This window comes from Flammeovirga sp. OC4 (assembly GCF_000812565.1).
Taxonomy (GTDB): Bacteria; Bacteroidota; Bacteroidia; order Cytophagales; family Flammeovirgaceae; genus Flammeovirga.
Window position 1 is genome coordinate 57,672 of sequence record NZ_JTAM01000001.1, and the last position, 115,343, is coordinate 173,014.

Annotated in this window: 119 protein-coding genes and 1 tRNA gene (2 of these 120 cut by a window edge); 45 read left to right on the forward strand and 75 right to left on the reverse strand. The window is 34.3% G+C overall.

Annotated features, from left to right (window positions below; all coding sequences use genetic code 11):
• A protein-coding gene (locus PL77_RS00220; RefSeq protein WP_156152193.1) for a hypothetical protein crosses the window boundary here: on the forward strand, positions 1–303 show its final stretch. 573 nt of this gene lie to the left of the window's left edge; only the last 303 of its 876 coding nucleotides appear in the window; its start codon lies off the left edge, out of view; its stop codon occupies positions 301–303.
• 243 nt (positions 304–546) lie between these two features.
• Here PL77_RS00220 and PL77_RS00225 read toward each other — a convergent pair whose 3' ends face one another.
• On the reverse strand, positions 547–1,563 hold the full coding sequence (locus PL77_RS00225; protein ID WP_044200517.1) for a pirin family protein: 1,017 nt from the start codon (positions 1,561–1,563) through the stop codon (positions 547–549).
• A gap of 166 nt (positions 1,564–1,729) precedes the next feature.
• Positions 1,730–3,067, reverse strand: a complete 1,338-nt coding sequence (locus tag PL77_RS00230; RefSeq protein ID WP_253273949.1) for a TrkH family potassium uptake protein — start codon at positions 3,065–3,067, stop codon at positions 1,730–1,732.
• On the opposite strand from PL77_RS00230, the gene PL77_RS31985 reads away from it, so the two are divergent.
• Positions 3,030–3,209, forward strand: coding sequence for a hypothetical protein (locus PL77_RS31985; protein ID WP_052444050.1), 180 nt, complete (start codon positions 3,030–3,032; stop codon positions 3,207–3,209). The two genes, PL77_RS00230 and PL77_RS31985, sit on opposite strands and share 38 nt — an antisense overlap.
• Positions 3,210–3,669: 460 nt before the next feature.
• On the opposite strand, the gene PL77_RS00235 is transcribed toward PL77_RS31985, so the two are convergent.
• The 5 genes from PL77_RS00235 to PL77_RS00255 form a co-directional block, all read right to left on the reverse strand.
• Entirely contained in the window at positions 3,670–4,314 is a 645-nt protein-coding gene (locus PL77_RS00235) for a 7-carboxy-7-deazaguanine synthase QueE (RefSeq protein WP_044200521.1), read from the reverse strand.
• A 107-nt stretch (positions 4,315–4,421) separates the two neighbouring features.
• The gene (gene folD / locus PL77_RS00240) at positions 4,422–5,312 is read right to left on the reverse strand and encodes a bifunctional methylenetetrahydrofolate dehydrogenase/methenyltetrahydrofolate cyclohydrolase FolD (RefSeq protein ID WP_044200523.1); all 891 of its coding nucleotides are present in this window, start codon (positions 5,310–5,312) and stop codon (positions 4,422–4,424) included.
• Positions 5,313–5,438: 126 nt separating this feature from the next.
• On the reverse strand, positions 5,439–5,744 hold the full coding sequence (locus PL77_RS00245) for a hypothetical protein (protein ID WP_044200525.1): 306 nt from the start codon (positions 5,742–5,744) through the stop codon (positions 5,439–5,441).
• A gap of 345 nt (positions 5,745–6,089) precedes the next feature.
• The gene (locus tag PL77_RS00250; protein ID WP_044200527.1) at positions 6,090–6,689 is read right to left on the reverse strand and encodes a YdeI family protein; all 600 of its coding nucleotides are present in this window, start codon (positions 6,687–6,689) and stop codon (positions 6,090–6,092) included.
• Positions 6,690–6,798: 109 nt separating this feature from the next.
• Positions 6,799–7,932 carry a serpin family protein gene (locus tag PL77_RS00255; protein ID WP_044200528.1) on the reverse strand — a complete coding sequence of 378 codons (1,134 nt, stop codon included), beginning with the start codon at positions 7,930–7,932 and terminating at the stop codon, positions 6,799–6,801.
• A 115-nt stretch (positions 7,933–8,047) separates the two neighbouring features.
• Between PL77_RS00255 and PL77_RS00260 the strand changes: the two genes are divergently transcribed.
• Together PL77_RS00260 and lysA are read left to right on the forward strand one after the other, a co-directional pair.
• On the forward strand, positions 8,048–8,902 hold the full coding sequence (locus PL77_RS00260) for an Rpn family recombination-promoting nuclease/putative transposase (protein WP_044200531.1): 855 nt from the start codon (positions 8,048–8,050) through the stop codon (positions 8,900–8,902).
• Between the two features lie 291 nt (positions 8,903–9,193).
• Positions 9,194–10,459 (forward strand): diaminopimelate decarboxylase, encoded by a 1,266-nt coding sequence (gene lysA, locus PL77_RS00265; RefSeq protein WP_044200533.1) that lies wholly within the window; start codon positions 9,194–9,196, stop codon positions 10,457–10,459.
• A gap of 67 nt (positions 10,460–10,526) precedes the next feature.
• Here lysA and PL77_RS00270 read toward each other — a convergent pair whose 3' ends face one another.
• Positions 10,527–11,120 carry a hypothetical protein gene (locus PL77_RS00270; RefSeq protein ID WP_044200535.1) on the reverse strand — a complete coding sequence of 198 codons (594 nt, stop codon included), beginning with the start codon at positions 11,118–11,120 and terminating at the stop codon, positions 10,527–10,529.
• 210 nt (positions 11,121–11,330) lie between these two features.
• Here PL77_RS00270 and PL77_RS00275 point away from each other — a divergent pair, with 210 nt between their 5' ends.
• The 3 genes from PL77_RS00275 (at position 11,331) to PL77_RS00285 (ending at position 15,237) form a co-directional block, all read left to right on the forward strand.
• Complete coding sequence (locus tag PL77_RS00275) at positions 11,331–11,660, forward strand: CidA/LrgA family protein (protein ID WP_052444051.1); 330 nt, start codon at positions 11,331–11,333, stop codon at positions 11,658–11,660.
• Positions 11,660–12,358, forward strand: a complete 699-nt coding sequence (locus tag PL77_RS00280) for an LrgB family protein (RefSeq protein WP_216595865.1) — start codon at positions 11,660–11,662, stop codon at positions 12,356–12,358. Before PL77_RS00275 ends, PL77_RS00280 begins: the two co-directional genes overlap by 1 nt.
• Before the next feature lie 227 nt (positions 12,359–12,585).
• A complete protein-coding gene (locus tag PL77_RS00285; protein WP_044200538.1) occupies positions 12,586–15,237 on the forward strand; it encodes a carboxypeptidase-like regulatory domain-containing protein in 2,652 nt (883 codons plus the stop codon).
• Between the two features lie 52 nt (positions 15,238–15,289).
• Here PL77_RS00285 and PL77_RS00290 read toward each other — a convergent pair whose 3' ends face one another.
• The 5 genes from PL77_RS00290 to PL77_RS00310 all read right to left on the reverse strand — a co-directional run bounded on the left by PL77_RS00290 (position 15,290) and on the right by PL77_RS00310 (position 21,101).
• Positions 15,290–15,871: a CPBP family intramembrane glutamic endopeptidase gene (locus PL77_RS00290; protein ID WP_082026331.1), complete on the reverse strand. Its 582-nt coding sequence runs from the start codon at positions 15,869–15,871 to the stop codon at positions 15,290–15,292.
• A 76-nt stretch (positions 15,872–15,947) separates the two neighbouring features.
• Entirely contained in the window at positions 15,948–17,354 is a 1,407-nt protein-coding gene (locus PL77_RS00295) for a hypothetical protein (protein WP_156152194.1), read from the reverse strand.
• Positions 17,355–17,497: 143 nt separating this feature from the next.
• A complete protein-coding gene (locus PL77_RS00300; protein WP_052444052.1) occupies positions 17,498–18,658 on the reverse strand; it encodes an ABC transporter permease in 1,161 nt (386 codons plus the stop codon).
• 6 nt (positions 18,659–18,664) lie between these two features.
• Positions 18,665–19,621: an HlyD family secretion protein gene (locus tag PL77_RS00305; RefSeq protein ID WP_044200543.1), complete on the reverse strand. Its 957-nt coding sequence runs from the start codon at positions 19,619–19,621 to the stop codon at positions 18,665–18,667.
• 4 nt (positions 19,622–19,625) lie between these two features.
• Positions 19,626–21,101, reverse strand: coding sequence for a TolC family protein (locus PL77_RS00310; RefSeq protein WP_044200545.1), 1,476 nt, complete (start codon positions 21,099–21,101; stop codon positions 19,626–19,628).
• Between the two features lie 345 nt (positions 21,102–21,446).
• Here PL77_RS00310 and PL77_RS00315 point away from each other — a divergent pair, with 345 nt between their 5' ends.
• Positions 21,447–22,643 carry a DUF819 domain-containing protein gene (locus PL77_RS00315; RefSeq protein WP_044200547.1) on the forward strand — a complete coding sequence of 399 codons (1,197 nt, stop codon included), beginning with the start codon at positions 21,447–21,449 and terminating at the stop codon, positions 22,641–22,643.
• Between the two features lie 50 nt (positions 22,644–22,693).
• Here PL77_RS00315 and PL77_RS00320 read toward each other — a convergent pair whose 3' ends face one another.
• Positions 22,694–23,752 carry an AI-2E family transporter gene (locus PL77_RS00320; RefSeq protein WP_082026332.1) on the reverse strand — a complete coding sequence of 353 codons (1,059 nt, stop codon included), beginning with the start codon at positions 23,750–23,752 and terminating at the stop codon, positions 22,694–22,696.
• Positions 23,753–23,949: 197 nt separating this feature from the next.
• On the opposite strand from PL77_RS00320, the gene PL77_RS00325 reads away from it, so the two are divergent.
• Entirely contained in the window at positions 23,950–24,159 is a 210-nt protein-coding gene (locus PL77_RS00325) for a hypothetical protein (RefSeq protein ID WP_044200551.1), read from the forward strand.
• Between the two features lie 247 nt (positions 24,160–24,406).
• On the opposite strand, the gene PL77_RS00330 is transcribed toward PL77_RS00325, so the two are convergent.
• Positions 24,407–25,267 (reverse strand): hypothetical protein, encoded by an 861-nt coding sequence (locus PL77_RS00330; RefSeq protein ID WP_044200553.1) that lies wholly within the window; start codon positions 25,265–25,267, stop codon positions 24,407–24,409.
• A 131-nt stretch (positions 25,268–25,398) separates the two neighbouring features.
• Here PL77_RS00330 and PL77_RS00335 point away from each other — a divergent pair, with 131 nt between their 5' ends.
• Entirely contained in the window at positions 25,399–26,376 is a 978-nt protein-coding gene (locus PL77_RS00335) for a DUF418 domain-containing protein (protein WP_052444053.1), read from the forward strand.
• Positions 26,280–26,663, forward strand: a complete 384-nt coding sequence (locus PL77_RS31430) for a DUF418 domain-containing protein (protein ID WP_082026333.1) — start codon at positions 26,280–26,282, stop codon at positions 26,661–26,663. The genes PL77_RS00335 and PL77_RS31430 overlap by 97 nt, the downstream gene beginning before the upstream one ends.
• Positions 26,664–26,753: 90 nt before the next feature.
• Here the strand turns inward: PL77_RS31430 and PL77_RS00340 are convergent, their stop codons facing one another.
• The 6 genes from PL77_RS00340 to PL77_RS00365 all read right to left on the reverse strand — a co-directional run bounded on the left by PL77_RS00340 (position 26,754) and on the right by PL77_RS00365 (position 31,024).
• A complete protein-coding gene (locus tag PL77_RS00340; RefSeq protein ID WP_063768986.1) occupies positions 26,754–27,611 on the reverse strand; it encodes a DUF4437 domain-containing protein in 858 nt (285 codons plus the stop codon).
• Positions 27,612–27,679: 68 nt separating this feature from the next.
• Positions 27,680–28,444 (reverse strand): type I methionyl aminopeptidase, encoded by a 765-nt coding sequence (gene map, locus PL77_RS00345; protein ID WP_044200555.1) that lies wholly within the window; start codon positions 28,442–28,444, stop codon positions 27,680–27,682.
• Between the two features lie 399 nt (positions 28,445–28,843).
• Entirely contained in the window at positions 28,844–29,287 is a 444-nt protein-coding gene (gene rplI, locus PL77_RS00350) for a 50S ribosomal protein L9 (RefSeq protein WP_044200556.1), read from the reverse strand.
• 31 nt (positions 29,288–29,318) lie between these two features.
• Positions 29,319–29,573, reverse strand: coding sequence for a 30S ribosomal protein S18 (rpsR, locus tag PL77_RS00355; RefSeq protein WP_044200558.1), 255 nt, complete (start codon positions 29,571–29,573; stop codon positions 29,319–29,321).
• Complete coding sequence (rpsF, locus tag PL77_RS00360) at positions 29,573–29,941, reverse strand: 30S ribosomal protein S6 (protein WP_044200560.1); 369 nt, start codon at positions 29,939–29,941, stop codon at positions 29,573–29,575. The genes rpsR and rpsF overlap by 1 nt, the downstream gene beginning before the upstream one ends.
• A 135-nt stretch (positions 29,942–30,076) precedes the next feature.
• Positions 30,077–31,024: a GTP-binding protein gene (locus tag PL77_RS00365; RefSeq protein WP_044200562.1), complete on the reverse strand. Its 948-nt coding sequence runs from the start codon at positions 31,022–31,024 to the stop codon at positions 30,077–30,079.
• Between the two features lie 194 nt (positions 31,025–31,218).
• On the opposite strand from PL77_RS00365, the gene PL77_RS00370 reads away from it, so the two are divergent.
• Entirely contained in the window at positions 31,219–32,253 is a 1,035-nt protein-coding gene (locus tag PL77_RS00370; protein WP_044200563.1) for a guanosine monophosphate reductase, read from the forward strand.
• An 81-nt stretch (positions 32,254–32,334) separates the two neighbouring features.
• On the opposite strand, the gene PL77_RS00375 is transcribed toward PL77_RS00370, so the two are convergent.
• From PL77_RS00375 to PL77_RS00385, 3 genes are all read right to left on the reverse strand, one after another.
• Positions 32,335–33,528, reverse strand: coding sequence for a thioredoxin family protein (locus PL77_RS00375; protein ID WP_044200566.1), 1,194 nt, complete (start codon positions 33,526–33,528; stop codon positions 32,335–32,337).
• Positions 33,529–33,886: 358 nt separating this feature from the next.
• Positions 33,887–35,089: a thioredoxin family protein gene (locus PL77_RS00380; RefSeq protein WP_044200567.1), complete on the reverse strand. Its 1,203-nt coding sequence runs from the start codon at positions 35,087–35,089 to the stop codon at positions 33,887–33,889.
• A gap of 134 nt (positions 35,090–35,223) precedes the next feature.
• A complete protein-coding gene (locus PL77_RS00385) occupies positions 35,224–37,563 on the reverse strand; it encodes a TonB-dependent receptor domain-containing protein (protein WP_044200569.1) in 2,340 nt (779 codons plus the stop codon).
• A gap of 250 nt (positions 37,564–37,813) precedes the next feature.
• Here PL77_RS00385 and PL77_RS00390 point away from each other — a divergent pair, with 250 nt between their 5' ends.
• The 3 genes from PL77_RS00390 (at position 37,814) to gcvT (ending at position 39,883) form a co-directional block, all read left to right on the forward strand.
• On the forward strand, positions 37,814–38,251 hold the full coding sequence (locus tag PL77_RS00390; protein WP_044200572.1) for a DoxX family protein: 438 nt from the start codon (positions 37,814–37,816) through the stop codon (positions 38,249–38,251).
• A 218-nt stretch (positions 38,252–38,469) separates the two neighbouring features.
• A tRNA-Met gene (locus PL77_RS00395) sits at positions 38,470–38,543 on the forward strand.
• 239 nt (positions 38,544–38,782) lie between these two features.
• A complete protein-coding gene (gene gcvT, locus PL77_RS00400) occupies positions 38,783–39,883 on the forward strand; it encodes a glycine cleavage system aminomethyltransferase GcvT (RefSeq protein WP_044200574.1) in 1,101 nt (366 codons plus the stop codon).
• 88 nt (positions 39,884–39,971) lie between these two features.
• Here gcvT and PL77_RS00405 read toward each other — a convergent pair whose 3' ends face one another.
• The 3 genes from PL77_RS00405 to PL77_RS00415 form a co-directional block, all read right to left on the reverse strand.
• On the reverse strand, positions 39,972–40,217 hold the full coding sequence (locus PL77_RS00405; protein ID WP_044200576.1) for a hypothetical protein: 246 nt from the start codon (positions 40,215–40,217) through the stop codon (positions 39,972–39,974).
• Positions 40,218–40,361: 144 nt separating this feature from the next.
• The gene (locus PL77_RS00410; protein WP_044200983.1) at positions 40,362–40,763 is read right to left on the reverse strand and encodes a YkvA family protein; all 402 of its coding nucleotides are present in this window, start codon (positions 40,761–40,763) and stop codon (positions 40,362–40,364) included.
• A gap of 71 nt (positions 40,764–40,834) precedes the next feature.
• Positions 40,835–41,371 carry a hypothetical protein gene (locus PL77_RS00415; RefSeq protein WP_044200577.1) on the reverse strand — a complete coding sequence of 179 codons (537 nt, stop codon included), beginning with the start codon at positions 41,369–41,371 and terminating at the stop codon, positions 40,835–40,837.
• Positions 41,372–41,591: 220 nt separating this feature from the next.
• Here PL77_RS00415 and PL77_RS00420 point away from each other — a divergent pair, with 220 nt between their 5' ends.
• The 5 genes from PL77_RS00420 to PL77_RS32260 all read left to right on the forward strand — a co-directional run bounded on the left by PL77_RS00420 (position 41,592) and on the right by PL77_RS32260 (position 46,278).
• Positions 41,592–42,236: a DUF4136 domain-containing protein gene (locus PL77_RS00420; RefSeq protein ID WP_082026335.1), complete on the forward strand. Its 645-nt coding sequence runs from the start codon at positions 41,592–41,594 to the stop codon at positions 42,234–42,236.
• An 18-nt stretch (positions 42,237–42,254) separates the two neighbouring features.
• The gene (locus tag PL77_RS00425; protein ID WP_044200580.1) at positions 42,255–42,848 is read left to right on the forward strand and encodes an OmpW family outer membrane protein; all 594 of its coding nucleotides are present in this window, start codon (positions 42,255–42,257) and stop codon (positions 42,846–42,848) included.
• Positions 42,849–43,132: 284 nt separating this feature from the next.
• Positions 43,133–44,086 (forward strand): metal-dependent transcriptional regulator, encoded by a 954-nt coding sequence (locus PL77_RS00430; RefSeq protein WP_052444056.1) that lies wholly within the window; start codon positions 43,133–43,135, stop codon positions 44,084–44,086.
• Positions 44,073–44,849, forward strand: coding sequence for a FeoB small GTPase domain-containing protein (locus PL77_RS32255; RefSeq protein ID WP_216595866.1), 777 nt, complete (start codon positions 44,073–44,075; stop codon positions 44,847–44,849). Before PL77_RS00430 ends, PL77_RS32255 begins: the two co-directional genes overlap by 14 nt.
• Positions 44,850–44,856: 7 nt before the next feature.
• The gene (locus PL77_RS32260; protein WP_044200583.1) at positions 44,857–46,278 is read left to right on the forward strand and encodes a nucleoside recognition domain-containing protein; all 1,422 of its coding nucleotides are present in this window, start codon (positions 44,857–44,859) and stop codon (positions 46,276–46,278) included.
• A gap of 474 nt (positions 46,279–46,752) precedes the next feature.
• Here the strand turns inward: PL77_RS32260 and floA are convergent, their stop codons facing one another.
• Entirely contained in the window at positions 46,753–47,766 is a 1,014-nt protein-coding gene (floA, locus tag PL77_RS00445; RefSeq protein WP_044200585.1) for a flotillin-like protein FloA, read from the reverse strand.
• A gap of 238 nt (positions 47,767–48,004) precedes the next feature.
• On the opposite strand from floA, the gene PL77_RS00450 reads away from it, so the two are divergent.
• On the forward strand, positions 48,005–49,600 hold the full coding sequence (locus tag PL77_RS00450; protein ID WP_044200587.1) for a peptide MFS transporter: 1,596 nt from the start codon (positions 48,005–48,007) through the stop codon (positions 49,598–49,600).
• Positions 49,601–49,683: 83 nt separating this feature from the next.
• On the opposite strand, the gene PL77_RS00455 is transcribed toward PL77_RS00450, so the two are convergent.
• From PL77_RS00455 to PL77_RS32365, 5 genes are all read right to left on the reverse strand, one after another.
• Positions 49,684–50,430 carry a hypothetical protein gene (locus PL77_RS00455; protein ID WP_044200589.1) on the reverse strand — a complete coding sequence of 249 codons (747 nt, stop codon included), beginning with the start codon at positions 50,428–50,430 and terminating at the stop codon, positions 49,684–49,686.
• Positions 50,431–50,660: 230 nt separating this feature from the next.
• The gene (locus tag PL77_RS00460; RefSeq protein ID WP_044200591.1) at positions 50,661–51,410 is read right to left on the reverse strand and encodes a hypothetical protein; all 750 of its coding nucleotides are present in this window, start codon (positions 51,408–51,410) and stop codon (positions 50,661–50,663) included.
• 180 nt (positions 51,411–51,590) lie between these two features.
• Positions 51,591–52,643, reverse strand: coding sequence for an o-succinylbenzoate synthase (locus PL77_RS00465; RefSeq protein ID WP_044200593.1), 1,053 nt, complete (start codon positions 52,641–52,643; stop codon positions 51,591–51,593).
• A 2-nt stretch (positions 52,644–52,645) separates the two neighbouring features.
• The gene (locus PL77_RS00470) at positions 52,646–54,061 is read right to left on the reverse strand and encodes an SPOR domain-containing protein (RefSeq protein WP_044200595.1); all 1,416 of its coding nucleotides are present in this window, start codon (positions 54,059–54,061) and stop codon (positions 52,646–52,648) included.
• A 62-nt stretch (positions 54,062–54,123) separates the two neighbouring features.
• Positions 54,124–56,115, reverse strand: a complete 1,992-nt coding sequence (locus PL77_RS32365) for a peptidylprolyl isomerase (RefSeq protein WP_253273946.1) — start codon at positions 56,113–56,115, stop codon at positions 54,124–54,126.
• Between the two features lie 66 nt (positions 56,116–56,181).
• Here PL77_RS32365 and PL77_RS00480 point away from each other — a divergent pair, with 66 nt between their 5' ends.
• The 4 genes from PL77_RS00480 to deoD all read left to right on the forward strand — a co-directional run bounded on the left by PL77_RS00480 (position 56,182) and on the right by deoD (position 60,258).
• The gene (locus PL77_RS00480; RefSeq protein WP_044200597.1) at positions 56,182–57,486 is read left to right on the forward strand and encodes a thymidine phosphorylase; all 1,305 of its coding nucleotides are present in this window, start codon (positions 56,182–56,184) and stop codon (positions 57,484–57,486) included.
• A 213-nt stretch (positions 57,487–57,699) separates the two neighbouring features.
• Positions 57,700–58,365 carry a deoxyribose-phosphate aldolase gene (gene deoC / locus PL77_RS00485; protein ID WP_044200599.1) on the forward strand — a complete coding sequence of 222 codons (666 nt, stop codon included), beginning with the start codon at positions 57,700–57,702 and terminating at the stop codon, positions 58,363–58,365.
• Positions 58,366–58,383: 18 nt separating this feature from the next.
• Entirely contained in the window at positions 58,384–59,529 is a 1,146-nt protein-coding gene (locus tag PL77_RS00490) for a phosphopentomutase (protein ID WP_044200601.1), read from the forward strand.
• An 18-nt stretch (positions 59,530–59,547) separates the two neighbouring features.
• Positions 59,548–60,258, forward strand: a complete 711-nt coding sequence (gene deoD / locus PL77_RS00495; protein ID WP_044200603.1) for a purine-nucleoside phosphorylase — start codon at positions 59,548–59,550, stop codon at positions 60,256–60,258.
• A gap of 80 nt (positions 60,259–60,338) precedes the next feature.
• Here the strand turns inward: deoD and PL77_RS00500 are convergent, their stop codons facing one another.
• Both PL77_RS00500 and PL77_RS00505 read right to left on the reverse strand, forming a co-directional pair.
• Positions 60,339–62,381 (reverse strand): hypothetical protein, encoded by a 2,043-nt coding sequence (locus PL77_RS00500; protein ID WP_044200604.1) that lies wholly within the window; start codon positions 62,379–62,381, stop codon positions 60,339–60,341.
• A gap of 127 nt (positions 62,382–62,508) precedes the next feature.
• Positions 62,509–64,155, reverse strand: coding sequence for a GMC oxidoreductase (locus PL77_RS00505; RefSeq protein WP_052444057.1), 1,647 nt, complete (start codon positions 64,153–64,155; stop codon positions 62,509–62,511).
• Positions 64,156–64,391: 236 nt separating this feature from the next.
• On the opposite strand from PL77_RS00505, the gene PL77_RS00510 reads away from it, so the two are divergent.
• The gene (locus PL77_RS00510; RefSeq protein ID WP_044200606.1) at positions 64,392–65,612 is read left to right on the forward strand and encodes a DUF445 domain-containing protein; all 1,221 of its coding nucleotides are present in this window, start codon (positions 64,392–64,394) and stop codon (positions 65,610–65,612) included.
• Positions 65,613–65,705: 93 nt separating this feature from the next.
• A complete protein-coding gene (locus PL77_RS00515) occupies positions 65,706–66,404 on the forward strand; it encodes an MORN repeat-containing protein (protein ID WP_052444058.1) in 699 nt (232 codons plus the stop codon).
• An 85-nt stretch (positions 66,405–66,489) separates the two neighbouring features.
• On the opposite strand, the gene PL77_RS00520 is transcribed toward PL77_RS00515, so the two are convergent.
• From PL77_RS00520 to PL77_RS00530, 3 genes are all read right to left on the reverse strand, one after another.
• Positions 66,490–67,563 (reverse strand): glycosyl hydrolase 53 family protein, encoded by a 1,074-nt coding sequence (locus tag PL77_RS00520; RefSeq protein ID WP_044200608.1) that lies wholly within the window; start codon positions 67,561–67,563, stop codon positions 66,490–66,492.
• A gap of 89 nt (positions 67,564–67,652) precedes the next feature.
• Positions 67,653–68,501: a bifunctional methionine sulfoxide reductase B/A protein gene (locus PL77_RS00525; protein ID WP_044200610.1), complete on the reverse strand. Its 849-nt coding sequence runs from the start codon at positions 68,499–68,501 to the stop codon at positions 67,653–67,655.
• 54 nt (positions 68,502–68,555) lie between these two features.
• The gene (locus PL77_RS00530) at positions 68,556–69,218 is read right to left on the reverse strand and encodes a hypothetical protein (RefSeq protein WP_044200612.1); all 663 of its coding nucleotides are present in this window, start codon (positions 69,216–69,218) and stop codon (positions 68,556–68,558) included.
• Between the two features lie 155 nt (positions 69,219–69,373).
• Between PL77_RS00530 and dapA the strand changes: the two genes are divergently transcribed.
• A complete protein-coding gene (dapA, locus tag PL77_RS00535; protein WP_044200614.1) occupies positions 69,374–70,297 on the forward strand; it encodes a 4-hydroxy-tetrahydrodipicolinate synthase in 924 nt (307 codons plus the stop codon).
• A 156-nt stretch (positions 70,298–70,453) separates the two neighbouring features.
• Here dapA and PL77_RS00540 read toward each other — a convergent pair whose 3' ends face one another.
• The 4 genes from PL77_RS00540 to PL77_RS00555 all read right to left on the reverse strand — a co-directional run bounded on the left by PL77_RS00540 (position 70,454) and on the right by PL77_RS00555 (position 73,653).
• Positions 70,454–70,873 carry a hypothetical protein gene (locus tag PL77_RS00540; RefSeq protein ID WP_044200616.1) on the reverse strand — a complete coding sequence of 140 codons (420 nt, stop codon included), beginning with the start codon at positions 70,871–70,873 and terminating at the stop codon, positions 70,454–70,456.
• A 190-nt stretch (positions 70,874–71,063) separates the two neighbouring features.
• A complete protein-coding gene (locus PL77_RS00545) occupies positions 71,064–72,338 on the reverse strand; it encodes an aspartate kinase (protein WP_044200618.1) in 1,275 nt (424 codons plus the stop codon).
• A 76-nt stretch (positions 72,339–72,414) separates the two neighbouring features.
• Positions 72,415–73,062, reverse strand: coding sequence for a ribulose-phosphate 3-epimerase (rpe, locus tag PL77_RS00550; RefSeq protein WP_044200620.1), 648 nt, complete (start codon positions 73,060–73,062; stop codon positions 72,415–72,417).
• A gap of 99 nt (positions 73,063–73,161) precedes the next feature.
• Positions 73,162–73,653, reverse strand: coding sequence for a hypothetical protein (locus PL77_RS00555; RefSeq protein WP_044200622.1), 492 nt, complete (start codon positions 73,651–73,653; stop codon positions 73,162–73,164).
• 199 nt (positions 73,654–73,852) lie between these two features.
• Between PL77_RS00555 and PL77_RS00560 the strand changes: the two genes are divergently transcribed.
• The 11 genes from PL77_RS00560 (at position 73,853) to PL77_RS00605 (ending at position 78,503) form a co-directional block, all read left to right on the forward strand.
• The gene (locus tag PL77_RS00560; protein ID WP_156152195.1) at positions 73,853–74,197 is read left to right on the forward strand and encodes a LysM peptidoglycan-binding domain-containing protein; all 345 of its coding nucleotides are present in this window, start codon (positions 73,853–73,855) and stop codon (positions 74,195–74,197) included.
• A gap of 2 nt (positions 74,198–74,199) precedes the next feature.
• Positions 74,200–74,457: a hypothetical protein gene (locus tag PL77_RS00565; RefSeq protein WP_044200626.1), complete on the forward strand. Its 258-nt coding sequence runs from the start codon at positions 74,200–74,202 to the stop codon at positions 74,455–74,457.
• A gap of 4 nt (positions 74,458–74,461) precedes the next feature.
• Positions 74,462–74,629: a hypothetical protein gene (locus tag PL77_RS31675; RefSeq protein WP_156152196.1), complete on the forward strand. Its 168-nt coding sequence runs from the start codon at positions 74,462–74,464 to the stop codon at positions 74,627–74,629.
• A 2-nt stretch (positions 74,630–74,631) separates the two neighbouring features.
• Positions 74,632–75,021 (forward strand): hypothetical protein, encoded by a 390-nt coding sequence (locus PL77_RS00570; protein ID WP_044200628.1) that lies wholly within the window; start codon positions 74,632–74,634, stop codon positions 75,019–75,021.
• A 6-nt stretch (positions 75,022–75,027) separates the two neighbouring features.
• Complete coding sequence (locus tag PL77_RS00575) at positions 75,028–75,366, forward strand: hypothetical protein (protein WP_044200630.1); 339 nt, start codon at positions 75,028–75,030, stop codon at positions 75,364–75,366.
• A 4-nt stretch (positions 75,367–75,370) separates the two neighbouring features.
• Entirely contained in the window at positions 75,371–75,601 is a 231-nt protein-coding gene (locus PL77_RS00580) for a hypothetical protein (RefSeq protein WP_044200631.1), read from the forward strand.
• 66 nt (positions 75,602–75,667) lie between these two features.
• Positions 75,668–76,687, forward strand: coding sequence for a hypothetical protein (locus PL77_RS00585; RefSeq protein ID WP_044200633.1), 1,020 nt, complete (start codon positions 75,668–75,670; stop codon positions 76,685–76,687).
• A 21-nt stretch (positions 76,688–76,708) separates the two neighbouring features.
• The gene (locus tag PL77_RS00590) at positions 76,709–77,485 is read left to right on the forward strand and encodes a hypothetical protein (RefSeq protein ID WP_044200636.1); all 777 of its coding nucleotides are present in this window, start codon (positions 76,709–76,711) and stop codon (positions 77,483–77,485) included.
• 74 nt (positions 77,486–77,559) lie between these two features.
• Complete coding sequence (locus PL77_RS00595; protein ID WP_044200637.1) at positions 77,560–77,985, forward strand: hypothetical protein; 426 nt, start codon at positions 77,560–77,562, stop codon at positions 77,983–77,985.
• Entirely contained in the window at positions 77,978–78,163 is a 186-nt protein-coding gene (locus tag PL77_RS00600) for a hypothetical protein (protein ID WP_044200639.1), read from the forward strand. The genes PL77_RS00595 and PL77_RS00600 overlap by 8 nt, the downstream gene beginning before the upstream one ends.
• Positions 78,147–78,503, forward strand: coding sequence for a hypothetical protein (locus tag PL77_RS00605; protein WP_044200640.1), 357 nt, complete (start codon positions 78,147–78,149; stop codon positions 78,501–78,503). Before PL77_RS00600 ends, PL77_RS00605 begins: the two co-directional genes overlap by 17 nt.
• Before the next feature lie 107 nt (positions 78,504–78,610).
• On the opposite strand, the gene PL77_RS00610 is transcribed toward PL77_RS00605, so the two are convergent.
• The 27 genes from PL77_RS00610 to PL77_RS00740 form a co-directional block, all read right to left on the reverse strand.
• Complete coding sequence (locus PL77_RS00610; RefSeq protein ID WP_044200642.1) at positions 78,611–78,937, reverse strand: hypothetical protein; 327 nt, start codon at positions 78,935–78,937, stop codon at positions 78,611–78,613.
• Between the two features lie 8 nt (positions 78,938–78,945).
• Positions 78,946–81,438 (reverse strand): hypothetical protein, encoded by a 2,493-nt coding sequence (locus PL77_RS00615; protein WP_044200644.1) that lies wholly within the window; start codon positions 81,436–81,438, stop codon positions 78,946–78,948.
• A 1-nt stretch (position 81,439) separates the two neighbouring features.
• On the reverse strand, positions 81,440–81,826 hold the full coding sequence (locus PL77_RS00620) for a hypothetical protein (RefSeq protein WP_044200646.1): 387 nt from the start codon (positions 81,824–81,826) through the stop codon (positions 81,440–81,442).
• 2 nt (positions 81,827–81,828) lie between these two features.
• Positions 81,829–83,592: a hypothetical protein gene (locus PL77_RS00625; protein ID WP_044200649.1), complete on the reverse strand. Its 1,764-nt coding sequence runs from the start codon at positions 83,590–83,592 to the stop codon at positions 81,829–81,831.
• Positions 83,586–85,958 (reverse strand): phage tail tape measure protein, encoded by a 2,373-nt coding sequence (locus PL77_RS30055; protein WP_052444059.1) that lies wholly within the window; start codon positions 85,956–85,958, stop codon positions 83,586–83,588. The genes PL77_RS00625 and PL77_RS30055 overlap by 7 nt, the downstream gene beginning before the upstream one ends.
• Positions 85,945–86,319: a hypothetical protein gene (locus PL77_RS00635; protein WP_044200651.1), complete on the reverse strand. Its 375-nt coding sequence runs from the start codon at positions 86,317–86,319 to the stop codon at positions 85,945–85,947. The genes PL77_RS30055 and PL77_RS00635 overlap by 14 nt, the downstream gene beginning before the upstream one ends.
• A 23-nt stretch (positions 86,320–86,342) precedes the next feature.
• Positions 86,343–86,765 carry a hypothetical protein gene (locus tag PL77_RS00640; RefSeq protein ID WP_044200652.1) on the reverse strand — a complete coding sequence of 141 codons (423 nt, stop codon included), beginning with the start codon at positions 86,763–86,765 and terminating at the stop codon, positions 86,343–86,345.
• 13 nt (positions 86,766–86,778) lie between these two features.
• Complete coding sequence (locus PL77_RS00645) at positions 86,779–87,207, reverse strand: hypothetical protein (RefSeq protein ID WP_044200654.1); 429 nt, start codon at positions 87,205–87,207, stop codon at positions 86,779–86,781.
• Between the two features lies 1 nt (position 87,208).
• Positions 87,209–87,562 carry a DUF3168 domain-containing protein gene (locus tag PL77_RS00650; RefSeq protein ID WP_044200656.1) on the reverse strand — a complete coding sequence of 118 codons (354 nt, stop codon included), beginning with the start codon at positions 87,560–87,562 and terminating at the stop codon, positions 87,209–87,211.
• A complete protein-coding gene (locus tag PL77_RS00655; RefSeq protein ID WP_044200658.1) occupies positions 87,559–88,029 on the reverse strand; it encodes a hypothetical protein in 471 nt (156 codons plus the stop codon). The genes PL77_RS00650 and PL77_RS00655 overlap by 4 nt, the downstream gene beginning before the upstream one ends.
• Positions 88,019–88,357, reverse strand: coding sequence for a phage head closure protein (locus tag PL77_RS00660; RefSeq protein WP_044200659.1), 339 nt, complete (start codon positions 88,355–88,357; stop codon positions 88,019–88,021). Before PL77_RS00660 ends, PL77_RS00655 begins: the two co-directional genes overlap by 11 nt.
• The gene (locus PL77_RS00665; RefSeq protein WP_044200661.1) at positions 88,350–88,880 is read right to left on the reverse strand and encodes a hypothetical protein; all 531 of its coding nucleotides are present in this window, start codon (positions 88,878–88,880) and stop codon (positions 88,350–88,352) included. The genes PL77_RS00660 and PL77_RS00665 overlap by 8 nt, the downstream gene beginning before the upstream one ends.
• Positions 88,861–89,178 (reverse strand): hypothetical protein, encoded by a 318-nt coding sequence (locus PL77_RS00670; protein WP_044200663.1) that lies wholly within the window; start codon positions 89,176–89,178, stop codon positions 88,861–88,863. The genes PL77_RS00665 and PL77_RS00670 overlap by 20 nt, the downstream gene beginning before the upstream one ends.
• Positions 89,179–89,189: 11 nt before the next feature.
• Positions 89,190–91,031, reverse strand: a complete 1,842-nt coding sequence (locus PL77_RS30060; protein ID WP_052444060.1) for a phage major capsid protein — start codon at positions 91,029–91,031, stop codon at positions 89,190–89,192.
• Positions 91,012–92,265 carry a phage portal protein gene (locus PL77_RS00680; RefSeq protein ID WP_044200665.1) on the reverse strand — a complete coding sequence of 418 codons (1,254 nt, stop codon included), beginning with the start codon at positions 92,263–92,265 and terminating at the stop codon, positions 91,012–91,014. The genes PL77_RS30060 and PL77_RS00680 overlap by 20 nt, the downstream gene beginning before the upstream one ends.
• Positions 92,266–92,272: 7 nt before the next feature.
• Complete coding sequence (locus PL77_RS30065; protein ID WP_052444061.1) at positions 92,273–93,928, reverse strand: terminase large subunit; 1,656 nt, start codon at positions 93,926–93,928, stop codon at positions 92,273–92,275.
• A gap of 5 nt (positions 93,929–93,933) precedes the next feature.
• On the reverse strand, positions 93,934–94,350 hold the full coding sequence (locus PL77_RS00690) for a DUF5675 family protein (RefSeq protein ID WP_052444062.1): 417 nt from the start codon (positions 94,348–94,350) through the stop codon (positions 93,934–93,936).
• Positions 94,350–94,838, reverse strand: coding sequence for a hypothetical protein (locus PL77_RS00695; protein ID WP_044200667.1), 489 nt, complete (start codon positions 94,836–94,838; stop codon positions 94,350–94,352). The genes PL77_RS00690 and PL77_RS00695 overlap by 1 nt, the downstream gene beginning before the upstream one ends.
• Positions 94,839–94,976: 138 nt before the next feature.
• Complete coding sequence (locus PL77_RS00700) at positions 94,977–95,228, reverse strand: hypothetical protein (RefSeq protein ID WP_044200669.1); 252 nt, start codon at positions 95,226–95,228, stop codon at positions 94,977–94,979.
• Complete coding sequence (locus PL77_RS00705) at positions 95,228–95,536, reverse strand: HNH endonuclease (RefSeq protein ID WP_052444063.1); 309 nt, start codon at positions 95,534–95,536, stop codon at positions 95,228–95,230. Before PL77_RS00705 ends, PL77_RS00700 begins: the two co-directional genes overlap by 1 nt.
• A 2-nt stretch (positions 95,537–95,538) precedes the next feature.
• Positions 95,539–95,796, reverse strand: coding sequence for a hypothetical protein (locus PL77_RS00710; RefSeq protein ID WP_156152197.1), 258 nt, complete (start codon positions 95,794–95,796; stop codon positions 95,539–95,541).
• Entirely contained in the window at positions 95,747–96,172 is a 426-nt protein-coding gene (locus PL77_RS00715; protein WP_044200672.1) for a hypothetical protein, read from the reverse strand. The genes PL77_RS00710 and PL77_RS00715 overlap by 50 nt, the downstream gene beginning before the upstream one ends.
• On the reverse strand, positions 96,169–96,705 hold the full coding sequence (locus PL77_RS00720; RefSeq protein WP_044200674.1) for a hypothetical protein: 537 nt from the start codon (positions 96,703–96,705) through the stop codon (positions 96,169–96,171). Before PL77_RS00720 ends, PL77_RS00715 begins: the two co-directional genes overlap by 4 nt.
• A 236-nt stretch (positions 96,706–96,941) precedes the next feature.
• Entirely contained in the window at positions 96,942–97,157 is a 216-nt protein-coding gene (locus PL77_RS00725) for a hypothetical protein (protein ID WP_044200676.1), read from the reverse strand.
• Complete coding sequence (locus PL77_RS00730; protein ID WP_044200678.1) at positions 97,154–97,366, reverse strand: hypothetical protein; 213 nt, start codon at positions 97,364–97,366, stop codon at positions 97,154–97,156. Before PL77_RS00730 ends, PL77_RS00725 begins: the two co-directional genes overlap by 4 nt.
• A gap of 39 nt (positions 97,367–97,405) precedes the next feature.
• A complete protein-coding gene (locus PL77_RS00735; protein ID WP_044201003.1) occupies positions 97,406–97,849 on the reverse strand; it encodes a hypothetical protein in 444 nt (147 codons plus the stop codon).
• Positions 97,850–98,069: 220 nt separating this feature from the next.
• On the reverse strand, positions 98,070–99,242 hold the full coding sequence (locus PL77_RS00740; RefSeq protein WP_172665782.1) for a tyrosine-type recombinase/integrase: 1,173 nt from the start codon (positions 99,240–99,242) through the stop codon (positions 98,070–98,072).
• Between the two features lie 407 nt (positions 99,243–99,649).
• Between PL77_RS00740 and PL77_RS00745 the strand changes: the two genes are divergently transcribed.
• A complete protein-coding gene (locus tag PL77_RS00745; protein WP_044200682.1) occupies positions 99,650–101,677 on the forward strand; it encodes an alpha-amylase family glycosyl hydrolase in 2,028 nt (675 codons plus the stop codon).
• A 189-nt stretch (positions 101,678–101,866) separates the two neighbouring features.
• Here PL77_RS00745 and PL77_RS00750 read toward each other — a convergent pair whose 3' ends face one another.
• The 6 genes from PL77_RS00750 to PL77_RS00775 all read right to left on the reverse strand — a co-directional run bounded on the left by PL77_RS00750 (position 101,867) and on the right by PL77_RS00775 (position 108,696).
• A complete protein-coding gene (locus PL77_RS00750; protein WP_044200684.1) occupies positions 101,867–102,253 on the reverse strand; it encodes a hypothetical protein in 387 nt (128 codons plus the stop codon).
• Positions 102,254–102,881: 628 nt separating this feature from the next.
• The gene (gene eno, locus PL77_RS00755; RefSeq protein WP_044200686.1) at positions 102,882–104,180 is read right to left on the reverse strand and encodes a phosphopyruvate hydratase; all 1,299 of its coding nucleotides are present in this window, start codon (positions 104,178–104,180) and stop codon (positions 102,882–102,884) included.
• Positions 104,181–104,494: 314 nt separating this feature from the next.
• Entirely contained in the window at positions 104,495–105,097 is a 603-nt protein-coding gene (locus tag PL77_RS00760) for a hypothetical protein (protein WP_044200687.1), read from the reverse strand.
• Positions 105,098–105,375: 278 nt separating this feature from the next.
• Positions 105,376–105,963 (reverse strand): HAD family phosphatase, encoded by a 588-nt coding sequence (locus PL77_RS00765; RefSeq protein ID WP_044200689.1) that lies wholly within the window; start codon positions 105,961–105,963, stop codon positions 105,376–105,378.
• An 83-nt stretch (positions 105,964–106,046) separates the two neighbouring features.
• Complete coding sequence (locus PL77_RS30070; RefSeq protein ID WP_156152198.1) at positions 106,047–106,979, reverse strand: T9SS type A sorting domain-containing protein; 933 nt, start codon at positions 106,977–106,979, stop codon at positions 106,047–106,049.
• Positions 106,980–107,136: 157 nt separating this feature from the next.
• On the reverse strand, positions 107,137–108,696 hold the full coding sequence (locus tag PL77_RS00775; protein WP_371199115.1) for an FAD-dependent oxidoreductase: 1,560 nt from the start codon (positions 108,694–108,696) through the stop codon (positions 107,137–107,139).
• Positions 108,697–108,853: 157 nt separating this feature from the next.
• Here PL77_RS00775 and PL77_RS00780 point away from each other — a divergent pair, with 157 nt between their 5' ends.
• The 5 genes from PL77_RS00780 to PL77_RS00800 form a co-directional block, all read left to right on the forward strand.
• Positions 108,854–111,244, forward strand: coding sequence for a TonB-dependent receptor (locus tag PL77_RS00780; protein ID WP_044200691.1), 2,391 nt, complete (start codon positions 108,854–108,856; stop codon positions 111,242–111,244).
• Positions 111,245–111,247: 3 nt separating this feature from the next.
• Positions 111,248–112,237: a DUF4249 family protein gene (locus PL77_RS00785; RefSeq protein ID WP_044200692.1), complete on the forward strand. Its 990-nt coding sequence runs from the start codon at positions 111,248–111,250 to the stop codon at positions 112,235–112,237.
• Positions 112,238–112,275: 38 nt separating this feature from the next.
• Positions 112,276–114,162 carry a GAF domain-containing protein gene (locus tag PL77_RS00790; protein ID WP_044200694.1) on the forward strand — a complete coding sequence of 629 codons (1,887 nt, stop codon included), beginning with the start codon at positions 112,276–112,278 and terminating at the stop codon, positions 114,160–114,162.
• Positions 114,163–114,177: 15 nt separating this feature from the next.
• Positions 114,178–114,663, forward strand: coding sequence for a flavin reductase family protein (locus tag PL77_RS00795; RefSeq protein ID WP_044200696.1), 486 nt, complete (start codon positions 114,178–114,180; stop codon positions 114,661–114,663).
• Positions 114,664–115,090: 427 nt separating this feature from the next.
• Positions 115,091–115,343 carry the start of an AraC family transcriptional regulator gene (locus tag PL77_RS00800; RefSeq protein ID WP_044201009.1) on the forward strand. Its footprint extends 668 nt past the window's final position, so the window shows 253 of its 921 coding nt (coding positions 1–253); the start codon lies at positions 115,091–115,093; its stop codon lies beyond the right edge, outside the window.

Below are 115,343 nucleotides of genomic sequence, written 5' to 3' on the forward strand. Positions count from 1 at the left end.
CCTTATAAAGTAAAGGCAGATCAAGAGTATATTTTCTTTGATCCTAAAAAAGCCGAAAGTTTTGAAGGAATCAGTAGCAGACAAGTCGATGAGTTGGTGCTTTCTACTATGGGGCCTAAAAGAATCTTTAATCGTTTATATGTTATTTATTGTCCCACTGAATACGATAAACCTATATTGAAAACAGAGGAAGGTGGAATCAAAACAATCTCACCTGAAGGTTTTCAAGAATGGCTTTCTTTACAAAAAACAAATAAGAAAGGGTTTCAGGAAAAAGTAATTTATTTTTCAATCGAACAATAAATTAAACAGTTGTACAATTAAAATCGGAAGTTTTGAATTTTCTTTTTTAGCCTTCTCTACGTTAGAATATCATCACGTAGCTTCGGCTATGCTCTTCTATTCTGCCTTGATTAGACTGAAAAAATAATAATCCAACTTCTACCAATTTCAAATGTGCAACTGCTTATAGACAAGAAAAAACAGACAATCTTAATCAATTCGATTGTCTGTTTTTTTATAAGTACTAAGCCAAAAAGGTATTCTTTACTTCTCCTCTAATGCACCATCTGCATGCAAAGCAAAACGCCCTTTACTTTTATCATGAACCATCTCTTTTTTATCCCAAGGCCAACCTCCAAATTCAGTTCTTTGGTAATCCGCAAAAGCTTCTTGTAATTCTTCTTTTGTATTCATTACAAATGGACCGTGTTGTGCTACAGGTTCATTGATAGGTATTCCCTGTAATAGAAGAACATACGTATCCGTATCACCTGCCTTTACTGATATACTCTCTGTTGGATTAATATGAAAGAGACTATTTTTATCAACGGTTTTATCTTCCACTTCAATAGAATTACCTCTATAAAAATAAATAACTCTATTGACCTCGGCTGAATCTTTAGGAATATTCCAAACTGCATTAGGAGAAAGCTTTACTCTCCAAATCGCTACTTTATTTGATGCTTCTGAAGCCCAAGAGTCAGGCGTTGGAGACAATGGTTGTTGTTTTAAATAATCTCCAGCAATCACTTTAACGTTAATTTCATTTCCTTCTTCATCTTTTTCATTGACGATTGGAATGTCTTCATGCCAAAGCATTTTATAACTCGGTAACGCCATTTTATCCTTTTTAGGAAGGTTCAACCAAATTTGAAATAACTCTAATGGATTCTCCTCCTCAGTATTCAATAAAGGAAACATTTCAGAATGCTGTACACCTGCTCCTGCAGTCATCCATTGTACATCACCTTCTCCAAATCTACCTGCTGAACCTAATGAATCAGAATGATCTGCTAACCCTTCCTCCACTATCGTTACCGTTTCAAAACCTCTGTGTGGATGATATGGAAAACCCGGAATCTTTCTTCCATGATACATACTAAAACCATCTTTCCCTGAAAAATCAGATCCAATATTTCTTCCTTCTAATGGTACAGAAATACTCATGTCTTCATTTCCTTTGGGATATATTTCTTTATGGTGTGCGGTAAATAAAAATGGATCTAACGTTGGCCATTGATTACCTATTGATTGCACTGAATATATTTTTTGCTCTTTCATATTTTTATATATTGTTTATACATTATTTGTTCAAACAAATTAAGTGAAAATATAATTAAATACCAAATTGAAAAAGCGTAAAAAAAGAAAACCTCCTTGATACTTCTTTCAAAAGAGAAAGTACAAGGAGGCAAATTTATAATTTGATGATTTTGCAATTGATCCTTTACCCTACCATCACATGGGCTTCTGGATATTGGAACTTATTCGTTTGAACTGTTGAACTTAATGCTAAAGCCAGTGTCAGTGTTCCTACCCTTCCAATATACATGGATAAAATAATGATCACTTTTCCAATCGAAGAGAGTTCACCGGTAATTCCCATACTTAAGCCTGCCGTACCAAAAGCTGAAATTTGCTCAAAGACTAAAGGCAGAATATCTATATTAGGGTTATCGAGTTCTGTTATTGTCAAGACAAAAATAGCCACTAAATTATAAATGGCAGCGAACATAAAGATGGAATAAGACCTCTTTATATTATCATCACTGATCGTTCTTTTACGCACTACAATTCTTTCCTGACCTCTAATAATACCAATTGACGAAAGCAGTAATACATAAAAAGTACTACTCTTAATACCACCACCTGTTGAACCCGGTGCTGCACCAATAAACATTAAAAAGATCATCACTATAATCGTAGAAGGTTTCATACTTCCAAAATCCATGGAGTTAAATCCAGCTGTCCTTGTAGTTACAGATTGGAAAAAGGAAGCCACTAATGATTCGAATAATGTTCTATCTTCTCTTAATTCATCAATTTCCAAAAAGAAAACGGCCACCATACCAATTAGTATCAGGATTACGGTAGAGTATAAGGATATCGATGTACCAATAGAATATTTCTTCCAAGGATTTCTAAATCGATCAGCAATTTTCTTTGGTGAAAAAATCTCTTCAATTGTAGTAAAACCAAAACTTCCGAAGATGATAATAAAACCAATCACAATATGTAATCCATACATGTGCCTTAGGTCTATGACCATTCCTGAAGCATTAAATTCTGTCGTTTCATCGGAGACGATATAGGTATTTAAACTATCTGGGAACAAACTAAAACCTGCATTACAGAAGGCTGAAATAGAGTGAAAGATTGAATAGAATATTTTCTGAAAGAGGTTATTAAAGACAAGGTTACTATCCCATGAAAAGAATATAAAAATAGAACCTAACGCTTCAATCAATAAGGTCAAAAAGATAACTTTCCTCAAAAGGCCTGTTGCTGACGACAAATCCTCACTACTTAATACGTCTTGTATAATGGTTTTATGTTTTAAACTTACCCCTTTAGATAAGAATGTAGCAAAGAAAGTTGCAAAAGAAACGATACCAATACCTCCAAGCTGAGCGAGTAAAAGGATCACAATTTTCCCTTTGAATGTAAAAAACTGACCTGTATCAACTACTGCCAATCCTGTTACGCAAGAAGCACTTACGGAAGTAAAAAGTGCATCTAGAAATGACATGCTTTCATCAACTCCTACTGAACATGCAGGAAGCATTAAACCAAACGTTCCTAACAAAATCAATAATATAAAACTGAAAATGAAAGTAGTAGAAGGTTTAATCTTAAATTCTGATAATGCGGATGAGCTTTTTGTGATCTCAATACAAATCAGAATGAATAAACAGAAAAACAGGTAATTAACGTATTGTAAAAACGGATTTTCAATCCAGAAACTTTTTAGAAACTCTTCGACTAATCGTACACCAAAAAAATAGTGAAAAAGGCCATTGAAGGCGATATACAAAAGAAAAGTACCTTCTATGAAGGTTGACTTAAAAAACTTAAAACGATTGGTGGAAAAAATAATTCGTAGTAAGTAAGAAATACAGTATACAAAGACGATAACATCAAGAACAGATAGTAATACTCTTATGTCATCCTCCGATAGATAAAACCCATAATTGTAAATCAGTATAACTACAGCAACAAATGTATTAATAACAGAAGCTATTCGTTCATATTTAAAGACTGGTAGTTGATACTTAAGCAACCATTGATTTATGAAGTCATTTGTGTTTGAACCCATAGAAGATTAATAGTTATAAGGGTCAAATATAATAACATTCATTCAATGTTAAATTGAAAAACAAAAAATTTCTATGGAATATCGATATACTTGTGTGTTTGTAACGACAAATACCACTCTGGATTGCTCTTTACAAACTCTACTAACAAAGGTGTGATTTTCTCTCTTTTCGACCATTCAGGTTGAATATAAAGTTTACAATCGTCTGATAATTTTTCAGATAACTCAACAGCCCATTTTAAATCGGCTTTGTTATAAACGACTACTTTAAATTCACTGGCTTTTTGATAAACTTCTTCGACAGGTTGCTTAAATTTTTTAGGAGATAAAGTGATATAATCCAATTCTCCACTTAACGGGTGAGCTCCTGAAGTTTCAATATTGATATGGAAGCCTTCTTCTTTCAATTTCTCAGTCAGTGGACCAAGATCATGCATTAATGGTTCTCCTCCAGTGATGATGGCTAAACGTCCTGGGTATTTTTTTGCATTTTGAACAATTTCCTCTACTGCTAAAACGGGATGTTTGTCTTGTTCCCAAGATTCTTTAACATCACACCAAACACATCCAACATCACAACCTGCTAATCTGATAAAATAGGCTGCCTGCCCTGTATATGCTCCTTCTCCTTGAATCGTGTAAAATGCTTCCATAACGGGAAGCGAAAGGCCCAACTGCACGCGTTCCTTCGTAGTATATTCTAAATGCTTAACCATTAAAAATCCTTTTTATTTATGTGAGATTAAAAAGCCCTTCAAGGGGTGAGGGAACCCTTGAAGGACTCAGATCGCAAATTTCGTAAAAAAATGCGATTTATTATAACTTATATTGTTTCCTTAACAGATTTTCTTTTTACTGACTCTAAAGTATTCATCAGTAAAGAAACTACTGTCATTGGTCCAACTCCACCTGGAACTGGAGTAATCCAACTTGCTTTTTCGCTTACTTCATCAAATTTCACATCACCTTTCAATGAGAAACCTGATTTTTTTGAAGGGTCTTCAATTCTTGTAATACCAACATCGATTACAGTAGCTCCTTCTTTGACCATATCAGCAGTCACAAACTCTGCTCTTCCTAATGCTACGATCAAGATATCAGCCGATAGACACTCTTCTTTTAAGTTTTGTGTTCTACTATGTGTTAAAGTCACTGTACAGTTTCCTACTTTACTGTTACGAGACATTAGTAAACTCATTGGTGTACCTACAATATGAGAACGACCAACAATCACACATTTCTTTCCTGAAGTTTCAATGTTGTATCTATCTAACAGTTGAACGATACCGTAAGGTGTTGCGGGAAGGAATGTTGGTAAACCTAACATCATTTTGCCTAGGTTTGCCGGGTGAAAACCATCCACATCTTTTTTAGGATCAATTGCCTCTGTTACTTTAGTCTCATCGATGTGTTTTGGTAATGGAAGTTGAACAATAAATCCGTCAATATCATCATTATTGTTAAGGTCTTCGATGGCTTGAAGTAATTTCTCTTCTGTTATGTCGGCGTCGAATTTACATAATGTTGAATCAAATCCTACTTGCTCGCAAGATTTTACTTTATGATTCACATATGTTCTACTTGCACCGTCTTCACCAACTAAAATAGCGGCTAAATGTGGTTTCTTGCCTCCTGCGGCAGTCAGTTTTCTTACTTCCTCAGCAATTTCTTGCTTGATTGCATTTGAAGTCGCTTTTCCGTCAATTAGTTGCATGGAATATTTGTGGTTATCCTAAAAAATTTATCGAAGCACAAAAGTAATGACTTTCGTTTCTTTTTTCTAAAAAATGTATTTTTTTTTATTATGAACTTCATTTTTAGAATAACCACAGCGTTACACTCATGGAGAATTATTCACTCTATAGATTGACATATAGGTGTTTTCTTTTTCTCCTTTTTCCAACAATGTTGTTTTTACAGAATTGATATTTCTTTTCAACATTGGGTGAGGCACGTCTTTGTTTGTATTTTCATTGGTTTTCTTTTCTCCTTTGAAAAGGAAAAAGGGCATTAACACAAAAAATGTGGTACCTCCTAAGTATAAAGCTGTTTTAGCTAAGGCAACAAACATTGCTAGGTTTATTGCACATGTCGATCCGATCACGATCAAAGTGATCAATCCAAAAAATAGTGTGTTCTTTTTCATTGTTTTAATTTTTGATGTCTTTGTTTTTGAAATTTTTTCTTGATTAAAAATTGTGACCAATCCTTCCCGTAGGCAAGGAAATTTTGTTTTGGAATTGAAGTCATATCAACTCGTGGTTTAAAAAGTGAAACATAAAAAAAGGTCCTGATACCGAAGCATCAGGACCTATTTCATAAATATATAGATATTCCTACATCGCTTCATACAGCATCTCCCTCACTCTGCTTTCGCAAAGAGAAAATCCTTGAGGAGTGTCGATATGTAAGCTGATGTATTTCATATTTTTTTAAATTTTACGAGGCAAAAGTATTTAACATATTTTTAAGAATGAATATAAATAAGCGTTTATTTGTATTTATCATTGAGACCTACTCCATCTTTAATCATCGGAATTACTTTTTCAAGTCGCGAAATTTTGGTAGCCTCTCTTTTAGCAGATGCGATGTACTCTCCATATTCTCTTTTTTTCGAGAGAGAAAGACTTTTAAAGCCAGACTCTAAATTCTTATCTTTTGTAAAAGCATCTACCAATTCATTGGGTAATATCAATGGTTTTGGAGTACGGTCCGTTTCTACCACTTTCCCTGCCTTCTGATTCTCAATAGCTTCTTGAATATATATTTTCAGTAAATCAGTATGCTGTTTGAGTTCTTCATAAGAATTAAATCGCCACTGTCTTAATGCTTTTGTCTTGTTTTCTTGAGCATTGATGAGGTGTTGACCTTCATCTTGTAATAATGCACCTTGATGAAACCATAAGCCAACATAGTTTTTAAAAGCAGCAATACCTACTACATTTTTACCTTTAACCATATAAATAGGCGCCCCCCACTTCATTCCTTCTTCCAGCTCCGTTTCATTCAGTATTGATCTGAGGTAAATCAATTCTTCTTTCCATGTTTCTGAAGATACTATATAATCTTCAACAGTTGCATACCTTTTCATAGTTGTAATGGTTCGTTTATTCTAGCAAATAATAGATTATTCCTTCTCTAAATATGTCATTTAAAATAATGAAAAAATTGTGATTTACTAATTTTAGTTTCTTCCTCAATCAATTCAATATGGGGTTATTCATTTTACCAATAAACAATGGTTCTTTTGTCTCTTTGTGACGGATAATAAAGTAAAAAGGGCTATTAAAGATATATTCTTCATAATCTTCCATATCCAAGCTTCGAGATACTTTTGCTACAGAAGCAGCTATTGCTACTGTACCTATCTCATCCACTTTCAAATAAGACTTTTGAAACATTTTACTTACAAACAAATCGTTCTCTGATTGTTTGAAAAGCATTGAGAAATCTGCTCCGCTTTGAAAAGGGGAAGTCACATTCATGGATTGCATCAGAGTTATACAATCTAAAGAAGAACTTAACACAAACTTTGGAAACTCAAAGTGGATCTTCTTCTCTCTCAATCTCTTCTCAAGATTTGTAATCTTATCATATGAAAAGACGGGAGTTTGAATCAGTAACAATTCATGATCTCCTTGGTAAGGAAGCACTAAAGCCTTTACATTATTTGAAGAAAAGCATTTCACAGCTTCCGTTTTTGATAGAAAGTCGACCTCAACGGATTGATCACCTTCCAACTCAAAAGATCTTTTATAGGTCTTTTTCTCATCAAAAGGACTCTCCCATTCCGCTTTGAAATAAAGTGCATTCATCAGAATTAATTTATCCATTGGAGATACGGACTCTATCATATCCTTTATTTTAAAATCTGTATTTTGATAAAACCAATTATTAATCTCTGTCTTCACCCTCTCACCTTTTCTAGCAAAATCACTTGATTTTATTTCACCACTATAATCATCAGCTAAAATCTTTTTAAAAGCATTATTTAATGAATAACCTTTAGGATATCTAACTGCATTCTTCAAAATACAACTATTCCCTAGCCTTTTTTGTAAATCAATTATATAAGAATTTAATAGGACGATTTCATCCTTAGAATAACCCAAATGATGCATCAGTTCTTTTTTCGTCTCATGTTTGGCCATATTCGCCAACATACTATTGAGCACATAAAGACTGACTGGAGAGTAGAATACATTCTTCTGTTGCTCTTGGCTCAGCTTTTCCGCTTCCTTTAACCCAACTTCAACTAACTGGTATTCTTTCTGAGCATATAGATGAGGTTGCAAAAAAAAGGCAAAAGTAAATAGTAATATTAATCTGTACATAAAAAAGTGTTTTCCACATTAGAGCAAGATTGTTACCATTTCTTCATGAATTCATAAAAAAGTAAACCTTGGTATTTACTTTTTTATAAAGCATCTTTACAAAAAAGATTCGGGCATGGCACATTCTAAATATATCAATCCTTTTACTGATTTTGGTTTTAAAAAAATATTTGGCGAGGAAGCAAATAAAGATATTTTAATTGATTTCCTAAATGCTATTTTACCTAAAGAAGATCAGATTAAAACTTTAGAATACAAGCAACAAGAACAGCTTGCCAGGAGAGATATAGATAGAAAAGCCATCTATGATCTCTATTGTGAAAATGAAATGGGCGAAAAATTCATTGTTGAACTACAGAGAGCTAAACAGGAATTTTTTAAAGACAGAACGTTGTATTACGCTACTTTCCCTATTCAAGAACAAGCAGAAAAAGGGACAGATTGGAAATATGAGCTAAAAGGTGTTTATGTCATTGGACTAATGAATTTTACTTTTGATAACTCAGATGAATTTCATCATAACATCAAACTAAGAGATGAGAAAGGGAATACTTTCTATGATAAACTCTCTTTTGTATACCTTGAACTTCCAAAATTTTCCAAACCTCTCACTGTAGATAGTACAATCTTTGAAAAATGGATTTTCGCCATCAAAAACATGCCCAATCTAGATGAAATCCCTTCCCTTTTACAAGAAAGAACCTTTAAAAAATTATTCAAAATTTCTGAGTATTCTGCTATGAACGAAACCGACAAAGTGAATTATGAGGAATCCCTCAAAACTTTTAGAGATTATGTGAACACATTGGACCAAGCAAAAGAAGAAGGTATCGAAATAGGTGAAAAGAGAGGTGAAAAAAGAAAAGCTTTCGAAGCTGCCAAATCAATGCTTCTGGACGGGCTTAGTATAGATAAAGTAGTTCTTTATTCAGGTTTGACTATTGAAGAGGTGAAAAGTATAACATTGTAGTATTTCTAAAAGTTAACCTCAAATATTTACTTTTATAAAACCTATAAACCTAAACCAAGAATTTTATTTATAACATATTTCAGGTGAATGTAAGGGTAAATCTTCTCTTAATAGATTAAATAGATTAAGAAGTGTAGTCGCTTTAATTAAAATAATAATTATATAACACAAAGTTTTATCTGAAACACTTATTGTTATTTTTGTAAATAAAAGAGATTTGTATGGACTATCTTTTTTTTTAAATTACTTTTGTCTCATAGTAAAATTATCAATTATAATCTTCTTCCGAGAATGGAATTAAAAAATTCAGAATATCAGATCCAAGGTGTACCGGTAACGGATATTGCAAACGAGTTTCAAACCCCTTTATATGTATATGATGCGGATAAGATCATTAGTCAGATCTCAACATTAAGAAATGCATTTAATGGTGTAAACTTAAGAATAAAATATGCAATGAAATCTTTATCTAACTTGAGTATTTTGAAGTTAGTAAAAGAGCACGGTGTGGATTTGGATTGTGTTTCTATCCAAGAAGTACTATTAGGTATTCAAGCTGGATTTCCAAAAGAAAGAATATTATTCACTCCTAATTCGGTTTCTTTTGAAGAAATCCAAGAAGCTGTTGCTTTGGGTGTAGTAATCAATATTGATAATATTGCTATCCTTGAGCAATTTGGTGATCTTTACCAAGATACAGTGCCTTGTGCTATTAGAATCAATCCACATATCACTGCAGGTGGTAATGCAAAAATTCAAGTAGGACATATTGGGTCTAAATTTGGTATCTCTATCTTTCAAATGTCTCATGTAAAGAAAGTTGTAGAAAGCCATAACATTAATGTTGTAGGTCTGCACATGCACTCAGGTTCTGACATTTTAGATTCTGAAGTATTCTTGATGGCTGCCAACGTAATGTTTGATTGTGCAAAAGACTTCCCTAATCTGCAATTCATTGACTTAGGTTCTGGATTTAAAGTCGCTTACAAAGAGGAAGATATTGTAACTAATATTCCTGAATTGGGCAAAAAGATGTCTAAAGCATTCCAAGACTTCTGTGCTTCTTATGGAAGAGATTTAGAACTTTGGTTTGAGCCAGGAAAATATTTAGTTTCTGAATCCGGTCATTTATTGACAAAAGTAAATGTGTTAAAACATAGCCCTGCCGCAGTTTTTGTTGGTGTGGACTCTGGTTTAAACCACCTTATTCGTCCAATGATGTACGATGCATATCATCATATCAAAAACGTTTCTAATCCTGAAGGACCAAAACGTGTGTATGATGTAGTGGGGTACATTTGTGAAACAGATACATTTGGTTATGATAGAAAACTGAATGAAGTTCGAGTTGGTGATTTATTATCTATCGAAAATGCTGGTGCTTATTCTTATTCTATGAGTTCTAATTACAACTCAAGATTACGTCCAGCAGAAGTGTTGGTATTCAATGGAGTACCTCATTTAATTAGACAAAGAGAAACGTTAGAAGATCTTACAAGAGGGCAAGTGGATATATTCTCCTCTATCCCTGTAAAAGAAGAAGCTTCATTAGACTAAAATATAGACAACTCACATTGTTTAACGCCTTTCTTACAGTTTGTAGAAAGGCGTTTATTTTTTATTCTCAATGAATGGTATTATTTCTGATGGATCTGATGTAAGCATATCTACCATCATAGACCTTGGAGGAGGAAATATAGTAGTAGATGATAGCATCTAAAATTGCATTTTTTTGATTAGAGGTTAATACTAATTGATTGTCTAATTTAAAAAAGATCTCCTCTGATAATTTTCCTAACCAAAGGTTCTTTATGCTATGATGTTTCGTTACTCTTAATATATCTTCTAAATATGCTACCAAAACGTCTTCAACATTATTTTCTACTAAAGCGTGCATGGTCTCAATTAGGAAGTCAATGTCCTCCGACTCTTCAATACCTGATTTTAATTGAAGAATGGCTTGAAAAACTCTATCCTGCAAAACAGTCAGTCGTTCAAACTCCGTATCTAACTGAAGATCATTGATCTCTTCAATATAACAAAGCGACAAAATATACAATGCAGACTCAAAATCACCTTGATTTTCATAGCACTTTGACCATAACAAAAATTCATCTAAAGACAGATGCTCGAAAGTATCAATTCTTTGATTGAAAAAGCTGATAATTTCGTCGTATTTTTTGTCGTCAAATAGGTTTCCTAGGTCTTTTATTGACATAATTAAAGATCAAATATAATAATAGAATTAAAGTAACAATGTGCTCAAGTGGTACAATAAGCTTCTAGTACAATATACAAAATTTTGAAGTGTTATTTTGTCACTATTTAAATAAATCTTATCTCTTTCCTAAGGCTATTAATACTCATTCAATCATGTATTATCTTTATATCACAAACTACTATATAACCGAATATGATACGAGGATTTATGTTAATTCTAGCGATGCTGTCGTTAGGAACCTTTATTAATGAAATTATAGACTTGCCCATCCCTGGCAATGTAATCGGGATGATTATCTTATTCTTATGTCTTTATTTTAAAATTATTCCATACGAGTGGGTCAAAGATGCTGCTCAATCTTTAACAAGAAGAATGTCATTGTTCTTTATTCCTGCCGGTGTAGGTATGATGGAGTATTTAGACATGATTCAAAATAACTGGTTAATGATAGGTGTAACCATTGTAGGGTCAATGTTTGCCGTAATGTTATCTGCTGGTTTTGCAGGAGAATTTTTAGGTAAAAAAGAAGACAAGTAATGGAAGTAATTAATCATTTATTCGAAAGCGAAACGTTTGCATTAGCTGCAACTTTGGGTTTATTCTTAATTTTTGAAGCAATCTATCAAAAAGTTAAAACACCACTTCTTAATCCGGTCTTAATGACCATCATTACACTGATTGTTATTTTAAAATTATCGGATGTTCAATACGAAACTTATCAGGCCAATACACGAATGATTCACTTTATGCTTGGACCATCTGTTGTGGCTTTAGGTGTATTGTTATATGAACAATTAAAAACGATTGGTAAAAATGCTGTTGCCATTCTTTCCGCTACATTCTTAGGTAGTGTGATGGGCGTTTTATCTGTCATTTTAATTGGTAAGTTATTTGGCGGCGGTGAAGATCTTATCATCTCAATGGTACCAAAATCGGTCACTACTCCTATTGCTATGGCCGTCTCTGCACAAAACGGAGGTATTCCATCTATGACCGCTGTTTTTGTAATTATTGTTGGTGTGCTTGGTGCATCAATTGGACCATTGATTGTTCCTAGAGTCTTTAAAACTGCCATAGCAAAAGGTTTGGCTATGGGAAGTTGTGCTCATGGTATCGGTACTGCACAAGCTATTCAAATGGGAATGGTAGAAGGTGCTATCAGTGGTTTATCCATTGGTTTAATGGGTGTATTTACCACGTTGGTGACTCCAGGTATTCTTGCACTTTTCTATTAAATAGAAATACATAAACGATTGAAACCCCTTTGTAATACCCGTATTTTCAATGGGGTTTTCTTTTTCTGTTATCATTTCTATTGTATTACAATTTGAGCTATATTTAACCCGACTTTAAATATTCATTGGTAGTAATGAGGTTCTTTTTGATGATCAAACTAACTCTATTTTTAATCTATAAAAACCTATTACTACTCTGCTGGTCCATAAATAAAAACTATTAGAAAATGAAAAAACTGACTTTACTACTAGTACTACTCTTACTTAATGCTTCACTATTGTCTGCTCAAAACTTTATTAAGGGATATTTGAGAAATGCCGAGACACAAGAGGCTATCCCCTATGCAAACATAGTGGTCAAAGGAAAAACAATTGGGGGTACAACCAATTCAAATGGGTACTTTAATATTCCCATTAAGTCTTCATTCCATTCTGATACACTGCGTATCTCTTCTATTGGATTTACAAAACTTGAAGTTCCCATTCGAAAACTTTCTAAGTATCTGGAAAATGAATTGGTACTGCTTCCTGCAACTGAAGAACTTGATATGCTTACCATTAAAGCAAAAATGCCTACACTCAAAGAAATTGTAAAATACAGCAGTCAATCATTCAAAAAGGGTATCCGAAAGAAACAGTATTTAGGTGAGTTTTATTATGCGGAAGCGAAATATACCAATGATGATTTCCAAGGAGGTATGGAGTCAACGGGAGAAATCTATTTTGAAAATTACAATCAGATAAAAGTTGACGATGCACACAAATGGAGCTATCACATTTTGATGTTTGACCATATTAAAAGAAATAAAGAGTATAATTGGAACTATAACAATTGGGACCATCAAGAAAGTAAATCAGAAAACAGACTTAATAATAAATATGCTGAAGGTCACAATACCGCTGAAAGACACCTCCGCAATCTCAATTTTATGGGCAATCAAAACATCTTTCATTACCAGCAAACATTTATAAAAAATGGTCCTTTGGTCAATCCTTCCAATTATAAGTTTGTACTGGAAGAAATGCTTGTCAATGATGATCAACTCGTTTATGTTTTAAGTTTCTTAGATCAAAAGAAAAACGGTGGTAAAGGCTTACTTTATATTACTGAAGAATATGAGCTTTTAAAGGTTGTGTCTGAAGATTTAAGACCAATTCAAAAGTATGGAGACTTCACTTATGATAATGTACCAATTTTCAAAAACCGTCTTTCTTCTAAAGGTGAAATCACTTTTACGAAAGTTGGAGAAACACTTTATACGGATCATATTGATTTTGAAATGACGTATAAAGATACTATTGATGTGATCAAATATGTCGGGAAACTTAACATACCTAATTTCAGTACTATCGAATGCTATAATCTAAGAAACGCTACTATATTCAGGTTTTCCGACAAAGGGTTTTTACTTCAGGCTGAAAGTTTCCCTTATGTTGGATATAGCTGTTCATATTGGGGATATAATACAAACATTTCATCGGAGCTATCGAATATCATTGACTCCAAAAATATTCTGATGGATTCCACTCTATATCAAAGAGAACAGAAAATCAGGAAAAGTTTTACACTTTATGGTCACAACAAAAAAAGGCATCAACAATTAACGCCTGAGATGGAGAAACAGATTGAAGACCAAAAGTTATTTCATTACTATACTTCCAGAAATCTATTGCATAGAAGTGCTTATGATGATCTGATAATTACTGAAAACAAAGAGAATAAGAGTATTTTGAAAGATGAATTCAACAAAATGACCAAATTGTCTGAGTATGAACAAAGGAAGGTAACAAAAGAGGTTATGGATAGTTTAAGGTATTCTATTTCTTTTCATACTCAGCTCAATAGTATGTCTAAAGACTTTCATCATCAAAAAGAAGGGTTATCTCTCCAAGAGTTTCAAGAGTTAAGTACAAACTACATGAAACAATTTGTGGACACCTTAATGGTTTATAAGCCTCTCTTATCTGATCAATATGCTAAAACGATGAAAGGTAACATATTGGGTTTATGGCTTAATATAAATGCAATTTATGCGGAAGCCAACCCAGAAATTGTAAAAACACAAGCTCCTCACCTATTGTTAAACGCTTTGAATTATTTTGATTTAGATGACCCCGAAATGAATAAAAGTGACTTACACTATCTTATTGCAGAACATATAGATATTCATCTTACTTTTATTGAGAATGAAAACCGTTTGTTTGCTGATGAAGCCCCTTTTTATGAAAACAAAAATACAGTAGAACGTTTTCAAGACATCAATAATAAATACATCAAAAATAAAGCACTGAATGAAAAGGTTTTGAGTACTTACCTTAAGGAATATTATTTTTATAATGATACCGTTCAAAATGCTACATTCTCTAATGCTGTCACTTACTTTCAATCTCAATTCCCTCAATCCGAATATCAAGCGGACCTAGATCAACTTATTCCACAAAGAGGAGGTTTTAATCAAAATGAGAAAGTGAAGTCGATAAAAGGCCTTGATGTTCAATTTAATTCAACCCTTTTTGATTGTACTGAAGGGATACACGTGATAGACATTTGGGCTTCATGGTGTGGACCCTGTGTGATTTCGATTAGAGATCATTACCCTACTATGCTTCAAAAATATGAAAAAGAAGGCGTTAAATTTCATTTTGTATCAATTGACAAAGGCAATAACAAATGGTTGAAATCGGTAGAAAAATTTGCTGCAGATTACAAAAACCATCACATCAAAATAAATGACCAAGAGATCAATCATTTTAAAAAGAAGTTTGGTGTGAGAGGTATCCCACTTGTTCTGATCATCAAAGACGGTAAGCTCATCAAAAGAATGTCTGGCTTTAGAGAAGAAGTATTGATTAAAGAACTAGATTCCATCAAACAATAATAGATTGTTCCCACTTCAAAATGTAAAGTTGAGGTGGGAGTTTTTTATTTTATCACAATAAGAGAAGAAGATTATAAAAAGCATGAAAGAATATACAATAAGAAAGGTTTCTTTCCTTCTCATAAATTAATGCTGATATTAAACCCGTTACGAAAAAATGAATATCTCCTATGCTAGTAAAAGGTGTATGCACTAGCCCAAAGCAAATGGAAGTAAAAATCACTCTTGTAATCTTACTATGCCCTTTCTCCTTTAAGTATTCAATCCCTGCCCCTCTAAATATAATTTCTTCAAAAACAGGAGCTAAGAGCACTGCTCCAATTAAACGAGAAAATCTATTTTCAGAGTTGAAAATATTAATGTTACCGTGAGACAAATAATGAGATGATAACACATAAATAAGTGTTAGGAGTCCGTAGAAAAATAGTTTTTTCAAGTTGACATTCTCGATAAAAATATACTTTTGCCATTGGTTCTTAATAATAATGAGGATCGTTAAAATAGTAACTATCAATTGAGTAATGGTAAATGACAAATCGAAGTTTTTGAAAAGAGATAGGACTGGTAATAAAATTACTTGCTGACAAACAAGCAATAGCAAAATAGTTATAAAGTAAAATAGTAAGCTTTTCATGGTTTGTTATTTTTAGTTTATTTGATAAAAAATTAAGGGAATACTTTTTATTGTATTCCCTTAATATCATGTGTCTTTAGTTTTTGCATCTGACTACCGCACCACCTAACTCAGGGTAGGCATATGCTCCTACTTCTCTGTAATTGGGGTTGAGTAGGAAAACTCTATTTTCATATTTTCCGCCTTTTGAAGGGGCATTTTCTTCATCTAAAATCCACTGTCTTATAGCATCAATAGGCACTGAATAACTACTATTTTTAGGCGTACTGATCTCCGCGTTACCTTTTTGGCCAGTAGTACTTAATTCAAAACCTAACAAATCTTCAAAATCTCCATGAAGACTTAATGAGTCTTCCACTGTAAACGGTCCGCCTAACTTTGTAGCATAAACTTCATCTGAACTTAAAGCATTGACATGAGATAAATAGAAAATACTCCATTTATAGGCTCCAATGTTTAAAGAATCACTATTTGCCATAGGTTCTGGATTAATCGTAGAACCGGTAACATCTGTAATCTGTTGTTTCACCTTTTCATACTCTAATTCTGAAGCAGTAATTTGTGCTGCTTGAAGGCCTAGAGTGTTTAGTAAATAGTTACTCCATGAAACCTCTCCACCACTAAATGCGAACCTTGCACTATTTAGATTTTCGGTAAATGTAAGCCCCCATGCCGTTGACTCAACATCCAACTCCTTCAAGTTTGTCAAAATATGCAATTGCTGATTTGTCAAAAGTGGTGCACCTGAAGGTTGATCTTCATGTCTAAATCCAGCTACACCTGTACTTGAAATTGGGCCATTTTCAAAACCAGGAATTTCAAACGTAGTCACTAATGACAATTTGTATTCACCTGTAGCACTAGTAGCATCTTCCATAATGATCTGCACAAAACCATAATCTTTTGCAAAGCAGATTTCTTTGAAACCTGTGAGATCGTAGCCTCTCACTGTAGCATCGTCTGGAGTAAAAACATAGACGTTATTATAAACTATTTCATGAACTGTACCCTCGTTGACCGTTTTAGACTGTAAAGTCGTAAACTGAGAATAGTGTTTATTATAAAGTCCATTTAAATTAACATAAAAAGAGGCATCTCCTGATGTTGTGATTGAAAACTCAGCCTGCGGAATAATAGCATCACCCTGCATCTTTACTGTTGCTTCTTGAAGTGTAGATCTTCCTGATAGATCAATTAGTGAAGTTCCAGCTATATCGGTTTGGTTTTGGGGACGGTATCTATTATCTCCTTCCGCACTAGTTGAAGAATTGACCGTTAGTGTAATATCATTCGTACCGTTCTCTTTATAGATTAAATCGGTCGTGAAAGTCTCAGGGAAACTGTATTCATATGCAATATCAATACCCACCAAATGCCTTAATTGGTCTTTGGTCAATTGATTGGTTCCTTCGTTTTCTGAATCACATGAGGTTAAAAAAAAGAGGATAATAAATAGTAAGTGGTATGATAAACGGTATTTCATGAAGATCATATTTAAAAAATATATTGAAGACACAAACTTCGTTAGATATTTAGTTTAAACAAATCATTTATCTCAATTTTTAAAATAAAAAAACACCTTGATAAGAAGCTTACCAAAGTGTCCTACATCATAAAAGTATCATTCTAATTTTCTTCTACTCTTATTTTTTGGAAAATTAAAATTAAACTAGCCAAACATGTGATGAACGAAATGATGAACAAGGGCTGTAATTCTGTTGAAATAGCTCCTGGATTGGCCTCAAAATGTAATACTTTTCGTATTGCTTTTAAGAAATGGGTCAATGGAATACAACTTGCTATATTTTGAATCCATATGGGCATCGCTTCTAAAGGCCATGTAAAACCTGACAGTATGAAGCTTGGGGTTGAAACAACCATCAAAACTTCAGTAGCTTTTAGCTGAGAAGGTAAAAGCCAACTCACCATTATACCTAATCCTGTTAGAGCAAGAATAAATGCACACGTCAACAAGAAAACAGTCCCTTGGTGAATTGGAATGTCGATCTTGAAGAATGGAAGTAAGATAAACTGAATACCAGCCCATAATGCAACACCAATTACCCAATAAGGGATTGATTTTGAAAGGAAAATTATTAGAGGATTCTTGGTGATCGCTTTTATCTCATGGAAAGTGTTTCTCTCATGTTCAGCACTAAAAGTCAATGCCATCGCTAAAAGGTAAACCTGCTGCATTACTGCTCCTAAAATACCCGGTAACATAAACAACAGATAATTAGAAGTGGCATTGAAATATCTTGTATCATCAATCGCAAATGCCTCCCATTGCTCTTTAGCTACTTCGATGGGAATCCCTTTTTTCTGAAGGCCGATAATCTCAATACCTGCATTCAAAGTTCCCAAAACAGTACGAATACCAATATTAGCGTAATTACCAGTGATCATATTCGCTCCATTCACTTCCACTTGTATATGTGGGTGTCTTTTATAATTGATGTCTCCCTCAAAACCAGCAGGTATTCTAACGATCGCCTCGTAATCATAAATTTCCTGCTGAATATCTGCATCTTTTGAAGTTACTTTTTTCACTGACAGATAAAAGTTCTCATCCAATGCATCAATTATTTTATGGCTCAATGGTGTACCATCTTGATCAATAACAACAATGGACAAGTCTTTCACACTTGCTTGCTGATAGGTAAAACCTATAAGTACTCCAAAGAAAATAGGCGCTCCAAAGAAAACAGCAATCAAGACGTCATTGGAGAAAAAGAGCTTCAATTCCCTTTTTGATAATGCAATAAATGCTTTTATTCCTTCTTTCATGACTACCTATTTTTTGATCACTAGTGTTGTATTTGTCAACAAGCCTTCCGCCTTTGATGCGTTTAAAGGTTTCACTTTTAATACATAAAGTGATTGATCAATTTTATAATTAGGGTTCATGCTTTTTCTATTGGCATAAGATAATTCTTCTTTGATCGATAGAATCTTTCCTTCTAACTGAATACTTGCATCAAAAGGAGACGTCACTTGTACTTTTTGATTGACCTTGTAATTCAATACATCTTCTTCTGACAATACAAATCTGAAATAAGTAGAGTTGATCTCATAACCAGAGAAAATATTATAGCCAGGTAGTGCTAACTCACCTTCTTGCAAAGCAATAGATGTAATACTCATGTCCTTTGGAGCAATTAAAAATTGTTCTTTCATAGCAATTTCAACTTCCTTCATTGCTCCTCTAGCTCTTTCAAGTTGCCCAAGTGCCATTCTTTGTTTCTCATTTCTGACGCCTTTCTCTACCTCTCTTTTCTTTGCTTCAGTACCTTCATATTTCGCTTTTGCCATCTGATACTTAGTAAAAACCTCATCGTATTTCTGATCAGAGATTAGTTCTTCATCATGCATTGCCTTGATACGCTGATAGCTTTTTTCTGCAAAAGTATATTGCTCTTTCGCTGCATTAAAAGCGGCTACCACTTGATCCAATTGGTCAGAAGTAGCTCCATTAAAAGCCATTTCGTATTGAGCTTTCGCGGCTTTGATTGCACCTTGAGCTTGCATTTCTTTTGCGCCCAACTCCGGCATATCTATTGTAGCCAAAGTATCTCCCTTTTGTACTTTTTCTCCTTCTTCTACATAAAGTTGGTTAATTCTCCCAGGAATTTTCGAAGAAACATAAACCACTTCACGTTTGACTTTTCCTTTTAATAATTCAGTTTGTTGAGCTTCTTCACATGAAAATAGAAGAGCAACTAAGGCGATAAATATATATTGATTTTTCATGATTTTAATTTTGGATATGTTCGATTGTTAAGGCTCCCATCGCATCTAAAAAAGCAACCGCTTCATGTCTTTGAGAGGCAATTTTTTGGATATAGTCTAATTGAAGCATTTCATAATCTGAGATCTCCTTTAATAATTCAGGAATATCGGCGAGACCGTTTTTCACTTCTTCAGCTTTAATTCTTAAACCCTCTTTTGCATCTTCAACTTTTTCTTCAGCAACAGTGACTAATTGAGTAGAAACTTCCCATTCCATTTTTTTCTTTTCAAACTCTAAAGAAATGAGTTCTTCCGCATAAGCCCTTTTTTCTTTCATTGATTCAACTTGTAAAGCTGATTTTTGAACTTCCCTTTTACGTTGTAAGCCATCAAAAATTTCCCATTGTACTCCAACTCCAACAAAAGGAACAGGATCAACATTCGTCAAATTTGATCCACCTTGAATTACATGAGCAAAAGCTTTCGCTTTGGGTAAGGCTCCATATTGCTCTGCTTTATGCTTATATTCTAGTGCTTCTATGGAAGAACCTAATGCTTTTAACTCTGCTCTGTTTTGTAAATTGATTTCTTTGTCATCAACCATCCACAAGTCAAGGCTTGGGTTAATTTGTGCAAGTGTAGATTTCTCTATGCCTGTTAATTGATGTAGTTTTTGTATCACTAGCTGTTTGCTACTTTCTAGTTCAATTCTTTTTGCCTTAATGTCTTTTTCGGCGATTCTGATTTTATTCAAATCATATTCCGTTGCCAAACCAACTTCCTTCGCCTTTACGCCAAACTCTTTTTGTTTGTCCAATCTTTTCTGACTTTCTTCTAAAACCTTCAAAGATTGATTGACAACTGCAATCTTATCATAATAGTCCAACACCTCAATAATCAATTGATGTTCTTCCTTTTCTACCATAGCCATTTGAGCTTCAGCTTTTGACGCTGCTGCTTTTGCATAGGTAGGTGCTTGGAGACCTGAGAAAATGACCATTTCTACATAAGCATCATAAAACCAAAGGTTATTATCTTCTAATGTAATAGATGCGTTGTTAGGCACTTGATTGACCATTCCACTTACATTATTATAGACACCTTCAATCAATGGTGTACCAATTGCAATCATTTCAGGAGGCATACCTGAATTCATCAGGTTACTTAAACTCTGTTGCTTGCTTTGTTCTAACCCATGTAACAATGAGTTTTTCTCAGTAGAAATATCTCTGCTAATGGTCAAATCATTCAGCAAATGAGCATAACCAGCTTTTACCCCTACTTTAGGGATATAGGTGTATAAAGCTCTTTGGCGGTCCAATTGAGAAGCCGAAACTTCATTTCTCTTAATTTTCAAGCTATGCGAGTTTTCAATAGCCTGGTGAATAAGTTCTTTCCTAGTAATTTTCAATGCATCCTCTTGAGCATAACTCAATGAAGCACTTAAGCCAAAAATACTTATCAGTAAGTATTTCCAACTATTTATTGATGTGGTCAGCATTTCTTTTTTTACCCAGATTGGTATGAATTATTAGAATGATATTTACATGAATGAATCTTCATTCACTATTTATTTAACGCAAATGTAGAATCAATAGGTTTAAGTTCCAACTTCTAAATGATTAATAAATTCAAATACTATTTTTTGTTTCATTAAGATTAAGAATCAAAAAACCATACAAACCTTATGAAGTTTTAATAAACAGGTAAATCAATCTAAGATTTTTTGTAAAACCTTCATTTTTGATGATCTTGCAATTCATATTTTATTAACTATATAAACATAGATTTGGAATCACAAGTCACTCCCCTATTTACCAATGATGCTATAGTATTTGGATTACTAATGTCCTCATTGGCTTTTGTTTTTTACACTTCAAATCTGAAGAGTGGATTTTTTGTTAAGTTTTACAAGATATTCCCACCACTATTGATGTGTTATCTTATCCCTTCTCTACTTTCAACTTTCAATGTCATTTCTCCAGAACACTCTCAGTTGTATGGAATGGCGAAGAATTACCTTCTTCCAGCCAGTTTAATTTTGATGACCATTTCGGTAGATATGAAAGGGATTGTCAACTTAGGTTCGAAAAGTATCATAATGTTCCTTTCTGGTACAGTTGGAATTGTAATCGGTGGCCCAATTGCTATTTTAATTGTATCGGCGATTTCTCCTGAAACATTCAATGGTGTTGGCTTCCAAGAAGTCTGGAGGGGTTTAGCAACTTTAGCTGGTAGTTGGATTGGCGGTGGGGCTAATCAAGCTGCAATGTTGGAAATTTACCAATATGACCAATCTTTATACTCTGGAATGGTAGCAGTAGATATTATTGTTGCCAATGTTTGGATGGCTATTTTATTGATGGGTATCGGTAAAACGCAAGCCATTGATAAATGGCTAAAAGCAGATGTAACTGCCATTGAAGATTTAAAAGAAAAAGTTGCCGCTTTTCAAAACAGCGTGACTAAAAACCCTTCACTGACTGAATTAATGATTGTTCTTGGTGTTGCTTTTGGTATTGTAGGCTTCTCTCACTTTGCTGCTTCTACACTAAGTTCTACTATCTCTAACATGGTTGAAGATCCTTCTACAAGTGTTATGAGTAGTAAGTTTTTCTGGTTGGTATTAATTGCAACAACGGTCGGTGTAGTATTGAGCTTCACGAAGGCAAGAAAGCTAGAAGGATATGGAGCATCAAAATTCGGAAGTGTTTGTATTTATATTCTCGTAGCAACAATAGGCATGAAGATGGATGTGACCAAAACAATGGATAATCCCGGATTATTGGCTGTAGGTGGTGTGTGGATGTTTATTCATGTGGTGATCATGATTGTTACTGCTAAAATTATCCGAGCTCCTTTCTTCTTTTTAGCCGTTGGGAGTAAAGCCAATGTAGGTGGTGCTGCTTCAGCTCCAGTGATTGCATCAGCATTTCACCCTTCACTAGCTCCAGTGGGTGTTTTATTAGCTGTTCTTGGATATGCTTTAGGGACTTACGGTGCGATGTTTTGTGCTTATTTAATGCAAATTGCTTCTCAATAAGAATAAGTAAAAAAGTGTGATCATTTCGTACATGATCACACTTTTTTTGATTAACAATCTTTCTGCTTTGTTTCAACTATCCCATTCTCAGAAAGCAATATTGCAATCGCCTTAGTAGAATCAAACTCTGCGAATATAATAATCATCAGAACAGTAATAGGAACGCTAAGGATCATTCCCCAAACTCCCCATATTGATCCCCAAAACGACAAGGCTAGCAGTACGACCAAACCACTGATGTTTAAGGTATTCCCCATGATCTTTGGTTCGATGATATTTCCAACAATTACTTGTATTGTTCCTACAGCTACTAATACAATTAAACCTGCCGAAAAATCTCCAAATTGAATAATGGTAAAAAAGGCTGGAAAAAGCGTGGCAATCAATGAACCAATTGTAGGTATAAAATTGAGGTAAATGATAATTGACGCCCAGAAAAAGGGTGCCTCTACTCCCATAATCAGTAAAACTATATAGCTCAAACCTCCTGTTAAAAGGCTGACCATTGTTTTTAATGTAAGATAACTACTCACCGTCTTCCCTATTCTAGTAATCATTTTCATTGCATTATTGTATTCCTCCTTGTTCGGGTAGATCTGCTCAATCTTCTTTCCAAAGGCAGCCTCTTCAAACAGTATAAAAATCATATAAAGGACGATTGTGAAAGTATTTCCAAACAAACCTGTTATAGAAGAAAGAACATTTTTGAGAAGCGTGGTAAAATTAAAATCACCGATCATCTTATTAAAATGAGAAGTGATATCAATATTAAAGAAGTTATTGATTTGTTTTTCTATCATCATGAGGTTGTCATCATATTTCACCATAGACGATGAAAGGTTTTGCATACTCACACTTAGCACTTTTACTTCAAGGAAAATGAAAACAAAAATTGTGATCGATGCTAAGATATTTTGCAACCACATCGGGATTCTATGTTTCTTTGAATTAATCACTCTACCTATTACTGTCCTTACCTCCGCAACAATAAGCCATGCTATTACTGCTAGTACAAAAGGGACCAAGATACTTTTCAAGAAAATTAAAGAGGCAATAATAATCAGTATTAAAATTGCCACATAAGTGAGCTTGTCTAATCTCAACATCATTTTTATAGTTTTGAGTTTTCTCTAAAATACGAACAAAGATGAACAAAGCGTACGTCTTTGAACATTATTTACAAATGTTATTTTAGATGACATATACTTAAAACACTTAAAATCAATAGTTTAAGTTTTTTAGGCATAAATATAGAATTAAAGATAGTGTGTCAAATTAATTTACTATCATCCAAATAACTTAAACAATGAAAAAGCAATTTGTTACTCTCTTGGTTTCTCTAGCTACTCTATTTTCAACATTCGCTTATGCTGGCGTATTGAGCCCTGCAAATGAAAAGAACTCTAAATTAATTCGAATGGTGAATAATGCAGACAAAAATGATTGGCAAACACTCAATAGAGCAGCTCGTTTGTCTATCAACTGGAATGCAGATCTTGAACTTGCTAAGCAATGACTCAATGCATCAATAGAGATTAGCAATAATGCAGAAGCTTTTGAAATTTTAGGTGATTATTACCTAAGAAAAGGAGATGCACAAAAGGCTTTTGACCATTATTATAAAGCATTTGAAATGGGCTTATTTAAATTAGAAAAGGCTGATCTTGAACGAATACAACGTAAAGTACTTTGTTTCGGAAGATCATTACAATAAAATACTAGTTCAAATTAATTATCAATTTAACTATGACGTTAGAATTTTTCTAACGTCTTTTTTTTCTTCTTTTTTCCCCTGGACAGTTACACTCTTCTTTTTGTCTGATACTGTATTTGAAAGTCAATCCATAGGTTGGTGTAATTTTATTCAAATTGTGTTCAGGAACGCCCTCAGAAATGAGGTTACCATCACCATCAAAGCTAGGTCCAGATGCAATACGATAAACAAATACAGTATTTCTCATAGCAAAAAGTCCCAACCTTATCCTCTCAGAAGCTAGCCAATACAAATCAAATCTTAACCTTGTAAGATCTACCAGCCTATCATTCTCATTTTCATTGTCTTGATTGATAAATAGTTCATAAGAGAACTCTCCTCTAAATTTTGCCTTTGAGACATTAAAGTTTTTCCCCAACATTAACCACAAACCGAATCTGCCAATATCATCACGACTACCAGGTGTATCAACCGTTTTGTTGTAGGTGATGTATTCATAAGAAAGGCGTTTTTGAAATTCCAGCAAATTGTCACCAATGATACCATTATGCTGAAAGAAAGCTCTCCAATACCAAATGTTCCAGTTCTGTTCAAAAACCGAGCGAATTGAGGCTCCCACTATTAAATTAGGATCTTTGAATTTGTGAGCATATCCCACCATAAAGTGTGCTCTATTCATACTTAAATCCTCAATGATATAATCATTAAAAGAAGAAGACCTTGTATTTATTTCAAAAAATAGACTATCATTATTTGGTAATTCATAATCTATATTCCAAAAAGTCCAATAAGACGTATCTTCATATCTTTTTCTTGTTTCTTGTGCATTAACTAGATAGGATTGAGATAAAATGTAAAAAAATATTATACCTTTAAAAAATAAAATTGAAGGTTTCCAAATAGGTTTCATTAAGTTCAGAAAGATTTATTAACATCGAGTTATGTAACCAATAACGGCAACTTTGGGTAAACTAACAAAGAGTTCTTTAAAAAGAAATACAAAAACTCTGCTAAATTGATACATCATTAACTAAAGCATATATGAGTAATAGCACAACATCTACTATCGGACCTGCTACTGGAAAACAACGACTGGGTGTCATTGATGCCTTGAGGGGTTTTGCAATATTAGGTATCTTATTCGCAAACATATTGAGTTGGAGTTTATTTAAGTTTACTCCATTTACAACTCTTGAACAACTACCTTACTATGAATTAAATGACACTTTATATTCGCTTTTAAGTTTCTTTATAGATACTAAATTCTATAGTATCTTCTCAATTCTATTTGGAGTAGGTTTTTTCATCCAATACGATAGACAAAGAAATAATCAAGAAGCATTTCTAAAAGTATATAAAAGAAGGCTATCTTTCCTGATATTATTTGGTTTTATCCATATGATTATCTGGTCAGGTGATATTTTGATGCTCTATGGTATGATGGCATTTATCTTCATTGAGTTCAGAAACCTTCCACCAAAAAAGATCTTAAACTGGGCCGTAATTTTATTAGCGTTCCCATTAATTACAGATTTAATTGTTATGCTTGTGTCTCCAGGCTGGATGTCTCCTGAGGTTTCACTAGCAAAGAAAACATATATTGATCAAGATCCTGCATCTGTAGTTGCAGCGTTTGAAAGTGGTAACTTACTGGTTACTATCAAACAAAACTTACACAATGTAATGTGGAGATGGTTTGATTTCCTTCCTTCAGGAAGACCTTTTAAAGTATTGGGATTATTCCTTTTAGGTTTCTACTTACAATCTCAAAATTTCTTTACAGATAAAGGGAGATCATGGAAAGTATTTGGTGGTTTCTTTACAGTAGGTGCTTTGGCCCACTTTATTGGATACCAAATCGGAGGTTCGATGGCCTTGTTTGCCTCAACTCCAAGTGATTTAGCATATAAAGGGATCATGGCATGGTATTTGGTCAAATCTGTTTGGCATTATCGTATGCCTCACTACTGTCAATTATCTATTATACTAAATGGGGTGAGACGATCTTCTTCCCATTAACAGCTGTAGGTAAAATGTCATTCACCAATTACCTTTCACATACATTCTTTGGTATTGTGTTATTCTACGGAATAGGATTTGGATTAGGAGGTCAATTGAACCTTGCTCCAATCTTCATAATTGCCGTATTAATGTATGCATTCCAAGTGGCTTATAGCTACTTCTGGCTGAAGTACTTCAAATTCGGCCCACTAGAATGGGGTTGGAAATGTCTTACTTATAAGAAGAAATTCCCGCTAAGAAATAGCACTTATGAGAAATTAAAAGCAGCGAAAAAAGCAGCTTAATTATAAAATAAAAGCAGTCCATCTTCACCGATTGACTGCTTTTTTTATTTGCTCTTTTAATAAAAAATTTTCACCAAGATTTAATTGATCTTATTCAAAAGCATCAATCATCACTTTACTATTCGTATTGATATAAAGTACCACATCTTTATCCTTTTTATTTTCTAAGCGGTGAAAAGCATTGAATTTTGATGTAAAATAACTCCCAGCTACTAAGGTATTCATCATCTTACCAATATAGCATTCCAATTCTCCTTTGATAGTCACGGCATGAAATACCTCGCCAGTTGAAAGGAGTTTAATTTTTGATCTAGAAGGAATTTTCACGAATAGTCCCATTGCGTTGTCGTTTTTCTTTTCCCAAAGAAAGCTGATTTCTGCTTTGCTACTTTTAGAGATCCAATTAGTTTGCTCATGACCTAACCAAACAATATTTGAGTAGTCTATATTTATAGGTCGCTCATAGGTTGATTTTGCTTCACTCAATGGCTTGACTAAATAAGGCCCTTTATCGATTTCCACCAATGCTATATTTACATTTCCTTTCGCCGCTGTAATATGTGGTTCCCCAACAGGTTGTGTCCAGAAACTCCCAGGTTTCATCCACATGAATTCTGCTTTAGGATCATCATTATGAATCGTCCCCTTGATGACCACTGCTCTATACGTTACATTGTGTATATGTGGAGGTGATGAAAATCCGTCTTTAAATTTTGCTAGGAAGCCTGTCGGCACCTCAGCGTTTCTATCTCCCCATATTGTTGCAGCTAAAGGGCTATTATCACCTCTCGCTGGGTTTAGTTTTCCCCATTGAATATCTTTATATAAGAATACCTTCTTGGTAGGGTTTTCAGTTCGAATAGTAGCTTTTTTTACTTCCTTGTTTTTTTGGGCACATGAAATCAACAAACCTAGTAACAGGATCAGAATAGTTTCTTTTATTCTCATTTTTATGTGTAGTTTTTGGTGGTTATGATAATGGGAGTATAGTTTCTAGGTTGAAGATAAATGGAGTATTAAAATACTCCATTCATTTCGGTCAAAATTTCGGGTTTATCTTCGGTAATTAATATAGTATGTTCATGTTGTGCTACAAAACCACCTCTATTACCTACGAGTGTCCAACCATCACCACCTCTTTCAACTGCAAGATTAGATTGTGTTGAAATAAAAGTTTCAATTGCTACAGTTGTATTTGCTTTGAATCGGTTTTTATTAGTTTTCACTTGATAGTTTAAAATATCATCAGGTGCTTCATGAAGGCTTTTTCCTACTCCATGCCCTGCCAAATTTTTAATTACTTTAAACCCTCTCTTCCTCGACTCTGATTCAATAATTCTACCTACTTCTGAAACCTTTACTCCCTTTTTGATTCTGTAAATGACATCTTTAAGTATTTCAGTCGAAGCATCTACCAAAGATTGTAAACCTTGCGTATCTTGACCGACAATAAATGACTTGCCATTATCGGCCCAATAGCCATCCAATTCTGCTGACACATCAATATTAATCAAATCCCCTTCTTTGATGATTACGTCTTCAGAAGGGATACCATGCGCCGCCACTTCATTTACACCAATACAAGTAAAACCTGGAAACTTATATGTTTCATAAGGAGCTGACTTTGCTCCATAATTTTTAAGAATTTCAGCACCGAAGTCATCAATCTCTTTTGTAGACTTACCAACAGCAGTAAATTCCACCATTTGTCTTAATGTCTCTGCTACTGCTTCACTGACTTTTTTCATTCCTGCTAAGTCAGCATCATTTTTAATTAACATATGATTCTAATAATATATAAGTACAATTTCAAAATTATCTAATACTAATTCCATTTATAATTTTGCGATTACTTCCTTCAAAAAACTTTCAATAGAACCACTATTAATACGTTTTTTAGCGTTGCACTCTCAAAAAATAAATTAGAATTAACCACAATTTATTTCTGACTTTGTACTTAGATGAAAGTACTAGGAGAAAATGTTACAAATTGTTTTTTAGTAGTTAGTCCCAGTACTTTGAATTTAAAATGAGAAATTTAATTGCAAACTTTAATATTACTACATTTTTTTCTAAACAACCAAAAAAGGCTTTCCTAATCGAAATTAGAAAAGCCTTTTAAGGAAAAAACTCAAAGTGATAAGATTGCTGCCTAACGGCAGTAAATTCTTAAACTTTAATTATGCAGAAACTACTTCTAATGTAATTTCGTGCTGAACTTCTTTGTGAAGATCAAGGACTGCTTTGTATTCACCTAACATACGGATCTCAGAAGAGAAACCGATACGCTTACGGTCAACATCAAAACCTTGCTCTTTTAAAGCGTCAGCCACCTGTAAAGGTGTTACTGCACCGAATATTTTACCACTCTCACCAGCTTTAGCAGTAAGAGAAAGTGTCAATTCACCAATTTTAGCAGCTAAATCTTCAGCATCTTGCTTCACTTTTTCAAGTTTGTGAGCTGCTTGCTTGATCTCTTCGTTTCTCATGCTGATGTTAGCTTCAGTAGCTAATTTAGCAAAGTTTTGAGGGATCAAGTAGTTTCTACCGTATCCAGGCTTAACGTTTACAATATCGTTTTTGTAACCTAAACCTTTGATATCTGTTGTTAAAATTACTTCCATTTTAGAAAAATTTTTTAATATCTAATTAAGATTACTTTAAACCGTCTGCTACGTAAGGTAGAAGAGCTAATTGACGAGCACGCTTAACTGATGTAGCAATTTTCTTTTGGAATTTTTGCGAGTTACCAGTGATACGACGAGGTAAAATTTTACCTTGCTCGTTTAAGAATTTCAATAAGAATTCAGGATCCTTATAGTCGATGTATTTCACACCGTACTTTGTGAAGCGGCAGTACTTCTTAGTACGCTCTTGCTTTCTGTTGATTGGTTCGTTTTGGAGACTCATTATGCTGTTTTTTCTTCAGTTTCAGATTTTTTTGACCACTCACCGTTTCTTCTTCTTTCGTTGAAGTTCACACCGTGCTTGTCTAAAGACACAGTTAAGAAACGTAAAATGTTTTCGTCACGCTTTAATTCAATTTCGAATTTAGCGATGATCGAAGGATCTGCTTTGAATTCAAACAAGTGGTAGTGCCCAGAAGTTTTCTTTGCAATTGGGTACGCCAACTTTTTAAGTCCCATGTCCTCTGATGAGTACACGTCTGCACCTGCCTCTTTCAGATGACTTTCGAATTTAGCAATAGCCTCCGTGGTTTCGGAATCGGACAACACAGGTGTCACGATGAAGACTACTTCGTAATGCTTTAATGCCATTTTTTAAAATAAATTTTGAAATAATCAAAAATTTCAATCCCCGAACATAATTCGGGTGTGCAAAAGTAATAATTTATTATTTCAAAGCCAATATTTTTTCAAAAGGTATTGAGGACTTAACAAGAATTTACAGATTTAGCGTAGTAATGACTTGATTTTCTTCTCAATCGGTGCTCTTTTAATACCTTTACCGATAATCACCATCTTATTCTCACGCTTTTCACCTTCTTTCCAAGCGGAGCCTATATTGATTTTTGACTCATTTCGAACTCCTTGGATGACAACCCTATTCTCTTCTCCTTTAATATTAAAAATACCTTTGAATCTGAAAATCACCTCAAATTGCAATTGAAATAAGACAGACAACCACATTTCTAATTTTACGGGATCAACCTCACCTTCAAAAGTAAACGCATGAGAAACCACCTCTCCATGAGCATGTTCGTGTGCAGCTCCAATAAAACTAGCCCTTTCTTCTACTTTATCTACATTAAAGGAATTGAGGTTAAGAATATCTTTTTCAATTACTTCTCCATTGTAATTTTTCTCCACCAAAGCTAGTGGGTTCATGAGTTTCAAGTAGAAAGCCATTTTCTTTACTTGTTCCTCTGTAGAAAGGTCGCATTTTGATAAAACTATGTAATCACTGAAGGCAATTTGCTTTGATGCTACTTCATGATCTTTTAGAGATTGCTCAAAATTTAAGGTATCCGCAATACAAATACATGCGTTTAATTCAAATAACTTAGAAATAGCCGGATCTCCTACAAAAGCTGCTGCGATTGATGAAGGCTCCGCTATACCTGTAGTTTCAACTAATAAGTGATCTATTTCTTTACCAGATTTAAGTAAGTTTCTTAAGACCTCTCTAAGTTCTCCATTTAAACTACAGCAAATACATCCATTCGACAATTCAAAAACATCTTGCTCGGTATCTACGACTAAGCAACCATCAATTCCTACTTCACCAAATTCATTTTCAATGATAGCAAATTTTGTATCAGGATATTTTTGAATAAGATTATTTAAAAATGTTGTCTTCCCTGCTCCTAAGAAGCCTGTTATTAATGTTACTTTTATCATAGTGTTTTTTTCCAGAAAATTTTGTGGATGCAAAGTTAATAAGCATTCATACAAATTGAAATCATATTAGAATACTCCTTTCATAACATTATGTTTTCTTCACAAAAAAAGGATTCCAAGTGTACTTATAAAATGATTCAATTCCGTATATTTGTATGTTTTGTGAATATAAAATCAGAGTATAATCTTCCATTATGAAAATCAGAAAAGCCTATAGTTTTGATGACGTATTAATCGTACCGAAGTACAATACCATCAAATCGAGAAGAGATGTTAGTTTTAAGACTAAAGTTACTAAAAATCATACTATTGACATACCTGTTTTAATTGCAAATATGGACACAGTTTGTGAAAGCGAAATGTGTATTGCAGTAGGTAGATTGGGTGGTTTAGGTGTACTTCACCGTTTCTTAACGATCGAAGAACAAGCTAACGAAGTGAGAAAAGTGAAAGCTGAAAATTTACTTTGTGCTGCCGCTTTAGGAATTAAAGATTATGAGGAAAGATTAGCTGCTCTTGCGGAGGCAAAAGTTGATATTATCGTTCTCGATATTGCTCACGGTCACTCTGAAATGACGAAAGAAACATTGCTCTTCATCAAGAAAAACTACCCTCAAATTGACGTTATGGTAGGTAATATTGCTACTAGAGATGCTGCGGTAGATTTCTTGGAATGGGGTGCTGATGCACTAAAAGTAGGTATCGGTCCTGGTTCAATGTGTACAACTCGTATCATGACAGGTTCTGGTGTGCCTCAATTAACTGCGATTGACGATGTATATCAAGCGGTAGGTAACCGAATTCCAATTTGTGCTGACGGTGGTATTAAACAACCTGGTGATGTGGTAAAAGCGATTGGTGTTGGTGCTGACAATGTAATGGTTGGTTCGATTGTTTCTGGTACTGATGAAGCTCCTGGTGAATTGATTACAACGACTGAGGGAAAATTCAAAACTTACAGAGGTATGGCTTCATTTGATGCTGCGATCAGTAAGTTGAAAAAAGACAATAAAAAATCAAGGGAAGTAATTTCTGTTGAAGGTGAAAAAACGTTAGTCCCTTACAAAGGGCCAGTTGAGCCTATCATTAAAAAATACTTGGGTGGTTTAGCATCTGGTATGACTTACCAAGGTGCTACTTCTATTGATCAGATGAAAGGTGAAGTGGAGTTTGTTGAAATGACAACTTCAGGACTTTATGAGTCAAAAGCTCATGGTGTCCGTAACTAATTTAACGATATAAATTAAAAAAAGTAGCCTTGTAGTTCTGAATACTGCAAGGCTACTTTTTATTTTGATGCTATATTAAATCTATATTGCTTTAGTAATTTTATCTAAAAGCTTTTGAGTACCCGCAGGATTCCTTCCTCTACTTTTGGCTAACTCTATTGACTTTTCTGCTGCTACCTTAGCTTCCTCATACATTTTTAGCTTATAAAGTATATTTGCCTGGGTATCTAAATTAAAAGCTTGCTCTTGAAGTACTACCGACCTATTAGCCCAAAGTAATGCTTTATTTAAATACTTTTTACTTACCTCCGCCCTGTAAAAACTCCATGCAAATTTATTTAATTCGATAAATAGTTTCCTTTGGTTTTTTACTTCACAAAGTGCTATAAATTTGTCGGCACTGTAGGATGCCGTTTTCCAATTCCCTTTGCTAAGATAATACTGAACGTCAAGTGATAAATAATAATACTCCGCTTTGTCTTTGCCTAATATTTTTTCTATAACATTCTTTTGTGCTTCCCAATCACCTATTGATCCTCTTCTAAATAATGGGTACAACGTATTCGAGATAATTGAGTTATATATTTTATCAACTTCATTAACGCTATGAGATTGTAAATAATATTCTTCTAGGTTGGTAAACATCAAGACATATTTTGAAGTAATGCTTTGTTGGGATGCTACATGCCCGATAGTCTCTAAGACATCCTTTTCTTTAAAGTCTGACTCTTCCAACTTCGAAAACCATAAGTCAAGCATTTCTTTATCTGAAGAATTTCCTTTGTAAACAATAGATAAATATTGTGTCAGAAGCTCTTTTGAATAATTTGTCTTTTTCAGCTCACCTTTCAATGTGATAATTTCCTCTGATAAATTCACCACTTTTTTACTCTGTTCAATAAATCCCCTAAGATTAGGAGCCCCTGATTTCCTGTAAACTAACTTACCATCAGGTAAAAAATACATCAATGTTGGAAAAGAGGTAATTGTAAATTCGTTTTTAAAGTCCATCCCTCTAGAACTTTCCATGTCCAGTGCTACTGAGATAAAATTTTCATTGTATAGATCCCCCACTTCTTTTTTAGGAAAAACATCTCTTTTCAACATCTTGCACGGACCACACCATGTAGTATAAGCATCCACAAAAATTAGTTTATTGGTTCTTTTAGCTTCTGCTTTAGCTTGCTCCCAACTGCCTTCGAAAAAGTTAATCCCTTGTGCATTTGTTGTGAAAGCAATAACACTAATAATTAGTGTTAGAATAGTTTTTTTCATTTCTTACTTTTTTAGAGAACGTAAAATAGTTTGTCAAAATAGGCATACTAATGAATAGTAGTCAGCTTTCCATTGTTGCTTTAATTGCCGTAAAAATAGAATAAAAAACAGAACCCTGTTTCATAAAAACAAAATTTTATTCTGCAATAACATATTAACACCCACAAAAAAGATAATTTCACCACTCTGGTTCTCTACTTTAATTACAAAAACCATTGTTAAATCCAACAAGACGTTATGCATGTTGCTTTTCAGAGTTTCCTATCACAAAACAGCAAACAAAAGAGCTCATTGATACTGATATCTTCAGTTCCAATGAGCTTTTTGAGTTCATGATGAGTTTTTATTGTTGTGACACTTACAACATCGCATTTATCTTATCTAATAAAGTTTGTGTTGAGGTGTAATTTTGTCCATTCTCTTTTGCATATACAATAGATTTTTCAGCTGAAAATTTTGCTTGATCGTACTTTTTCAACTTATAATATAAGTGTGCTTGCGTATCCAAATTAGCGTACCCTTCTTTTAATTCTACAGATCGATTGGCCCAAGTCAGTGCTTTTTTCAAATATTTCTCCCCAACCCTCGATTTAAAAAATTCCCATGCATAAGTATTCAATCGCTGAGATAAATAAGGATCATTTGCTTGTTCATAAATCATAATCACTTTATCAATACTTAAACTAGCATTTTGCCAATCTTTTTTGGAGATATAAAATACTGCATCTAATGAAGGGAAGACTTCTTCGACATTTTCATTACCTAAGGCTTTAATCAATCGATTTTTCTCAGAATTCCATTCGGTCAGTGATGCGGTTTCTTGAATATCATAAAGCGTATTACTTGCTATTTCTTGATACATATCCTTTGCAGTGAAATTATCAAACTGAGACATGATCTTCTCTTCATTTTTTCGAAATACTTTCACTACTTCATCTGATACTTCTGCAACTGAAGTGGCATGAGCAATTAATTTTAAATTCTCTTTGTCATTAAAGTCTTCCTCCTTAAGCATTGCTAGCCACTTATCCAGCAACATTTTTTCTGATGAAGCTGCAGCATAGGCTAATTGTAAATAACTTCTCAACTCATCTTTGGATGGATTGGGAGTTGATTTAACTTTTCGTTCTAAAGTATAAAACTGTTTCGAGGGATCTAATGCATCTTTTCCATATTGAATAAAATCTCTTGGCTCAGCGGCTCCTACCATCTTATGCACTAATTCACCATTAGGATTTAAATATAGCAAAGTTGGAAACGCTTTTACTTCAAACTTTTTTGCAAATTGAACTCCTTCTCCTTTTTCCATATCAATGGCTACAGAAATGTATTGAGCATTGTAAAACTCCCCAACATCTTTATCTGTAAAAACATTCTTTTTAAGGTATTTACAAGGGCCACACCAAGTAGTATAGGCATCAACAAAAATATATTTATTCGTCTTTTTTGCTTCAATTTTAGCGTCTTTCCATGAGCCTTCAAAAAACTCAATACCTTGAGCTTGAGCAAAGAAAAAGGGTATCAGAAGAGAAAAAAGAAATGTTAGCGTAATTTTTTTCATAGGTAAGTATAGTTTGATTTCAAGAATGTATTTTTTTAGATAAAACAAAACCCAAAGCTTCAACTTTGGGTCAAGATTATTTCCGAAATACTTTGATAATTTGACTCATACAATATAGTCAAAATAAATCATGATTAAAACCAAGCACTAAGACTTACAGAGAAGTTTCTACCAGGTTCTGGGATATTCAAAATTCTGTATCGAGAAAGGTGTCTCATATATACATTATCGGTCAGGTTATCTATTCTGAATAATAAATTACCGTAAACATTATTGATTGAAAAACCTGTCCCCATTTTGAAACCAAATGCAGCATATCCTTCCGTCCTTTTCTCGTTACGATCTACCCTATTTTGGGCCTGTACTAATTCAGCATTGAAAGCTACAAAAGGTTTTGAGAAGAAACTGTGATTGATATTCGCTGTATAAGTAATTTCATTTAAGGTCGCCAACGGTGGTATAAATGGAAATGACCTATTTAAATCAGTATTTACAGCATATACATATTCGGTTGCATTTGAGAACTTAAATGATGGAGAAATTTCCCAATCCAACATAAATTCATGACCAAAGAAGTAGCCTGCACTTTCAGTATAACGATAAATCTGCCCTGCATCTGGAAGCGTTGATGCATCTCCGCTAGCTGCTAGGTAGATATAATTCGTGTAATAGTTAAAATAAGGACTAAAAGATACATTTAATTTTTTGGAAGAATAGGAAAGGTTAATATCCCACTGATACCCTTCTTCAGGGTTTAGATCCGGATCTCCTTGTTCATGCCTGAAGGTACCGTGATGTACACCGTTTGCCGCTAACTCGTTTGCCGTTGGTGCTCTAAACGTTTTGGCCACATTAGTATTTGCATTGATTACGTTAAACATCGTCCATTGTAAACCAAAAGACCCAGCGAAATTAAAATAGTCTTTGTTGATTGGTTCTGCTCTCACCCAAGGATTGTCACTACCGGGAGGGTCCTTGAAGAATGTATCTGTAAATTGTTCAGATGCAAAAGATATATAATCAAACCTTAGTCCACCAATTAAATCTAAATTTGAGGCTAATTTATAACCTACAATACCGTAAGCTCCAAACGTATTTTGAAGGTAATCAGGTATTAAAAAGTCATAACCACTTCTTGAATTTTCTTGTAGTTCATAAGAGACACCTACCTCCCATTTATTCTTCTCATTTTCTTTGTCGAAATGGATGTTTGTTGAAACGGTTTGAAGATCAAGAGCATTAGCCACAAACCCTTCCTCACCTACAGGTCTTCCATGACGAGAAGGATCGGAAAGTTCTCTTCTGTCATTGTTCTGATAACCTATATCCATCCAAAGTACACCTCCCCATGTATCCACATGAGAATTTAAAGTAACCATCTGATGAATGATTTCTTGTCTTGGAATTTCGGGGTTCCTTGCATTCCCAAAGCTATCAATCCATGATTGCGTAGGTATACCTGTTGCACCAGGAAATAGACCTACCGTTTGATCAAACATACTATATGATACGCTTGTCACCCATTTTTTACCACTGAAACCAACGGTTCCTTTAATAGAACCAATATTACCTCCTGTATTCGCTAAGAAGCCATTTGTAATTTGATAGACTCCTCCTAAATAATCAAATCGTGTTGCTGGAACTTGGTAATTTCCAAAATCATCATATCCTCCAGAAAGTTGATAAAAGACTTTATTCTTTTGTGCGTTGACTTTAAACTCTCCACCGAAATAGTCATTATTACTTTTGTAGTTTAATATGGCACTTCCTTCTACTTTATTTTCACCAAGAGGTTCTGGTGATTTCATTCTGATCACACCTCCTAATCCATCTGATCCATATTTTAATGTTGCAGCACCTTTAGCGATTTCCACTTCATCTACGGTTGACTGTCCAACAGACAAACCATGATCCATACCCCATTGTTGGTCTTCAAGTTTCACTCCGTCCACACTCACAACAACTCTTGACCCTGCCATTCCTCTCACTGTAGGTTTAGAAATACCCACACCTGTACTGATATAAGAAACACCTGCTGTTTTTGAAAGCGTTTCAGAAATTGTTGTTGCTCTTTGTACTTCTAAATCATACGAACTCACACTTGTGGTATTAAGTCCAGAAAGAGACAACTCATCATGACCGTGGCTATGCACATCTACTTCATCTAACTCCTGTAAAGAGGGCTCTAATGAGATGGTTATTTTTTTACCTGCATTCACTTTTACTTCTTTTTCATCGAAACCTAAAAAGTGAAAACTCAAGACTAAGCTTTTCTTTTGTCTTGTAAAACTAAATTTACCGCCTTTATCCGTTAAGGCTAGTATTTCCTCATTTTCAACGTCTTTAATTGAAACCCCTTCTAATGGAGTCCTTGATTCTGAATCGATTACAACCCCGTTGTAGTTATTATTTTGAGCTGAAATTATTAAAGAAATTAAAAGAAATGAGATGGTTAAAAAGTATTTTTGCAACATGATTGCAAAAATAGAAAAAATAAGAAGATATAAAAACTCAAACCTATCTCTTTAAGGTCTATTTAATTTTCAAATAGACCATTCAATACTAAATCTACTAATGTATTTTTGCCCTTACTTAAAATCAATTAAGTAGCTGATCATAATTAAATATAGATTATAAATGTAGAATGAATCTAAACTTAGGTTTGGTTAAAATACATTTAAGCTATAGATAATTTGAACAGGCACTTATTTAAATACATCCGAAATGTTATCAAAAATCAATCAAACGACTCCCAATCCATCATTTATATTAATTCGCGTTATGCTGGGAGTCGTTTTTCTTTCAGAAGGAATACAAAAATTTTTATATCCCGCTATTAGAGGTGCTGGTCGGTTTGAAAAAATTGGACTTCCACATCATGAGTTTTTAGGTTCATTTGTTGGTTTATGGGAAATTATATGTGGTATATTTCTTCTTTTTGGATTATTTACACGACTTAGTAGTTTAGTCACAACTATTATTATGACAACCGCAATCCTTACTACTAAGCTTGTCATTTTAGACAATGATGGCTTTTGGAGCATGATGCATGCAAGTAGAACAGATTGGTCAATGTTATTGGGAAGTATTTTTCTTTTTGTCAATGGTGGAGGGAAATGGTCTTTGGATATAATCTATCAAAATCGACAAAAAAATCTTTAATGGTTTTAAAAGAAATAAGTAGAAAACATCCTATTCTTCAGGAAATGATGATATGAGAAGGGGATTTAAAATTTTATTTTGAATTATACATTAAAAAACTACACTTTTTATTTCATTCAATAATAAAGACTTACTCTTCCCTTTACATTTTTTTACGAAAATTACCGCTATAGGATTTGCACTTTAAAAGCATACACCCCATATTTGCACTCCGAAATGGCGAGGTAGCTCAGTTGGTTAGAGCGTCGGATTCATAACCCGGAGGTCACGAGTTCAACTCTCGTTCTCGCTACTAAAGCTCAAGGTAAAATTACCTTGGGCTTTTTTTATGCATTTTTTCATCGCTTAATAACTTTCATTTTCCAAGTACTTTTACCTAAAAAACTCAGAACCCTAATTCCACTTCAAAATATATAATCTAATCCTGCTCTTATTTGAATCATATTTTATACATTTGACAAAATTTTGCTAAGAGGTATTTAACTGTCATTGAATACCGCGTTTTTTAACCGAAAAAACACATACTAAATCATGAGTGATCAAGAAACACTAAAGAAAATTGCCCTAAATGATGTTCATGAATCATTAGGTGCTAAAATGGTTCCTTTTGCAGGTTACAACATGCCTGTAAGATACTCGTCTGACCTTGAGGAGCACAAAACAGTACGTAATGGTGTTGGTGTTTTTGATGTTTCACACATGGGTGAATTCTTTTTGAAAGGCCCTAAAGCATTAGATCTAATCCAAAAAGTTTCATCAAATGATGCTTCAAAATTATTTGATGGAAAAGCACAGTATTCATGTCTTCCGAATGAGGATGGTGGTATTGTAGATGATTTAATTATCTACAAAATCAAAGATGAAGAATACATGTTAGTAGTCAATGCTTCCAACATTGAAAAGGACTGGAATTGGATTGCAGAAAGAAATACTGAAGGTGTTGAAATGACAAACGCTTCTGATGAAATTTCTTTATTTGCAGTACAAGGTCCAAAAGCGGCTGAAGCAATGCAATCATTGACTGATGTCAATTTATCAGATATGACTTTCTATACTTTTGAAAAAGGTATGTTTGCAGGTGTTGACAATGTGATTATCTCTGCTACTGGCTACACTGGTGCTGGAGGGTTTGAATTGTATGTTCCTAATAAAGATGCTGAAGAAGTTTGGAAGAAAATTTTCGAAGCAGGTGCAGACTATGACATCAAGCCTATTGGACTAGGTGCAAGAGATACTCTACGCCTTGAAATGGGATACTGCTTGTATGGTAATGACATTGATGACACTACCTCTCCTCTTGAAGCAGGTTTAGGTTGGGTGACTAAATTCACTAAAGACTTCACAAACTCTGAAAACCTTGCCAAACAAAAAGAAGAAGGAGTAACTCGCCGCTTAGTGGGTATTGAGTTAATTGACAGAGGTGTTCCTAGAGGTGGTTACAAAGTAACTACATTAGAAGGAGAAGAAATTGGTCATTTAACTTCAGGTACAATGTCTCCAATGTTAGGTAAAGGTGTGGCATTAGGATACATCAACAGACCTCATACAAAAGCAGGTACTGAAGTGATCATTGAAGTAAGAAATAGAAAACTGAAAGCTGTTGTAAGTAAACTTCCATTCTACAAAGGATAGTTTTATTTCAATACAGTGATACATAAAAAGGGCATTCATTTAAACTAAATGGATGCCCTTAATTTCTTTCACAAGATAAAAAACCGTTCTAGTTAGAAACCTCCAACAATGAACTTGCTTGTCTATCTCCTTTTTTCGTTAATGATGTTTTTGTGCTTTTGTACTCCACTCGAGTATTCTTGATAAAACCTTCTTGTTCTAAATAATGCATGATCTCTTTGATTTCAGCACTATTTGATGAAACGCCTAAATGTTTTGCGATGTCTTCCATTGATTCTCCTGCATTTAAGCAGAGACCCATCAAAAATTTTTGGATTTTTTGCTCTCTAGTCATGGTAGTTATTAAAATGGTTACTAAACGAATAAGAATGTATCTTTAAAAAGTTACATCAAATATACAACTTTGAAACACAAGTGTTTAACCAACACGAATAAGAGCTCTACAATACTTGGAATAATTATTTATTTTACTACAAAATTACAATTCCACTTCTTCCAATGTAATTGTATCTCCAAAAAATTGTCTCATTTTATTCAACGCATTCTCTTTATGTTCAGGTTTCACATGCATAGCAACATTGACAAATGCCCCAGTAAGTGCCACTAAGTCATCTGTAAAACCCACTCCAGGTGCTATATCTGGAATAAGATCCACTGGGAAAATAAAATAACCCAAAGCCCCCATAATCATAAGTTTTGATGAGTTAGGAGTATCTTCGTCCATCATTGTATAAAAAAGAGTTAAGGCATAAAACGACAACTTCATCCCTGCCTTTTGTGAAAACTTCCCTAGTTTCTCCCAAAAACCTTTTTCAGTAAAATGAGAAGAAAATTTTATGATCTCCTCTCCTGCGTATTTTATTATTCCTTTGTAATTCATTATTAACTTTGATTTCGTATAGCTCTTAAATGTACATAATAATACCAATTTTTTTTTTGGCTTCATACTTCTTAAAGTAATGTAGCAAATACTCCATTATTGTACCATTGATAACCTTGTTTCGTAATTTCACTCATAATTACCTCTTTGTATTTCTCTACTGATTTAGGTTTTATCTTTCCATTAATTTTGGAGATTTGAGTGGCAATATTACTTATCGTACAAGGTCGTGACGATTTTCGAAGGTGTTTTTTGATCAGTTGCTGTATGAGTACCACCTCATCATCATTCGTTACTTGTTCAGGTGTTTCTTGAACTTTAATTGAAGCTTCGTGATTCAAACCAAAAAGTTCTAATATATTTTGATTAGTGGTGATAGTATCCGCATCTCTTGCTAAACCGTTTGTATAATTCTTTTGTATTTCAATTAATCCTAACTGTATCAACTTCCTTTTTGCCCTACTGACAACAGAGAGGGAGACATTGAGTTCTTCAGCTACAATTGCGTTAGGTTCAGTAAAAGAATTGTTCAATGTATAAAATTGTAAAATTATAGCTTCCGTAGTATTGATCTTACGCTCTCTAATTAAATCAAATATTAAGCTCATTTGGTCTGTATTTAGTTGTGTCTTATTTGAATATACATAACAACACTGTTTACTTCAATTCATATAGAATTATTTTTCAATATAAATCAATATTTTAAAAGTCTTAATCTATCCTAATTAAAATTAAATTCAATGTCTATATCCAACCGTTTTTTGTCAGTAAGGTATACATAGGTATAGCAAAACTTAATTTTATTAATACAACTAAACAATCAGAAAGATGAAATTCTTGAGACTTAAAATGCTCTCATTAATGTCAATTATGGCATTTTTGACAGCTTGTGATCCTCAAGGTCCTCAATCAGCAGACGACTATGACATCGTCATCACGAATGTATCACCTGAAGCTGATTTCGAAAATAGAAAGACCTTTGGAATGCCCTGGAAAGTAACACACGTTGGTGATACTACTGAAAACGAACTAACTGAGATGGATTTGGTTATTCTTAATACAGTCAAGGAAGAAATGCTTAATAAAAATTGGGAGTTTATTGAAGAAGGTGCTTCAGAACAACCTGATGTTGTTGCTCTTTGCTACTCTGTAACAAAAACCACAGTATATACTTGGTGGAACTGGTGGGGTGGTTACCCTGGCTGGGGATGGGGTCCAGGATGGGGTTACCCATGGTATCCTTATCCAATACAAGGCGTGAGTGCTTATCAGAAAGGTACTATTACTGTAGAATTGGCTGATAACACCCCTACACAATTACCTGCTACTTTAAGTGAAAATGACAGTGTTGCTATACCAATTCTTTGGGAAGGCTTGACAAATGGTTTTACAACCAATGACAAAGATGAACAAAGAAGAGCTGAAAAGAATATTAGACAAATGTTTGAACAATCTCCTTATTTGGATAAATAATTACAATAATAAATCATTATGAAAAAGATTTTTTCAATTTTGGTCACACTTGTAGTTATTTCAAGTGGATCAGTTTTAGCACAAGAAAATATTTTTAGTTTAACCTACAGTATGTCGGCACCTGCTGGCAATACAGCTGGTTTTACTGGAGATGCAAGTTTTAGAGGTGGAAACTTTGATTACAGACACTTTATTAATCCTAATATGAGTGTTGGTTTTTCAGTAGGCTATCACCGCTTCTATGAAAACAAAGGGTTTACAACCCAACCTTTAGGAGATGGTCATATCTCTGGAAACAATTATAGCTATATTAATGAAATTCCATTGATGCTAACTTATCACTACTACTTTGGACTAGAAGGTGGTGTGAGACCTTATGTTGGTGGTGGAATTGGTGCCGCACACTACGAGTACACTGATCAGATTGGATCACTGGCTTGGGTAGATAAGCAATGGCACTTCAATATTGCTCCAGAAGTGGGTGTTTTGGTACCCATCGGACACAGCACTTACTTTACAAGTAATGTCAAATACAATTATGCTGCTGAGGCAAATGGACTGCCTTCACAACAATACTGGAGCCTTAATATAGGTTTTGCTTTTGATTTATAAGAACGTTAGCAACTCATAAATACTAAAAGGTCGATAATTCATTTTATCGGCCTTTTCTCTTTTCTAAATCCTAATACGAAATACCTCTCCTTTATAGTATTTAATTGGAAGTTAATACGGTCTACTCTCAGACGGCTTCATGCATTAATTTTTATATTTTAATGAATAAAAAGTGAAAATTTTTAGACAAGCCTAAAAATAAAGTTATATTTACACCAAGAAGTTGAAACTGGACATTCGAGTCTTCAACTGAAGAACATAAAATCAAAAGGTTTAAGGTTGCGATGGGTATAAAGAATTGGTTAAATACACTCCTTCTAAAAAGAGTGGACCAAAGTATAATAGAAGAAGATGTTTTGAAATACTTGTATAAAAACGAGGAAAAAAATAAAACCTCTAATTTCCAAAGCATTAATAATGAGCTCGTATTTTCTGAAGAACAAATTGACAAGAGTATTCAGCAATTAATTAAAAATCAATCTATTGTCAATTCAAATCAATCACTTTTATTAGAAGAGAAAGGGAGAACTACTGCCATCAAACTGATACGTAGACATAGAATTTATGAAAAATACCTCTCTGAAAAGACAGGTTTCTCAAAAAGTTCATGGCACCATAAAGCTGAAGAAATGGAACATGCCCTTACCGACGAGGAAGTGAACTTAATGTCTAAGGAATTAGGAAACCCTCAATTTGATCCACATGGCGACCCAATTCCAACAAAAGACGGTCAACTACCTAAATTAAAAGGAATTACCCTATCAAAAATAGAACATAATTGCACTGTAAAAGTTTTACATATAGAGGATGAACCCAAAAGAGTTTATAAATCTATCATCAAACAAGGACTGCATATTGGTTCCATCATGACCATCAATTTTACATCTTCTGTTTACGCTACTGAAGGGCATGCATTGAATTTCAATAAAAAAGACCTTGAAAACATTACGGTACAAGTGCTGAAAGAAGAAGAAGAAATACCAAAAGGAATTGTTAGGCTATCCCTCCTCAAAAAAGGAGAGAAAGCAGTCATTACAGGGCTTTCTTCTGAATGTAGAGGTATCAACAGAAGGAGATTATTAGATCTTGGGTTTGTAAAAGGCTCAAAGATCAGCATCAACATGGTAAGTCCTCTGTCAGATCCTACCGCTTATTTAATTAGAGAAACGCTAATTGCACTTCGAAAAGAACAAACAGACATGATATTAATTAAAAAGATTAATAATGATGCAGAATAATACACCAAGTGCCTGCGAATCATGTGCTCATAATCCCAATACAAGCTTAAAACGTTTGGGAGTTGAGGTTGAAAATACAGATTATGTAATCGCACTCGCGGGAAATCCGAATACAGGAAAAAGTACTGTTTTTAATAATCTAACAGGTTTAAAACAACATACAGGTAACTGGCCAGGGAAAACAGTAGGAAGAGCTGAAGGCGGTTTTATGTTCAATGACAACAGTTATAAGATCATTGACCTTCCTGGTACATATTCCTTGATGTCTACTTCTGAAGATGAAGAAATTGCAAGAAATTTTATTCTCTTTGGTAAGCCAGATGTTACCATCATTGTAGTGGATGCTGGACGTTTGGAAAGAAACCTGAACCTTGTATTGCAAATCTTAGAAATTACAGACAAGGCTGTACTCTGTCTTAATTTAATTGATGAAGCAAAGCGTCATGATATTACTGTAGACGAACGTACGCTTTCAAAAGATTTGGGTATACCAGTGGTGGCTACTTCTGCTATTAGAAATGTAGGAATACAAGAACTGCTAAAAACAGTGGACGATGTGGCGAAAGGGAAAATCAAATGTACTCCCCACAGAATTAAAAATGTCCCTAAAGAGATAGACAAAAAAGTATCTAAGATTCAAGCTTCGATTGAAAGCCTTTATCCGGGATTACCGAATGCAAGATGGATTGCATTTCGACTGTTAGACGGTGATGAAGATATAATAAAAGCAATTGAAGAAGGGGAATTTATAAACGACAAATAAAGCAACGATGGATAAGGATAGTGCCATTAAATCACTTTTAGAAGAGGCTGCTGAAACAAGATGGGAAATTGGGCAAGAGTTTCATGATAAGCTTTCTGAAAGTATCTATCAAAATGCAGCACATATTGCTGATAGAACTGTTATAAAAGAAGGACAGAAAGAGAATTTCAATATAGATAGAACCATAGACAGTATTGTGACGAGTCCTATTTGGGGCTTTCCCATTATGTTTTGTGTTTTGGCAGTAGTACTATGGCTTACAATTATTGGGTCTAACTACCCTTCTCAATTTTTAGCTTTTTTACTACTCGATAATGCCTATGAATGGTTAAGAGCGTTTGCTATTGATCTTGGTACACCTTGGTGGTTAAACGGATTTCTAATTGATGGCGTTTTTCTTTCATTAGCGTGGGTGATTTCAGTAATGCTCCCTCCTATGGCAATCTTCTTTCCTCTTTTTACAATTCTAGAGGATTTGGGGTATTTGCCTCGTATAGCATTTAACTTAGATGCACTTTTCAGAAAGTCAGGAGCACATGGTAAACAAGCTTTGACCATGAGTATGGGTTTTGGGTGTAATGCAGCTGGCGTAATTGCCACAAGGATCATTGACAGTCCAAGAGAAAGATTAATTGCGATTATCACCAACAACTTTTCCCTTTGTAATGGACGTTGGCCTACACAAATACTTTTAGGCACCATCTTTATTGGACAAATGGTTCCTGATTCGTATCAGAGTTTAGTGTCTACTGCAAGTGTTATTGGAGTTGCGTTACTTGGAATAGGACTTACATTTGCTTCTTCATGGGCACTTTCTAAAACATTTTTAAAAGGTGAGGTTTCTTCATTTACTTTAGAATTACCGCCCTACAGAAAACCAAGAATTCTACAAACCATCTACACTTCACTAATCGATAGAACATTAATTGTACTTTGGAGGGCATGTGTATTTGCGGCTCCTGCTGGTGCGGTAATTTGGTTAGTATGTAATATCACAATCGGTGACACTTCTATTGCCAATCATCTTATTTACTTGATGGATAATTTTGGGTTATTGATAGGTTTAAATGGTGTTATTCTTTTGGCTTATGTCTTAGCAATTCCTGCCAATGAAATTGTAATCCCTACTATTTTAATGCTGACGGTGATGACCGCTCCAATTACAGGATATGGTTCTGGTGATGGAGTAATGTTTGAATTAGATTCATTGGGTAACACACACGAGGTACTAGTCGCCGGAGGGTGGACACTTCTCACTGCCATTAATGTGATGCTATTCTCTCTGATTCACAATCCTTGTAGTACTACTATTTACACTATTTACAAAGAAACCAACAGTGTTCGATGGACTACTCTAGCTTCTATCGGGCCAGTGATCTTAGGATTTATAGTTTGTTTTGTGGTAGCTCAGGTTTATTATATGTTATAACTGAAAACTTAATTATATATCATTGAAAGTCCAGAACTTCTGTTTTGGGCTTTTTTTATTCACCAATTTATTTTACGGTGTTACAACTACATTGTAAAATCAATGACCATCAACTTTCAATAGAACTTTCTACAAGTAATTATAGGATCTATTTTCAAATTTCCTTCTTCTTTATTTTTGTTTTGAAACAAAAACAAAAATAATTCAAGGCTTAGAAGTTAAAAGCTAAATTCCATTTCTCTCGCCTATTGAAAGGATAACTCGATCAAAACTTCATCGTTTTGAGATGCTCAAACAGCAAAATCATTTCTAACGGCTCACTTCATGAAATTCTTCACACTTTTCCCTTCAAGGCTAATGGTGATACTACTAAACGATTCTCTAATTACGGATCAATTAAAAACCTTGTCACAAAAAAAGGATACAAAACCAATTAATGTCTTGTATCCCTTTTGATCAAAATGAATCTAAAGATTAATCTTCATCCTCTTCCTCATCATCTGATTTTTTATCTTGAACTTGATCATCTCTACTTGCTTCAGCAATAGAGTCTCTCATCGTTGTATCAGCTTGAAGGTTTTTCAACTTGTAATAATCCATAATTCCAAGATTACCACTTCTGAATGCCTCTGCAATTGCTAATGGCACCTCTGCTTCTGCTTCAATTACTTTTGCTCTTGACTGTTGTGTCTTCGCTTTCATTTCTTGCTCTACAGCAACGGCCATTGCTCTTCTTTCCTCTGCTTTTGCTTCTGCTACTTTTAAGTCGGCATCTGCTTGATCGATTTGAAGTTTTGCCCCAATGTTGTCTCCAACATCAACGTCAGCAATATCAATCGATAAGATTTCGAAGGCTGTCCCTGAGTCCAAACCTTTTTCTAATACTAATCTTGAAATTTTATCTGGATTTTCTAATACCTCTTTATGAGATAATGACGAACCAATTGATGTTACAATACCTTCACCTACTCTGGCTAAGATCGTTTCCTCACCTGCACCACCAACTAACTGAGCAATATTAGCTCTTACTGTAACTCTTGCTTTAGCGACCAATTGTATACCATCTTGAGCTACAGCAGAAACGTTAGGTGTATTGATAACTTGTGGGTTTACTGAAATTTGAACCGCTTCAAATACATCTCTACCTGCTAAATCAACAGCAGCAGCTTGTTTGAATGATAATGGAATGTTGGCTTTGTCAGCAGAAATTAATGCTTTGATTACAGAAGGCACATGACCACCTGCTAGATAATGTGTTTCTAAATCCGAAGTATTTAAATCTAATCCAGCTTTAGTTGCAGTAATTAATGAGTTGACGATAACTTTTGGTGGCACTTTTCTAATTCTCATCGTGACTAAACTTATTAAGCTTATTCTAACATTTGAGAATATGGCTGTAATCCAAAGGTTTACAGGAACAAAGTACAATAACGTAAAGAAACCTGCTATCCCTAAAACCAATAATCCTGCGATAATAGTTAAGTTCATTAATTATTTAATGTTTATATAAATGAAAAAATTAATACTTATTGGAAAGATAATACAAAAAAATGAGTGTTTTTATGCTAAATATCAACTTTTTCTTTCTAGAATATTTTGCATATTTGTGGATTAAACATTTAAACGTAAAAAAAGACTTAATGATTAATATGTTTTTAAAACTTCGACTTCCATCGGAGATTTTTTACGTCTAAAATAAATTTATTACTAACCAAAATTTAAAATTGTGAATAAGGCAACTTCAACAGGCCACCCTAAAGGGCTTTACACTTTGTTCGCCACAGAATTCTGGGAGCGCTTTAGCTACTACGGAATGCGTGGTTTCTTCGTCCTTTACCTAACTGCAACCTTAATGAATGGCGGTTTCGGGCTTGAAAAAACTGGAGCTTACGAAATCTATGGTATTTTTACTGCTCTTGTATACGTCACTCCTATCTTAGGTGGTATTCTTGCTGACAAACTTATTGGTCAAAGGAAATCAATCTACATTGGTGCACTACTTATGGCATTAGGCCAGTTTACTATGGCAGCTTCAGTTCGTTATGGATTAGGTGAATTAGTAACAGCTAGACAACTTTCTTTATACTTAGGACTTGGTTTACTTATTATCGGTAATGGTTTCTTCAAGCCAAACATTTCTACAATGGTTGGTGGTTTATATAGTTCAGATGACCCTAATAAAGACGGGGGTTTCACAATCTTCTATATGGGTATCAACTTAGGTGCATTCGTAACAAACTTCGTAGGTGGTTCATTAGCTGAAAACGTAGGTTGGGAATATGGGTTTATTGCAGCAGGTGTCGGTATGATTGCTTCGACAATTTGGTTCTTCTTTAGAGAAACTTCTATTGTAAGTGGTGAAACAGGTCATGCTGTTGGTATGGCTCCTAAAGATGACCCTGCATCTAAATTCAAATTAAATCAAAAAGACTGGATGCAAATCCTAGTTTATGTTGGTGTTTTAGCGGTAATTACATACGCTACTGTTTGGGCATTAGTAAATGTAGATGCTGATATCATAAACACTATTGTTCAAATTATTGCAGCAGGTGGCATTGGATACTTAGCCATAACTATTTTTCAAAATACTTCTGGTGGTACTGAATGGAGCCGTGTAGGTGTTATTTTAGCACTTGCCGTTTTCAATGTAATTTTCTGGTCAGGTTTTGAACAAGCAGGTACTTCTTTCAATACTTTTGCCAATGAATATACAGAAAGAGCACTTGTAAACTTAGGTTTTTCAGCTTCAATTTTAGGATCTTTATCAGATTCAATTAATTCTATATTTAACTCAGAAGTTGATTTGGCTTCAGCTAAGATTCCCGCATCATGGTTCCAATCCATCAACGCAGTATTTATCATTATCTTAGCTCCAATTTTCACAATCATGTGGACAAGGCTTTCTGAAGCTAAGTTAAACCCTAGAACTCCAGTTAAATTTGCTTTATCATTAGTATTCTTAGGTGTTGGTTTTGGTATTATGGCATTAGCTAATGATACTTACACAGAATCAAAAATGCTAATCTCTCCATTGTGGTTAGTGATGGTATACTTTTTCCACACTGTTGGTGAACTATTCATGTCACCAATTGGATTATCAATGATTACAAAATTATCTCCAGCCAAAATCGTATCAGTAATGATGGGTCTTTGGATGGGTTCTATTGCTTTGGGTAACTATTTAGCTGCACAAATGACAGCTATTTCTCAAAGCTATGGTTTTGATACATTCTACTTCATTACAGTATACGCATTAATTGCGGCAGCTGTAGCGTTTGCTGTATCACCAATCTTAAACAAGATGATGAAAGGTATTCACTAAGAGTATACCTTCTACATAAATCAACCCCTTATGGTTCTTAAAAAGTCCATAAGGGGTTTTTATTTTTAATCTTTTACGTATAACTACTTCTTTGCAATAATCTCCTGCGTTCGTTGTTCATGATCTTCAATCAATACATCATACGTATTGATAGGCATATGACGATTAAACTGAATCTTATTTTGAACGGCTAGCATTTCATAATTACCAGATTTAATATAGAAATGTAATCCATTATCCTCGTTACATTCCTGTACCTCACTGCATTTTTTATTGAGGTAACCTACAAAATCATACCTTTGAGTTTTTTCATTTTTCACAAAGACAAAGAAACCTTGTTTTTCAACTTTCTTTTCTGAACTAAAAAAGGTCATTTTTCCCGCTTTTTCAACGGCTTCTAGAGGAACACTTTTTTCATTACTTTCTTCTTTAAAAATCACGGTATGATTGTATGCCGTATATACTTCTGTCAAATTATTATTGACATTAAAAATTACCTTCTTAAATACGGCTTTTCCATTTTTGACTGAACAATGTGCATAGACCGTTTGTGCATATTGGTAATCTTCATAGAATACTTTATGAACTTCTCCATCTTTCACAAAGACTTTTGCATTTACTACTTCATCTTCAAAACCTGAAAGAAAACTGGACTCAGAAGGCATAATAATCCATACTTTATGCCATCCTTCTTGAGGACTTGGTAGTTTATTACTATTCTCTTTGTAATATTTTTTTAGCTCTTTCTGGGTAGTGAAATTCTGAGCGTTCAATAATTGTACAGCCCCTATAATAAAGGCTATTAAAAGTGAAATTCTTGAGTGATACATGATAGTAAAATTAGGTTTATACAAATATCACTATTTTAAGAAGAACACAAACACTGAATTTACATCCTTTATTACTCTTGTAAGATCTACTGAAGATATCAAAAAAAAGAGCCTATTTCATAAACCCTTTCCTTATTGAAAGTCAGAATTTAATAATAGGCTCATTAAACATATCACTATGATAGTTTAGTGCTAATACATTGATGTGTTGTTGAAATAAATGAAAAGTACTAATTTTCTTTTGCCGTAGTGAGCTCAATCGTTTCAGAATGCTCACTATCTACCGTAATTGAATATTTTTGTGTAGGCATTTGTCTATTAAATAAAATTCTATCTTGCACCGAAACAATATCATACTCCTTACTACCTAGTTGTAATTGTAAGCTATTTTCTGGAGTGCAGTTCGTTGCATTTTTACATTTCTTATTGACAAACCCCAAGAAATCATAATCATTTGTTTTTGTATTCTCGACAAAAACATAAAAACCATGCTTTTCAATTTTGTTCTCTTTCGAAAAGAAAGTGATTCCCCCTACCTTTTCCATTTCTTTTAAGGGAGATGCAACTACGGAAGTCTTCGGTTTAAATATAACTGTATGCGTATAAGCCGTGTATACTTCCGTCAGGTTATCATTGATATCTAAGATTACTTTTTGAAAAGTAGTCTTACCCTTTTTCATTGCTCCAAGAGCGTAAACATGACGACCGTAACTATCTCCTTGGTAATACACCTGTTGAATAGTTCCATCATCTACGAAAACTCTTGCATTGACAACTTCTCCTTTAAGATCAGTAATAAATTCCGTTTCGCTAGGTAATATTACCCATGCTTCATTCCATCCATCCTTAGGGTTTTTAAATTGATTACAATTTTCCTTGTAATACTTTTTCAATTCTTTTGCGGTTGAAAAGTCTTGAGCAATTAGTCGTTTTGCTCCTAATAGTAATATAACTATTAAGAACAGCCTTGAGTAAAACATTTTAATACATAGTTAAGTCACCTGCTACCTTGAGTAAAAGAAAAGTTTGGTATAGCAGTAAGAAAGTAATTTAATTTATACTGCAAAGTAAAGGATAACATTCCAAAAGGTATCAATCCTTTGGTTCACTGTAATAAAATGTCATTTATAATTACACTAATTGTATTTATTGTTATAAAATTAACTTATTTCCCACCCCTTATTTTTATCATAATAGAGGGTACCGTCACTAACTGTAAGGGGAGAATCGTAGTTGTTATGATATAGCTGCCCTGTCCCTAAGCCGTGAGGTTTATCAACTACATACTTCGCTGTAAACTGAGCAATAGCATTTAGTCCAACGTTAGATTCTAATGCGGAAGTCATCCACCATGGTATATTCAATGACTCAGCGTAATAAATCCACTCTTGTGATGCCTCCAAACCTCCAACTAAAGCAGGTTTTAAAATGATATATTGAGGTTGAATTACTTTTAATAAATCAAACTGAGCGTCTTTTTTAACTCCTATCAGCTCTTCATCCAAGGCAATAGGAATAGGTGTCTTTTCACACAAATTGGCCATTTCTTCTACTTGCCCTGCCCATATAGGTTGTTCAATGGAATGCAAGTCAAATTCAGACAATCGGTTTAACTTCTCAAGTGCTTCTTCAACTTTAAAAGCACCATTTGCATCGACTCTTAATGTAATTTTATCGGATGAAAACTCTTGTCTGATATATTTCAACAAGTCCAGTTCATCTTGGAAATTCAATGCACCCACTTTTATTTTGATGCAATCAAAACCCATTTGAAGCTTTTTGTCAATCTGTTCTTTCATAAAAGATTTATCACCCATCCAAACTAAACCATTAATCGGAATGGGAGTACCTTCTACAAAACTGTTTTGATAGATTATCTTTTTTCCTCCATTTTGAAGATCTAATAAGGCTGTTTCTAATCCAAAGTAGATACTAGGATATTCCTCACGATCTACAAAATCACCTAAAGATGCTAGTGTCTCCAAAGAAGTGTTACACACATGAAGTACTGCTTTTAAACGCTCCTCATAATCTGGGAAAGCATCAATACTCAAACCTTTTAAAATATTACATTCACCCCAACCCACTACATCAGGGCGTTCTGAATGATATACTTTTATTAGAAAACAGTCTTTAGCTTCAATCGCCCCTCTGGACGTTTTTGCAGGAAAATTAAACCTTAATTCCCTTTTAGTATATTCGAATTTCAACATTCTTAAAGAACATTATTTGATTCATTCAACTGGAAATCCTCTCCCAAACGTAATGAAGATAATTTATTTACTAATTCAGCATCAGAATATAATCCATCTCTGTAATTAGATACTTTACCGATCAATCTATCATTCTGAAAAATGATGGACTCTGCCATGTAAGCAATTCGTCTTGTCTCAGGGTTACGTCTTCTTATTTTATAAATAAAAGCATCACGACTTCCCACTAAAAACTTTTCAACTTTACTATCATTGATATAAGTCGAATACCTTTTCTTAAAAATACGATCCGTTACGGATTGATCATTGAAATTTTCAAATTGGTAAACAATAGTTCGTTTTGCAGAATCATTGAATAAGAAATCAGCATTTGTTTCTTTCACTTCCAAAAGTGCCGTTTTCCCTCTTAAGCTTTTCTTGGTTTCAAATTTAAAAGCAACTAATCGCTCTGTTGAGCCAACATTATCGGGTAATGCCCCTAATATCCTTCCAATGGAGTGGTAATTTTCAATCGATTTATCTTCTCCAATCTTAGATGACAACCCTTTTAAAAGGTTGATATCATTATTGGTGGATTGAAACAATGCAATCAAAAGTCCTGAACCACTTTCTTGTACTAGGTACGATTTTAACCCTTTGGGATTGATTGTGACTGCATAACCTTTCATGCCCCAATTGTTATTACTTTCGTAAAAATCCATTTTTTGGACATTGTACTTTTTGGAGTTCATGATTTTCTCTGCAATCATTTTAGCAACCTCTTCTCCCATTTTATGTTTCTCATGAAGTTTAATGATATGAACTACCACCTCATCTTTATAAACAGGATCGAGGTAACGTGCTTCAGCAATTTCCTCTACATTTTTATTGAACATCTTGATGGAAAGACCACGAGGTAAATCAAAGTCAATATTCTTACTGATTTTATTATGCCTATGGCTAATGTCCTTATAATAATGTAGCGACTTTACATCGGTCAATACATGACTCGAAGAAAAGGGTAATTGAGCGATGAGATCAAGACTTGGCCAAGTGACAGGATAGTTTTCTATATCTCCATCATCTTTAACCGGATATAACTCTTTTGCAATCTTATTGTAATTTTGGATTTCAAGGCCAGTTAAACGGAAATCATCTTCAATATTCATCTTCAAGGATAAAATATCTTCTAGTGATTTTTCTGTACCCGCCATAATATGGAACCACTTCCCATTTTCAGAGGAATTTTGCGTGATCATATACGGTTTTATTCCTAGATCTTTAATTCTATCAAATGCTCTTTCAGCATCATCATATTCTCTAAAAGAGGATATTTTGATAGAGAAAGGTTTTTCTTCATCAAATTGCTCTACACTACAGCTGAAAAAAGTTAATGAACTGATTAGTAGAATAAAAAAATAGCTAAACCTATACTTCATTTGTCTGTAAATTATCTAGTGGAATATATACACATTGGTAAATTTATCATTTTTAGCTGATATTATTGTACCTCAGCGAGATTATCTTTTATCAAGTTGACCTTAACAATCTGATCGCCATACTCTAAAGCTTTCATTACTTCCATTCCATCCACTACTTCAGCAAATATGGTGTAACGACCATCTAAATGATGTGTAGGCACTTCAGTGATAAAAAATTGACATGACTCTGTATCTTTACCGGCGGATGCAATGCCCAAAGACCCCACTTTGTATTCCAAGTAAGAAAATTCTGATGGAATTGTGTTCTCTAACCCTCCAAATCCATCTCCTCCCGGATCTCCTCCTTGAGCAACAAAATTTGGAATAACACGATGGAAATAGAGACTATCATAAAACTTTTGATCTACCAACTCCACAAACATCGCCACTGTCGCAGGAGCTTCTTCCACCTTTAGCTGAACAGTGATATCACCTTTAGAGGTAGATAAAACAGCATTTTGGTTTTGTTTTATATTTTGAATCATCTCCCAATTCACTCCTTTATTCTCTTTAGGAATACTTGAAGGGTTGTAATCATAACCTTGAATTTTAGCGATTGTTTTTTCCAGTTCAATATATCCCTCAATTTGTAGTGGCAATTGTAAACTATTTTTCACACTATCAATCAACGCTACAGGGGGAAAAGCGGATTGAAGCGGCTCATTGTTTTGCATAAAAGCTCCAATTGTATAGAGCTGTCCTACATCTTTGGTTCTCAACGCACCTGTCAAAATTTGATTTAACTTTTCAGCATCCGATTTCTTTAGGTGCTTTTTCCCACCATATTGATGCGTTAATAATTCAATCGCTTTTGTTTTCAAAGGCTTTTCGTTGGTACTGTTCCACACTTCATAAACAAAAGGTTTCCCAAAATTAGACTCATTCATCGCTTCTAAGAGTAGGCATTTTTCGTACACGGAAATGCTATTTTCAAAAAGACCTTTGGTGTACTCAAAAACATTCTTTTGCTTTTTCCTCTCATGCATGACGGCCTTCAAGGTCAATGCTTTTGTATTTTTATTCTCAATTCCTTGAGCTACTTTGTACAAGTCACCCGATGTCTTCCATCCCAACTTACCATACAAAACTTTAGCTGCACTGCTTGACACTTTGGAGTTTTCATGATTTAAAAACGGAATTACTTCCTCTACCACACCATTATACTTCACTTTTTTAGTTGCATTAATGGCATTGACTAAAACAGAAGGATCTTTCTCGTTGTGTAATATCTTCTTCAAAGCGGCTACACTTCCATTACCTTTTGAAAAAACACCAATAGCATAAGTAAAATTCGCTCTTACTAATGCGGATGAATCTTCTCTTGCTTGAGAAAAAATAGTGTAATTAAAAGCTTCAACCATTTGCTTGGAATCCATACGACTAAAATAAGCACTACACCATTCTCTGGTTTCGGTATCATTCGTCGTATTAAAAATTCTCATGACCTGATTGGCCGCATCGAAAGATTGAATCCCTTTTCGAGTCAAAGCTCGATACAACCCTTTGACAATGCCTCTTTTTACCAATTCATCATTCGTATTGAAATGGGACATCACATATACAGCCCTATCATTGGCACATTCTCCCAGTGTTTCGAAAAGGATCTCTAAACCTCTGCTTTTTTCCTCATAATTAATGATCAATTCGATCAAAAGATCATTTAATCTAGGATCACCAATTTGACCAATGGCAAAATCAGCGGCTAACTTCACCTCTAAAGGATATTCCCCTACAATAATTTCTTTGCAAGAGGCTAGTGCTATTGTATCTTGAACTGACCCCAAAGCAGTCAATATTTCTATTTTGTATTGATTAGAAACTTGAGGCAACAATTTGATCAGATCTGCGGCATTTCTTTGGTCTCTTAAATCATAAATTGCACGAATTTGCTTATCTTCAAACTTATTATCAAAGTGAATTATTTTTTCTTCCTGATGGTTCTCATTTTGTGTACAACTTAAAATTGTAAGATTAAATACAATTAAGTGAAAAAGTAATATTTGCTTTGTCATATATATAAATCAATTTATTACTAATAAATTAACCAAAATAAAGTTTGATATCAAAATAAGAATTGAATGAGAGCAGTAGATATCATTATTAAAAAAAGAGATGGAGTTCTCTTATCAGATCAAGAACTACAGGATTTTCTATCTAGCTATTTAGACGGAAAAGTAACCGACTATCAAATGTCCGCCTTTTTGATGGCCGTGTATCTTAATGGACTTTCTGAAGGGGAATTAAAAACCCTCACAAAGACCATGAGAGAATCAGGTCAACTCATAGAATTAGAAGGAGTTACACGCTTTTTAATTGACAAGCATAGTACGGGTGGTGTAGGTGATAAAACTTCAATCGCATTAGCTCCTCTTCTTGCTACTTTCGGTATTGGAACCGCTAAAATGTCTGGTAAAGGTTTGGGACATACAGGTGGTACGTTGGATAAATTCCAGGCTATACCAGGATTTGCCTTTCCTGACTCTGAACAAGCCATGGTAAAGACCATTGAAAGAACGGGGGTTGGCATCATGGGCCAAACGGATAACATTGTGCCTTTGGATAAAAAACTGTATGCACTTCGTGATGTAACAGGAACTGTAAGTAGCTTACCACTAATTGCTTCCAGCATTATGAGTAAGAAATTGGCCGTAAGAAGTGATGGGATTATACTTGACGTAAAAGTAGGTGACGGTGCCTTCATGAAAACGCTTGAGGATGCTCAAAAATTAGCGAATATTATGAAAAATATTGGCGAAATGTTCGGAAGAACTGTAAAAGTGGTATTGAGTGGCATGGAACAACCGTTGGGTGATGCTGTCGGTAATGGCTTAGAAGTTTACGAAGCGATTCAATCATTGAAAGGTGAAGGACCAAAAGATTTTGAAGAATTAATCACGACTATTACTGGTCAAGCTTTGGTTCAAAAAGGTGATGTTAAAACCATTGAAGAAGGAATTGCACTTGCTGAAGCGAAATTGAAAACAGGCGAAGCAGTCAATGTATTAAGAGATTTTGTAGCCGATTGCGGAGGTGATGCTTCTTATATCGAAAACCCTGACAAATTCCTTACAGCTCCTCATCAATTGGAATTAAAAGCGAAAGAAGCGGGTTGCATTTCGGAATTGATGGCTGAAAAAGTAGGAATTGCAGCTATGATGTTAGGTGCAGGTAGAGAAACAAAAGAAGATTCCATTGACCATGCAGTCGGAATTGTATTAAACAAGAAAATTGGTGATCAGGTTTTTGAAGGTGATACACTTGCTACGCTTCATTACAGAGAAGATAATCAAAAGCTGACAGAAGCTGTTTCACTTTTGGAGAGTGCTTATAAGTTTTCGACTGAATCCATTCAGAAGCCAAATATCATTCTTGATATTCAATAAATTTTGACTTTTGAACACATGTTATTGTATTATATTGATTAAGATTCTTAATAAGTATGAAACAGGAATAATTATCAGTTCAAGGACCATAAATAATACAACCATATTATTAATTTGCAAAGTTTGAATACTAGAACATAAATATTAATCTATATTTCACCGTTTACTACTGTCCTAGTATTGAACTTGCATATAAACACTAAATAATTTCTTATGAGTATTGCAAAATATATTGACCACACATTGTTAGCAGCAAATGCTACACAAGACCAAATTGTTCAACTTTGTAAAGAAGCAAAGGAACATCACTTTTTCTCTGTTTGTGTTAATTCTGGTTATGTACCGTTAGCCAAAAAAGAAACTGAAGGTTCAGATGTGGCTGTATGTTCTGTTGTTGGTTTCCCTTTGGGTCAAATGGACACTGCATCCAAAATTTTTGAAACAAAAACAGCTATCGAAAACGGTGCTGATGAAATAGATATGGTCATTAACGTTGGTAAAATGTTAGATGGTGACCACGAATACGTACAAAATGAAATCAGCGAATTAAAGAAAGTTGTTGGAGATAGAGTATTAAAAGTAATCATTGAAACATGTTACTTATCCAAAGAGCAAATTGCTGAAGCTTCTAAACTTTCTATTAACGCTAATGCTGACTTTGTGAAAACTTCTACTGGTTTTGGAACAGGTGGAGCAACTTACGAAGACATTCAAATCATGAAAGACGCTGTAGCAGGAAAAGCTCAACTAAAAGCTTCTGGTGGTGTTCGTGATTATGAAACGGCTCAAAAATATATTGACATGGGTGTTACTCGTTTGGGTACATCTAGCGGAATTAAAATTATTTCAGGTGGTACTGCCGACGAAGGTAGCTACTAATAAATAACTACTATTACTATGGTAAAAAGAGTTGCCTTAATCGTTTTAGATAGTGTAGGCATCGGTTTTAGTGCCGACGCTGACGAATACGGTGATAGAGGTGCTAATACTTTAGGTCACATTGCTGACAGTGCAGGTTTGGATATCCCCAATATGCATGAAATGGGACTTGGAAATATTGCTCCTTTGTATGGTCTTCCTCCAATGGGAACTACATCAGCGGCGTATGGTAAAGCCAAAGAGGTTTCTAAAGGAAAAGATACCACTACAGGTCACTGGGAAATTGCTGGACAGATTTTAGCAGAGCCCTTCCCTACTTATCCCGATGGTTTCCCTGTCGATATCATGGAAGCTTTTGAGAAAGCAACAGGAAAAGGAACAATCGGTAATAAAGTAGCTTCAGGTACTGCTATCATCAATGAATTGGGTGATGAGCATGTCGCTACAGGTAAGCTGATTATTTATACTTCTGCGGATTCTGTATTCCAAATTGCAGCACATGAAGAGGTGGTTCCATTGGAAGACCTTTATAAATACTGTAAGATTGCTCGTGAGCAATTGAACGTGGGACGTGTGATTGCTAGACCTTTCGTGGGAAGTAATGGAGATTACCAACGTACTTCTAACCGTCATGATTATTCTTTGGAGCCTTCTGATAACATGCTCACAAGAATTAAAGCGGCTGGAAAAGATAGTATTGGTGTCGGTAAAATCTTCGACATCTATGCAGGTAAAGGATTTACAGAGCATACTTATACAAAAAGTAATGCGGAGGGAATCGACAAAACAATCGAATTCTTGAAGCAAGACAATGAAGGTTTGATCTTCACTAACCTGGTAGATTTTGATATGCTTTTTGGGCATAGAAGAGATCTTATTGGTTACAGAGATGCATTGGAATATTTCGATCAAAGATTACCTGAAATCACGGCGGCAATGAATGATGATGACTTATTGATCATCACTGCCGATCATGGTAACGACCCTATTTTCAAGGGAACGGATCATACAAGAGAACATATTCCAATCCTTATTTATGGTAAAAAAGTAAAACCTGTCAATATTGGTTTCCGCTCTACTTTCGCAGATATCGGAACTACAATTGAGGATGTTTTACTTGGAGAAACTACTGCAAATGGTAGTTTTGCTTCAATGATTTTATAATCAAAAAAATTAGAAAAAATGAGTATTCATATTGGTGCAAAACCTGGAGATATAGCAGAAGTAGTTTTAATGCCTGGCGATCCGCTTCGTGCAAAATTCATCGCTGAAAACTACTTAGAAAACCCTGTACAATACAACAACGTTCGTGGAATGTTAGGTTACACAGGTACTTACAAAGGTCATAAAATTTCAGTACAAGGTTCAGGTATGGGTATTCCATCTATCGGGATCTATGCACACGAATTAGTAACTGAATTCGGTGTTAGAAAATTAATCCGTGTAGGAAGCTGCGGTTCAATGCAACCACACATCAAGCCAAGAGATTTAGTATTTGCGATGTCAGCTTCTACTGATTCATCTTTCAACCAAAACCGTTTTGGTGGTAAAGACTACTCTCCTGCCGCTGACTTTGATATGATTGCAAAAGCCAATCAAGTGGCAAAAGAGAAAGGTATCACTCCATTCAACGGGAACGTTTTATCATCAGACACTTTCTACGGTGATGATGCTGATGAGTGGAAAAAATGGGCAAAGTATGGTGTTTTAGCTGTTGAAATGGAAACAACTGCTCTTTACACTATTGCAGCTCAATTCAACGCTCATGCTTTAACGATCCTTACTGTAAGTGATAGTTTAGTAACAGGTGAAGAGCTTAGCTCAGATGATCGCCAAAATACTTTCACTGACATGATGGAGATCGCTTTAGAAACTGCAATTGACGGTTTATAAGAATCGCATTTGGTAGCACAAAAAAAAGAGGTAAAAGTTGAATGACTTTTACCTCTTTTTTATAGCTCAAATTATCAATTTTAGAAAGCTGGATTCGTCATATGCATGTGATTTATCATACTTTGATTCTTCATACGTGTCCGTTCGGCATTCATCATTTGTTGATGAAATAATAAGTAATTATCATGACCTCTATCCATATGTACCTGTCGATTAGTCTTACTTCTGCTCAATTGACAAGCATCATATTTTAATGTAAAATGATATTCTGTATTCAGTTTCACTATATCATCTTCTGATATGGGTGGTAATTTCATTTTCAATAATAATGGTAAGTTTTTTTCGAATACTCTATCAAAATCCTCATTGACATTCCCTTTATATTTAACATCTTCCACTTTGCCTTTATTTGAAACTAAAATGGTTAAATAAAGCGAACCCGAGATTTGTTTACCTAATGATTCATCTAACCCTTCGAAAGAAAACTTCTTATTTATAGCTTTCCTTAATTTTTCTTTAGTCGTATTGTTTTCCGATTCAACAAATTTGGATGAAAATAGATAGGTAACATCTTCATCATTTGTACTTCTTATAACCTGTTTAAAGGTTTTTCCCATAAACGAAAAAGTATAATTTACACCTGACTGAGGGTCTTGGAAACTGATGGAATTATTGACAACCTTCTCTTCCGTTCCATCCTCTCTATAAAAAGTCTGAAAATATACTTTTTTATTCTCTTTCTCTTTTGCAATAATGTATGAATAAAACTCTTGATGAGAATTCGGATAATAAACCTTTACATTCATCAGTTTATTTGCCTTTGAAAAAGTTGCCTCATAAAAGAGATGACCATTTTGATACAACTTCAACTGATCCGTTTTTACACCGAAAAGTGTTGCACTTCTCTCATATGTCACATCTGCTACTTTTTCTCCATGATCATAATAAGAAATAGAATACGTTACACTCGTAAGGTCTGTCAACTTTCCCACATAAGCTGTTTTATGATCTACCCTTAACCATGATTTATTAAAATACAGTTCTTCACCAGAAAACTTGGTGTCTGTTATCTTTCTTAATTCCAAATAATTAAAAAACTCATCAATAGTTGAGACTTCACTAAAGACATTCAAATTATCATTATCCGTTCTGAAATATTTTTTAGTATCATTTTTTAGATATTTCCTTTCAAAAGTCTTTTCTGATATTTTCATCCAATCTTTTTCTCCTTTCTCTAAAACAAGCAAATCTGAACTCTTTTTAGAGACTATTTCAGCTATTATTGTTCCATCAGAATTGGTGCATTTTATTTTTGCAAGTACTTTTTTAGAAAGCTTCTTGTTATCCTCAACATACCCATGAATACTTATCACAGAATCTGTATCACTCACAAAATACTTTACCTTACTCGGCTTAAGTGGTGAAGGGTAGGCTTTCATGTTCTTCGAACACATCAAAACTTTATCATATTTATAATAGACATTTTCTGTTGTATTATCGAGGTAAACTACCTTTCCGATTTTATAGTTCTTATAAGTGTCACTTTTCATTAAATCATTAAATTCATTCTCTTTCAGATTCGAAGTATTTAATATTTTCTCTCGAACATTTACATTTTGCAGATCTATCTGTTCCCAATCTTTTGAAGGCGTCTTTATATATATTTTTTGAATAACATACCCATTTTGAGCTACATCATAATACTCCGCAAACTCTAATGAATCGTATCTCATTACATAATTCACAATCTTTTTATCCACCACAATAAATGAATCTAAAGCAACATTGAGATGTTTGATATCTTTGTATGAAAAAAATTTATAATCTACACCAGGTTTCTCTCTGAAATAAACTTGTTTCTTATTAATAATTAAATGGCCGTCATGTCGTTTTCCATCTAATGAAGTAACACTCCCTTTTATATATTCACTTGGTATCCCCTTAAGATATTTCTCTGGTTTGGGCAAACTCAATGTATTAGAATGAACAGGTTTAAATGGATTTGAGTATCCATCAAGAGGAAAACCCTGATCGTCTACACCATAACCAATCTCAACTTGAGCAAATGAAGAGATAATATTGCCTAAAAAAATGACAATAGTAAACAGTAAAAAATTACGCATAATAGTCTACAAATAACAATAGTTTACAAACGATAGATGCCAAAATGAAAACATACTATCTTATTGCTGTAAATATAAGTTATTTAGTCGCTAAGGGTAATAAAAAATTTAACCTAAAAAGTGGTACTTATTTTAAGATCTGTGTTCTATCCTGCGTGTTTGCGTTTACAACCGCCTTCATTTGTTCTTCTAACGAAATATTACTATTCCCTTCTTTTTCTGGAATATGTGACATTGCATATTCACTCAATGATGTAATCGTTAAACTTGGGTTCACTCCTAAATTGCAAGGGATAATTGATCCATCTAATACATAAAGATTAGGGTAGTTATGTACTTCAAATTTCTCATTTACTACACCTTCTTCAGCATCTTTCCCCATATTACATCCTCCTAAAATATGAGCTGTCATTGGCGTATTCAGCAAAATTTCAGATCCTGCATTTAGTGGTATACCATTTACTTTTTTTGCAAAAGCATGCATTACTTTTTGTCCTATATCAATATAAGCCGGGACTGCAAAGCTATTTTTAGGATCGAATTTTAGTTTTCCTCCAAAAAGTCCCTTAGACCATTTTAAAGTCATGCTTTCTTCCAAAGATTGCATCACCAGTAAAATCAAAGAACTTCTTCCCCACTTTCTGATGCTAAAAGTACTTTTCAAAAACTGAATGGGTTGTGTTACAATATTGCCTATAAGTTTTGCAAACCTCACTCCTGTTTTAGCAGGACCTGTTGCTAACGCTGACATCCTACCCATTGCCCCTGAATCGGTATTATATTTCACTACTTCAATGTGCGTATTCTCATCAGGATTGAAGTAAGAGCTTATAGCTATACTATTATTCAGTTTTCTATCGGCATTGGAAATACCACAAAGCATCTCGGAGTTGGTTCGAATATTAAAGCCTAATTTCTTGGATAAATTTTTCAAGCGACCTGTTTCAAATTTCTCTTTCAAAAGCAACTTCATAGTACCAATAACACCTGCACTCACCACTACCCCTTTGGCCTTAAGTATTTTTCTATTTTTATTAAAAATTGAAGTACTGTTTTCGACTCCTATATGATATTCTCCGTCTACTTTTTCAATAGCCGTCACCTTCGTTTCAGGAAGTATTTTCGCTCCAAATTTTTCTGCGAAGAAAAGGTAGTTTTTCTCTAATGTATTTTTGGAATTAAATTGACAACCCAACATACAACCTGCACATTTCTGACAAGCATCCCGTTTGGGTCCTAATCCTTTAAAATAAGGGTCCACCCCATTTTCTCCTTCATAATACACGCCCACATTGACACCCCCAAAAGAATCCTCCTTTCCCATGTCTTTGGCAATCTCTTTTAAGAGATAATCTTCCTCATGGAGATCTTTAAAAGGAATGGTCCCCAGCATAAACTTTGCTTTATCATAAAAAGGCTTCAATGTCGTTTTCCAATCCTTATTCAAATGGCTCCATGCCTTGTTTTCAAAAAAATGATCTTGGGGATACATATGTGTATTGCCGTAAACATTACTTCCACCTCCAACACCAACACCACCTAGGATAAAGACTTCTTTAAAGAAAGTGAGACTTTGAGGACCAAAGCATTTTAAAATGGGAGCCCATAAGAACTTTTTAATATTCCAATCTGTCTTGGGAAGCTTCTTCTCATTGAGTCTTTTCCCCTTTTCTATCACCAATACATTATATCCTTTTTCAGCCAAACGCATGGCTGAAACACTCCCCCCGAAGCCCGATCCAATTACGATATAATCATAAACTTTATTTTCCATTGTGTTGTATATTGGTATTGAGTGTTGTGTAATTTTTAGAATAACCCAAGGTAACTAACTGATAAACTGTTTGTTTTCTACTTTGTTTATTCAATCATCAAGTCAAAAATGTAGACTAAACATTAATGACTGAATAATTCTTCATTTCTATATTTGAATATATTTAATTTTGTTCACTTATCGAAATCAGACTTTATAAAAAATCTATCTTTCAAAGATTTTTTTATTTTTGTGTTATGGATCTAACATTAAACGACTTCTTTTTATATATATCAATTCCTTTTATTAGTGGTTTTGTAGGGTGGTTTACAAACTGGGCTGCTATTAAGATGATGTTTTATCCCATTAAGTTTATGGGGATAAAACCATTTGGTTGGCAAGGTATTATCCCTGCCAAATCGACTAAAATTGCCTCAAAGTCTGTAGACTTGCTAACTGCTAAACTTATCCGTATTGAGGAGCAATTTGCAATGTTAGACCCTGATATCGTGAATATGGAAATGAAAGATTCCATAAATGCGGTTTCAAAAAAAACAGTAGACCTAGTGATGCAATCTGAAATCCCTTATATATGGGAGAAGATACCTGATGTCATCAAAGGAAAAATCTATGAAAACATAGAAAAAAGAATTCCTAAAGCCACTGAAAACGTATTGATCGACATTGGGGCCAATATTAGAGACATGCTTGATTTAAAAAAGCTCACTTTAGATACTGTCTCCACGCATCCAGCCTTGTTGAATACCATATTTATGAAATGTGGTAAAGATGAATTTAAGTTTATCGAAAGGTCTGGATTGTATTTCGGTTTTCTTTTTGGATTAATACAAATGGTAGTCGCCTATTTTTATAACCCATGGTGGCTGCTTCCCTGCTTTGGCTTACTTGTGGGCTATGCAACCAACTGGCTTGCTTTAAAATTAATTTTCGAACCCAAAGAACCTATCCACTTTTTAGGGATGCGTTTTCAAGGGCTTTTCTTGAAAAGACAAATTACTGTTGCAGAAGAGTATGCCACACTGATCACATCAGAAATTTTAACCACTGAAAGACTTTTTAGATATACCTTACAAAATACTGGAAAAAAGATCCTATCTGATATTTTTAGAAATAGGATTGGGCAAGTTGTGGATGAAGCGTATGAAGAAGTACATGAGTTTGTATCAAAATTTGCGGACAAAGAGATTACTGAGAAGCACCTCAACATCATTAAAAATATAGCTCACTTTACATTTATGGCTGAATTCCATATTTGCCTTAGAGATGCTTTCCCTTATGCAGACCGTGTTTTTGACCTCAAAAATAATATTCAAAAGAAAATTGAAGAACTCCCATACGAGGATTTTGAAGGTCTTTTGAGACCCGCTTTTCAAGAAGATGAATGGATACTGATTGTAGTAGGTGCAATTTTAGGCGGATGTGCCGGAATTTCTCAATATATCTTCCTTTTTCAGTAATTCTTTGAAAATCATTACATTATATTGATTAATTACAATTATTATATTGACATATTGTAAAATTTAGGTATAATTGTGCATTCTAAATAGATTATGAAAAGATTTTTACAGACAACATTTGTCTTAAATGCACTGCTTACCATCTCGTTAAACCTAAATGCCCAATGTATTACAGGAGACTGTAAAAACGGAGATGGGAAAATGATTTACAAAAATCAGGATACTTACGAAGGTCATTGGACCAATGGCTATCCTAATGGTAAAGGAACTTTTACTTTTGGTGAAAGTGTGTACGTGGGTGAATTCAAAAACGGCAACTTTGAAGGAAAAGGAAAGTTGACTTGGGCAAACGGAACAGTTTACCTTGGCGATTTTAAATCCAATGCTTTACATGGTGAAGGTGTAATGTTATGGGAAAATGGCAATCGCTATGAAGGGCACTTCTATCAAGATGCTATCCATGGTAAAGGTCAATTTGATTACTCTAACGGAGACCATTATCAAGGAAACTTTTATGATGGAAAAGCTGAGGGTTATGGTGTTTATACCTATAAAAACGGTGATATTTATACCGGAGAGTTTAAAAAAGGAAAGAAAAAAGGTCTTGGTATTATACAATACGTCAACGGTAATGTATTTAGTGGATCTTTCAAGAAAGACTTGAAAAATGGGAAAGGCACTCTTACCACTTCAGACTCCGTAATAATCGGGTATTGGGTAAATGGAGAACTCAACAAGATATTCGAGGAAAAAGAAATTAATCAAAAGCTTGAGAGTAAAAACTCTCGATAATTCTATAAACTACATGAAACAAAAAAGGCAAGTACTCAAGAGAACTTGTCTTTTTTAGTTTCATGCTTATAACAGTATTTACGGTTTATTTAAAAGCGTCTAATACTGGTAATGCTTGGTTTTTAAAATCAAACACGGCTTGATTCTCCCAAGGTGAAGCATCTGTAGCCTCAGGACCTTTCCAAGCAATCAACTCTCCTCCCCAATAACAAAACCCTTTGGTGACTCTTTTTTGCTCACTTATTGCTCTTATTTTAGAGATGAAATTTTTCTGTCCCTCTTCGGTAGATGGATATTCTGATGGTATAATTTGATCGTCAGATCCAATTATATTGTTGGTCCAATCATTCCATTCCAAAGTAAAAGGATAGGCTGTTTCTGCTACTAACACCTCTTTTTGATATTTTGTTGACAGGGCCTTTATTGTATTTTCTAAGTCAGTTAATGATTTACCATGCCATTTTGGGTAATAGGACAAACCAATATAATCGTAGTTCAATGATTTCATTTTATCAAAAAACCAATCCGCACCTTCATGACCTGCAAAATGCAACATGATCTTTGTGTCACTCTTCACCTCACGAGTAGCTTCTATACCTGATTGTAATAATGTGAGACATTGCGTCTCATTCGAATGTAAATTACCTTCAGGGTGAAGTAATCCATTATTAATTTCATTCCCGATTTGTATATAATCAGGTTGGACTTTCTGAACGACGTCTTTTGTGTATTGGTATACAGTAGTGTTTAGTTCCTCAAAACTTAAGTCTGCCCATGCTTTTGGTTTTTCCTGTTGACCAGGGTCGGCCCATGTATCAGAATAATGCACTGTCAACCAAATCTTGAAGCCTTTGCTTCTCAATTCATTGGAAAATGCAACAACCTCATCTAAACCGGAATGTTCATTAGCAGGGTTAACCCACAACCGAAGTCTAACAGCATTTACACCTTTCGCCTTCAAATGATCAAGGAATTCTACTTCTTCGCCATCATTATTGTAAAACTGATGATTGTAATTCTTGATTTCAGGAAATCTAGAAATATCTATCCCACGAATAAATTCATCTTTATCCTCTATTGGACCTTGTTCGCTCGTTGATGATTCACACGAAAAAAGTAAAAAGATGAAAAGCAGTAGTAATAATGGTGATTTTGTCATGTTGTCTAATGGATATAATAAAACCCTAGTATCTATTTAATACTAGGGCACAAAATTACGGTTTAATTAAATGAATCTTCAATTAAACATTAAAACTTTTCCTTATAAATATGACAGTAAGGTAGACCTGCAGTTTTCTCATAATAATCTTGGTGATATTCTTCGGCTTTCCAAAAAGTTAAACCTTCTGCGGGTGTCAGTTTTGTTACCACTTCATAACCCTTCGCTTTTAGTTGAGCAATAAGAAGAATGGCCTCTTCTTTTTGCTTTTCATCCATATAAAATATTTCTGTTCGGTACTGAGTTCCAATATCTGGACCTTGTCGATCCACTTGAGAAGGATCATGTGTTTCAAAAAATAATTTGGTTAGGGATTCAAAGCTAACTCGATCTGAATCATATACTACTTTTACAGCTTCCGCATGCCCTGTTGTTCCAGTACAAACCTCTTTATAAGTTGGATTATCTACTGTTCCACCAATGTATCCAACATCACAAGAGATCACGCCTTTCCATCTTAAAAAATAGAATTGTGTACCCCAGAAACAACCCGAAGCAAAAATGGCGGTTTTAGGATTCTTCACTTCATTACCTTCAAAATCTAGTGAGACAGAATTTACGCAGTGTCTCATATTCTTAGGCGTAAGTTGTTCACCTTCGAAAACATGTCCTAAATGACCATCACAATTTGAACAAAGGATTTCTACTCTTTGACCGTCTGCATCAGGTACTCTTTTAATAGCTCCTTCTATTTCATCATCAAAACTTGGCCATCCACAAGAGGATTCAAATTTATGTTCTGATTTAAATAAAGGTGATCCACATCTTTTGCAAGTATAGGTTCCCGGTTCAGAATGTAAATTATATTTGCCAGTATTGGGTCTTTCCGTTCCTTTATTGACAATAACCCATTCTTCAAAGGGTGTTAATTTTCTCATAGCTTGATGCTCTAGTTTTGGTGTAAAATCAAACGTCTATCAATAATATAACTATTAATCGTTGACAAGGTTATGAAGAAGGCTAAATGTTCTATTCACATCTCTCTTCGCTAAGATTAAAGTAAATTCATTGGTTGTAGAAATCACCTCAACAATATTGATCCCTTCCCAAGCGATTTTCTTCAATAAATAATAATAGATACCTGGAACGGATGTATTGTCTTGTGGTAGTCTCATGGTTAAAGAAGCAAGGTTTTCTTTTTTACTAATGATTTCTTCTCCTTCAAAAATGACGAGTAATTGATCCAGCATTTTTTTACTGGTCACAATATTGGTTTCGTAAACACCTTTTGAAGAAGCTTGAAAAACATCTTTCTCTCCTTGAATAGACCTTAATAATTCTTGTTGCTTTCCGATTAAAGAAGGTGAGTTTTTAAAAGTATAATCGACCAAGTCAGATCTTACAATTATTTCCCCCATTTTCTTCAAATAATTGAGAACTTCATGTTCAATATCCAACTTCGAAAGCTTAGGCCTCAAACGCTGAATGGCCATTACTACTCCACCAATCTGAACATCTTTCATCAATTTATCTTCCACTTCGGGCATAATCTGTCTGGCCAATCCTGTATAGTTGACAATGCCGTCCACAATAGCCTCTTCTAGAAACGGAGATTTGCGTACAATCTCTTCTACAGCCTCTGCAATTGTTATCATTTTCTAATATTTAAATCTTTAAAGTTATAAATATAACAACTTGTTACGAAAAGGTTTTCTTTTTATTGTAAATTTGAGCAATTAATAGATCTATTTATTTTTGTTCTCGTAAAATATAAAGAGAAACACCATCTAATTCATATAAATTTAAAAACATGGAAGCGTTTATTGGACAAGGTATTGCATTAGTGACACCATTCACATCAGAAAACACGATAGATTTTCCAGCTTTAAAGAAGCTTTTAGAGCATACTAAAGATGCGGACTATTGGGTAGTCAACGGAACTACTGCTGAAAGTGCAAATTTATCCAAGTCAGAAAAACGTGCTGTTTTAAATTTTGTAAAGTCAAACAACCCTACTGATAAGCCAATCATGTTTGGTATTGGTAGTAATAATACTGCTGAAGTAGTGGAGCAATTAACAACTTGGGACCTTTCTGGAGTTGATGCTATTTTATCAGTTTGTCCTTACTATGTGAAGCCTACGCAAGCAGGTATTGTGGCACATTATACGGCTATTGCTGATGCTTCTCCTCTTCCAGTACTTTTATACAATGTACCAGGTAGAACAGGTGTTAATATGACAGTAGAAACTATCGTTACACTTTCACAACACAAAAACATTTTTGGTGTGAAAGATGCCGGCGGAGACTTAGCACAAGCAATGCGTGTAATTAGCAGTACTGCTGATGATTTCCTTTATATTTCCGGAGATGATGCACTAACAGTACCGATCCTTGGTGTTGGTGGTAATGGTGTTATTACTGTATTAGGTAACGTTTTACCTCAGGAGTTTGGTTCAACAGTTAAGAATGCATTAAATGGTGATGTAAAATTAGCAACGAAGCAAATGTCTGAAATGTTAGACTTTACTGATGCATTATTTGAAGAAGGCAATCCTGTTGGAATCAAGTTAGCATTAGAAATTGCAGGAATCTGCGGTAAGAGAGTTAGACTTCCATTAGTAGAAGGTTCTGAAGATTTGGAACAAAAACTTTCTTCTATGTATGAAGCCATTAAGATTTCAAGTAGAAAATCAATTTTTGTATCAAATTTTGATGCAAAATATGCGATATAATTTACTAGCTCAATACTAGTAATTCAAAAATTACTCAATCACATCTATAGCACCTTTAACATTTTGTTGAGGTGTTTTTTTTGCCCCAAATTTCATCACAAAAAAAATCCCATAGTTAACGATTAACCATGGGATCTTTTGTTATAATGAAAAAGTCTAGCTGTTCTGCCAAACAATTTTTCTATTTCTGCTATCAATATTAAGAATGATTCTCAATGGGTTAGGAATCATCACCAATTTAGTTGGCTTTCTTTCTAGATCGTCAACCTCTACTGGTACGCCTTGACCGTGGTCACAATCAAATTGTGCTCCGACTTCATTCTCTCCTGTTTTTGTGTAACTCTGAGCAATATAGCTTAATGGAGATAATACATCAGTATCTACTGAAAAATCCTCATGGACGTCACCAATAATGTCTTCTAAAGTCTCCCCATGCTCGTCAATAAAGTCATCCTCTAAATCATGAAGTTCATCCTCAATATCATCATAAGACTCATCTTCATAAGATAATGCGTTTAACTGATTACGCTTCTCAATAATTTCAATTAGTGCTTTATCAATTGCAGTTGTATCCATGTATCTGATTAAATATAAAAATGTAAATGTATTACTTATTCGACGTTAAAGATAAAAGAATTATTTCGTCTATGAATTAAAAATAGGTAATAGTTTTTGTTAATACAAAGTAATGTTTGTGATAAAAAACTCTTTTTCAAATAGTTTCTAAAAGCCTATTATTATTAATAAGTTGAAATGAAAATTTAGTCTACAACTCCAAATCTTCCTTCTTTAAAACAATCTGTAAAGTATCAAAAGAAATTTGTCTCATATATACTTTTGATAAATCTATTCCAAGTTGCTGAATGATGTCTTCCTTATAGTTTTTAACCGTCACCAATTCCATTTGGTCTATGATCTCAATATTAAATTTATCTTGAAATAATTCTTCCAGCTTTTGTATTTTCTTAGGCTCATTGTTCGTACATATTGACAATGACAATGCACTATTTTTGATGAGATTTACCTTCATATTCATTTTTGAAAACTCGCTGAATACCAACCCTAAATCTCCCTTACTTACATTTAAGAAATCCTTTTCCTCAAATCGGATAAGCGTTTGATTTGATTTGAAAATAATGGAAGGCAAGGAAGGTGAAGTTTCAAAATCACCAATCACTGTCCCTTTTGCTTCAGGGTTTAAGAAGCTGTTGACGTGTAAAGGTATATTTTTAAGTGCTAGAGGACGAATTGTTTTAGGGTGAATCACCGATGCTCCGTAATAAGTTAACTCAGCAGCATACTTGTAAGGTAATTTATAAAAAAGTGTCACATCCTCTACTCTTCTTGGATCGCTACTCATGATGCCTGGAACATCTTTCCAAATACAAACGTTTTCAGCATTCAAACAGTAACCAAAAATTGCTGCCGTAAAGTCAGATCCTTCTCTCCCTAGTGTTGTTGTCTTATTGTTAATCGTCCCGCCAATAAAACCTTGTGTCACTACTACGTTTTCCTCAATAAGTTTTGGAACATCAGCCTTCATCATCCGTTCTGTCCAAGTCCAATCCACGTTACCTTCTCTCCAATTATCATCCGTTTGAATGTAGATTCTTGCATCCAGAAATTGAGTAGGTATTTTCTCTTGATTGAGATAAGCAGACACGATGTGAGTCGACAGCAACTCCCCATAACAAACGGTTTGATCATATAATTCCTCTTCGGAAAAATAGCGAAGGTTCAACTTCCCTTCTAGATCAATAATTAGTTTTTCAATTTGCTGAAAAATATTGGCTTGAGGGTTTTGAAACAGTTCTTTTGCAATAGTCAGGTGAAAATTTTTCAATTCATCTATATGATGCTCAAAAGGCTCACCTTTGATGACATCCAGAACTATCTTTTCAATTAGGTTTGTGGTTTTACCCATGGCAGAGACGACCACCACTAGATTCTTCTGTTCAGAATATTGCCCAATGATCTTTTGGACATTTCTGACAGCATCAGCGCTTTTAACGGAGGCTCCTCCAAACTTAAATACACGCATTTGTTTGAGGTAAGAGGTAAGAGGTAAGAGGTAAGAATTGATCTACTCGATTCTTCCCCATACCTCTTTCCTAATATTACAATTTAATTTTCTCGATGGCTGCTTTTGGATCTTCAGCCCCAAAAACATAGCTTCCTGCTACTAAAACTGTAGCACCTGCCTCTTTCAACTTCGCTGCATTGGAAGCATCAACACCTCCGTCAATCTGAATTAAAACCTCTGCTCCAGCTTCATCGATCATGTCTTTCAAATCTCTTACTTTTTGGTAAGTTGTTGGAATGAATTTTTGACCTCCAAAACCAGGGTTAACTGACATGATACATACATAATCAATTTCATGCAATAAGTATCTCAAGCAGTCAATAGAAGTATGAGGATTAAGTGCTACTCCAGCCTTTAACCCTAACTCTTTGATTTTTTGAATTGTACGGTGTAAATGAGGACAAGCTTCTGCATGTACTGAAATCATATCAGCTCCTGCTTTCTTAAAATCCTCAAGGTAACGATCAGGTTGTTCAATCATCAAGTGAACATCCATAGGCTTTTTAGCATGCTTGCTAATGGCTGCACATACTGGCAATCCAAAAGAAATGTTAGGAACAAACATTCCATCCATAATGTCAATGTGAAACCAATCCGCTTGGCTTTCATTAAGCATTTCAGCATCTCTCTGCAAATTTGCAAAGTCTGCTGCCAATACTGAAGGTGCAATTAGTGTTTTCATAGCGAAAACCAAAATTTAGTTTAAAATATTTTAAATCAATCTATTACAAGATAATTTTAAACCGTGACTACAAAAAGTCAGGGTTGATTGATCACCTTATTAAGCAACATTTTTTCTTTTGTTACTATCTAAGGTTCTAAAATTATCTTTATGCTTTCCCAAGTTTCCTGTTTCAATACTAGAAACTCTGTGCATCAAACCAGACATTACAAAAGAATCTTTTTGAGCTTGGTTTTTTATATCTCTAATCTCACTTGATAATTTATTATCAAGTTTGACAATCATATCTTTCAAAGCTTCTAAAGTAATTTCTTTCTTTGGTGGGGTTGGTGGCTCTGGTGGTAAGTCTTCCATGTTTTTAAACATAGGTTCCATCCCAGTAAAAAGCCAATTCCAATTTATAAGTGGTCTGCCCTCTTTGCCGTCAAAGTCTTTTGAAATTTGTACCAGCAAGTTTTTAGGGGGAGTTTCACAAAAACGGTAGTTTTGAACAGAGGTATGGCTAACCCCCATTCTTTCAGCTAGTTTCTTAATATTTCCCCTTTCATCAAGCTTGTAAAGCTCAATAATTCTATCAGCTATATTCTCCATGAACGAAATATTTTATTTTATAATTTAATTTTACAAAAGTTTTTCTTGCTTTGAAATTTTTTCTTTCATACGTTTGTATTAAGAAAAGGTTTCATATCCACAAATATACAACTTTTTCTTTCATTCAAAAAGAAAGCCTTCAGTAATGCGACTTACTAAAGGCTTTAAAGATGTTTTTTTAATCTTAATTCAATTACAAATGAAACATTTAAAAACAACAATTGCAATCCTGTCAGTGATATTTATCACCTCACAAAATGTATTTCCTGTAAATCCTATTAAGGCAGGGTTTGAAAAGGAAAAAGAAACTATTCAAATGTGTGATTTCACTTTTGAACAAATCTCTTATGTCATTGAACTAAGAGAAGTTCATAATTATTACCCAGTGCAAATCCCTGAATATGATGCAAACAATGTAATAACCTGGTATTCTCTTTCTAAAAAGTATGACACTGATTTGTGTACACTCCTACTCCTTAACGATGTGGCAAAGCCAAATGAATTAAAGGCAGGGCAAATTGTTTTAATTCCTAACAACAAATAGATATGACTAAACCACAAAGGATATGCAATAATGAGTTTATCATTATTGAAATTAAGCACAGAATATTAGAGATGTGGAAAATGGGTTATTCAATCTCTGAGACTGCCGATGTATTACAATTAAGTAAATCTTCAATCGATAAATACAGAAAGAATATTAAAGATGAAATGGAGTTTGAAACAAATCTTATGTTTCATAAAAGTTTTGCTCAATGTACTATCACCTACTCTGATTATGTAATTGAACAAATTAAGCGATAAACCTATGAGTGATATAAAAACAATCATTGATGTACAATTCAATGAATTAAAATCTTTCACGGTTACTTATTCGAGCTTCAGACCTTTATTTCAATTCCACTTTCAAAAAGGCTGCGGTTGGTCGATATGGATCGGTAAAATATTAATTGATTACACACATTTTCCTTTTTAATCATGAGAATCTTAAAGTCTATTACCATACCAGATAACCTTACCACAATTGAGGAATATAAAATTGTGAGTGAGGAATTATTAAAAGCTTACCTCAAAGAACATAAAAGAATCACTGACGGGAAAAGTGATACTCTTATACAATCACCAGAACAATATGCATTCATTGTCGAAAAGAAACATGATAGAGCTTATGAGGTGAAAGAATGCCCTTGCTGTGGTAAGTCATTTTCGATGAAAGATCGTCGTTCACTCTGGCATAATTACGGTTGGGCTCCAAAGCAAATCCATTTCTGTTCTATTGAATGCAGACACAATCTTATTGTGCAAGCTGGTGAAGGACGAATTTCTTTCACTAAGAAAAATATCAAATTCACCCCTTTCATAAGATAATTAGCTATGGACGTAAGAATTATTGAAACAGTAAATAATATTAAGATACTGGTCGAAGCTGTTACAATGAGTGATTTAGACCGCAAAGAGGCTACATTAATACAAAGTGCTCTAGTTGATCATATTATTACAATGACAACCGTTCAAAAATTGGAATTGGTTTCATCTTGTAAGTTTCCAGAAATCATTGAAAAACTTCAAAAAGTCACTTTGGAAGATGAATTACAAAAAAAGAATTTCAATAATTCATTAGGCTTTTTCATTGGTTACATAAAGGATTGTAATGAAGCAATGAAAGAACTTTATGGGCAAATAGTAAAAGAAAGAAACCATCAAAATAAATAACCTCATGATAAACATTGAATTAAGCAATAATGAAGTTGCTTACCTGTTGACATTACTTAGTAAAGAGAAGAAAGAACTTCAAGGAGAATTTGAACACCTTGAAAAGTTTGAAGGTACAGAAGAGTACAACGAAATGAAAAGCGAAATTGAATCTGAAGCAAGGGACCATCAAAGTATTAGCACAAAAATACAAACGGGTATTGCAAAGAAGTCTTTTTCTAAAAATTACAAATAAAAAAAGCCCTGTAACGCATTACAAGGCCTGTTCAATTATTGCGAATTCAAAAAAATTCTCTTGAATATGATAAAGGTAACAAAATTTTCAGATATAATATTTTTAATCATCGGTTTTTCTGCGTCGGCATGGTCGGCGTATTGGTCGCAAATCTTTTTTGCTTCATTAGTACCAGTCGTTTATTCTTGGATCATTGCTGTATTTGTTTTTGGTGTTGCAGGGCACGCATTAAGCAAACAAGCCATTCAGGAATTTATTGAAGATAAAAATTATACTTCCCCTGCCCTGCTTATGTTCTTGATCATTCTTGGCTCTGGGGTATACATTGACTTTAATGGTATTGATATTCACACCGAAAAAGCTGAAGTGAGTATTATTGAAAATCACTATGATAGTTTAGTCAATGTCAAGCAAGTTTATATTACTTCCCTACTCGAACAGAAAAAGAAAAATTCAGATTGGAGTATTGGAAAAGTCAACTGGGCCAAGCAAGCACAATTTGAAAATGTGAAGGCTGAATTAAAAACGGCTAGATCTGAACTGGATGCTTTAAAATCTGAAGCAAAAACAGAAATAAAGAAAGCTGCTAACAAAGCAAACAAGAAAAGTGAAAGTCTTTCTGGTGGTGTTCTTATTGCTTATCTACTTCTCATTCTTTCTAACTATGGGTTGGTTGATTCACAAAGAAAATCTAAGAATGAATCATTGATTAATACAAATAATAAAATCAATGAATTACCCACCAATCCCACGCCACCAACGGACAAAAAGAAAAAGCCAACTGTTGGATATGTTGATGATGATCATAATGATTCTAGCTTTGATTATAATATTGATACAATTGTCGGTAATCAGCCCTTAAATGTGATTAATCAACGAAAATCAACGCAATCAGCAACTTTGAAGGTTACTGTAAATAAAGATTTCAAAGCTGAAAGATTGATCAAAGAATATCCAGAAACAACCAATCTGATTAAGCAAGGTCAATCAATTAGAAAGTCAATGCAATTGGCAGGGGAAATGTGCAAATTTCACAATGCACAAAAAATTGCAAGTTATTTAAAGCACAAACAACAAACAGCATAAAAACAACTAAACAAGTCTAACATGTATTCTGAAACAATTGAAATGAAGGAAGGGTTTGATTACTCTTTGAGAAATAGAACAGATAAGGAGATTGAATTCAAAGATTCCCAGTACTGGAGTAAAATTTACTCTGGTATTGAGAAGCTTTGTAACAGGAAATTTAAAGAGTTCTATTTATCAAAATCAGAAAAAGACATTCTGATTAAATTAGTGAAGATTGTAAAACACAAATGTGTAAGAGTCTTTAACAGCTCCTTGGCTAAAGCCGTTTGCGTTTCCGTTAGGACCGTATCAAATACAATCAAAAAGCTGAATCAATTGAATCTGATTCAATCACACATCAAGTATAATAATTTCCGTGAGGTAGTGATTGATTATGAAAAGTTAGAAAAGGTTCTCCCCACATTTGCCGAGGTGGAAAAGAAAATGATTAAGGAAAAGAAGAAAGAACACAAAAGCACTTTTGAACTTAACAACACTATTTCTGGCATACTAAATACGAATAAAGAAGGTATTGAAGAATTTCAAAAACTATTTGATGAACTTTCAAGGGTTAGAAAATCTATTGTCCTGAAGCAAGACGAAAAGGTAGAACATGAAAGAACTGTTGAAGAAAAAGAAGCTCACATGGCTAATATCATTGAACAGTCTTCAAAAGTCATACTTTCAACATTCAATAGACATAAAGGGGAATTCTCCGATTATCATTTGATGACAAATATCTTTAAGACTGTAATCAAACAAGGTCATTACAACTTGAAAGACTATTACCCAACTATTTACAAGTCAAAAAAGTAAGACATCTTTTGTCTTAATGTGTATCATAATTAATACCCAGTAGGGTAAAAACTTCAACTATTAAATTTTTAAAAATGATCGAAATTATAACAAGGTTCGAGGAGTACGATACTGCCCAAACAATCGTGAAAAAAGATGAATTGGTAAAGGAAATTGAAAACCAAGAAATGTATGAGGATCGAAAAAAGAAGTATGACAAACACCTCAATTCCAAAATCAAGCATTTCAAAGACAAAGTACATGAGGTTAGCCACAATTTGAGGGCTGGCGGTGAAGAGGTAAAGCATGAATGTGTAATGCTTATTGATCCTTATCTACAAAGGATTATATACGTGAATGCTAATGGTTTAGAGATCAAAACCAGACCTTTGAAGGATGAGGAAAAACAGTTATCTTTGACTAACGACTACGACGTAAATAATTACGTAGATAAAGAAGGATGCTACGACACTGCAAAGCTTTTAAGGTTATTCCCAATAAAAAAAGATAAAAATGAGTAAATCAAAATTCACGGTTGGAATTGCAGACAAAAAAACTCTTGTCTGCAATTACACTGGCTTCTGGTCATGGTATAAAGCAATGGAATACTACAACAAAAATAAGTGGTCCAATCAATGTTCTATCAGTTGGACAAATGGTAAAGAAATAGAAACTAATATTTATGGCAAAGCGATCTGATATAGAACACAAGATACAATGTGCTTGCGTGCGTTGGTTCCGTCTTTCTTACCCTGCCTTAAAAAACTCTCTTTTTGCTGTACCTAACGGTGGTGCTAGGGATGCTGTAACAGGGCGTAAACTGAAAGATGAAGGAGTATTGGCGGGGGTTCCAGACCTTATGTTGATTTATAAGGGCAAACCTTATCCTTTTGAATTGAAAACACCTGTTGGTACTCTTTCAGCAACCCAAAAAGCTGTTCATGATGACTGGAATAAACAAGGTGTAGATACTGTAATCATAAGGTCAATCGATGACTTTATAAAAGAAGTAAAGCAAATCATAAAAACTAACAATTAGATAATATGATCAAAAAATATTTTCCTTAAAAATAGTTTGCTTTAAATACAAAAAGGCACGGTGAATTTCACCCTGCCTTTTTTTTATTACAAACTTCTCAACTAAAATTATAATTCGTCTATTTGTTTTTCAATATCACTTTCAATAATGCTTAAATCGTTTTTAACACATTGAGCAATCAATTCTTTCGTAACAGGCGTTTTGAAACTAATGATATTAGCACCTTCAATTTTTAAAGTCACTGCAAAAAATAGCTTGCCTTGTTGGTCTTCTTCAAGTTTATAGGATTTTACTTGAATACCTTTTTCAAGGTCCGCTTTTAATGTTGTGATTGTATTTTTGTTTGATTGAAATTCTTTTGCACAATCAATTCTTTTTGCTTCTGAATTTACTTGATCTTCAGTTGCTATTATTTGATTTAATTTATTTTCCATAATTCACTTTATGTTAAATCAGGGTTATTTAAACCTAATGATGTCATTGTCCATCCATTCGCTTCTAATTGAGAAATTTTTGAAGCAAATTCATCATGTACATTACCTTGACTAAGATCTAGCAAATTATCATTACCCGATCTAACACCAAGGGCAATAAGCTCATCTAAGAATTGATGTTTACGTGTCCAACCACCATCCCAGTTACTTGCCTGCCAATTCCAACGATTTCTAAAAATTTTTAAATGCTGGAAATCTGAAAATGAAAACTCTTTCGCGTCAAATTCATTGTAGCTTCCATCCCAAAAAAGCTGTTTTATATTACTTTGAGAAGCATTTTTCCCTCTACTTAGTCCATTAATGTAGAAGTTTAAAAGATTCGGCTTATCGCCAAAATCAAATTCCTCATTTTCAGACGTTAATCGGTAATTATCTGCAAACCTTAGCCATATTGCAGATGCTTGCGTTTGTAAATTAGCGTTTATTACTTTATGTCCTCTATTTTGCCACCAACCCCTTGTGTCAACTCTTTTCATTTGACCGGCTGTTGGTAATACTACATTGAATGGACCGCCACCGACAGAGGGTGTTACGAGCTCTTGAAGTTGATTACATCTTGAAAAATCACCGTCTTTTGTTGTAGTTACTTCTAATAGTGAAGCGGGATATGTATAACCCGAATTACCACCACTAGAACTTACAACGCCACAATTAAGAAGGTTAATATTTTTCTGAGCATTAAAAAAATTCAGAATGAGTGGATTTTTATACTTGTTGATAACATTCTCAACATTACTTGTGTCTCCATCTTCATCTTGTGAATAATCACCTGTAACGCCCAATTGTTGAAGATTTGGATAAGTAATATTCTTGAAAGAACACTTCTCATAAGAGTAATCTATTGTTGCTCTCCAAGGGTTGCTTATTCGATATACTGACGAATTGATAGATGCTATTGCATACCAAATGTTTTGATTGTCATCAGATACGGGATAACGATTATTATTTTGAGCTTCATTACCATTTTCATCATACACTCTAGGAGGATAATGTGAGCCTATACCTGTAAATTGAGTGTAATATTTACATAAAAAATCAGCATGAATTATGTTCATCCCTTTTTCTTCAATCAATCTCCATTTTAAAAGTGAAATATCTAAACCAACTTGATTTGTATGATCAAAAGCATCTATACTCATTGTAATCACACCTTGATAGTTCAAAAACTCATTATATAATTCATTGAAATCAAAATGAGGATTATTCTTTAGTACGATTTTTACTGTTGATGATAGAATCAAGTCTTCTGACAAGATCCTAGTTAATAAACTTGAACTTAGTTCTATAACTGATAACCCCAATAAATCATTAGTTACATTAGCATACCAACACTCCAATACATCACCCGTTTTAACATCAAATGAATTAGGGTTTATATCTCCATAAGTAATATTAGAAATAGGCTCACCGTTTAAAGTATACAGCAAAGAACCCTCCGCCGTCAAAACTCCTGAAGGTTGGATTATTCTTGAACCCTCAATAGTTGCAGTTAATAACTTATTAGATACAACGCTCACCGTCCAACCTTTAGCATTAAGCGAAGTAATTGCACTATGTTCAAGGGTTCCAGATTCAAGCATTAAAGGATCGTCAATTGTTCCAACATCAAGAACACTTGAACGACTTGTTGTCATTATTGAATTAAATGCTAGAATGAATGTTGAAAACTTTGTTGCATCAACAAAAGAATTCATTACTGATAAAGTACCAGTATCAAACTGCTCGTCAATTGTTATAATTTCATCAAAGGCATTCCCTTCTAAATCTGCATTGGTAAGTTTTACCCATGCTGAAAAATCATAAATACCAATTAAACCGCAATTCACTGCGGTTAATTCCGTATAATCAGCAAGGGTTTTACCATTCGTGTCATACATGTTTATGATCAATGGTTTTTCTCTGCTTGCTGCTGCTTCATAAGGCATTGAAAGCGGGTTGCCGTCTTGGTCCAAGAAATACACATCAGTACCGACTCCAGTTGCATTAATATTTATGATTCCTGTTTTTGCTGAAGTAAATGTATAAAGGGGCTCTGGTACAACTTTCCCCTGCTTGAAATTGGCTATACCTTTTAGACCTACATTGTATTTTATAGTTTTGCTTTCATCTCCTTCATCTACTACCGTACAACGTGCATCTACCTGTATAAATCTATCGCCTATACTGGTTCCGTTTGTGATTCGTATTGTTTTTACAGTTTTGTTCTTAGCCCACTCCACAAAATCAAAAAGAGTATCTTCATTGTATCTGCCAAGGCCGTTTAAATTAATATCAACATTCAAAGCATCAATTTGATGATGTTCGTTAATATCATTGTGTCTGTTGGCTTTTAAAGGAACTTCATTGGAGGGCTGTTCTGTTTTCCATTTTACAGAAGTACACGAACCAATACTTACACCATTAATGTAAATTTTGTTTTTTTTCCAAACTATCGCTTTCATATTAATTCCAGTCTAAATCCCCAGTTACTCTTAGTGTTGCTGAAAATGTTGAATAACCTTTTACTTCAGATGTCAATTGATAATTAGTACAATAACATTCACCTACAATTGTACTGTACCCCTCTGATTGCTCAAATGCTGAAGCAAAATTCATAAGAGTTCTGTTTTTTAATGCGTTGAAAAGTTTCTTATCAGGATTTTTTGCGGTTAAACCAGTACATGTGATGAAATGCGAAACTGTATCAATGATAAACTGTGCACTTCCGTAAAAAGTGGAAAGCACTTCAATTTCCTTTGCTTGTGAATTCAACGTCATTGAATCTTGGTTTGCTAACTCTTCACCATCCAATGACAAGATTATAAATTTTCCTTCGTGTAATTCTGTCATTTTTAAGATTCAATTATATCTAAAAATTCCCCTGAGCAATACCCCGATTCATGATTAACACTTAATCGTGTTGGGAATAATCGAAGAGAACTTTTTGTAAATTCATTATTAATATCGAGGTCATGAAAACCTTTAAATTTTATTGTGTGCTTGTTTGAATTGGTGAACTCATTATACTTTGTGAGAATGTCGCTTTCATAATCTTTTTCATCCTCTGTGTACAAAAATCCTTTGTAATGAACCCCGTGTTTTCCTGCAACAAAATGAGCATATTTTTCAATCTCCTTTCTTTTTGTGTCATTGATTGCAGGAAATGAAACACCCCTTTTTATTTTTGATTGTATTCCGTTTTCAACTATTTCAAGCTTACAACCTGTTATAGCTTTTTCAAAATCAGTTAGATTCAAAAAGTAACTTCCTGAAGTGAGAATAACATAATAATAACCGTTTTCTTCAGCTCCGTAATCTATCGGTTTATGAAATGCTATTTCTTGTGAAAAGTCCATGCTTTTAAATTCACCCGCAATAAAATCTTCACCTCTGTTTAAAGCGGTGTACATTTCACCTGTATATCGCTGATTTTCATCTACTGTCAAGAATCCTTCATTGAAGTAATCTCCACCAGTTGCAGAAGAAAAGAATAAATAGGTCCAACTTCCATCACTATTTAATCTATAGTGTTTTGAAACTTCAGAAATGTAGTAAATACCAAACTTTACACCGTATTCAGCATCGTAGTTAGTAAGTAACATTTCCTGTACATAATTAACGCTCAATTTAAAAAGCCCTGAATACTTACCCCCTTCTTTAGTAGTCCATGAAACCCCAGTGTCAAATATCCATGAAGCACTTAAATTATTATCAACAATCATTTTTGTTTTAACGGCTCCACTTTCTTCATAAACTCTAATATTCCAACTTGGGAAAAAACCACTGCTAAAAGCACAATTCACATCACCGTTAAAAAGTAGATTTTCATTATAATTATCTTGGGTTGTCACATTATATCCATTGTTCAGAAAGCTTTCAGAATTATAGTTTGTTATTAACCCGTCAAGATCATATGATGATAACTTTGTATAATCATTGCAGAAATCTACAATATGAATCACATCACCCCTTAAAAAACATGTTGCCCGCAAACCCTTCATAATATCTTTCAAAGCTTCAGTGATTGACATATTCTGATCGCAATACTGTTTTATATCAATACCAATACTCGTGTCATCAACATACTTATCAGTTCTTATTTTTACATTGATGTGCTTTTGCATATCATTTACAGAATCAACGATACCCACATCTTTCAACATGTAAAACAAAAAATAATAGATTAAATAGTATCTGCCCTTACAAATAAAAGTGCCCTGATAAGGTACAAGCTTATCATACCTTATGATTTTTGTATTATTCAGTAGTTCAAATAAATCAGCAAAAATAAACCTCACTTTATCGATATACCCTCTTTCAATATTAATGTCTTTTGGATCCAAAAAACCACGAAAGATAACAACACCGTCTTTTTTGTGAGTTACTTTCAAATCTTTCTGTTCAGCTAAATAAGGAAGTATTATTGAAATGTTTCTACCATGAATAGTGACCTCAAATGAGGACCGTATTAAATCAGAATAAGGGTAATAAACATCATCTGAAGAATAGGTTGTTCTAGCTCCTCCCTTTGCTAATACCATATCTTGACCAGATAACACAAAACCTGTTATTTCTATCTGGTATTGGCTTGAACCTCTTTCGTAATTAATTACCATGTTGAAGTACCTAAAGTTCTGTTTTCTCTTTCCTCTGCCTTTTTTACAACTCTGTATAAATCCGTATCACTAACGGGTTGAAAATCGATACCGTTATTAGAACCCGTATTCCCAAGAACTGACGTAATACGGTTGATAGGTAATGACATTTCTCTTTGACCTCCTTCGGCTTTTCTGTACACACTATTTTCACCAGAAATACCACCACTGGCAAAAGAGTCTATTTGTCCAGAAAACCCGCTAAACATTCCTTGAACAACTCCAATACCTGTTCCTGCGGTAATCAGCCCGAAAAGACCTTTTGACGCTATTTCTTTTGCCGCTAAACCTGCCATTGCTTGTGTTGCATAGTTTGCAATCAGATCAAGTATTATTTTCGCAACACTTTTGAAGAACGATTTAAAACCTTCCTCACCTTTCCCAAGATTATCAATCATTGATTTACCCATTGCAGAAAATGAGTTTAAAGTTGACTCTTCCAATTTCTGCACCTGTGCTTCTAACTTTTGAAGGTTCTTTAATTGTTCCTCTGTCAATTTCTCTGGAACAAACAATGCAACTTTGTCGGGGGCTTCAAGACTAGGTAAATTCATTTGAGAATAAGAAGGAGATAAAGAACCTCCACTTTCACCACCTTCGGGGCGTTCTGCTACTGGTGAACCTCCATTGAATAAATTTCTATTGAAATCTGCTAACAATGATTTCAATTTTGTTTCAACACCTCCAAACAGATAATCAAAAGAATTATCTACACTATCAGCCATGTTTACCAAAACATCATCAAAAGTCAAATCTCCAATGTCCTGAAGGGCTGTATGCACTTGTTTTAATTCTTCTCCTAATGCTTTTTGTTGGTTTTCGTCAAACACTCTTATTTGAGGGCCACCAATAACACTCGATAGTTTATTGATCTTTTGAAAGAAACTGTCTAACGCTCTTAATATGTTTGATTCCCATAATAAGAACTCAAATTCTATTTCTAAAAGGGTCTTTCTTATAAAATTACCAATGACAGAAAAAGAGTCTATTACTGATTTTGCAATAATACCAACACTTGTTCCTAAGATTGTAAACGAACTAACTAAAGCCATCATTGAACCTGCCGCCGTAACTAATAAACCGCTTAATGTTGAGAATGCACCTGTTAATACGCTGATTCCTGCCAAAAATTGAGGTAAGAAAGTGATCATACCAGAAATAGCCAATAGTAGCGGCCCCATTAATGCGGTAACTCCTGCAATGATAGAACCCCATTTTAAAATGACTGGATTAAGCTTTGATATTTGTTTGATCAAACCACTAACATTGTTGAGAAGTGAAGTTGCAAACTCAGTAAGGCCACTATTCGCCACAATCAATTGAAATTCTTGGAAAGCAGATTGCATACTTTTCCAAGCTCTTTCCAATGGAGAAAGAGAACCTGTTGCAACTTTGTTGGCTATACCTCCAACGTTTTCAAGCTCTGTTGCAAACTTTGAATATTCATCCGCCGACTTAAGAAGTACTGTTGCACTGCTTGAAGCTTCACGGCCAAAGATTCTAAAAATATCGGTTGTTGTTGCTCCTTTATTCTGAAGATCTTGAAAGATCCCTATCAACCCTTTTGACTTAACGGCGTTCTCTCCAAACTCAACCCCTAATTTTTCTAAAGCCGCCGCCGCTTCTTTTGGTGGGTCGATCAATCTTGAAATAATGGTTCTCAGTCCTGTTCCTGCTTGACTTCCCTTAATTGCATTGTTCCCTAGAATACCCGCCGCCGCACTCATTTCTTCAATGCTCAATCCTGCTGAAGTTGCCACGGGTGCAACATATTTCATTGTTTCATAAAGGGTTTCTAACGAGGTGTTTGTTTTGGTGAATGTACCTACTAACACATCATTAACATCGTTTATCTCACTAGCCGATTTTCCAAAGCCCGTTAAAATATCGCTGGCAATGTCAGAAGCTCTTGCAAGGTCTGTCGCTCCTGCTGTTGCTAAATCAAGAACACCCGCTACACTGTCAAATTGTTGTTGTGCGTTAAATCCTGCTTGTGCCAAGTAACCCATTGCTTGTGCTACTTCTTTTGCTGAATAAACAGTACTGCCACCAAGTTCACGGGCTTTTGCGGTCAATGATTCTAAGTCTTTACCAGTAGCAGCAGACAAAACACCTACACGTGACATAGCCGTATCAAATTCCGCTGCCGCTTTTGCTGTATCTGCCGCAAAAGCAACAATTGGAACACTTAAAGCCAATGTCATTTTTTCGCCTGTCTCTTTGATGTCACGAGTCATCCGTTCCATCCTGCGAGACAATCTTTGCATTGACCTTTCAAAGTCTTTTAGATTTGCTCCTACACGAACAACTAATTTACCCCCTGCCATGTTCTTTTAAATGTTTTTCTTTTATGTCTTTCGGTAAGTAACCCTTTTCAATCAGTCGGTTTACGTCCTCTTCGTTGGTCTTTTTGAATGCCAATAGTTCACCCTCTAAATAAAGTAATGCTCTGAATTCGTCTTCATCAAAACCTTTGCTTTCCCCTTGATCACTTTCAACATCATCTTTAGTGTAATAATCATGTCGTGGTGTGGGTGCAAAATCAGAAAGTGCAAAAGGTGAAGGTTGTTTCTTTTCGTCTCTATTAGAATTTGCTAGTATAAAAGCAGAAAGGGCAAAAGTACGGTTTTCTTCTTCTCTCAGTAATTCTGATTCGTGAACAATTGCGGTATACTCTGCCCAATTCATTTTAAAAAGAAACTCCTTTTTCTTTATTCCGTATCTGGCTCTTGCTTTTGCAATGATACTGATCCAGATGTCTTCTTCAATTTTTTTTTACCTTCCTTGTTTTCCTTTACTTGAGATTGCAAAACATGGTCATGATCCATGATTGACTTACCAGCTTCAGAAAAAAGCTTTTGTATTGTCATCATGTCTTGATCTTGCAACCACAAAATAAAGTCTTCCTTTTTGTAGGTCCTTTGTGAAAAATACATGTAGTTCTCAATCATTTCATTTGAAAAAGAACCGTCATCAGTCATGTTGATTTCAATTTCTGTACCCTCTTCTTTCGCCTCAATTGCTTTCTGTTTGCCTTGGTCAATCATTGCTTGCATCAAAGCCCAGTTGTTGAAGCGGAAAGCAACCCCGCCAAATGTTGAAGTTGCTTTCTTTGGTTTGTATCTTTTACCCATTTATTTTTAAAGATTAAGTGGCTGAATAAGTAACTCGTGTAAGAGTGTCTTTTTCGCCGTTTAATGTGAATGAATTTTCAGACTTGGAAGAAACATTGTTTGTTTCTGAAAGCTCGCCTACTTTACCGTAACCCTCCCAGATCTTTTCACCGTCTTCAAAAACCCCTTGCTGAATTTTGATTCTTGTATCTGCAATCATCAATTCAAACAGTTTTTCTTTTCCTGTCAAATTTGCGTTTACATCTGTAAACTGCATTGCAGAAAGGTCCAATGAAAAAGGAACACCCGTCAATGTTTGTTCATTTGAATCTTTTGTTTCTGTATCGTCATACTCTGGTGTAACATTAATATTATCTTCAGTAGTATATCCGATCGTCAACCAATTTGTACCGTCATCCTCCGAAACACGAGTACGGTATTTTTTACCTGAATCCGTTGGCATATTAAATTATTTTAAATGTGATAACTTTTGCATATGTCTGTACCTCTTCTAAATATTCATCATCTATTGAGGTAATGTTCATTATAGTTTGTACCCAATCATCCAAAGCGGTCAATACTTTATCCGATAATGTTCTAGCATTTTTATAATTATCTTCAAAACAATAGATTGTCAAATCTGCTGAATCATCAATATAACTGCCTTTTATAGCTGTTGGGGTGTTTTTGACATGGACTACTATTGCAGGACATTTTTTCAACTGAGGTCGAATAAAATCATATACCCTGCCATTGGTCCAACTATTGACTTCTGAATTGTCTTTAAGCTTTGTTACTACATCTTCAGCGTAAATCATAAACTCTTAAATTCTCCGTCTATATATTTCTTTAATTGTGTAATCATCTTGTCAACTGCTTGTCCTCCTTTCGTCTGGAAAGCCCTGCCAAGGAATTGAATACCTTTGATACCTTTTACTTTCCTTGCAAAGACCTTTTCAAGATCCCAAGTGAAAGCCATTAGTTTTTTTGATTTGGGTTTGTGTTCTTTGGTTCCTAGTTCCCAAAGATGTTGAAGTGGGTTAGCTTTACCTTTTACACTAACTTTTGCAGTACTTGATTCTATAGTACTTCTTAAAACAGTAACCTTTAAACCTTTTGCCAGTGAAGGAACATAAGGTTCTACATTTTTCTTTGCTTCTCTGGCTATTACATTGGCTGAATCTCTTAGAATCTTTCGTTCTAATCTATCCCTTGCAGAATAAGGAACCTTAGCCCAAAACTTCTTTAACTGTTTAGCTCCTTGAAGGTCTGTCTCAATCTTCATAGTTACTGTCGTTTGTATCGGCTGTAATCACCTCATACTTACGGAAAGGGTCTTTATAGTGTCCAACTATAACAAAGTAACCACCGTTATATAAAACTCTCATATCGGCTGTTATTTGTCTGTCAAACATATAATCAATAATGAAGTCCGTCACAAAGAAAGAAACCGTTTGCCCCTCTTGCTGACTTTCATTGACACGTTTCGGTTTCACTTTTGCCCAACGGTCAGCAAACTTTACCCAGTTGTCAACCTCCCTGCCGTTTTCATCAATTGAATTTTCTTTTTTCTCAATCGTAATAAAACAGTTTCTTTCACCAATTTTATTCATACTCTATGAATGGTAATCGTAAATTATCTATAAGGTTTTGCCAATGTGCTGAAGGTGGATTTTCACGGTCTAAATGCATTTGAACAACTAATGACTTCATAACCTTCAAAGCTTTTGCAGGAATAGAACTGGCATTATAACCCACCGTTACAGTAATGTTTAATTCGCTGAATTCTGTTCGGTCGTAATCATCAAAAGAAAGTAATACCCTGCCATCAACAATGCTTTGTGAATAAGTCGGGTCAAATGTTGAATCATCATTGTTTGTAACTGTACAGCTATCAATTGAAATCAAAGGAGAATCAACAATCAAGAATTCATAAACAGCATCATATAATTTATATTGTACTATTTGGTTCCTGAATGTTTGGCCCGTAAAATCTTTCAACATCTCTTCAGCAACTTCAATATTTTCACCTATTAAATCATCTTCATAGGTTTCATCCTCCATCAAACGCAATTCTTTTTTGCATTTTTCAACGGTCAATATTGAAGTACCACCACTAAGAATTATTCTTTGCATACTCAATCATTTTTTCAAGCTTTTCAATAGTACGAACACGGGTATCTTTACCAGTAATGCTTTCGTATTCGTCTTGTAATTGCTTGATGATTTCTTTTTCTGAATCTTCTTGGTTTTGCTCCTCTTCTTCTTTTTGATCTTCAAGAAACTCTGACTGAGCAATTTCTTTTGTAACTACTCCTTCGGTGTCCTCTGCATATCCAAGACGAATAAAAGATTTACCTTCTTTTTCAGAAACAGTATGAACAGAACCGTATTTAAACGGCCCTGTTAACTGTTTTAATATTCTAATCTCCATGAATTATAATCCTAAGAGTGAACTAATTTTTTAAGTGGATTTGTCCCCGCATCAATTAATCTTGAATCATAACGAGCAAAAGCAATGAATCCCGCTTGCAGGCTTTCAGCATATAATTCATTTAAACGCATCATTGTAACGCCACTTCTTACAGTTCTAAGAATAAACTTGCTGAAGTCTCCAAAATAAATTGATGAATTACCCGTTCCAATAGCGGAAATATTATCATCAATAACATATGGTTTACCATAAATTTTGTCTGGTTCGCCATCTCTCATTGATGGGACCCATAAAGGATTATCATCATTAGATCCAATTTTCAATTTCTTTAAAGCCAACAATGTTGAATCAGCAAACGCAAAGTGTGATTTCTTACGATACTTTGAATTTACTGAATGCATTAAATCAAGTAAATCTGTATCTGAAATTGCTGTTGCTCCTGCTGTAAAACCAGTAGGTACTTTATTCAAACCTTCGGGCTGATCTGAACCAGTACCATCGATTAACTTAACGCCTAATGTTCTGTAGATTCTTTCACCTAACATCATTGTTATCTCACTTTGCAAATCAAATGCACTGTCTTCAATCAATGACAAAGGTACTTTCACCTTTTTAGATGAAAAGATATAAGACTTCAAAGTCTTAGAACCAAAAGAAGGGTCTTGTTCGTCTACCTCTTGGTTTTCTCCAATCATTTCACCTGTGTTTCCAGTATCGTTAACACTAGGCCATGGAATATCAGCACCGTCACTTGTTGGAATATTACGCATTATCTCAATAACACCTCCTTCATCAATTACGGCTTTTTCTAACTCTCTTTGGAAACCTTCAGGAACTACAAAACCACCAGTTGAACCAGTACCAGAACCTAAAGCTCTTTTCTTCATTTGGTTGTAAATGGCTCTTTCTTGTGAGTCAAGATTATCAGGGCCAACTCTTAAAACAGTTTCAAAAACTCTTTTCTCAACATCAGCATTATCCTGAGTATAAGAAGAATTCCAAGAACGCCCTTCATTGACGTTGTTTTCGTTTTCTCTTAATACTCTTTGACCGTTTTCAGAATTCAGCTTTTCAATTCTTTCAGCTTGTCTTTTAAAACGTTCTGCATCTTCATGCATACGGTCAAACTTTGTTTCTTCCTCTTGTGAAAAAACTCTATTTTCTTTACCTGCTAAATCAACAAGTGCTTTCGCTTCTGTGTCAATTCGTCTAGCTTCGTCACGTAATGAAGCAGGCGAATTGTAATCAATAGTATTTGGCATATTGATATTATTTTGATTTGATGTATTTAAATTTTGTTGTACTCCCGAATTCAAAAATTCGTCTACTTCATTGAAAAAGGCCGAACGCTTTACCGCATTAGGGTTTGCAGGAATATCAACAATTGAAAATTCTTTTAACTCTACTCTTGTGAAGTAGAAAATATTGGGGTCCTCTCCATGTTCTTCAACACCTCTATGACCTTCTTTTGGAACAAAACCCACTGACACCCCTCTAATTGTTCCGAAATCAACTTTCTTTCTGATTTTTTCAGCAAGCGGGTTAATGTCTTCAGGTTCAAATTCTACTCTACCAATAAGTTTTTCGCCATCTTGGAATACTTCACCTTTACCAATGATATTGTCTGGCGTTGGTTTATCATGCCAATCATTACCCCTTAAATGATTGTATAAAACAATGGGATTCTTTCTGTAATGAGTTAAATCCCAAGCATCAGATTTAATTACAGTTCTGTAAACATCTTTTGAAGGATCACTAATTACAAATTCGTAATCGTTACTATCTTCATCCTTTCTAGTTATGAAACCATTCGGTACAAAGACATCAACCCTTTTATTTAATTTCAGGCTCATTTTGATTTTTATTTTGGTTTGGCTCCAATGTCATATTAGTTGGAACATAGTATTCGTAACCCCCTTCATATGGGTTCATTTCTTCTTTCTCTCTGATTTCGTTTGGACTAATTGAAGCAGTATAGAAGAGGTTTTTATAATATTCTGATCTTGCTTTTGGATCCCCTCTTAGTAGCATTTCTAAATTGTACCTAGTGTAATAGGTCTTTCTTTCTCTTCTAGTGAATAGTTTTCTATCTAATTCTTTTTCCTGTCGAACTAGCCAAGGGGTAATCGTAAACTTTGTAAAACCAAGGGTAAGTGATTCAATATTGTTATAACTGGCATTGTCCAAACTTTGAATCATATGTTGTGGCATTCTGAAAATCCCGCAAATTTGCTCCCTAGTTAATTTGTGAGTATTGATAAATTGAAAATCATCTAACGGAATCTTTAAACGCTCTAATTTTGTCTTTTCATCAAAAATTGCGGTTTTAAACCTTTTGCCTGCCCCTGTATGATTTTTATTCCATTCCTTACGAATGTTTTCTACTACTGTATTTTCACCTTTTTCATTTTGTTTAAATGCTCCATTGTAGTAAATCACATCTGAGACAAAACCATAGTTTTCATAATATTCAACCCCTAGATTTTGTGAAGCTAAACCCATACCCACTGACTGAGCATTCATGCGAATAGGTGAAAAACCTATAACACCATCACCACCAAAGCCCGAAAAGTGAATAACATTTTCCTGCAATATTGGGTCCCATGCTTCAGTGTTATAATTCCATATATAGTAATAGTATTTATTCTCTTTGTGCTTCTTTATAACCTTCCATTCTTCAGGGGCTTTCTGCCAAATTGCAATAGGTCTTCCATAATCGTCACGTTGAATAACAGAAAGTGAATTACCATACAAAGCACATAAAGCAGTCATTGTCTCTTTCCAACCTACAATATTAGTAGATGGGTTAGGTTCTTCTTTTAATATGAAATAGACATTCTTATTGATAGCTTTTTCTTTACCTTTTTCTGTTCTTTTGTAAGTGTTTAAAGGTAATGTTCCAACTGTTTCACTGATCACTCTTACACAAGAAAAAACAACTGACAATCTTAATGCTGAAGCTTCAGTAACATTTGTACTATTCCCGTTAAAATAATCAAATACTTGGCCTAAAACATCCCAAGAAGAAGATTTACTTTCAATGAAAAATTTCTTTAATTTTTCGTATGCTCTTTTTGCTAAATTCATTTTCTACTTAAAATGTATATATACCAACATCATCAGATTTTTGGCCTCTTTCTGGATCTTTCATCCAAGCTGCAAGGGCCATAATTGCAGAAACTACACCGTCTACTTTGTGCTTATCTTGTCTCTTTACCACTTTTATATTTCCCGCTTCATCTGCTTTTATTTTCACACCTCTCAGCATCCAAGAAAAAACTTTGTCACCATCATGAATGATTTCTCCTGCTACTGCCATTTTTTCAAAAGTCTTTGTGGGTTCAGACATACTTGCGTAACCCTGCCCTATTCCTTCCAATGGTAAACCGTCCTCGATCAAATCTAAAAATTGTGTTGACTGCCATCTATCATAATGTGTAAACCTCACATCAAAGGATTCATGAAAAGACCTGACTTTTTCTTTTACAAATGCATGATCAACTACATTGCCATCGGTGGCGGTAAACCTTGGATGAAATTCTGACCAATAATCATAAGGAATACCCGTTGCTTTTGATCTTTCATATACCGTTGATTCAGGCACAAAGTACCATGTAAACAAAGCAAGTTTTCCGCTTCCATCGTCTGCAATTGCCGAAAACGCTGTTATATCACGAGTTGATGATAAATCAAGCCCGCAATACCAAACAGCATTTTTATAATCGTCAAGGTTTATTTCTTTATTATTCTTTTTCCAGTCTTCAGATGGAATCCATGTTTTTGCAGAATCTACCCAAATGTTTAAGTTTTTTGTCTTAAAATTCACCTGCTCAGAAGGCATGTTCTTCGCAGATGTAAATTCATCTTCTATCCATTTGAAAGGTACTGTAATATCTAAACAAGGGTTTGCTTTTCTCCATGCTTCAGGGTCCTGCCAGTCATCTTTTTCATCTAATGTGAAAATCATGGAAAAATACTTTTCATCTTCCTTTTCCTGTTCTAGAATTGAAATCATTACATCTCTCAATTCATAACAAGGGGCATCTTTATTAAATCCTGCGGTGGTAATCACAGACAACAAAGGGCTTTCTCTTTGGCCCTGCCCTGATTTAATCACATTGTAAACTTCTGCGGTTTTATGAGCATGATATTCATCGACAACCCCAAAATAAGGATTAAGACCATCTAGTGTATCTGCATCACTTGAAAGAGGTTTTGCTATACCACCATTTGCAGGATTAATAATTTCATGAGCTTGATTTTTTAGTCTTTTTCTTAGTTCTCTACATTCTTTGATTTGAAGTTTAGCTTCTTTAAAGGCGATTCTTGCTTGATCTTTTGTTGTTCCAGTGTAATAAATTTCGGGTGCTTTTTCACCAGAAAGAATCAATCCTATGAAAGTAATAATAACTATTAAAGCTGTTTTCCCTTGCTTTCGGGCCATTTCGATATAACAGTATTTAAACCGTCTGGAACCGTCATTATTTTTCCACCCGAAAAGGTTTGCTAAAATAAACGCCTGAAAAGGTTGAAGCTTTATTCTTTCTCCTGCTCCCCTGCCTTTTGTAATTCTGAAAATTGAAGCAAATGCAATAGCAATCTTCGCCGACTTTTCACAAAAGTAAAATCCTTTTTCCTCTTGTTGCTCCAAGTCACGAACAAACCTTTCAACTGCTAATTTATTATACCTACATACAACCTCTTTTCCAGAAAGTACATCATCAACATAAGATTGTACTTGTGGAATCATTCAAACTAACAAATAGTTAATTCAATCTCTTCTTTTAAACTTGATTGCAAATGTTCTAAAGTTTTTCTTGAACTGGTAACATCTTTACTCCCGTCTCCATCGATGTCACGAAAGAAACGACCAATCAGAACGCAACCCCTAGTCTGTCTGTTGTAGTTACCAACATGAATCAAAATATCTGATCTTCCCCGTACTTCTTTACCATCAAGTTCAAAAATCTTGAAACATTTGCCGAACCTTGGAGAATTCCAAGGAACGACTTTATACAAACCTGTCGGTATACAAGAAATATTTCGTTGGTTATTTCGCCAAGGCAATTCAATTGTCTTAGATTCAAAAACTTTTTTCTCTTTGTCGAATAGTAATAAATGACCTAATGTTTGTTTAGTGTCATCTATTGATCTGATCAATATTGCTTTCATTAGCTATTCATTTCTTTTAATAGTTTGTCCAATGCATCTTCTTCAGCCTCTTTTTCAAAAGCTCCCGTTTCCTTCATTGCCATGATGACAACTTTAAGAGAACCAATTTCTTTTGAGGGGAAAATTTTCCTAGTTCCATTTCTGAATAGTTGAATATTTTCTAATGAAACACCTAATACTTCCCTGAATAATGTTTTTACAGCTTCGGTTTCTTCCCCTTCTTCAATTTTTACTTGCTCTCCTTTCCTAACGTCATCAACTTTATTGAATACATCTTCTTTTATTTCTTCTTCTTCAGTTGAGATAAAAGGAACATCAACGCTTTTAAGTTTCTTGTAGTCTTTCTTATATCTGCTGATTGAATCTTTTGAAATGTCACCTCCTAACCTTTTTACACCTTCTTCAATTTCTCGTAATGATTCTCCCTGCTCCAAGGCACGGTCAATAAATTCTTTGTGAGGAGATGATAAAATTTTAAAGTGCTTCATTTCAATAGTGTTATGGCTGTCGCATTCGCGCGACAAAACCAATGCGACACGTTTTTTTTATGTCATGTACGTTCGGGGATAGTGCGGTCTATATGGAAAAAGTAATTTGTGATTAAACACCCATACCCCCGTTAATAATTATTCTATTATTCTTATTAAGCATTTACTTATGTCGCACTTAATATTAACATGCTTGTGTTCATAACGCATTCTTGATTCAACTCTTTTAAATAATAATCTATCAGCTATTGCCGAACCGTAATGATCTTTACAATACACTTCACCTTTTGAAAATAGTTCCTGAATATGGCTATCAACTAACCTAGTAGTAGTACCAGAACGTCTTTCACCTTTTGGTACTCCTATTTCTTTGAATGTTTTATTGCTCATTATAATCTTTCTTTAGCAGACTTTGAGTTGTGACATGATTCACAAAGTATTTGAACATTGCTTTCATCAAAGAAACGTTCTGGTGCTAACCTTACTGGTTGTATATGGTCAAGTACATTTCCTTTCTTATAACAACCTTCTGTTTCACAAATACCGCCACGTTCGGCGAATATACTTTTGCGAAACTGTTGCCACTTGTAAGACTTGTACTTCTTATTTCCTGTACTGGTCCAACCGCTCCCCTTGACCTTGGTATCTCTTTTGGGATTCCAAGGAAGAGAAGCGTTTTCTTTTTTGAGATAAGGCATAACTATTTAGCTTTCCTCTTCTCAATTACATTACCTACGGAATCATACCAGATAGAATCCCCTTTTGCTGTAATGACAAAACGTTCATCTTCTGGTAATGTCTTCGGTGTTGTTTTTTCAATGGCGTTCTTTGCGGTATCTTGCCAGAACGCTGAAACACCGAAATACCCAAGCATTACCATCGTTATAGAAGTAATCCCAAGAACGTTTCTAATTCTCCATGCCTTGAATCTTATTTTCCCTGAATCTTGTGTTTTCATCTTCTAACCTTTTGTTTTTTATGGTGAGTTCAATTATTTGTGCGTGTAACTGGCCTTGTTTGTAGATCGCCTCTTTGACTTCATCAACCAATTGCTGTGCTTTCTTCTCTTTTACTTTTACTTCTTCACGGTAATAGCTTATTTCTTCATCAAATTGTTTGACTTCATTGTCAAACTTTTTCATGAAATTCTTTCTTCCCTCTTCTGCTTTTGCTTCTGTATTCTCTAACTTTTTGTTTAGAAAATAGATTGCAAACATTAAAGCACCAGTTAGAGTCAAGCTTTCAAAAAGCTTGTCATATTCTGCCAAATTTGTTTGACTAATGTTTAAGAATGGATATAGAAAAGAGAGAAGAAAAGGTGCAATACTTTTCATTGGTTATCAATTATTTTTTTGATGATTTTTTTGACTTTAATCCTAGCTGTTGTTTTAGAACAATTCTTTTTCTTGGCTAATCGTAAATACTTACAATCAAGATTCATGTAAGCGTATAAATAGTTTCTTTCTGTTCTAGTAAGACATTTAATTACATCTTCCAAAACTATTTCCTCTTGTTCATCTTCTGCGTATTCTATAAGATTATCACACAAATCATATACATTGTCCACTGCTTGTATTTTCTTAGCTTTCAATGTAACCGCTTTACGATATTGATCAATAGTTCTATTTTTTAGAGAGGTAAGAAAGAGAGCTTTTATTTCTTTGTATTGTAAACCTGAATATTCTGCTAAAAGGAAATCTAAACAAACGTCTTGGAATACATCTTTTCTTGAAAGTCCTAAACGATTTATTTGTTCAATTTCATTTCCTTTTTCCGTGAATACTTTACAGAATTTATTAAAAATATCAATAGATTCATTTTCAATAAAATAGGTTACTGAATGAGTGTATTTTAATTGATAAACCATGACGAATTGCTTATATTTGTTATAAACAATTCAAGTAATATTAGTTAAAATTAAGGGGTTGTTTTGGGAGAACAACCCTTTTATATTATAAACGAAATTACATTAAAAAAGGGAACTTATTAAGAAGAAATATATAATTGTTGAAAGTATAATTTTAGTTTTCGGGTTATTAAAAATGGAGAAAATAAAGCCCCTCAATTTTGTTGAGGGGCTTTTATTATACAGAAAATTATTTTTTAAATTTCAATGACCCATTCATATTTTTTACCAATCCCCATATAAGGTGCTTTGATAAACTTTAGCTCTCTGTAATGATAATCTGAAGGCTTATCACTACTATCATCATCAATACGCTCTTCAATGAGCAAATTAATATCCGAACCTTCATAGGTATCTGGATTAGGCAATTTTTCAATTGCTTTCAAAAGTTCTTCGGTACTTATTTTTATCATAAAGGCCTTAATTTATTTTGTTGTGATTTTAATTTATCATCGAGCCATTTTTCATAATCTTTAGTTTCTTCTTTAAAATCTTTTCCTAAAGAATATACAAAACTATCAATCATATGATTATTTGAATCAATTTGATTCAATCCAGTCGAATAAGGTATTTCCACCCCATCAACTTTAAAGTGAAGCGACTTTGCTTTAATTACTTTCATTTCTTTGTAATGCTAATTAGAATAAAGATAATTGATTTATTATTTATTACATTCAACATATCGAAAGCTTGTAAAATGGAGGATAGCCATTGGTTCAGATTGACGTTTTTTAAACCATTCGCAAAAGTTTTCAAAAGTCAGTCCGTCATTTTCTGCAACTGTTTTCCAATCGAAATATTTACCTTCAATTTTTGCAAATACAAAATTGTCCGGTTCCTCCAATTTCTCTACCCCTATTTTTTCAAGCTTCAAAAGCTCTACCTGTTTTGATTTATAAGGAAGTCCACTCCAATATCTTATTGAAAGGATCGCTTCTCCTTCATTAATCTTTTCGGCTCTTTCATTCCATAAATCATAATTCGATCTAATTGTATGAAGTTTTGAAAGCAAAATGTTGTCTAAAAAACCCGTTCTCTCTCCTGCTCTCTTATGGGTCTTGGGGAAATATTTTGAGAGAGTTAAAACATAAGTCTTCTTTTTCATAATATTTTTCATGTTTTAAATTAATCTATACCCCGAATAAGATAATCGATGAAGTAATATAATTACTCTCTTACACCTTATCTGAAAGGTGTAAGAGAGTATATTTAATTGCTAAGGGGTTAGCAATTTTTTCATACCCCCTAGATTTTTTTTCACATCCCTAGGTAATTTTCACATACCATTTATCTATTATTCTATTAATCAATAATTCTTTAAAGATTTAGAATTTTAATGATTTGAATTCGTTGAATACTCGTTGCTCCAATACAACTACATAATATCTTTGGGTTGTAACGATTGAAGAGTGCCCCAACATACGTGAAACGCTTTCCAATGACATACCTTTCAATAACATCATTGTACCAAATGTTTTCCTACCTATTTTACAAGTGACTGGTTTTTCTATCCCTGCCCCTATACGAAGCTTATTAAGGTGAAAATTTAAATTCGTCACATTGTTAAAGTCCTTAGAATGCTCACCATTGATTTTTTTTAATAATTCAACTGCTTTATCTGTAAGAGGTATAATACACGCCCTACTGTTTGTTTTACTCGTCTTTGAGCGCTGTATTTTTATATACTTCTGACCATCATTCACAAATAAATGTTTTTCTGGTGAGTAGCTTTTTATTTCGTTGTAATGCATTCCAGTATAGCAGGCAAGTAAAAACCAATTTTTCGCTTTAATTTGCTGCTCATTGGTTGTTTGAAATTTCTCAATTAATTCTAATTCTTCCATTTCTAAATAAATGATTGATGGAGAATAACTTGCTTTAATATCTAATTTACCTAGCTCTGGTAAGTTCAACCCTGCAAAAGAGAATTTTGCTTTAAAATAATTTATAGCTTTCAAGAAAAAAGTTATGTCTTGTCTTATTGAATTTGTAGACCTTCCTTTTTGGGATAATGAAACGAAAATATTTTCCAATTGAATTTTAGTCACCTCTTCAATATTGTTTAGTTTATTTTGCTTCGTAAATTTCTCTATTCGATTAGACATAAATTTCAAATGCCTGAATCTATTTTTTGATACAAATTCCTCTCTACTTTCTATGTAAAGTTTAAGAACTCTTTCAATACTCGTATCAGTATTAATACCTCTTACATATTTTAAAATTTCATTTGCTGTTAAGTACTTATTAGTTAGACATAGATTATTTGCTACACTCCTTATATGTGTCTCACATAGAAAAAGTGATTCATTTAATTGGTTAGCGTTTTTACACCCTTCAATTCTACCAGATATAAAGTGTTCTTTTTTACATTTTACACCTGTATGATAACCAGAACTTGCTCGTTTGCCGTTTAGACTGATATTTGCCATTACTACGCCCATACCAGTTTTTTCAAAAGTCCTTAGTTTTCTAAAGTAGAATGTTACGTTTAGTCTCATTTGTTGAATAAAAACCATCGCATGTATTGTTTAAGAATAACATTACATGCGACCACAAAAAAAGGTCATCTTCTAATTGAATATAGAATAGACCTCCTTTTAAAAAGTTGTTTACAATAAAAAATATGGTTGTGATAGATTGATTGATAAATTTTTGTTTTCATAGCGCAAAACAAATAAACTTCGCTCGTGGAACAAAAAAGATTTGGTATTTCTTTATTGTAAAATAAAATATTTTTCGTTTTTTGAATTGTTAATCAATACAGAAAAACAAAGAAATACATTGATAAACAGTGTTTTACAACTTATTTTCAGTACGTAATTTATACACTTAAATTGAGAAGTCCGAAACATTGACTATGTTAGTACTTTCGTTCGTGTTATTTGTTTATCACATCTAAAAAATAATGAGTACAAAATTACCAAAACTAGTTAAGGACGACCCATGGTTGGAACCGCAAACTGAAGAGATTAATGCTAGAATAAACAGCTTCGAGCAACTTAAAAATGACCTGAATGATAAATATGGTAGTATATATGAATTCGCTGGTGCTCATAAGTTCCTTGGCTTTAACTTTGACGCAACAAACAACGGTTGGTGGTATAGAGAGTGGGCACCCGCTGCACATGCTTTATATCTAACTGGTGACTTTAACAACTGGAATAGAGATAGTCATCCTTTAAGAAAAATTGAAGGATCACTACATTGGGATGGTGTTTGGGAGATTTTCCTTCCAAAAGATGAATACAAAGACACGTTTGTACACGGAAGTTTTATTAAAGTAAGAGTTTTATCTCAGATCGGTGATCATGATAGAATTCCTGCTTACATTACAAGAGTGGTACAAGAACCAAATTCTCCAAACTTCAAAGGGCAATTATGGTTTAGTGAGGAAACGAATTTTGATTGGTCTGATGACAATTTTGAAACGGCATCAATCAAAAACCCAATTATATACGAGGCTCACGTAGGAATGTCCCAAGAAGAAGAAAAAATGGGTTCTTATGTTGAGTTTACTGAAAATGTACTTCCAAGAGTTAGAGATTTAGGATACAACTGTATTCAATTGATGGCCGTACAAGAGCACCCTTATTATGGGTCTTTCGGTTATCATGTTAGTAATTTCTACGCTGCAACTTCAAAGTTTGGTACACCTGAAGAATTGAAACAATTGATTAAAACGGCACACTCTATGGGTATTGCCGTGATCATGGATATTGTTCATTCTCATGCTGTAAAAAACCACAATGAAGGGATCAATGAGTTTGATGGAACAGTTTACCAATACTTCCATACAGGTGGTAAAGGTGATCATCCTGATTGGGATTCAAAGTTATTTGATTACAAAAAATGGGAAGTAATTCAATTCCTTGCTTCAAATGTTAGATATTGGTTAGAAGAGTTCCATTTTGACGGCTTCCGTTTTGATGGTGTTACTTCTATGATGTATCATCACCATGGTCATGCTGGCTTTGGTAGTTATGATGACTACTTCAATATGGGTGTAGATGTAGATGCAGTACGCTATTTACAATTAGCCAACGAAGTGGCTCATGAGATCAAATCTGACGTCATTTCTATTGCGGAAGATGTATCGGGTATGCCAGGCTTAAGTAGAGCGTCTGAGGAAGGCGGTGTAGGCTTTGATTACCGTTTGAGCATGGGTATTCCTGACTTCTGGGTAAAACTTCTTGAAGAACAGAAAGATGAAGACTGGAACGTTTGGGATCTTTGGAGCGTAATGCTGAACAGAAGAGCCAACGAGAAAGCGATTGCTTATGCAGAGTCTCATGATCAAGCATTGGTAGGTGATAAAACGATTGCCATGTGGTTAATGGATGCAGAAATGTATACAAGCATGGACAATGCAAGTGGTAGCCTTGTCGTTGACAGAGGTGTTGCCCTTCATAAAATTATTCGCTTCTTAACTTGTGTTCTTGGGGGCGATGGTTATCTTAACTTTATGGGTAATGAATTTGGTCATCCTGAATGGATCGATTTCCCAAGAGAAGGAAACGGTTGGAGTTACCAATATGCAAGACGTCAGTGGTCATTGGTAGAGAATGGATTCTTACGCTACCAAAAGCTAAATAATTTTGATGGTGCAATGGTTCACTTAGTAAGAGATCACAACTTATTAGAAGAGAACACTCCAGTGAACTTATTGAATATGGATACAGAAAATAAAACAATATGCTTTAAGAAAGGTGATCTTGTTTTTGTTTTCAACTTCTCTCCTACAAACTCACTTCCTGATTACAAATTTTATGTAGGTGATGAAGGTTCTTATGAAATTGTTTTATGTTCTGATGACGAACAATTTGGAGGACACGGTCGTGTAGACACCTCTAGTAAGTTCTTTACGGATGAAGATAAACATATTTCAATCTACAATGTAAACAGAAGTGCTGTTGTACTTAAAAGAGTAGATTAATTTAACTGTAAATTGAAAATATAAATAAGGCTGATTTGTACTGTAATAGTGCAAATCAGTTTTTTTTGTAATATGATTTGATTCGAACTAAGGCTTTGCTATACGTTATAAGTTAAAAACTTATTCGATAAACAGGTTCGCAGTGACGCTATCGCTTGACACTACGAACAGTCAGGTAAATTCAATATCTTAATCACATATAGTAAATGGTTTTGGTATATCAAATCCCATTTCTATAATCTCTTCATGTGACCAACTTCCTCCATTAACTGGGACTCTTAATGAGTCAGGAGCTATTCTTTTAGGAGAACTCATTGAAGGATTCATTGTCTGGAATTCAATAATTAGTTTTTTTGATACATTTTTACTATTAAATTCAGTGCTATAATATTCACTACCGATTCTATATTTATACCGCTTAGGATTCTTACCAGAGAATAGAGATTTCTTTGTAACATAACCAATTGTGTATCTCTTAGGAGAATAAAACTGATAATATAAAAAAATAATTATAGTCACTATATTAACAGTCACACCCAATATAACCTTACTCTTTTTATTTAATTTTAAATTCATTTTTAAAAAAAATTATCTGTTTGCATCTATCAAAAGTGCCTACCTCGAAGCTATTTAAGCTATTATCGTCCATTTTGTTTTCCAGAAATTTACATTTAGCAGTCTAAGTCGTCTTTCAATTTGCAGATGTTACTAGTTTAATTTATTTACCCCCTAACTTAATTGGTCTTCTCTTCAATCCAATTTCATCGGGACTTAAAGTTATCTTTTTGCTTCTTAAACCAACAATTTTGTTATGAAATTTTGGTGTTTTTATTTGTAATACTACTTCTTATTTATGCTTTTCTCCGGTTATAATATTTTTTTAGAAACTGCATCACCTACTAGGGCTTTACTATTTATTTCAAATTGGTTATAAGTTAAGTTACAAACTTATTCATAAACAGATTCGCAGTGACGCTATCGCTTGACACTACGAACAGTGAGGATTATAATAACCTTTTGTAGGGATGTTACATTGCAACGTCCACTGGACCACAAGAAAGAACTATATTTCTAATCACAAGTTTCACACACAACCCGAAAGATAAATCTACATTACCAAGCACAAAAAAAGAGGCTACCCAAAAGGATAGCCTCCACTCGACCATAAAACGAGTTATAGTGCGAAAATATGGTTAACTTCTAATTAGAAGTTGAAGTCTTGCTTGAATGCTTTCAAACCTAAGTACTTAGCAGTAGAACCTAATTTTTCTTCGATACGAAGTAATTGGTTGTACTTAGCCATACGGTCTGAACGAGAAGCAGAACCAGTCTTGATTTGACCACAGTTCAATGCTACTGCTAAGTCAGCAATAGTGTTGTCCTCAGTCTCACCAGAACGGTGTGACATTACTGAAGTATAACCAGCTCTGTGAGCCATCTCAACTGCAGCAATTGTTTCAGTTAATGAACCGATTTGGTTTACTTTGATAAGGATAGAGTTAGCAATACCTTCGTTGATACCACGCTCTAATTTCTCAACGTTAGTCACGAATAAATCGTCACCTACTAATTGTACTTTATCACCACAAAGGTCAGTCAATTTCTTGAAACCATCCCAATCGTTTTCATCCATACCGTCTTCGATAGAAGTGATACAGTATTTCTCAGCTAATTCAGCTAAGTATTGAGCTTGCTCTTCAGAAGTTTTGATACCACCTTTCATGTCACCAAACTTCTCATAGTTGTACTTACCGTCTACGAAGAATTCAGAAGCAGCACAGTCTAAAGCGATAGTGATGTCTTTACCGAACTCGTAACCAGCGTTTGCAACTGCAATTTTAACTGAATCTAAAGCATCCTCAGTTGAATCGAAAGCTGGAGCGAAACCACCTTCGTCACCTACTGCAGTAGAAAGACCACGGTCATGGATAACTTTCTTTAATGCATGGAATACTTCACAACCGATACGGATAGCATCAGTAAAGTTAGTTGCAGATACAGGTTGGATCATGAACTCTTGGAATGCGATAGGAGCATCTGAGTGAGAACCACCGTTGATGATGTTCATCATTGGAACAGGCATTGTGTTTGCAGAAACACCACCTACATATCTATATAAAGGAAGACCTAACTCAGCTGCTGCTGCGTGAGCTACTGCAAGAGAAACACCCAAGATAGCGTTAGCACCTAATTTTGCTTTATTTGGAGTACCGTCTAAAGCGATCATTGCTTGATCGATAGCGTTTTGCTCAAATACAGACGCACCGATTAATTCTTCAGCAATAATTTCATTAACGTTTTCAACAGCTTTTAAAACTCCTTTTCCAAGATAATCTTTACCACCGTCACGTAATTCAACTGCTTCGTACTCACCAGTTGATGCTCCTGAAGGAACAGCAGCACGGCCAATAGTACCAGTTTCAGTTGTTACGTCAACTTCTACAGTAGGATTACCTCTTGAATCAAGAATTTGTCTTGCGTGAACGTCTACGATTAAACTCATGTCTTCGTATTTTTTTTATTATTGATTTTTAAAACGATACAATACTAGGCAATGGAAACGGTTTAAAACATGACTATTGTCAGTCTACTAAAAAGACATCAATATGTTTCAATTAGATCATCAAATAATCCTTTGTTTTTGAAGGTGTTACTAACAAAAGAGTGAAATTAAATAGTGGAATATTAACAAAAAATTATTAATTTTTTTATTCAAGTGTACTTTTAACACCTTAATTTTCAACCTATTATACAAGTCTTGACCTAAAAACACGCTTTTTAGAACAAGGGTATTCACGTATATGAATTTATAGTAAATTAAAACTTAAACCCTCCTATAAAACGAAACTGAGTCAACATTAACTTTCGAATAATAGCTCTTTTTCTATCCTTTACTGATCCAAAAGTACTTTCAAATCCAACGTAGTACTTTTTAAGTTTAACCCCTAGCCCAATAGCGTTTGTAAATCCACTTGCTGGCTCGGTCAAAATATCAATATCCCACTCATCACTTTTAAAAGTGCTCAAAAAAGTTGGTCGTATATTCCAGTACCCTTCAATGGCTATATCATTTGTCAAAGCATAAGTCGCTAAAGGCCCCACTTCAACAAGAGCTACCTCAATAAAATTTAAATTTGATGTTTCTCTCGATTTTCTTCCATACGCGAAATCCAACCAATTCACATCAATTGCGATACCTAATTTATTATTTCTATAAACATACCAATGATTACCCAATTGAAAACCAATAGTAATTATACCATTATCTTTACCTACATAATCACGTTGTAATGAGTAGCTATCCCCTGTTATTGCCATATTAAACTCTAAGTCAAACCCGTTGTTAAAAATAGGTTCTTGAGAAAATGAATAAGAAGTCACCAAAACACATAATAAAAGTGTTGCTAATAGTTTGCTCATGATACAAAAAGTAAGATTAAAAAAGAGGAGTATTTTTTATACTTCCATCAAAAAAAGTAAGACAAACTTATTGTAAATAAACAAGATCTCAAAAATAAAACTGAGAGATAGAGTAAAATGCTTTTATAAAAAAATATCAGTAACCTACCTGGTTACTGATATTTCATTTTTTTGCATGAAAATGTATACTTCCTAGATTCGCTTAGAAAGTGATAATTTTCAGACGAAAAACATATATCAAAAAACGTTTCTTAATTTACCGCTACGGTTTTGTATTCTTATAAATACTCCCTAACGTCAATGACTTTCATGCCAGCTGCTTTGGCTGCTTGAATCCCAGGGTCTCCATCTTCAAACACTAAGCAAAAACGAGGCTCTACTCCCATTCGAATCGCACATTGTAAAAATGTCTCTGGATCGGGTTTAGGGTTTTCGACCTGATCGGCTCCAACTTTTACATCAAACCAATGGTAAACCCCTAGCGATGTCAATGTGTGTTCAATTAATTCATCAATATTTCCAGTACCAATTGCCATTGGCATTTTTCCGTAGTTTTCTTCTGCAATTTTGAAAACAGGCTCAATTGGCTTTACATCATCAATTAATTGGAGATACTCTTTCTCTTTCAAGTCTGCAAGCTTGGGCACATCCATTTCAATGTTGTGCTCTTTTCCAATTTTCTCAAGGATTCTTTCTGTTGACATCCCTGCCAAACTATAAAATTCTTCTTCAGTAAAGTCATACCCTACTGATGCTAATGTCTTTTTCCATGCTAAATAATGTGTAGGCATTGTATCAGCCAAAGTACCATCCATATCGAATATTAGACCTTGGATGCCTTGAGGAATCTTGATTGTTTTGCTCATTGTATTTTGATTTAAATTTTAGCAAAACTAAAGAAAAAAGGGAATATCTTTTCACGAAAACGCTATCAGTTATTTAAACTCGCTTAGTTCACTATGACTTTCTCTGTCCTTGTGTTACCCGAAAATGTCTTCACTTCCACTAAAAGAAGACCAACTCCATAAATCATAGGGATCTCCAAATAATTATTATCAGTTGAAAATTGCCCATATAACCTCCCTGTCGTATCAAATAGATTGACATCAAATCCATTGGTATTAGACAGAACATTTAATTTTTCACCATAGCGGATTGGGTTAGGATAAATTGTCAATTCAGGTACAACATCAGCATTTGAGATCGCACTAGGTCCGTAAATTGTTGTGGCTCCGTCAAAATCCACTTGCTTTAGTCTGTAATAGATAACACTTGCGTTTGGGACTTGCTCATCCAAATAATCGTATTTTAAAGGTACACTTGAGTTACCAGCACCTTCGATTGTTGCAATTCCGACCCAATTCTTTTTATCGATACTTCTTTCTACGATAAACTTTTCATTATTGATCTCAGTCGCAGTGGACCACTCAATCAAAACTTCGTTATTCTTTAATGTTGTCTTAAAATATAGGAGTTCTACAGGAAGATCATCTCCTGTATCAAAACATGAACCTCCTTCCGGCATGATATACTGTACACCATCCACATCTAATCTTACACCTTCTTTCCCACATATTGCATTTTTACCTTCAGCAATAAAATCAACATCTGTGATATGGGCACTGCCGTGAATCATTATTGACGCTCCTTCCTTCATTAAAAATTTAGATGATGTCAACTGTGCCGTAACGACATCAACCCTCACATCTTCATGAATGGTAATTGAAGACCAAATTAAATTGGCCGAAGTAATTGTTGTATCATTTTTAATATCAATTTCAGTCGTCCCAAAATTAGGTTTCACACCAACAGGTACTTCCTCTAAGTTTACACACGAAACTAGAAACATTAATGGAAGTAGAAAAAGATTGAAACACCTCATAGTAAAACAAGTTAGTAGATTAATATACATTGTAATGGATGTAATAAGTGCCAAACACACTCATTATTCAATTGTATACTATCTAACTAACTTGCCTCTTCTTCGTTTACCCTAAAAGCACCACAAATTTCCTAAAAAGGATCAGCTTATATTGACATCATATTAATAGGTAACCTTTGGCTAACTTCTTATATTTTTTCACCTGTTCATTTTCCCACTCTTCGTCTTTACCTAATATTCCTGACATGAGCTTTGCTACTTTTGGAGCCACTTTTATACTTGCTTTTGCATTTAAAAGCAAACAACGTGTTCTTCTCGCTAAAACATCTTCTAATGTCATTGCCATTTCGAATTCAGTACCCCAGTAAACATCCGCAAAAGTATAAGGAAGGTCTTTGTGTAATTTCTTTTTAAGTGAAGGGACATTTTCTGTCAATTGATCGATCTTCTGAAGATCATTTCCATAAACACTCCTCACATCTGAACGGTCCAAACCTTTTTTATAGCCATGGAGTAATACTTCTTTTGTGATACATTTTACAGCGGGCCATTTTCCTACTCTTTCAATCGTATCAACAGCATCTTCAGCCATTTGTCTATAGGTAGTCCATTTACCACCTACTATGGTAATTAGATTAGAATCACTCACCACAATTTTATGTGATCTTGAAATATTTTTAGTTTCAGCTTTTTGCTTTTTAACCAAAGGACGCAAACCAGCATAAACACTTTTCACGTCAGCTCTAGTCGGTGTTTTGTTGAGGTATTTTGCTGCAGTTTTAAGTATAAAGTCAATTTCATCTTCTAAGGCTCTAGGCTCATGAGATACTTTTTTCAAAGGAGTATCTGTTGTTCCAACTACTATTTTATCATACCACGGTACTGCAAATAGTACTCGACCATCACTCGTTCGGGGGACCATTATTGATGATGCTCCCTGTAAAAACTCTTTATCTAAAATAACATGAACACCTTGACTTGGACTCACCATTCTTTTGTGTTCTTCATTGTCCATTTTTAGGATTTTATCGACAAAAACACCTGTTGCATTGACAATTATCTTTCCCTTGACCTCAAAAGCTTCTGCTGTAAGCATGTCTTTGACATGTACTCCACTTACTTTCTCGTCATCATTTTTGATTAATCCCGTTACCTTCACATGGTTTAGAATCGTCCCACCATAATCACTAATAGTCAATGCTAATGTCATGGCATATCGTGCATCATCAAACTGTCCATCATAATACCTTACTCCTCCAAGGAGTCCTTCTTGATTGAGGTTAGGTATATGTTCAATAGTTCTTTCTTTAGAAATCATTTCTGATGGGCCTAGTCCTAATTTACCAGACATAACATCATATACTTTGAGTCCGGTTGTATATAAAGGAGCATCCCACCAATCATAAACAGGTACAATAAACTTTTGATCATGAACTAAGTGAGGAGCATTTTCTTTCATTAGACCTCTTTCTCTAAGTGCCTCTCTTACCATCGCCACATCACCTTGCTTAAGGTATCTTACTCCTCCATGTGCTAGTTTTGTACTTCTACTAGATGTGCCTTTTGCAAAGTCATGTTGTTCGAGTAACAATGTCTTATAACCTCGTAGACAACTATCTAGCGCTGTACCTAAGCCCGAAGCTCCTCCTCCAATAACAATTACATCATATTCTTCGAGTGCTTTAAGCTCACTAAGCATCTTATCCCTGTTCATCATATCTTAGTATTAAAGTGTATTTTTATAGTCTTTTGTAAAAGTAATTTAATAAGATTCTCCTCTTTTTTGATTTATTTTTATATTTTTATTAAACAAATTAACCCTTAATTAGTAATTGTAATATTACATTAACTTATCCACTCTTACAGTAAACTACATGTCAAAATTTAGGCAAATTACTTTTATTCTCTTCAGTCTGCTCTGCGCCACTTCTTTATATGGACAATCAAAAAATTACACCTTAAGTGGTTATATCAAAGATGGAGCAACTGGCGAATCTCTTATTGGTGCGACCGTTTACACTGCTGAATTAAAAGCGGGTGTTGTCACGAATGATGATGGTTTTTTTTCATTGACACTTCCCGAAGGAGAGTATACCGTTAAGTCAACCTATGTTGGTTACAATAGCTTTTCCAAAAAGATAAAACTCAATGGAAACAAAAAATTAAACATCGAATTAATTGGAGCAAAGACTGAATTAGATGAGGTTTTAATTACTGGAGAAAGAGAAGATGCAAATGTCACTGATGTACAAATGAGTACACAAAAAATGGACATTGAGACAATGCTCAAAATTCCCGCTCTTCTTGGTGAAATTGATGTTATTAAATCGATTCAATTGTTACCGGGGGTGAGTTCTGTTGGGGAAGGTGCCACAGGTTTTAATGTAAGAGGTGGTGGAATTGGACAAAATCTAGTTTTATTAGATGAAGCTCCTGTTTTTAACTCTTCTCACCTGTTTGGCTTTTTCTCTGTCTTTAACCCTGATGCTGTAAAAGATGTAAAACTTATTAAAGGCGGTATTCCTGCTCAATATGGAGGTCGAATTTCTTCGATTTTAGATGTTAGAATGAAAGATAGTAATCCTGAAAAGCTGAGTGTAAATGGTGGAATTGGTGTAATTTTTAGCCGTTTAAGCGTGGAAGCTCCGATCATCAAAGACAAGATGTCTATCTTAGTTGCAGGTAGAAGGTCGTACATTGATATTTTGGCGAAACCATTCCTTGAAGAAGACTTGAGAAGCTCAAAATTCAATTTCTGGGACCTTACTGCTAAAGTGAATTATGACTTAAGTGAAAAAAATAAGATTTACCTTTCGGCCTATTGGGGAAGAGATAACTTTGGAGATGCAGAATCTTTTGACTCCGGCTGGGGAAATATAACAAGTACTTTCAGATGGAATCACCTGTTTAATGATAAGTTGGTACTGAACACCGTGGCCTACCTATCAAACTATGATTATAATCTCAATTTCAGACAAAATGCAACAGATGCTTTTGATTGGAAATCTCAAATAAAAACCTATTCAATCAAACCAGAATTCACATGGTATTTAGGAAAAAACAATACCATTACAATGGGTGCACAATCAATTTATTATGATTTTTCTCCTGGTACTACTTCCGCTATGAGTGGAGGGCAAGAACTTCCTCCTTTTGAGTTACAAAATCAGTTTGCACTTGAAAACGCACTTTATATTGGAAACGACCAAAAGCTATCAGACAAAATCACGGTACAGTACGGCCTAAGGTGGAGTTCATTTACCTATTTAGGTCCTGTCACCACCTATGAATACGAAGAAGCTGTTATTCCAAATACGAGAAGAGACCCTGTAGAAAATTCCGAAAGAGTGTATGGCGATTGGGAACCTGTTGAAACCTACTTCAGTCTTGAACCAAGGCTCGCTATAAAATATCAGCTGAATGAGAAGAGTTCTATTAAAGCCAGTTTCACTCATATGGCTCAGTACATTCATCTTATCTCAAATACTTCTGCGGCATCACCACTTGATGTATGGTCTCCAAGTACTAACAATATTGTTCCGCAAAGAGGAGAGCAATACGCTTTGGGGTATTTTAGAAATATGAAGGACAATACTTTTGAGTTTTCTACAGAAGTATATTATAAACCAATGCGTAATTTGATTGATTACATCAATGGCGCCGATCTACTTCTAAATCCATATTTAGAGGGTGATTTATTGAATTCTACAGGTAGAGCTTATGGTTTGGAAGTTTACTTAAGAAAGAAAAAAGGAAAATATACGGGTTGGCTTAGTTACACCCTTGCAAGGTCTGAACAGATCACTGAAGGGATAAATCAAAGTCAATACTACCCTAGAAGATTTGATCAAGCACATAACTTAACGCTAAGCAATTTTTATGAGCTGAATGATCGATGGTCTTTTGCTGCTAATTTTTCACTAATCAGTGGAACACCTACTACTTTCCCTACCAATCAATTACAAATTCAAGGCTACGGAATCCCTCATAATGTAGATGATGTTAGAAATAATCAGAGAATTCCTTATTACCACAGGCTAGATATATCTGCCACTTTAAAAGGAAAGAAAAAACCTAATCGAAGATGGGAACATTACTGGATCTTTGGTGTCTACAATACTTATGCTCGCAAAAATCCTTATTCAATTTATTTCTTACCTTCAGATGAAAGACCTGAACAAGGAAAGCCGGCACCAAATGAAGCTATTCAATTCTCTGTGCTAGCAAATATCATCCCTTCTGTTTCATTCAACTTCAAATGGTAAAAAATGAGAAATAATAAATTATATATCGTCACTATACTTTCACTCTTACTTTTTGGATGTGAGGATGTCATTACGATAGATCTTCCACAAGGAAAAACTCAAATTGTAGTAGATGGCTTCATTAATAATAAGTTTGAGAAGCAAAGAATTAGACTTATCAACACTAATGGTTATTTTGATCCTAATACTCCTCCATTAGTTGAAAATGCAAATGTAAGAGTGATCGATTTGGTCAACAATAAAACCATCACATTTACCTATGAAAGTGACGGTTACTATACTTGGACTCCTCCAACGGAAGCTGACACACTGATAGTAAGACAAAGACCCGCTGATTTTGATAGAGATGGTGATGGCAGGTACGACAACTATTACAAATTAGAAGTCGATGTCAATTTCCAAGAACAGGATTTAGCCTTTGAGGCTTACACTTCACTGGAGAGAGTACCCCCTATTGATTCTCTAATTTTTAAAACATCAAGAGAAGAAAAAGAAGAAGATGAAAAAATCACTGCAGAGTTATGGGCAAAAGATTATGCAGGACCAAATGACTGTTATTGGATCAAAACTTTTAGAAATGGTGATTTCCTCAATAAGAGTAATGAATTACTAATTGCATTCGACATCACTCCTGGAAGAAGTGACTTTGGTGATATTCTTACAGAAGACACCTATTTCATCCCTCCTATTCGTGGCGGCATTAATCCTTCTAGAAGTGAAGAAGAAATTGAGAACAACGCACCTCTTTATCAGATTGGGGATTCTGTATATTGTGAAATTCACTCTATCACTGAAAATGCTTTTGATTTTTTAAGTCAATCAAGAACTCAGATGTCAAATGGAGGACTTTTTGCTAGACCATTAGCAAATGTCCCTACCAATATTATTCCCACAAATGACCAAAGTGAAGGTTTAATCATTGGTATTTTTTGTGGTTCCGCAATATCTTACAAAGGACATCGTATTACTACTAAACCTCCTTATGAAGATTAAAGGATATATGGAGGTTATTTAGTCTAAAATTTTTTGATATGTCAATAGAGCAAGAAGTAGATAAATTCACACCTACCCGAGAGAGAGTTGAAAGTTATTATTATGAAAACTTTAAAAGATTAGATAGAGCAATGCAATACACCCTTATTGGGTCATTTATTTTAGCTATTGGATTGTCTTTTGAATCGGGAAATTGGATACTAGCCTTAGCTTTAGCAACTGTAAGTACGTTTGTCTACTTCATTTTTTTATATAGTTCTACAAACACATCATCAACACGATATATTTTAGCGTTTACCTTTTTCCTTTTTCAAGTACAGTACCTTATGGTGTCTCCACAAACACCTTATGGTCAGTTTGCTTTCTTTGGGATTCTTGCACTATTATCGCTCTATCAAAATATAAATTTGCTCACGGTCTATTTTATGCTGACTGTACTAATGTATGTATCATTAGTACTACTTGGCTCGGACATGTGGCTCACTCAGATTTATCAAGAAAGCTTAACTACTAAATCTTTCAAAGGTATTGTTTCCATCCCATTAGTAGCTTTGAGTTTCTATCTAGCCTGTATTTTTATTGCGAATCAACTTAAAAAGCAAAGTTTTAGAAATGCACGTTATGCTATTTTCCTTGAAGATCAGATGCATATTGATGAGAACACAAAGCTTGCTCAAGACATCGAAAACGGAAAACTATACGAAGATTATAATATTCATGAAAACGACATCCTAGGAAATTTATTGATTTCAATGCGTAATCAAGTTAGGATTCAAAAAGAGGATGTTGAGAATCAAGGATGGATTGCTTCTGGTTTATCTTCCATTAGTGAGTTATTACTCTCCGTTAAAGATATCAAAAGGCTTTCCACGAAGACACTTCGAGAAATCACCGAATACACACAATCAGCAATTGGTGCTTTTTACCTTTATAATGAAGAAAAAGATTGCCTTGAAATTACGGCATGTTACAGTCAGCATAGAAGAAAAAAAGTAGGTGATGTCTATAAAAAAGGTGAAGGACAAGTGGGTGAAGTATTCCTAAAAAACACACCAACACTCATCACTGATATACCTACGGACTACACTCCTATTCAATCAGGCTTAGGTGAAGCAATTCCAAAAAATATCTTCCTCGTTCCATTAGCCATTAAAAACGATGTGGTGGGTGTCATTGAGTTAGGATCATTGAGAGAGTATAATCCTCAAGAAAAAGCATTACTGACAGAAATAGCACCTTCTATCGCCCTTACGATTCGTACAATTCGATCCACCCTCAGAACGAATCAGCTTTTGGACGACGCTCAGAAAACCAACCAAGAACTGAAAGAAAAAGAGGAAACGCTAAGTGAGAACATGAAATTACTTGAAGAGACTAAAAAAGAAATGGAGGTCAAACAAGTACAGCTTGAAGCACAAGAAGAAGAAAGTCTTTTATTCTTCGAAAGAGCAATGGATGCTATGATCGCTTTTGATGAAGAAGGACAAATATTGAAACTAAACCCTGCCGCATCACATATCTTTCAAATAGGTATTGTATCAGACGGAAGAAATATATCAGAATTACTTGGTAAAAGCTACGATAGAGCCATAAACAACAGAAGGACAATGAAACTTAAACGTTCTTCCGGTGATGTGTTTACAGCTTTAATTTTCATTACTGAAATCAAGAATAATGAAGGGGTAAGAAGAATTGCCTACATCCAAGACATCTCTGATCAAGACAAAAAAGAAAAAGAACTTCGTATTTTATTAGATAAAGCACAACTAAAGAACGAACAATTAGTTATACAGGAGAAGACAATGAAAGAAAGCTTGAGCCTTATGATCAGCACAAAGGAAGAACTCAATAATGCGAAAAAGAAAATCGTAGAGCTTGAACTTGAAATTGGTCGGCTTCACCAACAAATAAAGAAGAACTCTTAGTTATTATTATATTAGATGGACAAACAACTCTTTAAAGACGCGATGAGGCACCTTGCTGCTACCGTAAATGTAATCTCTACAGATGGTGATGCAGGAAGAAATGGTATTACAGCAACAGCTGTCACTTCGCTCTCCGACACTCCCCCAAGCTTATTAGTTTCAGTCAACAAAAATGGAGAATTCCATGATCAAGTGTTGAAAAACAAAAAATTCTCTGTGCATATTTTGAGAGAAGATATGTCAGAAATTTCGAATTGTTTTGCAGGCTATAAAGGATTTCAAGGAGAAGAAAAATTTCAACTTGGCACATGGGATATCTCAGATGAAAGTCGTGTATTGGAAAATGCACTTGCAAACATTGAGTGTGAATTAACGGAAGCTCATGATGGTTATACACATAGTATTTTCATTGGGAAAATCACGGATATAAAAACAACTGAAAATCACGACGATAAGCCTTTACTGTACAGTCAAGGGCAATATACTACGGTTCAAAGTTAGATTTTCGATATCGAAATATTGAAGTAAGAATAAGGTTCTGCTTCAAAAATAAAGAAAGCTCAATAATAATTGGGCTTTTTTTATACCCTATTTTTTGATGAAAAATGGGCAATATTAGATTAATATAATTTTAAGTATTTCTTTCAAAAAAGATAATTTTTATACAAATTTGCACAATATCAAGATAGACCTTAATTCATTAATTAAAAAAAAGATAAAAAAATGCTTGATTTTAAGATCCATTATTACTTTATTTAAGTATTGGAACTAATATATAACTATAAACTACATGGTTATTCTCCTATTATTACACAAAAAATTGATTATAAGTAATAGAATAAAATTGCACATTTTGTATAACCGATGTCTAAACCCATATGCCTAAGTAGGTAGTAGTTATTTCTCCTTTTTAATTACAATGACTATGATAGAAGATTACAACAAAATCATTGAATCGTTAAACATTAAGTTTATCCGTTCAAACAGTTTAAACGTTATCCGTTCTGTAAAAGTCTCTAACTTTTATGATGTCCAAAACACCCTTATTCAAGTTAAATCAGGTGATATCACAGTGAACGAGAACGAAGTAGCTCGTGCCGGAGACCTTGTTTTTATTCCTGGAGGTAAATCTATTGAGATTGCTTTTGGTAATTCTAATACTACAGAGGTTACGAATGAGA

Bases quoted from the DNA above. Each gene is read 5' to 3' on its own strand.
- PL77_RS00225 (WP_044200517.1), bottom strand. From the start codon at position 1,563: ATGAAAGAGCAAAAAATATATTCAGTGCAATCAATAGGTAATCAATGG.
- PL77_RS31985 (WP_052444050.1), top strand. From the start codon at position 3,030: ATGCTTTCATCAACTCCTACTGAACATGCAGGAAGCATTAAACCAAAC.
- PL77_RS00230 (WP_253273949.1), bottom strand. From the start codon at position 3,067: ATGCTTCCTGCATGTTCAGTAGGAGTTGATGAAAGCATGTCATTTCTA.
- PL77_RS00235 (WP_044200521.1), bottom strand. From the start codon at position 4,314: ATGGTTAAGCATTTAGAATATACTACGAAGGAACGCGTGCAGTTGGGC.
- folD (WP_044200523.1), bottom strand. From the start codon at position 5,312: ATGCAACTAATTGACGGAAAAGCGACTTCAAATGCAATCAAGCAAGAA.
- PL77_RS00245 (WP_044200525.1), bottom strand. From the start codon at position 5,744: ATGAAAAAGAACACACTATTTTTTGGATTGATCACTTTGATCGTGATC.
- PL77_RS00250 (WP_044200527.1), bottom strand. From the start codon at position 6,689: ATGAAAAGGTATGCAACTGTTGAAGATTATATAGTATCTTCAGAAACA.
- PL77_RS00255 (WP_044200528.1), bottom strand. From the start codon at position 7,932: ATGTACAGATTAATATTACTATTTACTTTTGCCTTTTTTTTGCAACCT.
- PL77_RS00260 (WP_044200531.1), top strand. From the start codon at position 8,048: ATGGCACATTCTAAATATATCAATCCTTTTACTGATTTTGGTTTTAAA.
- lysA (WP_044200533.1), top strand. From the start codon at position 9,194: ATGGAATTAAAAAATTCAGAATATCAGATCCAAGGTGTACCGGTAACG.
- PL77_RS00270 (WP_044200535.1), bottom strand. From the start codon at position 11,120: ATGTCAATAAAAGACCTAGGAAACCTATTTGACGACAAAAAATACGAC.
- PL77_RS00275 (WP_052444051.1), top strand. From the start codon at position 11,331: ATGTTAATTCTAGCGATGCTGTCGTTAGGAACCTTTATTAATGAAATT.
- PL77_RS00280 (WP_216595865.1), top strand. From the start codon at position 11,660: ATGGAAGTAATTAATCATTTATTCGAAAGCGAAACGTTTGCATTAGCT.
- PL77_RS00285 (WP_044200538.1), top strand. From the start codon at position 12,586: ATGAAAAAACTGACTTTACTACTAGTACTACTCTTACTTAATGCTTCA.
- PL77_RS00290 (WP_082026331.1), bottom strand. From the start codon at position 15,871: ATGAAAAGCTTACTATTTTACTTTATAACTATTTTGCTATTGCTTGTT.
- PL77_RS00295 (WP_156152194.1), bottom strand. From the start codon at position 17,354: ATGAAATACCGTTTATCATACCACTTACTATTTATTATCCTCTTTTTT.
- PL77_RS00300 (WP_052444052.1), bottom strand. From the start codon at position 18,658: ATGAAAGAAGGAATAAAAGCATTTATTGCATTATCAAAAAGGGAATTG.
- PL77_RS00305 (WP_044200543.1), bottom strand. From the start codon at position 19,621: ATGAAAAATCAATATATATTTATCGCCTTAGTTGCTCTTCTATTTTCA.
- PL77_RS00310 (WP_044200545.1), bottom strand. From the start codon at position 21,101: ATGCTGACCACATCAATAAATAGTTGGAAATACTTACTGATAAGTATT.
- PL77_RS00315 (WP_044200547.1), top strand. From the start codon at position 21,447: ATGTCCTCATTGGCTTTTGTTTTTTACACTTCAAATCTGAAGAGTGGA.
- PL77_RS00320 (WP_082026332.1), bottom strand. From the start codon at position 23,752: ATGATGTTGAGATTAGACAAGCTCACTTATGTGGCAATTTTAATACTG.
- PL77_RS00325 (WP_044200551.1), top strand. From the start codon at position 23,950: ATGAAAAAGCAATTTGTTACTCTCTTGGTTTCTCTAGCTACTCTATTT.
- PL77_RS00330 (WP_044200553.1), bottom strand. From the start codon at position 25,267: ATGAAACCTATTTGGAAACCTTCAATTTTATTTTTTAAAGGTATAATA.
- PL77_RS00335 (WP_052444053.1), top strand. From the start codon at position 25,399: ATGAGTAATAGCACAACATCTACTATCGGACCTGCTACTGGAAAACAA.
- PL77_RS31430 (WP_082026333.1), top strand. From the start codon at position 26,280: ATGGTATTTGGTCAAATCTGTTTGGCATTATCGTATGCCTCACTACTG.
- PL77_RS00340 (WP_063768986.1), bottom strand. From the start codon at position 27,611: ATGAGAATAAAAGAAACTATTCTGATCCTGTTACTAGGTTTGTTGATT.
- map (WP_044200555.1), bottom strand. From the start codon at position 28,444: ATGTTAATTAAAAATGATGCTGACTTAGCAGGAATGAAAAAAGTCAGT.
- rplI (WP_044200556.1), bottom strand. From the start codon at position 29,287: ATGGAAGTAATTTTAACAACAGATATCAAAGGTTTAGGTTACAAAAAC.
- rpsR (WP_044200558.1), bottom strand. From the start codon at position 29,573: ATGAGTCTCCAAAACGAACCAATCAACAGAAAGCAAGAGCGTACTAAG.
- rpsF (WP_044200560.1), bottom strand. From the start codon at position 29,941: ATGGCATTAAAGCATTACGAAGTAGTCTTCATCGTGACACCTGTGTTG.
- PL77_RS00365 (WP_044200562.1), bottom strand. From the start codon at position 31,024: ATGATAAAAGTAACATTAATAACAGGCTTCTTAGGAGCAGGGAAGACA.
- PL77_RS00370 (WP_044200563.1), top strand. From the start codon at position 31,219: ATGAAAATCAGAAAAGCCTATAGTTTTGATGACGTATTAATCGTACCG.
- PL77_RS00375 (WP_044200566.1), bottom strand. From the start codon at position 33,528: ATGAAAAAAACTATTCTAACACTAATTATTAGTGTTATTGCTTTCACA.
- PL77_RS00380 (WP_044200567.1), bottom strand. From the start codon at position 35,089: ATGAAAAAAATTACGCTAACATTTCTTTTTTCTCTTCTGATACCCTTT.
- PL77_RS00385 (WP_044200569.1), bottom strand. From the start codon at position 37,563: ATGTTGCAAAAATACTTTTTAACCATCTCATTTCTTTTAATTTCTTTA.
- PL77_RS00390 (WP_044200572.1), top strand. From the start codon at position 37,814: ATGTTATCAAAAATCAATCAAACGACTCCCAATCCATCATTTATATTA.
- gcvT (WP_044200574.1), top strand. From the start codon at position 38,783: ATGAGTGATCAAGAAACACTAAAGAAAATTGCCCTAAATGATGTTCAT.
- PL77_RS00405 (WP_044200576.1), bottom strand. From the start codon at position 40,217: ATGACTAGAGAGCAAAAAATCCAAAAATTTTTGATGGGTCTCTGCTTA.
- PL77_RS00410 (WP_044200983.1), bottom strand. From the start codon at position 40,763: ATGAATTACAAAGGAATAATAAAATACGCAGGAGAGGAGATCATAAAA.
- PL77_RS00415 (WP_044200577.1), bottom strand. From the start codon at position 41,371: ATGAGCTTAATATTTGATTTAATTAGAGAGCGTAAGATCAATACTACG.
- PL77_RS00420 (WP_082026335.1), top strand. From the start codon at position 41,592: ATGAAATTCTTGAGACTTAAAATGCTCTCATTAATGTCAATTATGGCA.
- PL77_RS00425 (WP_044200580.1), top strand. From the start codon at position 42,255: ATGAAAAAGATTTTTTCAATTTTGGTCACACTTGTAGTTATTTCAAGT.
- PL77_RS00430 (WP_052444056.1), top strand. From the start codon at position 43,133: ATGGGTATAAAGAATTGGTTAAATACACTCCTTCTAAAAAGAGTGGAC.
- PL77_RS32255 (WP_216595866.1), top strand. From the start codon at position 44,073: ATGATGCAGAATAATACACCAAGTGCCTGCGAATCATGTGCTCATAAT.
- PL77_RS32260 (WP_044200583.1), top strand. From the start codon at position 44,857: ATGGATAAGGATAGTGCCATTAAATCACTTTTAGAAGAGGCTGCTGAA.
- floA (WP_044200585.1), bottom strand. From the start codon at position 47,766: ATGAACTTAACTATTATCGCAGGATTATTGGTTTTAGGGATAGCAGGT.
- PL77_RS00455 (WP_044200589.1), bottom strand. From the start codon at position 50,430: ATGTATCACTCAAGAATTTCACTTTTAATAGCCTTTATTATAGGGGCT.
- PL77_RS00460 (WP_044200591.1), bottom strand. From the start codon at position 51,410: ATGTTTTACTCAAGGCTGTTCTTAATAGTTATATTACTATTAGGAGCA.
- PL77_RS00465 (WP_044200593.1), bottom strand. From the start codon at position 52,643: ATGTTGAAATTCGAATATACTAAAAGGGAATTAAGGTTTAATTTTCCT.
- PL77_RS00470 (WP_044200595.1), bottom strand. From the start codon at position 54,061: ATGAAGTATAGGTTTAGCTATTTTTTTATTCTACTAATCAGTTCATTA.
- PL77_RS32365 (WP_253273946.1), bottom strand. From the start codon at position 56,115: ATGACAAAGCAAATATTACTTTTTCACTTAATTGTATTTAATCTTACA.
- PL77_RS00480 (WP_044200597.1), top strand. From the start codon at position 56,182: ATGAGAGCAGTAGATATCATTATTAAAAAAAGAGATGGAGTTCTCTTA.
- deoC (WP_044200599.1), top strand. From the start codon at position 57,700: ATGAGTATTGCAAAATATATTGACCACACATTGTTAGCAGCAAATGCT.
- PL77_RS00490 (WP_044200601.1), top strand. From the start codon at position 58,384: ATGGTAAAAAGAGTTGCCTTAATCGTTTTAGATAGTGTAGGCATCGGT.
- deoD (WP_044200603.1), top strand. From the start codon at position 59,548: ATGAGTATTCATATTGGTGCAAAACCTGGAGATATAGCAGAAGTAGTT.
- PL77_RS00500 (WP_044200604.1), bottom strand. From the start codon at position 62,381: ATGCGTAATTTTTTACTGTTTACTATTGTCATTTTTTTAGGCAATATT.
- PL77_RS00505 (WP_052444057.1), bottom strand. From the start codon at position 64,155: ATGGAAAATAAAGTTTATGATTATATCGTAATTGGATCGGGCTTCGGG.
- PL77_RS00510 (WP_044200606.1), top strand. From the start codon at position 64,392: ATGGATCTAACATTAAACGACTTCTTTTTATATATATCAATTCCTTTT.
- PL77_RS00515 (WP_052444058.1), top strand. From the start codon at position 65,706: ATGAAAAGATTTTTACAGACAACATTTGTCTTAAATGCACTGCTTACC.
- PL77_RS00520 (WP_044200608.1), bottom strand. From the start codon at position 67,563: ATGACAAAATCACCATTATTACTACTGCTTTTCATCTTTTTACTTTTT.
- PL77_RS00525 (WP_044200610.1), bottom strand. From the start codon at position 68,501: ATGAGAAAATTAACACCCTTTGAAGAATGGGTTATTGTCAATAAAGGA.
- PL77_RS00530 (WP_044200612.1), bottom strand. From the start codon at position 69,218: ATGATAACAATTGCAGAGGCTGTAGAAGAGATTGTACGCAAATCTCCG.
- dapA (WP_044200614.1), top strand. From the start codon at position 69,374: ATGGAAGCGTTTATTGGACAAGGTATTGCATTAGTGACACCATTCACA.
- PL77_RS00540 (WP_044200616.1), bottom strand. From the start codon at position 70,873: ATGGATACAACTGCAATTGATAAAGCACTAATTGAAATTATTGAGAAG.
- PL77_RS00545 (WP_044200618.1), bottom strand. From the start codon at position 72,338: ATGCGTGTATTTAAGTTTGGAGGAGCCTCCGTTAAAAGCGCTGATGCT.
- rpe (WP_044200620.1), bottom strand. From the start codon at position 73,062: ATGAAAACACTAATTGCACCTTCAGTATTGGCAGCAGACTTTGCAAAT.
- PL77_RS00555 (WP_044200622.1), bottom strand. From the start codon at position 73,653: ATGGAGAATATAGCTGATAGAATTATTGAGCTTTACAAGCTTGATGAA.
- PL77_RS00560 (WP_156152195.1), top strand. From the start codon at position 73,853: ATGAAACATTTAAAAACAACAATTGCAATCCTGTCAGTGATATTTATC.
- PL77_RS00565 (WP_044200626.1), top strand. From the start codon at position 74,200: ATGACTAAACCACAAAGGATATGCAATAATGAGTTTATCATTATTGAA.
- PL77_RS31675 (WP_156152196.1), top strand. From the start codon at position 74,462: ATGAGTGATATAAAAACAATCATTGATGTACAATTCAATGAATTAAAA.
- PL77_RS00570 (WP_044200628.1), top strand. From the start codon at position 74,632: ATGAGAATCTTAAAGTCTATTACCATACCAGATAACCTTACCACAATT.
- PL77_RS00575 (WP_044200630.1), top strand. From the start codon at position 75,028: ATGGACGTAAGAATTATTGAAACAGTAAATAATATTAAGATACTGGTC.
- PL77_RS00580 (WP_044200631.1), top strand. From the start codon at position 75,371: ATGATAAACATTGAATTAAGCAATAATGAAGTTGCTTACCTGTTGACA.
- PL77_RS00585 (WP_044200633.1), top strand. From the start codon at position 75,668: ATGATAAAGGTAACAAAATTTTCAGATATAATATTTTTAATCATCGGT.
- PL77_RS00590 (WP_044200636.1), top strand. From the start codon at position 76,709: ATGTATTCTGAAACAATTGAAATGAAGGAAGGGTTTGATTACTCTTTG.
- PL77_RS00595 (WP_044200637.1), top strand. From the start codon at position 77,560: ATGATCGAAATTATAACAAGGTTCGAGGAGTACGATACTGCCCAAACA.
- PL77_RS00600 (WP_044200639.1), top strand. From the start codon at position 77,978: ATGAGTAAATCAAAATTCACGGTTGGAATTGCAGACAAAAAAACTCTT.
- PL77_RS00605 (WP_044200640.1), top strand. From the start codon at position 78,147: ATGGCAAAGCGATCTGATATAGAACACAAGATACAATGTGCTTGCGTG.
- PL77_RS00610 (WP_044200642.1), bottom strand. From the start codon at position 78,937: ATGGAAAATAAATTAAATCAAATAATAGCAACTGAAGATCAAGTAAAT.
- PL77_RS00615 (WP_044200644.1), bottom strand. From the start codon at position 81,438: ATGAAAGCGATAGTTTGGAAAAAAAACAAAATTTACATTAATGGTGTA.
- PL77_RS00620 (WP_044200646.1), bottom strand. From the start codon at position 81,826: ATGACAGAATTACACGAAGGAAAATTTATAATCTTGTCATTGGATGGT.
- PL77_RS00625 (WP_044200649.1), bottom strand. From the start codon at position 83,592: ATGGTAATTAATTACGAAAGAGGTTCAAGCCAATACCAGATAGAAATA.
- PL77_RS30055 (WP_052444059.1), bottom strand. From the start codon at position 85,958: ATGGCAGGGGGTAAATTAGTTGTTCGTGTAGGAGCAAATCTAAAAGAC.
- PL77_RS00635 (WP_044200651.1), bottom strand. From the start codon at position 86,319: ATGAATTGGGCAGAGTATACCGCAATTGTTCACGAATCAGAATTACTG.
- PL77_RS00640 (WP_044200652.1), bottom strand. From the start codon at position 86,765: ATGGGTAAAAGATACAAACCAAAGAAAGCAACTTCAACATTTGGCGGG.
- PL77_RS00645 (WP_044200654.1), bottom strand. From the start codon at position 87,207: ATGCCAACGGATTCAGGTAAAAAATACCGTACTCGTGTTTCGGAGGAT.
- PL77_RS00650 (WP_044200656.1), bottom strand. From the start codon at position 87,562: ATGATTTACGCTGAAGATGTAGTAACAAAGCTTAAAGACAATTCAGAA.
- PL77_RS00655 (WP_044200658.1), bottom strand. From the start codon at position 88,029: ATGAAGATTGAGACAGACCTTCAAGGAGCTAAACAGTTAAAGAAGTTT.
- PL77_RS00660 (WP_044200659.1), bottom strand. From the start codon at position 88,357: ATGAATAAAATTGGTGAAAGAAACTGTTTTATTACGATTGAGAAAAAA.
- PL77_RS00665 (WP_044200661.1), bottom strand. From the start codon at position 88,880: ATGCAAAGAATAATTCTTAGTGGTGGTACTTCAATATTGACCGTTGAA.
- PL77_RS00670 (WP_044200663.1), bottom strand. From the start codon at position 89,178: ATGGAGATTAGAATATTAAAACAGTTAACAGGGCCGTTTAAATACGGT.
- PL77_RS30060 (WP_052444060.1), bottom strand. From the start codon at position 91,031: ATGAGCCTGAAATTAAATAAAAGGGTTGATGTCTTTGTACCGAATGGT.
- PL77_RS00680 (WP_044200665.1), bottom strand. From the start codon at position 92,265: ATGAATTTAGCAAAAAGAGCATACGAAAAATTAAAGAAATTTTTCATT.
- PL77_RS30065 (WP_052444061.1), bottom strand. From the start codon at position 93,928: ATGATTCCACAAGTACAATCTTATGTTGATGATGTACTTTCTGGAAAA.
- PL77_RS00690 (WP_052444062.1), bottom strand. From the start codon at position 94,350: ATGAAAGCAATATTGATCAGATCAATAGATGACACTAAACAAACATTA.
- PL77_RS00695 (WP_044200667.1), bottom strand. From the start codon at position 94,838: ATGAAGCACTTTAAAATTTTATCATCTCCTCACAAAGAATTTATTGAC.
- PL77_RS00700 (WP_044200669.1), bottom strand. From the start codon at position 95,228: ATGAGCAATAAAACATTCAAAGAAATAGGAGTACCAAAAGGTGAAAGA.
- PL77_RS00705 (WP_052444063.1), bottom strand. From the start codon at position 95,536: ATGCCTTATCTCAAAAAAGAAAACGCTTCTCTTCCTTGGAATCCCAAA.
- PL77_RS00710 (WP_156152197.1), bottom strand. From the start codon at position 95,796: ATGAAAACACAAGATTCAGGGAAAATAAGATTCAAGGCATGGAGAATT.
- PL77_RS00715 (WP_044200672.1), bottom strand. From the start codon at position 96,172: ATGAAAAGTATTGCACCTTTTCTTCTCTCTTTTCTATATCCATTCTTA.
- PL77_RS00720 (WP_044200674.1), bottom strand. From the start codon at position 96,705: ATGGTTTATCAATTAAAATACACTCATTCAGTAACCTATTTTATTGAA.
- PL77_RS00725 (WP_044200676.1), bottom strand. From the start codon at position 97,157: ATGATAAAAATAAGTACCGAAGAACTTTTGAAAGCAATTGAAAAATTG.
- PL77_RS00730 (WP_044200678.1), bottom strand. From the start codon at position 97,366: ATGAAAGTAATTAAAGCAAAGTCGCTTCACTTTAAAGTTGATGGGGTG.
- PL77_RS00735 (WP_044201003.1), bottom strand. From the start codon at position 97,849: ATGAAAAAGAAGACTTATGTTTTAACTCTCTCAAAATATTTCCCCAAG.
- PL77_RS00740 (WP_172665782.1), bottom strand. From the start codon at position 99,242: ATGAGACTAAACGTAACATTCTACTTTAGAAAACTAAGGACTTTTGAA.
- PL77_RS00745 (WP_044200682.1), top strand. From the start codon at position 99,650: ATGAGTACAAAATTACCAAAACTAGTTAAGGACGACCCATGGTTGGAA.
- PL77_RS00750 (WP_044200684.1), bottom strand. From the start codon at position 102,253: ATGAATTTAAAATTAAATAAAAAGAGTAAGGTTATATTGGGTGTGACT.
- eno (WP_044200686.1), bottom strand. From the start codon at position 104,180: ATGAGTTTAATCGTAGACGTTCACGCAAGACAAATTCTTGATTCAAGA.
- PL77_RS00760 (WP_044200687.1), bottom strand. From the start codon at position 105,097: ATGAGCAAACTATTAGCAACACTTTTATTATGTGTTTTGGTGACTTCT.
- PL77_RS00765 (WP_044200689.1), bottom strand. From the start codon at position 105,963: ATGAGCAAAACAATCAAGATTCCTCAAGGCATCCAAGGTCTAATATTC.
- PL77_RS30070 (WP_156152198.1), bottom strand. From the start codon at position 106,979: ATGAGGTGTTTCAATCTTTTTCTACTTCCATTAATGTTTCTAGTTTCG.
- PL77_RS00775 (WP_371199115.1), bottom strand. From the start codon at position 108,696: ATGATGAACAGGGATAAGATGCTTAGTGAGCTTAAAGCACTCGAAGAA.
- PL77_RS00780 (WP_044200691.1), top strand. From the start codon at position 108,854: ATGTCAAAATTTAGGCAAATTACTTTTATTCTCTTCAGTCTGCTCTGC.
- PL77_RS00785 (WP_044200692.1), top strand. From the start codon at position 111,248: ATGAGAAATAATAAATTATATATCGTCACTATACTTTCACTCTTACTT.
- PL77_RS00790 (WP_044200694.1), top strand. From the start codon at position 112,276: ATGTCAATAGAGCAAGAAGTAGATAAATTCACACCTACCCGAGAGAGA.
- PL77_RS00795 (WP_044200696.1), top strand. From the start codon at position 114,178: ATGGACAAACAACTCTTTAAAGACGCGATGAGGCACCTTGCTGCTACC.